We start from the raw sequence: 115343 nt of genomic DNA on the forward strand, positions 1-115343 counted from the left end.
CAGGGCGTTGCTGTCGTCGATGAGCGGACCGCGCAATGCCAGCGACGGCGCCAGGCCCGCCTGCTCGAACCAGCGCTCCCAATCATCACAGCTGTCTTCGTGCAGCAGGGTGTAGTGGGCCAGGTCGGACGGCGCCAGCAAGGGCGGGCCGCCTTTCAACATCGCGGGCGAACACACAGGCAGCAGCTCGGTGCCGAACAGCCGCTCGCATTCCACGCCCGGCCATTTGCCATCGCCCCAGCGGATCGCCAGGTCGATGCTGTCCCGTCCCAGATCGGTATGCATCACCGTGTGCACCAGCCGCACTTCGAGCTGGCTGTGCGCGGCCAGGAAACGGTCCAGCCGCCCGACCAGCCAGCGCGAGCTGAAAGCCGGCGTGACCGCCACGGTCAAGCGCCGGCGCGCGCGGCCTTCGCCCTGGGCCAGCTGTGTCAGCACGCGGTCGATGCGGCCAAAGGCATCGACCAGATTGCGCTGCAAGATCGCTCCTTCCGCAGTCAGCGTGATGGCGCGCGTCATGCGCTTGAACAGTTTGATTTCCAGCGCATCCTCCAGCGTCTTGATCTGGTGGCTGACTGCAGCCTGGGAGATGCATAACTCGTCGGCGGCACGTGTAAAGCTCATGTGCCGTGCGGTGACCTCAAACGTTTTTAACTGCCTCAACAGACTGGAAGAATGGACCACAGCGTACTCCATGCATGAGATTTTCTAATGTATCGCATGCATACTGATCATTTGTCAATGTTATTTCGCTCCTACAAGATTGGGTATCCGAACCCGATCAACAGGAAACGACATGGAATCTGCTAAGCCGTTCATCCACCCCTACATCCCCAACTCAGTGCCCGCCGTCCGTGACGCCATGCTGCACGCCGTGGGCGCCACCAGTACCGAAGAATTCTTTGCCGATATCCCCGCTGCGCTGCGCATGCAGGCGCCATTGGCGATCCCTGCGCCGCTGATGTCGGAAGCGCGCCTCAAGCGCCACGTGGAAGGCCTGCTGCGCAAGAACACCCACTGCGCCGCGCAATTGAGCTTCCTCGGCGGCGGCTGCTACCAGCATCATGTACCGGCGGTGTGCGACGAGATCAATGGCCGCAGCGAGTTCGCCACCGCCTATGCGGGCGAACCGTATGACGACCATGGCCGCTTCCAGGCCCTGTTCGAGTACTGCAGCATGATGGGCGCCTTGCTGGAAATGGATGTCGTCAACGTCCCGGTCTACGACGGCATGCAGGCCGCTGCCACCACGGTACGCATGGCTGGTCGTCATACCGGTCGGCGCCGCGTGGTCGTCGCGGGCCACATCAATCCGGACAAGCTGTCCGTGATGGTCAACTATGGCCGTGCCGATCTGGATTTTGTAACGGTACCGTTCGACGCACAAACCGGTCTGCTGGACCAGGCCACCGTAGCGCGCACGCTGGACCAGCAGACCGCTGCGTTGTACGTCGATATCCCATCCTTCCTCGGCACCATAGACGATGGCGCCGCGCTGGCCGCTGCAGCGCATGCGGTGGGCGCGCTGTTCATCGTTGGCGTTGACCCGACCTCGCTGGGCGTGCTGGCGACACCTGCCAGCTACGGCGCCGACATCGTCTGCGGCGACATTCAGCCGCTGGGCATGCACATGAATTACGGCGGCGGGCAGGGCGGCTTCATCGCCAGTCATGATGATCCGGCCATCGTCATGCAATACCCATCGCGCCTGTTTGGCATCGTGCCGACCAACGTGCCTGGTGAATATGGCTTTGGCGACGTCGCCTACAGCCGCACCTCATTCGACAAGCGCGAGAACGGCAACGAATTCGTCGGCACCGCCGCCGCGCTGTGGGGCATTACCGCTGGCGTGTACCTGGCACTGATGGGGCCTCAAGGCATGACCGAGCTGGCGACCGGCATCGCCCAGCGCACCGCATACGCCAGACAGTGCATGGCGCGGTTGCCAGGTGTACGCGTGACGCATGCCGGCAGCTGCCATTTCCGTGAGTTCGTCGTCAACTTCGATGGCACCGGTCTGCCGGTGGCAGCCATCAACGCCGCCTTGCAGCAGCAGGGCATGTTTGGCGGCCATGACCTGAGCACCGCTTTCCCCGCGCTGGGCCAGTCGGCCTTGTACGCCTTTTCCGAAGTCCACACGCAGGAAGACATCGACCTGCTGTGCGCAACGCTTGAGAAAGTCCTCCAACAATGAACGCCATGGATAACATCGCCACCCACCGCAAACAGCAGATGCGCCGCTACCATCAGGCGCGCTGGGACGAACCGGTTATTTTTGAATTGAGCCAGCCGGGTGAACGCGGCATTCTGGTGCCGGAAGTGGAGCCGGACATCGTGCGGGCTGCTGGCCAGCCGTTGGCGGGCCTGCCTGCGTCCATGCTGCGCCGGCAGGCACCCGCGCTACCGGAGATGTCGCAGAACCGCGTGCTGCGGCATTATCTGCGGCTGTCGCAGGAAAATCTGGGCGCTGACCTTAATGTCGATGTCGGCCAGGGTACCTGCACGATGAAGTACAACCCGAAGATCAACGACCAACTGGCGCGTCAGCCGGGCATGGCGGAACTGCACCCGCGTCAGCCTGACAGCAGCGTGCAGGGCATGCTGGAAGTGATCGACAAGCTGGAAGGCGTGATGTGCGAAGTGTCCGGCATGGATGCGGTGTCGCTGCAGCCGCGCGGCGGATCGCAAGCCATCTTCGCCAATATGTCCATGGTGCGCGCCTGGCATGAGAGCCGTGGCGAAGCAGGGCAGCGCGATGAAGTGATTACCACCATCTTCTCGCATCCATCCGACGCGGCCTGCTCCAAGCTGGTGGGCTACAAGGTGATTACGATTTACCCGGATGCGGACGGCTATCCCGACCTGGCAGCGCTGAAGGCCGCGGTGTCGCCGCGCACGGCGGCACTGGTCATCACCAATCCTGAAGATACCGGCATTTTCAACAGCCGCATACGTGAGTTTGTGGACGCGGTGCACGCGGTGGGTGGCCTGTGCGTGTACGACCAGGCCAATGCCAACGGTCTGCTGGGCATTGCCCGCGCAAGGGAAGCGGGCTTCGACCTGTGCCACTTCAACCTGCACAAGACCTTCGCCACGCCGCATGCGTGTGGTGGTCCCGCTGTCGGCGCGGTATGTTGTACGGCGGCGCTGGCGCCATTCCTGCCTGGTCCTCTGGTGCGTAGCAAGGAGGGCCGCTATCAGCTGGTGAGCGGCGCGCAGCAGTCCATCGGCAAGATCAGCAGCTTTGCCGGGGCTGCGTCCATCATGTTGCGCGCCTATGCCTGGGTTATGAGTCTGGGCGCGGAAGGTCTGAAGACGGTGTCCGAAATTGCGGTCCTCAATAACAACTACATGATGCACGAGCTGTTGAAGATCGACGGCATGGCTGCACCGTACGCACCGGGCAAGCGCCGTATCGAACAAGTACGCTACAGCTGGGCCGCGCTGACCGAAGCGACCGGTGTGACGTCGGAAGAAATCGGCCTGCGCGCGGCCGACTTTGGCGTGCATTACTGGACCAGCCACCACCCCTATCTGGTGCCGGAACCCGCCACCATCGAACCGACCGAGTCGTATTCGCGTGCCGATCTGGATGAATTCATCGGTGTGATGCGCCATATCGCTGGCGAGGCGCGCAGCAATCCGGAGCTGGTGAAGACCGCGCCGCATAACTGCCCCGTACATCGCGTGCAATGCGAGATGCTGGATGATCCAGAGCGCTGGGGAATCACCTGGCGTGCCTATCAACGCAAGCTGGGCGAGCGCGGATTGGCATGAAGATAGGACTGGTGGCCAATCCCTGGGCCGGCATCGGCGGCCCGGCAGGGCTCAAGGGCTCGGACGGCGCCGGCAGTGTGCAGGCGGCGCTGGCCGCGCACAGCCTGCCGCAGGTGCCCGCGCGTCTGGCTGCCATGTTTGCGGCCTGCGGCGAAACGGCAAGCGCTATCGACTGGTACACCGCCGATGGCGCCATGGGGTGGACCGCGTTGCAGGCGGCAGGCTTGCAGGCCAGTGCCGTGGTGCCGGTCAGCGAACCGTCGCAAGCAGCGGACACGCGCCGCGCCAGTGGCATTCTGGCCGGGATGGGCATTGATCTGCTGCTGTTCGCCGGCGGCGACGGCACGGCGCGCGATGTGCTGGATGGCCTGCATGACGCTGGCGCAGTGGGCCGCCTGCCTGTATTGGGGCTGCCGGCTGGCGTCAAGATGCAGTCGGCGGTGTTTGCTAACCACCCGACGGCGGCAGGGCTGCTGCTCCGCCAGTTGCAGCAAAACGGTCTGGCGGTATGCGCCGATGCCGAGGTGATGGACCTGGACGAAGATGCACTGCGCAGCGGAGAGATCTCGCCGCGCTTGTATGGATACCTGCAGATCCCGCTGGCGCCGACGCTGACCCAGGGAGGCAAAGCCCGTCACGTCAGCGGCAGCGGTGCGCAGCGCATGGCCATCGCCCGCAGCTTTGCGGAAAGGATGGAAGCCCGTTCGCTCTACCTGATCGGGCCGGGCACGACCACCCAGGCGTTGCTGGCGCTGCTGGGCGTCGAGGGGACTTTGCTTGGCGTGGATGCGGTGCTGGGAGATGGCACCTTGCTGGCGCGTGACGCCACGCGCCGCGAGTTGGAAGATCTGGCTGGCGACTGGCAGGCATCGCTGCATCTGGTGCTGTCGCCGATAGGAGGGCAGGGAATGGTGCTGGGAAGGGGAAACCAGCAGATTTCACCGCGCCTGTTGCGTGCGGCCGGCCGCCACGGCCTGCATGTGCTGGCGCCACCGGACAAGCTGATGTCGCTGCACGGTGGCGTGCTGCGTATCGATAGCGGCGACGCCGAACTCGATGCGCAATTCAGTGGGTATTTGCCGGTCACCACCGGCTATCGGGAACAGACCATGTGGCCTGTCTCGGTGTAGTGGCAGTAATCATAACGATAAAGATCAGGAGACTCAGATGAGACAAAAAACAGGGCTGACGCTTTCGGTTGCGACGCTGGCGCAACTGGCAGCCATGCATGGCGCGCAGGCGCAAACCGCACCGGAAGCGGCGGCGGTCAACGACAAGGGCGCGGTCGTGCCGGAAGTCGTGGTGACCGGTACCACCGCCAGGAACCGTACCAAGCTGGAATCGTCGGTGGCGATTACCACGGTGGACCAGGCCAAGCTGGAAAAGCTGGCGCCGCACAGTCTTGCCGACTCGCTGCAGCAGGTGCCCGGCTTGTGGGTGGAAGCCTCCGGCGGCGAGGTATCGAATAATGTGTCGCCGCGCGGGCTGAGTGGCGGCGCAGCGTTCCAGTTCATCAGCCTTCAGGAAGACGGCCTGCCGGTGATTTACGACGGCGAACTGGTGGACGTGTTGATGCGCGAGGACGTTACCATCAAACGCTTTGAAGCGATTCGTGGCGGCACCTCGGCTATTCTGTCCACCAACGGCCCGGCCGCCATTGTCAACTTCATCAGCCAGAAAGGCACGCAGAAGCCGCAAGGCGAAGTGAAGGTCACCGTCAGCGATTACGGTATGGTACGCACGGAAGGCGTGTATTCGGGACCGATCAACGATGACTGGACCTACGCTGCGGGCGGTTACTACCGCGAGGGCAAGGGCGTTCGGCCTATCGGCATTACCGCCGACCACGGCGGCCAGTTCCGCTTGAACCTGACGCGCAAGCTGGAAGGCGGCGAGTTGAATCTGTCGGCCAAGTACGTCAATGACCACAACACCTTCTATCTGCCTATTCCGCTGACCAATCCAGGTAATCCCACCGGCGTGCCGGGCGTCGATCCGCATTACGGCTCGCTGGATGGTCCGGATGTCGCGCATATCCGCAACCAGACCACCAACGGCGTGATCGACACCAACCTCAATACCGGCTTCCACGTGCTGGCCAAGGTGTTTGGCGCGGACCTGCAGCATGAGCTGGGTGGCGACTGGTCGTTCCGTAACAATGCGCGCTATACCCGCTATGACGTGGCGCCGCATTCCGTGTTCAATGGACCAAACAGCTATCTGGTCCGCGCCAGTAATCGCCTCGATCCCAAGCAGTCCAGCGATGTGGCGGAATTGCTCAAGCGTTTTGGCGGCACGGCGAAACTGGCGTACGCCGGCACTGGCCAGATCATCAATGATCCATCGACCCTGAATGGCAATGGCTTCACCACGGACGCTGTGGCGGAGACGCGCTTCCGTTCCCTGGGCCACTTCATCGACAAGCTGTCGGTGACCAACGAGAATAGCAAGAACAGCTTCACGGCCGGCGTCCTGTTCGCGTCGCAGAAGCTGTATGACGATTCCGATTACGGCGCCCGCATCATCACCGATGTGCGCGACCAGCCTAGCCGCCTGGATATCGTCGCGGTCGATGCCAGCAACAAGATCCTCGGCTACCTGTCGGACAAGGGCGTGCTGCGCAACGGCTACTTCTACGAGCGCCACAAAGGTGACATGAAGTCGCTGTCCTATTTCGTCAATGACGAGTGGAAGGTGAGCGACAAGCTGCGCCTTGACGCTGGCGTGCGTTACGAAGTCGCACGCTATGACGTGCAGGACGAAGGCGTGCAGGCTGCCGGCGACGATCTGCCGGGCGATAGTCTGACCGGTGGCGCAATCATTCCGGGCGCGCTGAATCCGGATGGCAGCGACAAGGACAACATCATCGCCAACAACTACATGCGCCGTGCAGGTACTGGCGTGTGGACGCGCAAGCAGAAGACCATCAAGGAAGCGTCGTACACGGCCGGCTTCAATTACGCCTTCAACGACCACGTGGCGACCTATGGCCGCTACGCCAGCGGCACCAATATGCCGACCTTGTACAGCACCGACAGTTTCGTCGATGGCGCCAGCCGTCTGAGTTTCACCGAAGCGGGCGTACGCTACATCTCGCCGTTCTGGACCACCTCGGCGACGCTGTTCCACACCAAGTTCGATAACCTGTCGTTCGGTGAAACCGACCAGGCTACCGGTAACTTCCGCCAGGTCTTCGTCAAAACGCTGTCCACCGGTGTGGAGCTGGAAGGTGTCGTCAACCTGCACAAGCGCTTCTCGCTGGAGTATGTGGCGACCCTGCAGAAAGCCACCATCGACGGCATTGATCCAAACGCGGAAGAGGCCAAGCAGAACGGCAACCAGGTAATGCGGACGCCAAATACGCAAGTGCGCCTGATTCCGACCGTGCACTTTGACTTCGGCGATGTGTTCCTGGTCTACAGCCATATCGGCAAGCGCTTTGCCGACTTTGAAAATGCGCTGGCGCTGCCTGCCTACCACGTGATCGACATGGGTGCGGAAATCCACCTCGATAAGAAGTGGAAGCTGAATCTCAAGGTGAACAACCTGACCAACGAGATCGGCCTCACCGAGGGCAACCCACGTAGCGGCTTCAATCAAAGTTCGAACGGCAGCCTGTTCTACGCACGGCCTATCCTGGGGCGCAATGCCACGGCCGCGCTGTCTTACCGCTTCTGATGTATCCGGGGCCGGACGTGTGTAGCGTCCGGCCTTGTCGTGTTACCCTTCCTTCAACTTGTTCTCATTCCCGCTTATGCCTTCATCTGTACGCAACCTGATATTGATTGCGGCGTGTACTGCCGCCTGGAGCGCCCAAGCACAGGCTCCATCCATTAACCGGTATGGCACGCCAAGCGCTGCGCGCGATTTCGATGCCGAACAAAACCAGCGCTTCAATCCCATGTTCGATGCCGGTAGCTGGCATGGCTACCTGCTGCCGGATACGCAGGCGCTGGCCGGTACGTTCAGCGGCCCAATGGTGATCGCCGAGGAATACAGCCTGTACATCGCCTCTGCACTGGAGCGGCTGGCGTTGAGTGATCGCCGCAGCGGTCGCAGTTTTAACCCGGAGCAGGCCCGCTGGAGCAGTGCTTCCCGGCCCGGGGTATTAAGCCAGCGCCTGGTCTGGCCGGAGCTGCAGCTGGACGTGGACCTGCACTTCGTCAGCTCCCGCAGCGCGCTGGTGCGCTACCGCTTGCGCAATACGTCGGGCAAGCCGCTGTCATTGCGTGTGCAATGGCAGGGCGACCTGATGGCGGAATGGGGCAAGGGCAAGGAGGCCGGCGCGATTGCGGTCCAACAGCCGGCGTGGAAACCGACGCTGGTGAAAGATGCCGCCGGCATCAGCATCACCTTCGGCAAAGTGCGCGATGCCAGCAATGTGATGACAAGCGGCCATTCGCGCTATCGCATCGAGCGCAGCGTGCATGCGCAGGATGCTGTGAGCAGCCAGCATTACGACAGCAATGCCGATTTGCCGCTGCTGGCGGCTGGCCGTGAACAGACCATCTACAGCGCTTACAGCTATCAGCTGGACGGCGCCGCCGCAGACGCCAGCGCAGCGTCGCTGCTGGCCAGCCCGACGCGCGCGGAGCAGGCGATCGCTGCAAATCAGCGCCGCTGGGCCGCGTGGCAAGCCAGGCTTCCCGCTGCACCGCTCAGCACCAAAGCGCTGGAGACGCTGATTGGTAACTGGCGTGCGCCGCGCGGCGCCATCCTGCATGACGCCATGGTGCCGTCCACCACCGCACGCTGGTTCAACGGCGCCTGGACCTGGGACACCTGGAAGCAGGCCTATGCCCTTGCCGCCATCGATCCGGCGCTGGCCGCCAACACGGTGCGCGCGCTGTTTGACTATCAGATCAGGGCCGATGACAAAATACGCCCGCAAGACGAGGGTATGTTACCGGACAACGTCTTCTACAACGTCGATGCCGCGCGGGGTGGTGATGGCGATAACTGGAACGAACGCGATACCAAGCCACCACTGGCCGCGTGGGTGGTGTGGGAAATTTACCAGCACTCGCACCAGCGCGCGTGGCTACAGGAGATGCGCCCCAAACTGGAAGCCTATCACCGCTGGTGGTATCGCAACCGCGATCATGACCAGAACGGCCTGGCAGAATATGGCGCCACCGTGCACCCGCTGCACAACAATGACGACGGCAAGCTACGCCTTCATGTTCAGCAGGCAGCCGGCTATGAATCCGGCATGGACAATGCGGCGCGTTTCGGCTTTATCGAGCCGTCCGCATTACAGCGTTATGCGGACAAGGTTCATGGCGGCAACCTGGCGGCCGCGCAGCGTGACTGGCAGGTTGGCGTCGTCGAAAACCGCGACAGCAAAGGCAGTCTGCTGGGTTATTCCATCGATCAGGAGTCGGTCGACCTGAACGCCTTCCTCTACCGCGAAAAGCTCATCCTGGCGGACATCGCGCAGGAACTGGGCGATGCGGCGGCGGCAGGTGTCTGGCGCCAACAGGCCGCACACCTGCGCACCCAGATTAACGACAGCTTCTTCGACACCGCCAGCGGCTTCTATTACGACCGCCAACTGGGCGGCAAGCTGCTGACCATGCGCGGCCGCGGTCCGGAAGGCTGGACTGCGTTGTGGGCCGGCGCAGCGGAAAAACCACAAGCCGATGCGGTCATCGCCAAAATGCTGGATCCCGCCGAATTCGCGACGCCGGTACCGATGCCCACTGCGGCAGTCTCGAATCCATCGTACGATCCAGGGATCTACTGGCGTGGCAGGGTGTGGCTGGACCAGCTGTACTTTGGCGCTGCGGGCTTGCGCAACTACGGCCGTTCTGCTGACGCTGACGCCATGACGACGCGGTTTGTGCAAGGTGCGGAAGGTTTGCTGGGGGATGCGCCGATCCGGGAGAACTACAATCCCGTGACCGGCCATATGCAGGGAGCGACCAACTTCAGCTGGAGTGCCGCGCACCTGCTGATGCTCGCGCGCGAGGCTGCGGCAAAGGCTCGGAAGTAAGCAGGCTGCGTTCATACTGGCGATACTTCCACAAGGCCCATCCCAGGAACAGAACCACGCCGCCCACGTTGTAACCCAGCGTGAGCAGCAGGTTCTGGTCCGCCGGGAAAATCGCAGCAATGAAGGCGACGCCAAATACAGCCAGCAGCACGCTGGTCACCGCCAATCCCACGCGGCGCGATCCCATGCGGAAGTCGCGCGGCAGATGGTCCAGCCGCAGGCGCAGGTGGAAATAGGCAGCCATGATAATCAGCGGCGGCAGCAGCGCCGTGGCAGCTGTCATATTAATGACCACATTCAGCAGCTGATTCACGTTCGACGATCCCACTGCCGGTATCACCAGCAGCGGTACGACCACGCAGAACTGTATCCACGCTGCGCGCTCCGGCATGTCGTGGCGGTTCAACGCGATGGCGCGCTCGCCAAAGATGCCTTTCGGGATCTCGGAGAACAGCGCTTTCACTGGCGCCGCTGTCCACACCATCAGCGTACCAAAGGAGCCGATCAGCATGACGGCGCCCACCAGGCGATTCAGCAGCAGCGGCGATACCTGGTGATGCGCGCCCAGGGCGCCGAACACCTGGAATACGCCCGAGGAGTAGCTCAGCTTCGATGCCGGCACGTACAGGTTCAGCACCAGCGCCGATACCGAATACAGCGCGCCAATCAGCAGGCCGGCAAACACGATGGTGCGGACAAAGGTGCGGGCGCCGCCGCGTACGTCGTTCAGGAACACGCCCACCGATTCGGCGCCGCCGGCCGCAAACAATATCCACGCCATCGCGCCCATGAAGGCCCAGCTGAAGGTCGGTGTCATGGCGCTGACGGTGACAGGCGTTGCAGGCGTGACGCCGCCGATCCAGTCGCCCAGGCTCAATGCCACAAAGGCGAATGCCATCACCAGTACCAGCGAGCTGCCAATCGAGGTCACGCGCGCCACCCACGCCGCGCCCTTGGTTGATACCCAGGTGGCGAAAGCGAACAGCATGATCGATGACAGCACCGTCGCCAGCGGCGAGATCTGCACTTCGCGTCCCAGCCAGGCATAAGACGCATACACCAGTATATTGGGCAGCACGGACGTGAAGTAGAAAAGATTCACAAACCAGTAGCAGTAAGCGCCAACGAAAGCCCATTTGTCGCCCATCGACGAACGTATCCATTGATAGATGCCGGATTTCGCCTCCTTATTCAGGCTGACGAATTCCGCGATGATTAACACGTAGGGAATGAAGAAGGTCACTGTCGCAAACAGGAAGGAGGGCACCGCCACCATGCCGATGGCGATATTGCTGTTGACGACATTACGGATGTTGAAGATGGCCGCCACGGCCATCGATAGCAGCATGAAGCGGCCAATTTGGGTATTGCCGGAAGTCGCCATGGTCAGCTCACTTATTGTGGAATGTCGCACCTTCTATCGTCACCATCAGCACCATCTTGCGCAGATGGTCCGCACCGGACAGCTGGTAGGCATAGCCGTTATCGAAGATCAGCAGCTGGCCGGGGCTGGCGGTGTGCCGTCCGGTAGCCTCGCCGGTGAACGTCTCACGGTCCGTCTCGTCGCTGTAGGGGGCAAGGCAGGCCAGCGAGGACTTGGCCGCATACGCCACGGTTTCGCTGCCGCTCAGGTAGTAGTGAATTTCCACGTAGCGCCGGTTACCGGTGAAGCTGGCCGTGGTAGGCGCTTTGCTGTCAACCAGGCGGTAGACCAGCGAATCGCCGATGGAATGGCATACGCCGGGCATCAGGGCGGAGATGTTGTTGATCGCCTCCACGCAGCGGTTCCATTTTTTCGTGGAGTGATAACGTTGGCGGAATTCGTCCACGCTGTTCAGAATAATCACTGGCCGTTCTCCTTATTCAGCGCTGACAAGGTCAGGCTATAGCTGAACTGCTCCAGATAGACGCGATAGGAGTCCAGCACTTCGGAACCCCAGGAGTTGGAGCCCAGACCGCTGATCTTGTGATCGAGGTTCACAGTCCAGTAATCATCTTCACGCAGCTCGTTGTCGTGTCGTGTCGCTGCGATCTGCTCGGCGCTGTAAGGCCATATGCTGAAGTGGATGCCTTGCGGCGCGTCGATGCGCAGGCCTTTGCCGTGGCTATCGTGCAGCGTGGCCCAGATCACGTCCATGCGGTTGCCGTTGTCTTGCGGCTTGGGGTAATGTTCGAACATATCGGCAGCCGCGCTGCGGTAACGGTCGATGATGTTGCATGCCTTGCTGTCCGGGTAGTTTTCACCGGGGCCACGGCCGAAGTATTCGACTTGCCCGAGCGAGCGGTTGACGCCCAGTGTCATGCCAATCTTGGGAATCATGTCGCGGAAGCCGCCGTACGGCGTGCCGGACAAGGTAAGCTGCAATTGACCTGCACCGTTAACCCGGTAGTGATAGCGGCAACGCATGCCGTAACCGAGGATGGGCGGCGCGATCTGGCAGTCGACAATGATGTCCACCGTGCCGCCATTGCGCACGACCTCCATGCCGCGCAAATGCTCCTGCAGGATGTTCAGGTGCTGCGGCAGCCACAGGGCGTCGTTCTCCTGTTTGTGATTGTCGATGCAGGGTTTGTAGAACGTCAGCTGCGGAGCGCGGGCGAGCAGCGGCATGCCGTCGGCTACCCATTCTTTGAGCTTGCCGGTGAGCTTGCAGAACACCATATGGAAGCGAAGGCCTTCGATGCGGTAGTCGAGGCGATGTTCTGTCAGCACCGGCGCTTCGGCCACCACGCGCGCAGGCAAGGATGACGTCGATGGCAGCGCAAACTGGTACACCGCCAGTTCATGCAAAGCCGCGCTGTAGGCAGTCGCCTGATCGCGGATGACGCGCACGTTCAGATAGCGCTGGCCTGCGCCTGATGGCGGTTCTGCGATGCGGATTTCCTGTCGCTGTCCCGGCGGTAGCGGCGGCAGCGGAACGCGCTGGACGCGCAGGGATTCGCCATCCGCCCTGGTTTCAATCAGCAGTGTGATGCAATCGAGGCTGCTGAACCAGTAGCGGTTTTCCACTTCCAGCCGGCCAGCGGCAGCGTCTATGGCGCGCACTTTTACTGGCGCGATGACTTGCTTGTATTCGCGCAGGCCGGGACCGGGGCGCTGGTCCGGATAGATCAGGCCATCGCAGCAGAAGTTGCCGCTGTTAGGGTAATCGCCGTAGTCGCCGCCGAAGGCATAGAACGGCCGTCCTGGCACATCCGGCTGCAGGATGGCGTGGTCGCACCATTCCCACAGATAGTGGCCTTGCAGATGCGGATGGCGGTCCATCACGGCCTGGTACTCGCTCAGTCCACCCGGCCCGTTGCCCATCGCATGCGCGTACTCGCACAGGATGCGCGGTTTGTGCATCGGGTACTCGCCGAAGGCATTCATCATCTGCACGCGCGAGTACATGGTGCTGACGACATCGCACACTTCAGCGTCGCGGTCTTCCTCGTAATGGATCAGGCGCGTGGGATCGATCTCGCGGCAGCGGGCCGCCATCGCGCGGATGTTGCAGCCGTAGCCGGACTCGTTCCCCAATGACCAGATGATGATGGAGGGATGATTTTTCTGCGCATGCACATGGCGTTCAATGCGGTCAACAAAAGCGGCTTCCCATGCCGGATCATCGGTGATCTGGCTCAGATTGCCGATGTTGACGAAACCGTGGGTCTCGACATCCGTTTCCGCCATCACGAACAGGCCGTATTGGTCGCACAGTTCGTAAAAGCGTGGATCGTTGGGATAGTGCGCCGTGCGGACCGAGTTGATATTGTGCTGCTTCATCAGCACGATGTCCTGTTCGACGCGCGCCATCGTGACGGCGCGGCCGCGCAGCTGGTCGTTGTCGTGACGGTTCACGCCATGCAGCTTGAGATAGCGGCCGTTCACGTACATCAGGCCATCCTGCACGCTAATCTCGCGGAAGCCGACGCGTAGCGGCACCACCTCCAGCAAGGCGCCGGCGTCGTCGTACAGGCTGATTTCGAGGCGATACAGATATGGGTCTTCCGCATTCCACTGGCGTGGCGCCGGTACGCTCGCTTCCCAGGTCAATGTCTTGCCGCCGCCTTGCAGCAGCTGGCGCGCGCCATCGTAGAGCGACCATTCGAGGCGCCAGCCCGTGTTGGCAGAGACGGCGATGGTACAGGCCAGCGTGGCATCGCGGCAGGCGTCGTCAAAGCGGGTTTGCACGCAGACGTCCTGCACGTGGATGGCGCCTTTGCCGATCAGGTAGACATCGCGGAAGATGCCGGCGGTCCACCACATATCCTGGTCTTCGAGGTAGCTGGCATCTGCCCATTGCAGCACGCGGACGCTGAGCAGGTTCTCGCCCTCGTTGAGTAAGTCGGTGATGTCGAACTCGGACGCCAGCCGGCTGCCCTTGCTCATGCCGGCATAGCTGCCGTTGACATAGATTTCGAAGTAGGTTTCAACGCCATCGAAGCGCAGCACCACGCGCTGGCCGCGCCACTCCGGTCCCAGCGTCCAGCGGCACTGATACGCGCCGGTGGGATTGGACGACGGCACGTAAGGCGGATCGACAGGGAAGGGCATGCCATCGTCGGTGTACTGCAAATGGCCGTGGCCCTGCATCTGCCACATGCCGGGCACCTCGATCTCGCCCCAGCGCTCCATGTATTCGCTGTAAAACGATGGCGGCACTTGCAGCGGATGGTCGAAATACGCGAAGCGCCACATGCCGCTCAGTGACAGGAAGCGGCGGCTGCGTTCACGCGCGAAGCTGCGCGCGGTTTCGGCGTCGGCATAGGCAAAGAAATAGGCGTGCGGAGGCAGCCGGTGTTCCTCCAGCAGCTGGGGGTTCTCCCATTTGTTCACGGTTTATGCCGATCCGGCCAGGCCGCCGCCATCCACCACCAGCGCGTCGCCGGTGACGAAGGAGGCACGGTCAGAAGCGAGGAACAGGACTGCTTGTGCGATCTCGGGCGGCTGGCCGACGCGCATCAACGGGCGGCCTGCGCCGGCTGCGACCAGTGCGGTTTCTTCCAGCCCCAGTTGATGCGCTTCGTTGCGCAGCATGGGCGTATCGGTGTCGCCAGGGCAGACGCAGTTGACGCGGATGTTTTGCGGGCCGTGGTCCACCGCCATGGCCTTGGTCATGATGACCACCGCACCTTTCGACGCGCAGTAGGAAACGGCATCCTTGCCGCCCACCAGGCCCCAGCCGGAGGCGGTGTTGATGATGCTACCGCTGCCTTGCTGCTGCATCACCGGCACGGCGTATTTGGACATCAGGAATATCGATTTGACGTTGACGGCCATGACCTGATCCCATTCCTGTTCGGTGGTATCGATCACGTTGGCGCGGCGGGTGATGCCGGCGTTGTTGAACAGGACGTCGAGACGGCCGTAGCGCGACTGCGCGGCAGCCACTGCTGCCGCGCAGTCGGCGGCGACAGCCACATCGGTGCGGATGAAGGAAGCGCGGGCGCCGGTGGCGATGATCGCGGCCACCGCCAGTTCGCCGGCGGCGCTGTCGCGGTCCGCGATCAGCACCGTGGCGCCTTCACGCGCAAACAATTCCGCGGTGGCGCGGCCAATGCCGGAAGCGCCGCCCGTCACCAATGCCACCTTGCCTGCCAGTTCGCCTTGCTGTTGCATAGTGCTGTCTCCATTGTATGAGTTATAGCTGAGTTATAGCTTCATCTTGCCCGTTTTTGAGCCTGACTGACAAATGAATAGTCTGCATGGCATGCATAAGACAGACTAATGCATATTGGGACCGCCGTAGAATGTAAAGCATGCGCGCAGTTGATGGATAGCGACGCCATGCAAGGCAGGCTTGGCGCTATTGACCGGGTGTGCTAAATTTCTATGATTATTTGATAAGCTTGCGCACTTCACTCACGGTCAACTACAACATGAAAATAGACCAGATTCGCTACATCCTGATCGGCGGCCTCGTGGCCGGCGCCCTGGACATTACGTTTGCCATTTCCTTTGCCGCGTTTAACGGCACGCCGCCCTTGCAACTGCTGCGCATCGTGGCCAGTGGCGCTTTCGGCAAGGCAGCGTTGAATGGCGGCCTGCCGATGGCCGCGTTTGGACTGGTGGCGCACTTTGTGTTGTCGCTGGGCTGGGCCGGCGTGTACCTGCTGCTGGTCCAGCTGAAGCCGCCGCTGGTGCGGCATGCGGTCATCTACGGCATTCTGTTCGGCATCGTGGTGTTCTTCGCCATGCGGCTGGTGGTGTTGCCGGCATCGGCATTCCCGTTCCCGGTGCGTTTCAAGCCGCTGGCGACGGCGCTGGATCTGATGTCCCATATGTTCCTGTTTGGCGTGCCGATCGCCCTGGCGACGCGCAAGGCGGTTAAACTACACGCCACTTAGAACGGATAAGGTGCGACCATGGCTTGGCTGATAACGAAGTATTTGCTGACGTCAGCCGTGGTGATCGCGGTCTCCGAATTTGCCAAACGCAGCGACAAGCTGGGCGCGCTGATTGCCGCGCTGCCGCTGGTGACGCTGCTGGCACTGGTCTGGCTGCATGTCGAAAACCAGAGCGAGCAGAAGATTGCGAATCACGCCTGGTACACCTTCTGGTACGTGGTGCCGACCTTGCCGATGTTTCTGGCGTTTCCCGCCTTGCTGCCGCGCCTGGGATTCTGGGGCAGCCTGCTGGCCTGCATTGCGGTAACGATTGTGTCGTTCGGCCTGTTTGCGCTGGTCGTGCGCCGCTTCGGCATCGAGCTGCTCTGACGGCGGATAGAGGGGGAAAAACCGCTGTATTCCCCGCTTTAGTGCAACCGTCCATATTGCATACTATGTAATACCCAAGACGGAATCTCACTATGGCTACCTCCAGCATCGGCTCAACGAGCAATACCAGCAACCAGCAGGTATCGGCGGACGTTTACAACCGCGTCCAGCAAACCATGTCCACGCAAACCGGCGCGGCCAATAAACTCAATGCGTCCATCGCCAAGGATCAGACCAAGCTGTCTGCACTGGGGCAGCTGAAAAGTGCGCTGGCCAGCTTCCAGTCGATTGCGGCCAGCCTCAGTGGCAGCGGCCTCAGCACCAGCGCCGGCAGCTCGGCCAAGGGCGTGCTGACCGCTTCGTCCAGCGGCAATGCCAAGGCGGGCACGTATGCGCTGGACGTGAAACAGCTGGCGCAAGGCCAGTTCCTGACCAGCGACGCGTTTGCGGCTTCCACCGGCAAGATCGGCGCCGGCGGTACGACCACGGTCAAGATCGACTTCGGTACGGCGGGCGGCGAGAAGGGCTTCGTCAATGCCGCCGTCGCCAGCAAGTCCGTCACCATCGATTCCAGCAACAACACGCTGGATGGCATCGCTGCGGCGTTCAAGGCTGCCGGCGTGGATGTCAGCGTCATCAAGGGCGACGATGGCAAGTTCTCGCTGTCGATTGCCGGCGCGAGCGGTGCGGCCAACAGCATGCGTATCAGCGTCAGCGGCGATGCTGCGCTGAAAAACCTGCTGACCTTCGATCCGGATGGCACGCAAAAGCTGAAGCAGAAAAACGCCGCCATGGACGCCATCCTGCTGGTCGATGGCAAGGAGGTCAAGAGCCCGACCAATACCGTCAAGGACACCGCGATTGCGGGCGCCACGCTGAACCTGGTGGCGACGGGCAAGAGCGATGTCAGCATCACCCAGGATGGCAGCCAGGTCAGCACCAACCTGAAATCCTTTGTCGCCGCTTACAACGACCTCAACGCCAAGATGCTGAAGCTGCAAAAAGGCGACCTGAAGTCGGATACGGCCCTGAACCAGGCCATCAGCCAGATGAGCATGCTGCTGAAGACAGGCGGCGGCTCGGTCTCCGTGACCGCGCTGGCCTCGGCCGGCATCAGCCAGGACAAGGACGGCAACCTGGTGCTGGACGACAAAAAGCTGCAGGCCGCAATGACCAGCGATTCCTCGGCTGTTGCGAAATTGTTCACCAACGATGGCCGCGGCATTGCCGATCTGCTATCGTCGAAAGCTTCCTCGCTGACTTCGACCAACAGCGTGCTGGCCAAGGAAACCTCGCTGACCACCAATGAAATCGCCAGCCTGAACAGCAAGAAAACCGCCATGACCAAGGCCTTGACGGCCCAGGCCAATGCGCTGGCGGCGCTGTACACGGCGCAGTCCAAGACCGGCGCGGGCAGCGCCATCAATGGCGCCGGCAGCAGCGGCACCGGGACCTTGTTCGATATTCTGGGCTGATAATTCTACGGAACTCCTTGCATCCGGACGGGCTATGCCCGATCATCACGGCTTATGTGATGAATCCCATTTCGGAGGTGCTATGGCAGGGAAGTTCGTTGGTGCGGTGCTGGTCGCGGCTGGCTTGATGGCTGGTGCAGCGCAGGCGCAAGAGGAAAAAGTTCTCAATATTTATAACTGGTCCGACTACATTGCCGAAGACACGGTTAAGAATTTTGAGAAAGAGACCGGCATCAAGGTCCGCTATGACCTTTTTGATAACAACGAAATCCTGAACTCCAAGCTGGTGGCCGGCAAATCCGGCTACGACATCGTGGTGCCGACCGCGCAATGGGCGCGCCTGCAGATCGATGGCAAGCTGCTGCGCAAGCTGGACAAGTCCAAGCTGCCTAACCTGAAAAACCTCGACCCGGCGATCCAGTCCAAGCTGGCCAATATCGATCCGGGCAATGACTACCTGGTCGACTGGCTGTGGGGTTACACCACCGTCGGCATCAACGTCAACAAGGTGAAAGCGGCGCTGGGCGGCATGCCGATGCCGGACAACGCCTGGGACCTGATCTTCAATCCGAAATACGCTGCCAAGCTGAAGTCCTGCGGCGTGTCCTTCCTGGATTCGCCATCGGAAGTGCTGCCAGCCGCGCTAATGTATGCCGGCAAACCAGCCTACTCGAAAAACGCGGCGGACTATGCGGAAGCCGGCAAGGTGCTGCAGGCGATCCGTCCTTACGTCACCTTGTTCAGCTCGTCGGGCTACATCAATGACATGGCCAACGGCGCAGTCTGCGTGGCGCTGGGCTGGTCGGGCGACATCAACATCGCCCGCCAGCGCGCCATCGATGCCAAGAACGGTAACGTGATTGAAGTGCTGGTGCCGAAGACCTCGGCCGCGCTGGTGTTCGACACCATGGCGATCCCGGCCGACGCGCCGCATCCGAACAATGCCCACCTGTGGATCAACTACATCATGCGCCCGGAAGTGCATGCGAGCCTGACCAACAAGGTGTTCTATGCCAACCCGAACGCGGCCAGCGTGAAGTTTGTGCGCAAGGATATCGCCGGCAACAAGACGGTGTTCCTGTCGGATGAGGACAAGAAGCGCATGGCCGCGCCAGAAGCGGTGCCGGCCGATATCCGCCGCAACATTACCCGCATCTACACCAAGTTCAAGACCGGCGTGTAAGCGGTCGCGTAAACGATGAACGGCGCGAGGGGCGATGTCCTGGTAAGGGCACGCCGCTGGCGCCGTAGGCTTCGATGAAGCTGTTTGCTATTCGTGATAGCGGTCGATGAGTTTGTGTTTACTGCCGCGCATTTCCTGTACCAGTTCGTAGACAACCAGGGCGATCATGCCCCCGAACATCCCCATGGTGAGCAAGGTGAACATCATGATGGCCTCCCTCATAGTTGATACAGTTAAACTTTAGCAGAAGCCGATCGCTTTACAAGCTATTTAACCACCAGATCCGCGGCCATTACCGCTTTTAGATACACACTCATGGCATCGCCGGGATCGCGTTGCGCAAACCACCAGGCGCTGGCTTTGCGGATATCCCATTCCAGGTCATCGCCCGTCATCAGCATGGCGGCCACCTGGCCCAGCGTCGGCTGATGGCCCACTACTAGGACAGAATCCTTGTTGCCCGGCCAGTTGACGGCTTTCAGGATGTCGGCCGGATCGGCGCCCGGCGCCAGGTCGGTATGGATTTTGAACTTGCGGCCCAGCGCTTCCACCGTTTGCAGGGTGCGCACGGCGGGGCTGGACAGGATCTTGCAGCTGTCCGGCAGCTGCGAGTTGAGCCATTGCCCCATGCGGCGTGCCTGCTTCTGACCCTTGCCGGTCAGCGCCCGTTCCAGATCGGTCATGCCGGGCTGCGCCTCCTCTGCCTCCGCATGCCGCCACAAAATGAGATCCATGCTTTTCTCCTGGGTTAGCTCTGAAAACACATTTGAAAACAGATCCCGGCCGCCCACCTCCCGGTGACGCGGCGCCGCTTACTCGCCAAGATGGGCGTTGGGTGTCCCCAGCGTATCCATCAGGTGTTGCTGTGCGCTGAAGTGCACCTGCTTGCCGCGTGGCCGGCGGCGCTGATAATGGCCGTCCGCTTCCAGCTCCCACGCGTTCATATTGTCCTTCAGGTAGGGGTTCAGGCCTTCGGCCAATACCCGGCGTTTCAAGGCCTTGTCCAGAATCGGGAAGGCAACCTCGATGCGGCGGAACAGATTACGGCTCATCCAGTCGGCACTGGCCAGGTAGGTGTCATGCGCTAGATCGTTGCGGAAGTAATAGATGCGGCTGTGTTCCAGGAAGCGGCCGATCACCGAACGCACCTTGATGTTTTCCGACAGGCCCGGCACGCCCGGCTTGAGGGTGCAGGCGCCGCGCACAATGAGGTCGATCTTGACGCCATCCTTGGACGCCGCGTACAGCGCGCGGATCACCGACTCGTCCACCAATGCATTTATTTTAACAATAATACGCCCCGGCCGTCCCGCGCGCGCAATGCGTGCCTCGTTGCGGATCGCCTTGATGATCTCGTTCTGCAGCGCGAACGGCGCCAGCCATAAGTGGTTGAGGCGGTGCGGCTTGGTCAGCGACGTCAGGTGGATGAATACCTCGTTGACTTCCTGGCTCATGCCGGGATGGCAGGTCAGCAGGCCAAAGTCGGTATAGAACTTGGTCGTGGTCGGATGGTAGTTGCCGGTGCCCAGGTGGGCGTAGTAGCGCAGCTTGCCTTCTTCGCGGCGTATCACCAGCGCCACCTTGGCGTGCGTCTTCAGTCCCACCACGCCGTACACCACCTGCGCGCCGGCCTGTTCCAGCTTGTCAGCCCAGTTGATATTGGCTTCCTCGTCGAAGCGCGCTTTCAGTTCCACGATGACGGTGACTTCCTTGCCCGCCTTGGCAGCGGTAATCAGCGATTCCATCAGGTCCGAGTTCATGCCGGTACGGTAAATGGTCTGCTTGATGGCGACCACGGCCGGGTCCAGCGCAGCGCTGCGGATGAAATCGATGACGGTCTGGAAGGACTGGTAAGGGTGGTGCAGCAGGATATCGTTTTCGCGCAGGGCGGCAAAGATGTCCTGGCCGGTGGTCTTGTGCGCCAGGCCCGGGAAGAAGGGCGGGAAGCGCAGCGCCGGATTATGGATATTGTCCATGATCTCGTTCAGGCGCACCAGATTCACCGGGCCGTTGACCGCATACAGCCGACTCTGGTGCAAGCCAAACTGGTCAAGCAGGAATTGCGACAGGTCCGGCGGGCAGTTCTTGGCCACTTCCAGCCGCACCGAGGCGCCGAACTGGCGGCCGACCAGCTCGCCCTTGAGCGCCTGGCGCAGGTTTTTCACCTCGTCCTCGTCGACCCACAGGTCGCTGTCGCGCGTCACGCGGAACTGCGAATAGCCGATCACTTCGCGGCCGGCAAACAGATCGGCGATATGCGCGTGGATCACGGAAGACAGCAGGCAGAACGACACGCCGCCGCTCTTGGACAAATGGTCCGGCAGGCGGATCACGCGCGGCAGCACGCGCGGCGCTTTCACAATCGCAATCGCGGTGCCGCGGCCAAACGCATCCTTGCCGGTCAGCGAAACGATGAAGTTGAGACTTTTATTAACGACTTGCGGGAAGGGGTGGGCCGGGTCCAGGCCGATTGGCGTCAGCAGCGGGCGCACTTCGGTATCGAAATACTCCTTGACCCAGGCGCGCTGCGCTTCGTTGCGCTCATTGTGGCGCACCAGATGGATGCCGTTGGCCGCCATCTCGGGCAGGATTTCGTTGTTCAGGATTTCATATTGGTGCGCGACCAATAAGTGGCACTCATTGCTGATGCGTGACAGCGTGGCGACCAGGGCAGGGTGGGTGGACAGGGAACCGTCCGCTGCGCCAGCCGCCAGCAGGCTGGCCACGCGCACTTCAAAGAACTCATCCAGGTTGCTGCTGGCAATGCACAGATAACGCAGGCGCTCTAATAAGGGAATGCTTTTATCTTCTGCTTGCGCCAGCACCCGGCGGTTAAACATCAGTTGGGAAATTTCCCGGTCGAGGAAGGCCGAGTTCTTGTTTACTTCCGCATGGGAGGCAGGCTTCATGTCTTTTTGTTCACTTTGCTCATAAACCGATTCTATCCTCTTTTAAGGAAGAAGGATTGCTACAGTGTAAAGATTAAATATGACATCTCTGTGACAGAAGCTGTCATAAATGGTCACCAATTATGACAAGCAGGCGTAACATACTGATGCGAAGCGGCTTGTTCTCATAGGAGAAGCCCAGGGAAAGAATAATTTTCAGTTATTTTGTTGATGTCATAAAGCTGTCATAAAACGCCGTTAGACTGCGCAGCATCCTAACCTGTCATAACAAAGGACTTGAAATGCGACTGAAACAATTGATCTCTTCCCTGGTGGTTGGCGCAGCAGCTGTAATGGCTTTCTCGTCGGCTGCCCACGCCGCCGATATGACCGGCGCCGGCGCGACCTTCCCGTACCCAATCTACGCTAAATGGGCCGAGTCGTACAAAGCCGCTACCGGCAACGGTCTGAACTACCAGTCCGTCGGTTCGGGCGCTGGCATCAAGCAGATCAAAGCCAAGACCGTGGATTTCGGCGCATCGGACATGCCGCTGACCGCTGCTGACCTGGACGCAGAAGGCCTGATGCAGTTCCCAGCCATCATGGGTGGCGTTGTGACCGTGGTTAACCTGGACGGCGTAACCCCAGGCCAGCTGAAACTGACCGGCCCAGTGGTGGCCGACATCTACCTGGGCAAAATCACCAAGTGGAATGACCAGGCGATCGCCGCCCTGAACCCAGGCGTGAAACTGCCAGCTGAAGACATCACCGTGGTACACCGCGCTGACGGCTCGGGCACCTCGTTCCTGTTCACCGACTTCCTGTCGAAAACCAGCCCAGAGTTCAAGACCAAGATCGGTGCTTCGACCGCGGTGAAATGGATCGTCGGCGTCGGCGGCAAAGGTAACGAAGGCGTAGCCGCCAACGTTCAGCGTATCAAAGGTTCGATCGGCTACGTCGAGTGGGCCTACGCTAAAAAGAACAAAATGGCGCACACCCAGCTGAAAAACAAGGATGGCAACTTCCTGCAACCTGACGACGACTTCTTCAAAGCCGCCGCTGCCAATGCAGAGTGGACCAAGACCCCAGGTTTCGGCGTGGTGCTGACCGACCAGGCTGGCAAAAACTCGTGGCCTATCACCGGCGTGTCGTTCATTCTGATGCACAAAGCCCAGGCGGATGCCAACAAAGGCAAGGAAGTCGTCAAGTTCTTCGACTGGGCCTTCAAAAACGGCGCCCAGCAAGCTACCGACCTGGACTACGTTCCACTGCCAGCAACCGTTGTCAAGCTGGTACAGGATTCCTGGAAAGCTAACCTGAAAGACGCTTCGGGCAAGGCAATCTACTAATCCGGACTGTCCCTTCGCTGCCGTCAGTCGTGGCGGCGAGGGGGTTAGCCTGCGGTGCCCGACCGGGTACCGCAGGCTAGCTTACATCCACCGAGACAACAATATGAGCGCAGATATCACTTCCACGCCCCTACCAAAGCCAGAGCCGGCCATGCACACCAGCACCGCACAAATGACAGCAGTGGAACAGGCTGCCATGCAGTCCATGCTCCGCACCATGCGCAAGCAGCGCATCCAGGATTTCTTCTTCCACAAAACCACCATGCTGTTTGCACTGTCCGTACTGGCGGTGCTGCTGGGGATTATCTTCTCGCTCATGGTTGGCGCCTGGCCGGCGTTCAAGGAATTCGGCCCGGCCTTCATCACCACGGTGGAGTGGGACCCGGTCAACGACCAGTATGGCGCGATGATCGCGATTGTCGGCACGCTGGCGACCTCGGGCATTGCACTGCTGATCGCCTTCCCGGTGTCGTTTGGTATCGCACTGTTCCTGACCGAAATCTGCCCGGCCGGCCTGCGCCGTCCACTGGGCACGGCGGTGGAGCTGCTGGCCGGTATCCCGTCCATCATCTACGGCATGTGGGGCCTGTTCGTGTTTGCGCCGCTGTTCGGCGACTACGTGCAGCCGTTCCTGAAACAGACCATCGGCCAGCTGCCGCTGATCGGCCAGTTCTTCAGCGGCCCGACCATGGGCATCGGCATCCTGACCGCCGCGCTGATCCTGGCCGTGATGATCATTCCGTTCATCTCCTCGGTGATGCGCGACGTGTTTGAAATCGTCCCGGCCGTGCTGAAAGAATCCGCTTACGGCCTCGGCTGCACCCGCTGGGAAGTGGTGCGCAAGATCGTGCTGCCATACACCAAGACCGGTGTGGTCGGCGGCGTGATGCTGGGCCTGGGCCGCGCACTGGGTGAAACCATGGCGGTGACCTTCGTGATCGGTAACGCCAACAAGCTGTCGTGGTCGCTGTTCGCAGCCGGTAACTCGATCGCCTCGACGCTGGCCAATGAATTTGCCGAATCGGATACCGTGCTGCACACCTCGTCGCTGTTCGCGCTGGCACTGATCCTGTTCGTGATTACCTTTATCGTTCTGTCCGCCGCCAAGCTGATGCTGGCTGGCATGTCTCGCAAGGAAGGCGTCAAATAATGAGCGCAACTCTGGAAAAAGCCGCGATGAATCCGGTGTACCGCAAGCGTCTGCTGATGCATCGCGTCGGCATCGCACTGTCGGTGGCCGCCATGTCGGTTGGCCTGCTGGTGCTGGCCTGGATTCTGATTACCCTGATCATCAAGGGCTTTGGCGCGCTGAGCCTCAATCTGTTCACGCAAACCACGCCGGCGCCAGGCAGCGAGGGTGGTGGCCTGATCAATGCGATCTTCGGCAGCGTGATGATCGTCGGCCTGTCGACGCTGATCTCGACGCCGATCGGCATTCTGGCCGGCATGTACCTGGCCGAATACGGCGAAGAAAACAAGATCGCCGCAATTACCCGTTTCGTCACTGACATCATGCTGTCGGCGCCATCGATCGTGATTGGCATGTTCGTGTGGGCCATGTATGTGGCCACCACCAAGCACTACTCGGGCTACGCCGGTTCGATCGCGCTGGCGCTGATCGCCGTGCCGGTGGTGGTGCGCACCACCGACAATATGCTGCGCCTGGTACCGAACAGCCTGCTGGAAGCCGCGTTTGCACTGGGCGCACCGCGCTGGAAAGTGGCGATGATGGTGCGCCTGCGCGCCGTCAAGGCCGGCGTGATCACCGGTGTGCTGCTGGCCGTGGCCCGTGTCTCCGGCGAGACTGCACCGCTGCTGTTCACCGCGCTGAACAACCAGTTCTTCAGCTCCGACATGAACGCGCCGATGGCCAACCTGCCGGTCGTGATCTACGGCTTTGCCATGAGCCCTTATGACAACTGGCGCGAACTCGCCTGGGGTGGCGCACTGCTGGTGACCTTCAGCGTGCTGGCCCTGAACGTCATCTCGCGCACCGTGTTTGCCCAAAAAGCCCCGAACTAACCAGATAGATAAAGCGAATCCATACAATGAATACGCAACTGAGCCAAGAGAATGTCATCGCCATGAACGGCAAACGTAAAACCATCGAGATTTCGGGCCTGAATTTCTTCTACGGTAAAACCCAGAGCCTGCACAACGTCAGCCTGGATATCCATGAAAAGCAGGTGACTGCCTTCATCGGCCCGTCGGGCTGCGGCAAATCGACCTTGCTGCGCACGCTGAACCGCATGTACGACCTGTACCCGGGCCAGCGCGCCGAAGGCGCCATCATGTACCGCGGCCGTAACATCCTCGAAGGCGGCCAGGACTTGAACATGCTGCGCGCCAAGGTCGGCATGGTGTTCCAGAAGCCGACCCCGTTCCCGATGTCGATCTACGACAACATCGCGTTTGGCGTGCGCCTGTACGAAGACCTGTCGAAAGGTGAAATGGATGAGCGCGTGGAATGGGCGCTGAAAAAAGCCGCACTGTGGACCGAAGTCAAGGACAAGCTGACCAAGAGCGGCCTGTCGCTGTCCGGCGGCCAGCAGCAGCGTCTGTGCATCGCCCGTGGCGTTGCCGTCAAACCGGACGTGCTGCTGCTGGACGAACCAACCTCGGCACTGGACCCGATCTCGACCTCTAAAGTGGAAGAACTGATCAGCGAGCTGAAACAGGACTACACCATCGCCATCGTGACCCACAATATGCAGCAGGCAGCGCGCTGCTCGGACTACACCGCGTATATGTACCTGGGCGAGCTGGTGGAATTTGGCGAAACCGACCAGATCTTCATGAATCCGGCCCGCAAGGAAACCCAGGACTACATCACCGGCCGCTTCGGCTGATCAACCTTATAATACGCATTCGACATTGGAGAGCAGCATGATCGGTGAGCATTCATCCAAACAGTACGACAACGAACTTGAGTCCATCCGCAGCAAAGTGCTGCTGATGGGCGGCATCGTCGAGACCCAGTTCCTCGACGCCATGACCTGCTTCCGCATTGGCAACACCGAGCGCGCCGACCGCGTAATGCGCGAAGACGACGCCGTCAACCAGCTGGAAGTGCAGCTGGACGACGCCTGCAGCCACCTGATTGTGCGCCGCCAGCCGGCCGCCAACGACCTGCGCACCATCATGGCCACCATCAAGGTGATTACCGACCTCGAGCGCATCGGCGACGAAGCCACCAAGATCGCCCGTATCGCCAAGCAGCTGCATGGCCGCGGCGCCGTGACCGTGAACCACTATGAAATGGTGCGCGGCATCGCCAACAACACCAGCGACCTGCTGCACGACGCGCTGGACGCGTTTGCGCGCAACGACGGCAAGCAGGCCCTGCAGCTGATCGCCCAGGACGCCGTGATCGACCACGAATTCCGTTCGATCATGCGCAACCTGATCACCTTCATGATGGAAGATCCGCGTACAATCTCGGCCGCGCTGGACACCCTGTGGGTGGCCAAGGCGATTGAACGCATCGGCGACCACGCCAAGAACATCGCGGAATACGTGATCTACGTGGTGGAAGGCAAGGACATCCGCCACACCAAGATGCACGTTACTGAAAACGAGCCTGAGCAAGCTGAGTAAATAAAAATAAATGGCATCTGATAAAACTACCGTACTGATTGTTGAAGACGAACCAGCCATTGTTGAGCTGGTCACGTTTTCGCTGCGCGAGGCAGGCTGGAACTGCTGCGCGGTGCAAAGCGCCGGGGAAGCCTGGGACTTCATCCAGACCAAGACCCCGCAACTGATCCTGCTGGACTGGATGCTGCCGGATTCTACCGGCCTGCGCCTGCTGGCGCGCATCCGTTCGGACCGCCAGTTCAATGAAATCCCGGTCATCATGCTGACGGCCAAGAGCATGGAAGAAGACAAGCTGGCCGGCCTGAACAGCGGCGCCGATGATTACGTCACCAAGCCGTTCTCGCCGCGCGAGCTGCTGGCCCGCGCCAAGGCGCTGTTGCGCCGCAAGAGCCCGGAACATGCGCAATCGACCATGCGCGCGGCCAACATCATGCTGGACCCTGTCAGCTGCACGGTGTCGATGGATGAGCAGAAAATCGATATCGGCCACGCCGAATACAAGCTGCTGAAATTCCTGCTGGCGCATCCGGAACGCGTGTTCTCGCGCAGCCAGCTGCTGGACAAGGTGTGGGGCGACCATGTGGTCATCGAAGAGCGGACGGTGGACGTGCATGTGCTGCGTCTGCGCAAGGCCTTGAAAGAAGCCGAGCACCTGATCAAAACCGTACGTAGTGTAGGCTACATGCTGTCGGAAAAAAACTGAGTTTTACATGAATCCAAAACTGGTGTTCTGGGTGCCTGCTGCGCTGCGTACGGCCATTATTCTGGCCGGTTGCGCGCTGGGAGGCTGGATCTTCGGCTGGGTCAATGGCCTGATCCTCGCGGTCATCGCCATGATGGCGCTGGTGTTTACCCAGCTGTCCTATCTCTATCAGCTGAGCAACTGGATGGACGACCCGCAAAGCGCCAAGCTGCCGGACGGCTGGGGCGAGTGGACCAATATCTTCTCGCGCCTGTACCGAATGCGCCGCGAGGACGAGAAAAACCAGACCGAGCTGACTGAATGGCTGACGCGCTTCCGCCAGGCCATGCATCTGCTGCCGGACGGCGTCGCCATCATGGATGACGTGCTGTTCCTGGAGTGGTGCAATCCGGCCGCCGAGCAGCATCTGGGCCTCAGCAACGAGCGCGACAAAGGCATGCGCGTGACCAACCTGGTGCGTAATCCGGACTTCATGGATTACATCATCCTGGGCCGCTACGACCAGCCGCTGACGATCAGTTTCCGCGAACGCAAACTGATCGTGCACATCATTCCGTTTGAGAACCGCCGCCAGATCCTGGTAACGCACGATGCGACCGAGACCGAACGCATTGAAGAAATGCGCCGCGACTTTATCGCCAACGCCTCGCACGAACTGCGCACGCCGCTGACCGTGATCGTCGGCTTCCTGGAAATCGCCGCGCAGGAAGGGCTGGACGCCGCCACCCGCGCCGCCCACCTCAAGCTCATGACGGAGCAGGGCCACCGCATGCAGCACCTGATCGAGGACATGCTGACCCTGTCGCGCCTGGAGTCGGTGGATTATCCTATGCGCCCCGATCCGGTGGATGTGGGCAAGCTCATGGACCAGCTGCTGCGCGAAGCGCGGGCACTGTCGGCCGGCAAGCACGAGATCACCATGGAAGTCAGCGGCCCGGACGTGCAGGGCTCGTACGAAGAGCTGCACAGCGCGTTTGGCAACCTGGCCTCCAACGCGGTGCGCTACACGCCAGCAGGCGGCAAAATCCACCTGGTGTGGAAAGAGTTCGACAACGGCGCCAAGTTCCTGGTGGAAGATACCGGCATCGGCATCAGCCCGGAACACATCTCACGCCTGACCGAGCGCTTCTACCGCGTCGACAAGAGCCGTTCGCGCGAGACGCAGGGCACGGGCCTGGGCCTGGCCATCGTCAAGCACGTGCTGCTGCGCCACAACAGCACGCTGCAGATCAAGTCGGAAGCAGGCAAGGGCAGTACCTTCATCGTGTGCATGCCCAAGGCCGCCGTCGTGCAACAACAGCCGGAGCTGCTGGCTAACTGACCCAGCCCAGCGTATGGGATTGAATCTGCTCCACCACGCCGGGATGATGCTGCTCGGCGGTGGCGGCAATTTCCTCGACCTGCGCTGGCGGGATTTGCCCGGCCTGCTCGGGCGTCACGCGTGGCTGGCCCTGGGCATCGGTAAAGTCGCCGATGCTGCCGGCCAGCGATGTCAGCATTTCCGGACTCACATTGACGAGCAACTGATTAATCAGGTCAGCACACTGCTGAGGATCGCTGCGCAGCAGCAGGCTGCTGATGGTTTGCGGGAACGGCACTGCCTGGTGGAGGCTGGCCGCTTCTTTCACGCTGGGAGCGTGCTCGGTATCACTGGCGAAATCGATAGTCATGATGGCTCCTTCTGAGGTTAGGAGCAAGCATACGGGTTATGCCGATAAAGACTGTTCGCGCCCTAACGTATGTCTTGGCAGCAGTCCCGTTAAACCGTCGGCAGCACACTGAAGCCGTTCTCGCTGCAGGCCTGGGCCTCCTTGATGGCAACGCCTGCCACCCGCGCCGCAGGCGGTCCCTGATGCGCCCAGCTGATGAGCGAGTCCAGCGCGAGGGCGTCGCCATCCACCAGGGCCTCTACCGAACCATCGCGCCGATTGCGCACCCAGCCACGCAAACCCAGTCCCGCTGCCTGCCGCTCAAACGAAGCACGATACCCGACGCCTTGTACCACGCCAGTAATGATGAGATGCTTTGCCATCAAGGTTCTCCGTGAAAATTGGTGATTTTTCTGCCGAGCATGATGCTATCCTACGCGAGGCATTCGACATTGAGAAATCCTGCAGTTAAAGGAGTAAGTATATGGCCAAATATCTCATCTCTTTTCCCAGTGCCGCCATGGTGCTGCCGGATGACGAATGGAAAGCGGCGGGCCGTGACGCGCATGCGGTGATTGAGGAAGCCAAGGCCGCCGGTGTCTACGTCTTCGCTGGTGGCATTGCCGAAGACGTGCCCCCTTTGCTGGTCACGGCTGACGGCGCATTCACCGAAGGTGGTTACCCGTGGGCACCTCCACTCAACGGCGGCTTCACCGTGCTAGAACTACCGTCGCGCGACGATGCCATCGCATGGGCAGCCCGCATTGCCAAAGCTTGCCGCTGCGACCAGGAGTTGCGGGTCTTCCAGATTGATCCACAGTCATGAAAGAGTGGATATCAAAAACGGACCACAACGTGGGCGGATAGCGGCGCCAGTGCCTGTGCGGCGGCTGCTGGGCTGAGTGCGGCTGCTTCAAGTGGACGTATCAGCCGCGCGGTGTCTTTCAGCGTCGCCTGATTGTCGGCCATGGCGCGTAGCAGTTGTGTGGTGATGCGGTCCAGTTGCGGACGGATGGTGTTGGCCAGATCGGGCGCATCGTCGAAATGGCCGGCCTGCTGCGCTTTCCATTTGGCGTACAGTTCGCGCTGTACAGTTTTGGAGGCCTCGATCTGGGCTTTGAAGACGGCTGCCACCCAGGCATCCGGCAAGCCTAGCGTGCGGCCTTGTTGCACGGCGGCCGCGATCACTTGCGCTTCGCGCGGCAAGTCTTCTATCGGCGCCTGCACGTTCCATTTGGCGCGTGCGACTGCTTCCGCCAGCAGCAGGCGCTCATCGATGGCTTGCCGTAGCGGCTCCAATGCCCAGGGATAGTCCAGCCAGCGGTCGAAGCTTTTTTGCAGTCCGCCGCTGCTGATGCGCTGTTGCAGCCATGTGTCGACATAGATTTTTAATTCGGCATCGCGTGGCAAAAGGATGGCTTTTTCTGCGGTATCGAACGGCGCGTCGGGATGCACGGCGCACAGTTCCGGATGCAGGCGCTGCTGCAAACGGGTTTCAATCGCATCCGTCATCATGAGGTCGGCTGCGCCGCTGACAATCTGGCCAAAGATCGTCACGTTGTCCGGGTAGACGGTCAGCTGCGCGTGCGGCGCATGGGCGCGGGCGAAGCGTTCGTTGGTGCCGCCCGGATTGACGATCAGGCGCACGGCCGGCTGATTGATCTGCTCCAGCGTCTGAAAGCGCAGCTGGTTTTCGCAACGTGTAATCGGCGTTTTGCCATCGCGCAGGTAGCTGACCGAGAACAGCGCCTGCTGCTGGCGCTCCGCCGTCACCGACACACCGCTCAGTACAATATCGAATTTATCCGCGCCAAAGTCCGTCATCAGCGTTGGCCAGCTGGTCGGAACAATCTCCAGCTTGACGCCCATGGCGCGCGCCAGTTCACCGGCCTGCTCAACATCCAGTCCGATAAAATCGTTCGCCCCTGCGCGATAGCTGAACGGCTTGTAGTCGCCAGTGCTGCCCACACGCAGCACGCCGCGTGCATGGATCTCTTCCAGGCGGCCGGCATGGGCGGAGGCCAGCGCGGTAACCAGCAGCGTGGACAGGAGCAGGCGTTTCATCAGCTTGCGTGCCCCTTCATGGCGGTCTGGCAGTGTTGCAGCACATCGTCATAGGAGCGCGAGACGTGGTCGGCCTCGGAGAAGATGCAGGTTTTGAGGTCGGGATTTTCGAACGGACTTGGCAGCAGCAGCGCGAAGTGCTTGGCGTCCGGCAGACGCACGCGCATTTTGGCCAGCGCATCGCTCATGGCTTCGCAGTCGTTGAGCGGATCGACGCTGATGAGGCAGACAATGGCAACCGCTTCCTTCCTGGCGCCCGGTGGTGGCGGCTGGTCCAGTTCCTCGAAGTTGCGGCTGCGCGCGTCGATCTTTTGTTCTTGCAGAATGCGTACCAGGATCTCGGTCGCCAGCTCGGCATATTGGGAGCCGATTGCAATATTCAGCACCACGCTGCCGGGTGGCACATCGAAGGAACCTTGCCATTCGCCGCCGTCGGAAATGCGCTGCGCGCGCAACTGGCGGCCGATGCCTTCGCCAGTCAGCACCGTGCTGCGCTTGCGTTTGCGCCACCATTTTGGATTGCCGCTCAGCGCTTCAATCACGGCAATGATGGAGGAGGTGACTTTTTCCTCTTCCTCCGGTGTGATGGCGGCGTCCTTCAAATCAAAATGCGCCAGGTGCAGCGCGGGCAGCAGCACGCCGTCGCAGTACTCGGCCAGCGATTTGTGCTGCATGTAGCGCTTGGCGCTGGTGACGATTTCGTGGGCGTCGCCGGACAGCACGCGCTGGTAGAAATTCTGCGGCAGGGTCAGCGCAGGCAGTTCGCCGAACATGATCTCCAGCACCTTGAGCGCGCGGATGTAGCGGCCCGCGACCACCAGGCACAAGGTCAGCGGCGTCGACAGCACCAGGCCGACCGGTCCCCAGATCCAGCTCCAGAAAATCGCCGACACCACCACGGACAGTGGCGACAGGCCGGTCGTGTGGCCATACAGTTTTGGTTCGATGGTCTGGGCGACGATAATTTCCACCGCCAGGAACAGGCCCAGTGTCATGAGCGCCAGTGACCAGCCCGGATCGACGGCGGCCGCCAGCACGGTTGCGCACAGCGCCGCCATCCAGACGCCGACATACGGGATGAAGCGCAGCACGGCGGTCATGGTGCCCCACAGCAGCGCCTGGCCCAGCCCCATCAGGCTCAGGCCCAGCCAGATCGCCAGGCCGGTGGCAAGATTCACGAGGAACTGCGAGATGAAGAAGCGCGACAGGCGTTCGCCCGCGTCATTCACTGCAATCGTGGTGGCGCGCAGGTCGCCGCCGCCCGCCAGGCGGATGAAGCGGTCGCGCAGGGATTCATGTTCGAGCAGCACAAAGATCAGCACCACAAACACAATGCCGGCCGTCTCCAGCGGCGGCCATACGGAGGTGATGACTTTGCCCAGCAGCTGGAATGGTTTGAGCGCAGGCTCATGGATTTCCACCAGCACCGGCGTCTTCACGCTGCCATCGTTTTGCAGCACTGGCTGCGGCCCGCTGGCGCCATCGCTGGTGAAGTGTTCGATCAGGTCGCCGGCCGGGCCGCCCAGGTCGCCGAGTGTGCCGCGCGTCAGCTTGTCCAGCGTTTCAATCTTGCTGGCGATGGTGTCCTGGTACTGCGGCAGGCTGGCGCCCATGGCGCTGACTTGCGACACGATCACGCCGCCGATCGCCAGCAGCGTCACGGTCACCACCAGCACGCCGGTGCATACCGATGTCGCCTGGCCCAGGCCCATGTGCCGCAGCGCGCGTACAAACGGCGCGATCAGGAAGCTGAAGATGAAGGCCAGTGTAATCGGGATCAGCACGTCACGGCCGAAGTAGAGCAGGGCAAGCACCGTGGCGGTGCCAACGAGGCCGGTGACGGCGCTCGGCAAAGTGCGGGAAGCGATGGAGTCAGACACCGTGTAACCTAGCCGGGTAAGTAAAGCAGATGAAGTGGACCACGTTAAGCGTGATGTGTACCAGGATGGCGGCCTCGATGCGTTGCGTGCGCTGGTAAGCGATCGCATAGCCGAGGCCTGCAACGCCAGCGAGTATGCCATAGGTCAGCCTGCCGCCGAGGTGGGCCGCCCCAAACAGCAGCGCCGACACTGCCACCGCCAGCCATGGCCCCCACGCGAAGCGCGCCAGCGCCGATGCCAGCCGTGCCTGCAGCAGGCCGCGGAAGAAGGCCTCTTCCGCCACTACCGTGAACAGCAGGTTCACTAGCACGAACATCAGTGTCTGCTGCGGCAGTTTGATATCGAGGCCGACCACGCCGGCCGCCACGGCAAAGCCCAGTGTAGCAGCGATCGTCAACAGCAGCACCGGCACCGTCTTGCGCAGCACCTCGCCCAGTTCCGGCCACGCATGCACGCGGCGGCACAGCAGGGCCAGCAGCACCAGTCCGACGGCGCCCTTGTCGAAGTTCGCGTATTGCGTGAACGGTGCGGCCCCGGCGGACAGCACGACATGATCGATGAGCAGCGGATTATTAAAGCCGGGCAGCTTGTGCATGGCCAGCGCCAAGGCCAGCGCCGCCGTCAGCGTGCCATAGGCCAGGCGCAGCCAGCTGCGTGGCGCGGCATTGCAGGCGTAGGCGCCGGCGGCCAGCACCACCAGCGCGCTGACCGCCACCGGGTCCAGCACGCCACCCACCAGCCCCCAGGCCATGGCCATGACAAAGAACAGCAGCCACAGCGGAGCCGAGCGCCGCCCCATTGGCAGCGGCCTGGCCCACACGGAACACAGTGCAAAAGCGAGGAAGAGGAAGGCAGGAAATTGGAGTGTCATTGATTCAACGATGAGTTTTCGTCAATGATACTCCAAGGCAGCCTAGAATTTGTAGATCAGGCCCGTCATCAGCATGGGCGTGGTTTTACGTTTGGTCAGCGGGCTGTCGGCGGCATCCGACGTCAGGCGGGTCACGCCTGCGGCGCTGTACACCGACCAACTGCTGTTGATCACGTGGTTCCAGTTGAGGCCGGCTGTGAGGTTGTTGAAGCCGGCTTTTGCCGTGTACGCCCTGTAGCCGGACGCGGCGCTTTGCGTGGTGGTGACGCCGAAGTAGGTCTGGTTGTGCTTTTTGTCGCCGTATTCGGCCGATACCGACAGGCCGATCTGGTCGCTTGCGGTGGTGTAGAGCGCGGTCGATGCGCCAAGCGCGAAGGTGTAGCCATACTCGCGGTGGCTCAGGTTCTGCTTGGTGCTGAGGCTCAGACCGACGGTGCCGATGTTGTAGCCTACGCTCAGTACGGCCTGCGCCGTGCCCTGGATCTTGCCCATGCCTTTCAGTGCATCCGAGCCCGAGAAGTAGTTTTCCTTGTGGTCTTCGCGGCCGCCGTCATAACTCAGGGCGCCGCTGAGGTTGAAGTCCCCCAGCTGGGTCTGGTAGCCGATGCCGCGCATGGTGCTCAGGAATACGCCGTTGGCAAAGGTGCGTTCGATGAAGGGCAGGGGGATGACGCGGCTTTTGTCGGCGCCGGCATATTCCGGTACATAGGCGAGGCCGGCGCCGGCCGAGAAGCTGTCACCGGCGGCGGCTGGCATTGGTCCGGCAGCAAATGCCTTGCCGCCAAAGGCGCACAGGGATAAGAGGGTCAAAGTAATGGCATGGCGCATGATGATATTTTCCCGTTCAGTTATCCGCCGGTGCGTGATTGCCCGGCTCTAGACGGGCGCAAGTGTCCCAGTAATTAGGGTTCGCCGCTATCGGCGAAGCTGAAGTATCATTTGCTGGAATCTTTGGTAGCGCGCCGCGCTGCCACGCCCTGGAGCCCACTATGTCGTTGACTTTGTATTACCACCCGTTAGCCTCGTTCTGCCACAAGGTGTTGATCGCGCTGTACGAAAACGGCACGGATTTCGACCGGCGCATCATCAATCTCGGCGAGGAGGCGGATCGTGCCGAGCTGGAAGCCATCTGGCCGCTGTGCAAGTTCCCCGTGCTGCGCGACCACGAGCGTCACCGTGATGTGCCGGAGACGTCCATCATCATCGAGTATCTGGACCGGCATTACCCCGGCACCCAGCGCATGATTCCCGCGGACTGGGACGATGCGCAGGATGTGCGTCTGTGGGACCGCTTTTTCGACCAGTACGTCCAGGGGCCGATGAACACCATCGTGGTCGCCCATTTGACCGGGCTGAGCTGCGACCAGACCAAGGAGCGCACCAAGCTCAAGACAGCCTACAAGATGATCGAGAAGCGCATGGCCACGCGCAGCTGGATGTGCGGCGAAGCGTTCAGTCTGGCTGATTGCGCGGCGGCGCCGGCCTTGTTTTACGCGGCGACGGTGCTGCCGTTCCCGGAGGAATACCACCACCTGCAAAGCTACTTTGAACGTCTGGTGGCGCGGCCGTCCGTCAAACAGGTGCTGGACGAGAGCAAGCCTTACTTCTCGATGTACCCGTTTGCGGACGATATTCCGGAACGCTTCCTGTAAGCCTCCCGGCCCGGTCATTCCCGCCTGCGCGGGAATGACCGTGGTTAGCCCTGGTTGCCTTCAGGCGCGCTTTGCATCGACGCGGCTTGTGGCATGGCCTTGTTCTGGCTGGCGATGTTGGCGAAACGGCTGGCTTCCTCCGCGATATGCTTGCCGGCCGCCTGGCGGCCGGCATCAGCCAGCTCGGTGGCGGTGCGCGCGGTCTGTGGCACGTGCTGCTGCGCCAGAATATTGATGTCGCTCTGGAAGTCGCCGGCCACCTGCGCCAGCTTCTGATGATAGGTCTGCAGTTTTTGCAGCGTGGCTGAGGCAGCTTGCGGCACGGCATCGGCCTTGCGTTCCTCTGGCGAGGTCAGCAAGTTTTGACGCAGGGCCGCAGTGGAATCGTCCAGCCACTCACGGCTAAACTGTACATTGACCTCGGCCAGCTGGCGCAGTGAGCGCAGTACCGCCTGAGTCAGGTCGGAGTAGTAGTCGATGCGGGCTTCCGCATGATTCCGGGCTGCCGGGGACAGCGTTTCCACGAACGAATTCATAAGTGTGCTCCTGTTGGGATGTGGGCCAAAAGAGGCGTGAGACAAGTGCGGTGGACGTTTTGGCCTGTCGTCCACCACCGCTATCATCTCAAATGTGGCCGCTTGATGGCACTCCCGAGCTTGCTGGAACTATTTGTGTACCCTATTCAACAGATGGCGCGCGCCGTGGCAGGAGAAGCAGCGTTTTCTGCCTGCCGTTGATGTAGCGGACGCCACTTTCATCAAAATAGGCATCCTCCTCCAGCATGATGCGGACCGGCTCCTTCCAGCCCGGAATTGCCGTGGCGGCGTTCAGCTCGATCGAGTAGGCGGTGTGGTAGCGCAGCACATCGTCGCCGCTGCCCGGCACGCCGCCCTGCATGTCCCACATGCCGATGGCGGGGCCGGCGGCATGGCCGTGGTAGCCGATCGGATGGGTGTAAATGGTCGGCTCGATGCCTTCGGCCCTGGCCTGTTTCAGCGATGCCGCCAGCACCTGGTTGCCGCTGCGGCCCTGTTGAAAATTGGCGGTCAGAATGTCCTGCAGGCGGTTGGCGCTGGCAAACGCGTTCACCAGTGCCGCCGGCGCGGTCGTCTCGCCGGGCTTGAGCACGTAGGCGTGCTCCTGGATGTCGGTGTTCAGGCGCAGGTAGGTGATGCCGATATCGACGTGCAGCAGGTCGCCGGGCACGATGATGTCGGCGTTGGCCAGCCCCTTGCCGGCACGCTGGATTTCCACCGAGGGATGGAACCAGGTGTCGTAGCCGAGGTCGCGGATCTTCTGGCGGAACCACCAGACCACATCGTCCGCCGTGGTAATGCCCGGCGTGATGACGCGTTCGGAGAAGCCTTCCTCGATAATCCGGTGCGTGGCGTTGACCAGTTGCGGATAAATCTGCATCTCGCGTTCGGTGCGGGTTTCCAGCCAGCGGATGGCCAGCGGCTCGGCCGACACCACGCGGCGTTTCAGATCGGCCGGCAGCGCGGCGAGCAGCTCGCTGTAGTCGGTGTGGTCGATGCCGTCGGCATGGTTGAAGTGCGTCGAGGTGTTGAGCGCGATCTTGTCGGGATTGCGCTGCTTGATGATGTCCACCAGCGCCTCCCATTGATGCGGAAATTTCTTCATGTCCCAGGCCGCCGTGATGCTCTGGCCGACGTTGTAGCGCGCGACCGCCAGGCGTTCCACCTTGCCGGTCTTGGCGTCGCGGTAGAACACCAGGATGGTGCGGCGGCGCGCGTTGAGCCATTCGGCCGGCAGCATGGTCTTGAGGACCGGATCCTCATTGTATTCGCGCGAGACCACCACCCACATGTCGATGCCGGTTTGCGCCATCATGCCCGGCAGCAGATGGTCAAAGCGGTCGACCAGCAGCTCGTTGACGACGGTCGCCTGGTCGCGTACCGACAGCACCTGGGCCTGGGCGCCTGCCGCCAGCAGCAGGGAGAGAGCAATGAGGAATTTTTTCATCCGCAAATCTTGAGCCTGGTTTTTGGCAATGTCAATCAACAATATTTATAATGTTCTGCTTACGCAAAGGAGAGAACATGGCAGCACCTTCGGTTTTTTATCTGCACGGCGGTCCGGCACTGGCACCGGTGTTTGAGCGCGCCCGCTATCCGGACGCGGACCACGTCCACTGGTGGCACCAGCCGCTGGCCAAGCCGTGTGCGGCGCGTCCGTTCCTGGACTTGCAGGAAGCTACCGTTACCGAATTCCGCCGCGTGGCGGCAGCAGCGGGTCAGCCGCTGACCGTGATGGCCAGTTCCTTCGGCGCCCATCTGGCGGTGCACCTGGCACGCCAGGCGCCGGAACTGGTCAAGGAGATCTTGCTGCTGGCGCCCACCTTCAATCCCGAGCAGGCCGCGCTGCGCCTGGCCCGCCGCGCGTTCCGTGTGCATACCGGCCACGAACATGCGGGCAAGCTGGCCACCGCGCTGGCGATGTATGAAGACGATCCTGGCCGTCCACGCTTTTGGGATGTGTTTGGCGCGCTGTCGCTGCTGCCGGATGTGACGGAGCTGTATTTCGGTCCGGCCGGCGCCGATGCGGCCCGTTCGTTTGCGGAGCTGATCCACCAGCCGGGCGCATTTGACGGCCCGACCTCGGTCGCCACCTCGGACGATTTTTCCGCGCTGGACCATTCGCCGATGCCAAGCCCGTTCGCCGGCCCGGTTTCCGTGCTGTTTGGCGCCTACGACCCGATGATCGACGCCGAGCAGGATCGCAAGGTGTGGGAAGTCATCTTCCCACAGGCCGAGTTCTTCAAAGTAGACACGGGCCATTTCCCGTTGCTGGAATTGACCCTGGAGGCGTGCCTGTCGCCAGCTTAATGCCTGGCGAAGTGCGCTTCGATTTCTTCCAGCGTTTTGCCCTTGGTTTCTGGCAGCAGGAAGGTGGCGGTCAGGAAGTACAGCAGCGTGCAGCCGGCCCAGCCAAAGAACATGGTCGCGTAGCCGTACTGGCCCACGGTGGGCAGGAACACGGCCGCGATCATGGTCGAGACAAACTGGTTGATGAGCAGCGCGATGCTCATGCCGTTGGAGCGGATCCGGGTTGGCATCAGCTCCGACAGCGCCAGCCACACGCACACGCCCGGCCCCACCGCAAAGCTGGCGACGAATAGGCACATGGCCAGCGCCACCCACCAGCCATGCGCGGTGGGCGGCACGGCGGCGATGTCGGCGCGTTCGATGTGCAGCGGCGCGTTCTGGCCTTCGGCCGGATCGGCAAATGGATTCAGATGCAGCTTGCGGAAGAAGGCGCCGATGACGCTGTCCGGCTGCACGGTTTCTTCGCGGCTCATGCGCAGCACCGGCAGGGCGGCGTCGTCGCTGCGGCGCGTCTGCACGTTGGTGAACGGGCCGTAGGAGTAGGCTACGGTCAGCTGCTGCGGCGCTTCCTTGAGGTTGACGCCCAGCGAAGTGACGGTGGCGTCGTCCAGGCGCAGGGCCAGGCTGTCGGCCTGGATATGCGCCTGCAGTTGCGGACGCACGTCGCGCTGGCCGCCCTCCACGCTGCGGAACAGCAGGCCCGCTGCCAGCAGCGCGGTGACGATGCCGCCGGTGCCCAGCATCAGCAGGAACTTGCGGCCTTTGCGGTCCACCAGGACCACGGCGACGATGGTCATGAGCGCGTTCAGCACTTTCAGCACGACGTCGGCGGTGTTGGCAGTCGCGCCGGGCAGGCCGGCCTGGTTCAGGATGTTGACGACGTAGGCCAGCACGGAATTGATGCCGGTGGCCTGGTTCAGCGCCAGCACCAGGCAGGCGATCAGGAAGGGCAGCATGTAGCGGCGGCTCAGCAGCGGATCGCTGGCGGCGGGCGCGCCCGCAGTGGCGGCGGCCGGCGCCAGGGCTTGCTGGATCTCGCGCAGCTCGGCCTCCGCTTCGTCGGCTGGACGGGTGCGCAGCAGGGCGGTGCGGGCTTCTTCAATGCGGCCGCGGCGTGCCAGCCAGCGCGGCGATTCAGCCAGCAGCAGGCTGCCGACCGTGAACACCAGGCCTGGCGTCAGGCACCACCAGAAGATGCTGCGCCAGGCGTTGTCCTTGGCTGCAAACACCGCCGCCACGCGCTCCGTCTCCGACAGCGCCTGGGCGGCGGCGGTGGCGCTTTCCACCGTGTGCGCTTGCAGCAGGCCGACTACCGCAGCGGCCACCAGGCCTATCGTCAGCAGCAGCTGGAACAGCGCGGCGCCACGGCCACGCTGGCGCGCATGCAGGCATTCGGCCAGGTACAGCGGTACAATCACGCCGATCAGGCCACCGCTGATGCCTTGCAGCAGGCGGCCCAGCAGCAGCGGGATGTAGCCATCGGCCAGCGCGATCAGCGGAATGCTGAGCGAGAACAGCACGCCGGACAGCACCATCGCCCAGCGGCGGCCGATCCAGTCAGCCAGCGCACCGGCAAACAGCGACGACAGCACGGAACCCAGCAGCACCGCTGCCACAATAAAACTCAGTTGCTGAGCACTTAAACGCCATGCCACCGAGGCGGTGGATTCCAGATAGGGCAAGGCGCCGGCAATGATGCCAACGTCGATTCCGTAAAGTAGTCCACCCATCCCTGCAATGAACAGTAAAAATCCCATGGCGCGTGCTTGCATCGAGTCTCCGGCTAGTTGGTGGTTAGATCGATGGCTTCACCTTCAACGAAGACGGCCACCGGTTGTAATTCTTTGTTGAGCACCACAATATCGGCCCAGGCGCCTTGCGCCAGACGGCCACGTTCGGTCTCGCCCAGATAGTCCGCCGGGTAGAGCGACAAACGGTTCGACGCATCGGCCAGGTCCAGTCCCAGCCCGATGAAATTGCGCAAAGCCTGGTCCATGGTCAGCACGCTGCCGGCCAGCGATCCCGTGGCCAGCCGCACGCAGCCTGCGCACTTGTAGACGCGCTGGCTGCCCAGGCCATATTCGCCATCCGGCATGCCGGTGGCGGCGGTGGCGTCGGTAATGCCGTACAGGCGCGGAATCGCGCGCAGCGCGGCGCGGATGGCGCCCGGTTCCACGTGCTGGAGGTCGGGGATAATCTCGGCATACTCGGCATGCGCCAGCGCGGCGCCAACGATGCCGGGATTGTAGTGGCTCAGTGCCGTCATGCCGTTGTACAGATGCGTGAAGCCGGCTGCACCGGCCTTCAGTGCAGCCACGCCGTCTTCATAGCTGCCGTTGCTGTGGCCGATCTGCACGCGGATGCCGAGTTGATTCAGCTGCGGGATCAGTTCCAGGTGGCCTTCAACTTCGGTGGCCAGCGTCATGGCGCGGATCGGCGCCAGTTCGTGGTAGCTGCGCACCAGGTCCATGCTGCCAACAGCGATGGCGTCTGCCGGCTGCGCGCCGAGGCGGTGGATGCTCAGGAACGGGCCTTCCAGATGCACGCCCAGCATGCGCGCACCGCCGCTCGGGCGCTGGGCGATGGTCGGCGCCAGTCCGCGCAAGGCGCGGCGGATCGAGTTGTCGGTGGCGGTCATGGTGGTGCCCAGCATGGCGGTGGTGCCATGTTTTGCGTGCGCGCGCGCCACCGTGGCGCCGGAGTCGCCGCCCTGCATGATGTCGACGCCCGCGGCGCCATGCACGTGCAGGTCGATAAAGCCGGGCAGGATGGTCAGTGTGTTGTCCGCGCCGTTGTCTTCGCGGATGTGCTGGATGCGCTGGTCGAAGGCGATGCTGCCGTTGATCCAGCCGTTGGGGGTCAGAATACGTCCACTCAGCACGGCATTACTCCGCAATCAGCAGCTCGATACCTGCTTCGAGCAGGCCGTCGCGGTATTCCGGGCTGATGCCGGCGTCGGTAATCACCGCGTGCACGCGGTCCAGCTGCACGATGCGGTGCAGGCTGACGCGGCCAAACTTGGAGGCGTCGGTCAGCACGATGATCTTCTTGGCCCGCTCCACCATCTTGTGATTCAGGCTGGCTTCCGCCTCGTGGTGGGTGGTGACGCCGAACTGCAAATCGAAACCATCGACGCCGAGGAACAGCTTGTCGAAGCTGTAGGCCTGCAAGCAGGCTTCGGCCTGCGTGCCCTGGATCGACAGCGACTGCTTGCGCAGCAGGCCGCCGGTCAGGATCAGGTCCACGCCCGGCGCATCGGCCAGCTCCCACGCGATATTCAGGCCATTGGTCATGACCGTGATGTTCTGCGCCTCGCGCAAGTGGCGCGCCAGCGAGATGGTGGTGGTGCCGGAGTCGATGATGATGTTATCGCCCGGCTGCACCATGCGCGCCGCGTAGGCGCCAATGCGGGATTTCTGTTCGTGGTTGATGGCGTCCTTCTGCGGCACCGTGTGTTCGGTCGGCGGCGTGCGCGCCAGGGCGGCGCCGCCGTGGCTACGGGTTGCCAGCCCCTGGGATTCCAGTGCACTGAGGTCGCTGCGGATGGTCACCGCGGAGACGCCCATCTGTTCCACCAGTTGGTTGACCTGCACCGATCCGTGCTGTGTGAGCGCCTGCAAAATCGAAGCGCGGCGTTGGCTGGTATGTCGCATGAATTTGCTGTAAATCTGTCAAAACAGGCAGCTTAACAGATCGCAGCTGCGCTGCCAGCAGAAGCGTTATCGGCTGCAGCTGCGTTGCGGTTGCAGGCGCGCGCGTACTGCGCCAGCAGGCGGGCGATTTTATGTTCGAGCAGGGCGTTGGCGCGCGGCGCCAGCTGGCCTTGCAGCACTTCCAGGTATTGTTCCGGCAGGTGCTGGCTGAGCAGCGACAGCGGTATCTCCAGCGCATCCAGGTTGGCGATCAGCTTCTCTACCGCCGCCACCACCGGCGCTTCGCCCCAGTAGTAGCGGCAACGGTCGCTCAGGCCGTAGCGGCGCAGCAGGCGCTGTTCCGCGCTGCTGCCCGGATAGTGCCTGGCCCAGTGTTTGGGGTGCGCCAGCATGGTGTCGTCCAGCACCTGCATCAGGCGCGAGACCTGGCTGGCCGGTACCAGTTCTTGTTCGACCTGGCACAGCGCCATCAGGGCTTCGCGCAGCGCGAAGGTGGCGGCCGGACCGACCTTGAGGATGGCAAAGTGATCGCGCACCATCTCGTGCAGCGCCGTTTCGCGCTGGTAGTCGGTGGAGTGGGCTTCGAACACGATGCCTGGCTGGCCGGCGACAAAGGCCGACAGCTCGGTGGCCTGGGCCGCGTCGTAGTGCTGGATGTGGCTATGGTCGAAATCCACGCCAGGCTGCACCACCATGGCGATCACACGTCGCCAGGCGGCGTGCAGGTTCTGCTCCATGAAGGCTTTGTGGTGCACCTCCAGCGTGCGGCGCGCGGCTTGCGGCGAGGTGACGGCGCCGGCTTGCGCCAGATTGGCTTCGCCGCCCGGAATCGGCACTTCGGTACCGATCACATACACCGGCGGCGGCAGGCCAGCCTGCTCGGCGGCCTGCTCGGCGACGATGCACAGACGGGCGGAGCGCGCGGCAATCACTTCGTCGCTCAGGTATTGCGGATCATCGGCGCAGCGCATGCTGCAATCGAGGTGGATTTTGTGGAAGCCGGCCGCCGCGTAGGCCGCGATCAGGATTTCGGCGTTCTGCATGGCGGTGGCGCTGTCCAGCCCTTGCCACGCGTTGGGGCCGAGGTGATCGCCGCCCAGCACCAGACGCGCAAGCGGGAAGCCTTGCTGACGCGCCAGATCGTGGACGTAGGCGACAAACTGCGGTGGCGTCATGCCGGTGTAGCCGCCGAACTGGTCCACCTGATTCGAGGTCGCCTCCACCAGCAGCACGGTGCCGTAGGTGCCGGCCACTTGCATGGCGGCGCGCAGCACGCTCGGATGGCTGCAGCATACGCTGTACAAACCGGTGGCTTCGCCACGGCGGTGCGCGGCAATGATCTGCTGGACAGGGGAGAGGGAATCGGTCGTGTTCATCATCAGTCGTTCAGTTGTTGTCGGGCGAGGAGGGCGGCGCCGCGTGCACCACCGGCGTCGCCGAAGGCAGGCGGTAATACCGGTGGCGTTCGCACGCCGCAGAACAGGTGCCGGCTCATGGCGGCGGGCAGTTTTTCGTACAGGTGCGCCAGTTGCGACAGGCCGCCGCCGAGCACAATCGCGTGCGGGTCCAGCGTCAGCACCAGCGTGGCCAAGGCGTGGCCCAGCAGGTCCAGGTGGACCTCCAGCGTTTGCAGGGCGATGGCTGAGCCGCTTTGCGCGCGGGCGACGATGGACAGCGGCGTTTCATCGCCGCCGCCGAAGTGGCGGTGCAAATTGCTCATGCCGGGGCCGGAGACATAGCGTTCCAGGCAGCCGCGCCGTCCGCACGGGCAGTCGTACAGCGGCAGGCCGTAGGGCTCCAGCTGTGCGGCGGCCAGCGGCCAGTGGCCCCATTCGCCGGCCACACCGTTCGAGCCGCGCAACAGACGGCCATTGACGCAGTAGCCGCCGCCGGCACCGGTGCCGATGATGGCGCCGAACATGGTGGGCACGCCATCCGCTGCGCCGCCCTGTGCTTCGGACAGCGCAAAACACTGGCAGTCGTTGCCGACGGCGAGTGGGCGCTGCAAGGCGTCCTGCAGCGATTGCACCACCAGGCGGCCGTTCAGCGCCGGTACGTTGGAGCTGAGCTGGCGGCCGGTGACGCTGTCGATCACGCCCGGCAGGCCGATGCCGACCGGTGCGCGCAGTCCCAGCGCTGCGTCGGCGCGTTCGATCAAGCCCTGCATGGCGCCGATGAATTCGGCGAAGTCGGTGCCCGGCGTGGCGATACGCTCGCGGTGCACTTCACGCAGCCTGGCGTTTTCGTCGGCAAAGGCAACCAGTTCTATCTTGGTGCCGCCGATGTCGATGCCGTGGTAGCCGCGCATGTCAGAACTCGTCATGGCGGTAGATGGTGACGCCTTGCACCACGCGGTTCACGATGCCGCCCTTGAATGGATTGTCGGGACGCAGTTGCAGCAGCGCCGACTGGTGCAACGCGTACTGCTGCGCCATCAGCAGCCACAGCGGCGCCAGCCAGGCGTCCGGCCAGGCCGGGGTGTCGATCGAGAAGTCGCCGCCCGCGCCCACGGTCAGCACATCGGCTGCCACCTGGTCGCGGCGCAGTTCTTCCACCAGATCGTGCTCGTAACGGCGCGACAGCGGATCGGCGCTGCGGAACAGCAGCACCAGCGTTTCCGGATTGACGGCGGCCTTGGGGCCATGGCGGAAACCCAGTGCGCTGTTTGCCATGGTCATGACGGAACCGGCGGTCAGCTCCATGATCTTCAGCGCGGCTTCCTTGGCCAGCGCTTCCAGCGGGCCGCTGCCCAGGTAGATCACGCGCGACACGCGCCTGGCGGCCAGCGCGGCGACTGGCGCCGACCACAGGCCCTGCGCCTGCTCGCCCAACTGGGCCAGCTTGTTCAGGCGCTCCGGCTGGAAGTCCGGATCGAGCGCAGACAGCGCCGCCAGCAGCATGCAGGTAAAGCTGCTGGTCATCGCGAAGCCGCGGTCGCAACTGGCGGCCGGCATCATCAGGTTCAAGCTCGCGCTGTCGTTGGCGCCTTGCTGCGCCAGGTCGCCTTCCGCGTTGCAGGTGATATTCAGGAAGCGTGCATTCGGCACCAGGTCGCGCACCAGCTGCACGGCGCCGGTGCTTTCCGGGCTGTTGCCGCTGCGGGCGAAAGAGACCAGCAGCGTGGGCGCGCTGCTGTCCAGGTACAGGGCAGGGTGCGTCAGCAGGCTGGTGGTGGAGATGGCGCGCACCTGGCATGGCCAGGCGGCGTTGATTTCGTCCGCGATGATCTCGCCCACATACGCCGAACTGCCGGCGCCGGTCAGGATCACGCGCTGTTGCGGATTGCGCAGGCTGTCGCCGAGGAAGGCGGCGATGCGGCTTTGCTCGGCGCCCAGATGCGCCGCCAGTTCGCGCCAGAGGGCTGGCTGGTGGGCGATTTCTTCTGCGGTCTCAAGGCCGCCTATGTCGCGCCAGTCGTTGGTCGTACGCTGGAATAAGGTAGTCATCGAAAGATTTATCTGTTGAAGGCAGTCGAAGAGTAAGGTTTAATTTTCGAAATGTCAAATACGAAAGTTAAAAGAAAGTTTTTGAGTCAGCGCAAGGTGTCATCCTGTACCTTTTTTGCTACGAATTCGAAAGTAATTATGATTGTTGCATACTAATACGAAAGATTTTGCTCATTATTTTTCGATTTTTCTTTTCTTTTGGTTGACCGTGTTTGTTTTTATTTCTAGAGTAATTACAACGCAACGCCATAAGTCTTTCGGAAATTAAAACGCACAACAGCAAAAACGAGGGAGAGTTTCGTATGCATCACAGCCGCCATAGCCATTTTCCGCTTCGCCATAGCGCTATTCGTCACGCAACAGCCATTCTGATCGGTTTGAGTATGGCTGCAGCTGGCCAGCATGCGCTGGCGCAGTCCAATGCTACTACCACTATCTATGGTGAGGTAGCGACACCTGCCGGCGCCACGGTGGTACTGCAAAACCTGGACACCGGGACCCAGCGTACCCTGACCCCGGATGCGTCCGGCCGCTACGTCGCCAACTCGATGCCGCCGGGGCGCTATGCACTGCGTGTGCTGCGCAATGGTGTGGTGCAGGAGAGCCGTGAAGTTGAGGCAGTGGTGGGCAGTGGCGCTGAAGTGAACTTTGGTGCTGCGGCTGCACAAGGCCAGACCGTGGTGGTGCGCGCTGCGCGCACGGTGATTGACGTTTCCAGTACAAATAATGGCGTGGTGTTCACCGCCAAAGAACTCAAGGCGCTGCCGGTCGCGAATGATGTGGCGTCGGTGGTGCAACTGACGCCCGGCGTGGCGCGCGGTACCAATAGCCAGTATGGCAATGCGCCTTCCATCGGCGGTTCGGGCCAGTCGGAAAATGCGTTTTACGTCAACGGCTTCCCGGTCACGAACATCCTGACCCAGGTGGGCGCATCGGAATTGCCGTTCGGCGCGATCTCCAATATGCAGGTTTTGTCAGGCGGCTACGGCGCCGAATTCGGCCGCTCCACTGGTGGCGTGGTCAATATCACGACCAAGAGTGGCGGTAACGACTTCCATGCCGGCGGCAAGCTGTCGACTATTCCGGCCAGCTTGCGTGGCGCGCCACAGAACACCTACTATCCCAATACCGGTACCCACGCCGACACCGATGGCAAGCTGCTGTACTGGAACCAGGACAACCGCACCACCAGTAAAGTCGCAGGATTGTATGGCAGCGGCCCGATCATCAAGAACAAGCTGTTTGCCTTCATTGGGCTGGAGCGTACCAAGACCAGCAGCGAATCGATTGCCGCGACAACCGACGCTTCTGCGGTGAGCCTGAAAAGTGGCTGGAGTACCGGCGATACCACCACCGACCGTGGCCTGGTAAAGCTTGACTTTAACCTCACTGAAGATCATCACTTCGAATACACCAAGCTGTATGACCGCACCGAAGTGTTCAGCCGCGCCTATGGTTTTGATTACACCACGCTTGCGCATAACAATGTGCCTGCCACCGCAGGGGAAACCACCGTCAACTGCTGCGGCGCTGCTGCAGCGCCCGGCGCGAATATCGATGTCTTCAAATATACCGGCTACCTGACCGACAATCTGACGGTAACCGCGGTGTATGGCAAGTCGCGCACCCACCATACGCGTACCCCGTCCGGCTACGATCCGGCACTGGCGCAAGTGTCGACCGGCATCACGGTGCAAGTGCCAACGCTGAATTATCCCGTGCCGCAGACGGTGACTGGCAATCTGGTTGATCCATCGTCGCGCGACAGCCAGAAGGGCAAGCGTCTCGACATCGAATACCGTCTGGGTGACCACTCGCTGCGCGGCGGTATTGACCGCATCGACGTGGATTCCAAGGTCGGTTTCATGCTGGCTGGCGGTTATCGCTGGACCTATCGCAAGGCTGCCGATCCTGCGCGTGCCATCAATGGCGCCTTCGAAACCCCGGCGCAGGGTGGTGGTTACGGTACCCAGGGCTACTATGTAAGTCGCGACTACTATTCGAACCTGGCCAATCCGACCAGCGAGCAGTCGGCGCAGTATCTTCAGGATCACTGGCAGATTACGCCGCGCGTGTTGCTGGACCTGGGGCTGCGCCGCGAGCAATTCACCAACTACACCAGCACGGGTGATGCGTTCATTTCACAACGCAATATGATTGCGCCGCGCCTGGGCGTGACGTGGGATTATGCCGGTGATGGTTCGGTCAAGTTGTTCGCCAACGCAGGGCGCTACCATTTGCCGGTGCCATCCAACCTGTCGAGCAATATGGCGGCGCCATTCACCTCGACCAGCGAATACTTTACCTATACCGGTGTGGACCAGGTGACGGGGGCGCCGACTGGCCTGCATGCGATCTCCAAACCGTATTCGGCCAACAATGCGTATGGTCAGAGCCGTGATGCGCGTGAAGTCACCGCGATCGGCCTGAAACCGCTGTCGCAGGATGAAATGTCGCTGGGCTTCGAAAAGGCGTTCAACAAGCAGCTGGTGGTGGGGGCCAGTGTGTTGTATCGCCGGATGAACGACACCAATGACGACACCTGTGATCAGCGTCCTATCGATGCCTGGGCAGCGCGCAACCACGTGGATGCCAGCCACTGGAGCGGTTTCCAGTGCGCCATCATCAATCCTGGCCGTGACAACGCGCTGTGGATCAACTTCAACGATGGCAAGGGCTTGCAACGTGTCGACATCTCGGCGGCGGAGTGGGGCGATCCAAAGCCAGACCGCACCTACAAGGCGCTCAACCTGTTTGCCGAGCATCCGCTGAGCAATGGCTGGTATGGCAAAGTCACCTACACCTTGTCAGCGTTGAAGGGCAATATGGAAGGCCAGACCGATACCATCGGCGGTGGCGACGTTGGCCTGACCGTCAGCGATGACCACAAGGAGCTGATGTACAACGCCTACGGCTATCTGCCAGGCGACCATCGCCATGCGATCAAGGCCTATGGCTTTGTGCAACTGACGCCGGAGTGGAACGTGGGCGCCAATCTGTCGCTGATTTCCGGGGCGCCGCGCAACTGTATCGGCGAGCTGCCAGCGGACCTGAAGTGGTCGGGCGACTACGGCGCTGCTTACTTCTACTGCAATGGCAAGCCGACCCCGCGTGGCAGCCAGGGCCGCCTGCCGTGGCAAGCCACGCTGGACCTGAATGCAGCATATATGCCGCGTTTTGCCAAAGGACTGAGCCTGAAGGTCGACGTATTCAATGTCTTCGATCGCCAGACGGTCCAGCGCTACAACGAAACCCGTGAGGATGGCGGCGGTGCGATCGCCCGCAGCTATCTGCAGGTCACCAGCCGTACCGCGCCGCGCTCCGTGCGCCTGACTGCGGAGTATGAATTCTAAGAGGAGGAGATGACATGAAACAACGACGTATGTTTTTGTATTCAGCAGCACTGTTCCTGAGCGCTTGTGGTGGCAATGGCGCCAGCACCGTCAGCGCGCCTGTCGCCCAGACATTGGGCGCCCGTGTTGAAACCGCCGCTGCCAGCGTGCAGACGGTGGCGCTGGCCGGCAATGCCTTCATCACGTCGGCGCCGGCCGGAGCGGATGAAATCATCAACGATAGCGGCCTGGCCAACTGGACGAATGCCAACACTGTCACCAGCGCCTACTTCCGCATGGCGTCCGCCGGCTCGGTGACGCTGGGACTCGATGCACGTCTGGCGGGCAGTAATAACAGTACCATCAAGGTCACGGTCAACGGCACGCCGTTCACCGTCAAGCTGGCCACTACGGCAAGCAAGACTTATGCGGTAGGTACGGTGAACGTGGCGGCACCGGGTTATGTGAAAGTGGACCTGCAGGGTGTCAGCAAAGACGGCGGCTATTTCGGCGATGTCTCGGCACTGAAGGTCACCACCTCGGCGACCATCAATTACGCCAGCGATGCGGCCAATTATTACTGGTCGCGCCGTGGGCCTTCGGTCCACATGGGTTATACGACACCGGCCAACACCGAATACTTCTACAACGAAGTCACGGTCCCGGCGGCGCAGGATCCAATTGGCTCCTACTTCATGGCCAATGGTTTTGGCCAAGGCTACCTTGGCATCCAGGTCAAATCGCCCACCGAACGCTGGGTACTGTTCTCGGTATGGGATGCCGATAACGGCGCCAAGACGACGCTGGTCAGCAAAGGCGCTGGCGTGGTGGATAACAGTTTTGGCGGCGAAGGCACGGGCGGCCAGGCATATCTGGTCTATCCTTGGGTGGCCGGTAACACCTACCGATTCATCACCCGCGCGCGGCCGGACGGCGCTGGCAGCACGCTGTACTCGGCCTGGTTCTATGCACCTGAAACAGGGGCGTGGCGCTACATGGCGACCTGGAAGCGTCCTTCCACGACGACGTACCTGACCGGCAATCACTCCTTCCTGGAAAACTTCATCGACACCAATGGCTACCACGGACGCCGCGTCCTGTTTGGCAATCAATGGGCGCGTAACGTCTCTGGCGCGTGGTCTGAGGTGACAGCCGCGCGTCTCACGGGCGATGCTACTGTGACCAACGCGCAGCGCATGGATTACGCAGGTGGACTCCAGAATGGCCAGTTCTATTTGCGTAACGGTGGTTTCTTCGCCGACTACGTGCCGGTCAATCAAAACTTTACCCGGCCTGCCACCGGCCAGCAACCAACGGTAGACGTCAACAGCCTGCCGCAGTAATCGTAAGGAAGAACATGAAATTTGTTTCAGCTATTGCCGCCGTGTTGGCCAGCGCTCCGGTGCTGGCCGCACCGATCGGTAATTTACGCACCGTGAACGCCGGCGCCGGCCAGCAGTGGGACCTGGTCACCGACACTGGCGCTCATGTGCAAATCAGCTTGCCGCGTGCGGATGTCTTGCATATCTGGGCCGGCCCCAAGTCCGGCCTGACCGGCGCGGGCGACAAGGCAGCGCCGATTGTGGTGGCCACGCCGGCTGCTTCGGTGGAGCACAGCGTCAGCGAACAGCCTGACCATATTGTGATCAGCACCAAGGCACTGAGCCTGCGCATCGACCGCAAGCCGCTGCGTTTCAGCCTGTTCCGCGCGGGCGATACGCAAGCGCTGTGGCGCGAGGTGCAGCCGCTGGAGCTGGGCGACAAGCAAAGCGTGCAGACGCTGTCGAGCGACAAGGCCGAGCGTTTCTTTGGCGGCGGCCAGCAGAACGGCCGCTATGAATTCAAGGGCAAGCAGCTGCAGGTGTCGTACTCGGGCGGCTGGGAAGAGGGCGACCGTCCTAGCCCGGCGCCATTTCTTATGAGTTCGCGCGGCTGGGGCATGCTGCGTAATACCTGGTCGGACGGCAGCTACGATCTGCGCCAGGGCGACCAGATCTCGCTGGAGCATGACGAAGCGCGCTTCGACGCGTATTACTTTGTCGGCAAGGACGTGCGCGATGTGCTGGCGCGCTACACCGAATGGACCGGCCGCGCGCGCATGCTGCCGCGCTGGGCGCTGGAATACGGCGACGCCGACTGCTATAACGACGGCGACAACGTCAAGAAACCGGGCACGGTGCCGAAAGGCTGGACCGATGGCCCGACCGGCAAGACGCCGGACGTGATTGAAACCGTGGCCCGACAATACCGCGAGCACGATATGCCAGGCGGCTGGATATTGCCGAATGATGGCTATGGTTGCGGCTACTCGGCGCTGCCGGAGACGGTGCAGGGCCTGGCCAAGTACGGATTCCGCACCGGCCTGTGGACCGAAAACGGCGTCGAGAAAATGGCGTGGGAAGTCGGCACCGCCGGCACCCGCGTGCAGAAGCTGGACGTGGCGTGGACCGGCAAGGGCTATCAGTTCTCGCTGGATGCCAACAAGTCGGCCTATGACGGCATTCTGAATAATTCCGATGGGCGGCCGTTCATCTGGACCGTGATGGGCTGGGCCGGCACCCAGCGCTACGCTGTCACCTGGACTGGCGACCAGAGCGCCAGCTGGGACTATATCCGCTGGCATGTGCCGACGCTGATCGGCTCCGGCCTGTCTGGCCAGGCCTATGCCACCGGCGACGTCGATGCGATTTTCGGCGGCAGCCCGGAGACTTATACGCGTGATTTGCAGTGGAAGAGTTTTACCCCGGTGTTGATGGGCATGTCCGGCTGGGCGGCGGCGGAGCGCAAGCACCCGTGGTGGTTTGCCGAGCCGTATGTCAGCATCAATCGCCGCTACCTGAAGCTCAAGATGCGTCTGACGCCATATATGTACACGCTGATGCGTGAAGCGGAGCAGAGCGGGGCGCCGCTGGTGCGCGGCCTGATGTGGGATTACCCGAACGATCCCGCCGCCTACACCGAAGCGTATAAATACCAGTACATGCTGGGCCGCGACCTGCTGGTGGCGCCGGTGTACCGCAGCCAGGCCGTGAGCCAGGGCTGGCGCCGCGGCATCCACCTGCCGGAAGGACAGTGGTTTGAATACTGGGATGGCCGTCAGGCCACGGCCGGCAAGGAAGGCCGCGATATCGACCTGGCTGTCACGCTGGACAAGCTGCCGGTGTTTGTCCGCGCTGGCGCCATCCTGCCGATGTATCCGGAGATGCTGTATGACGGCGAGAAGCCCAAGGATGTGCTGACGCTGGACCTGTATCCGCATGGCGCGTCTGAATATACGCTGTATGAAGACGATGGCAATACCCGCCGCTATCAGGATGGCGCCTTCAGTCAGCAGACCATCCGCATGAATGCCAGCGCTGACGGCGTAACGGTCGATGTGGCGCCGGTGAGCGGCAGCTACGACAAGCAGCTGCCGCGCCGCGCCTATGCGCTGCGCATGCTGGCACGTCAGCGTCCTGCGGCAGTCAGCGTGACCGCTGCGGCAGGCGCCTCGGGTTCTGTGCTGTCGCCACTGGCCGACCGCGCTGCGTTCGACGCCGCTAAAGAAGGCTGGTATTTCGACGCCGCTGAACGTCAGGGCACGTTACACGTGAAGACTGCCAGCCAGGACATCCGCCAGCCGTTGCGCGTCAGCGTGCAGACCGGCGCCGCGCTGGCGGTCGCCGATGACGCTTTCCCTTCTGCGCCGGCATTGGGCCGCGCCATCCCTGCGGACGCGATGATGGTATTGAACCGGCCATCCGAAGAAACCGGCAACCCGCTGGAAAACGCATTCGACAACAACCCGGCCACCTGGTTCCGCACCACGCGCAGCCCGGCGGTGCAGGGCGGGCCGCATGAATGGGTGATCGGCTTCACCGAACGCCGCCTCATCGACGGCATTGAAATCGCACCGCGCAATGACCAGCACTGGAAGCACGGCCAGATCCGCGACTATGAAATCTACATGGGCGACAACAACGGCGACTGGGGCACGCCGGTCAAACGCGGCCAGCTGAAATTGCAGGAAGGTGTGCAGGCGATCAGTTTCGCGCCAACCGCTGGCCGCCTGCTGCGCTTCCGCGTCCTCAGCACGCAGAACCCCGAGGGCGATGGTGCAGCGGGCACAGATCCGATGGTGACTGCGGTCGGCGCATCGGCAGCACGTGTGTTTAACGCTGCCGTCGCCAGCGAAGTGGCGCCGATCACACTGTCCACCTTCCATGTCATGGCTTACCAGCCGAAGGAAGGCCCGGAGCTGCAGCAGTATCTGTCCGACCTGGCCCTGCCCAAGAGCGTCAGCCGCGACAAGCCTGCCAACGGCAAGGAGATGCGGATGAACGGCCTGTGGTTCCGCAAAGGCCTGGGCGTCGGCGCGAACAGCCGCATCGATCTGCAACTGGCCGGCAACTGGAATCTGTTGCGCGCCGACCTGGGCGTGGACGACAGCTGCCGCAACGCGGGCGGCTTGCAGTTCCAGGTCTGGAGCGGCGAGCGTCTGTTGTACGACAGTGGCCTGATTACCGCGCCGGCGGTTGTCAAGCCGGAGATCGACGTACGGGGACTCAGCCAGATCAGCCTGCGCACGCTGGGCGCGCGTGGCAGCAAGCCGGCGCAGGTGTGCGGCAACTGGGCCAACGCGGTCCTCATCGGCACGGAAGGAAGTACCGTCAGCCCACGCTGATCTAAACAAAGTTTTCACTAGAAAGAACCCCTCTTCGGACCGGGGAGGGGCTGTTGCAGCCTGACGATAACAAACAAACCATGTAAATAAACGAGGGAGATAGTCATGCATATGAAAAAACTGGTGGCCGCGATGATGGCGGTAGGTCTGGCTTCACACGCGCTGGCAGCGGAGGACCCGGATGATAAAAAGGACGAGAAGATCACGCGGGTTGAGGTGACCGGCTCCAGCCTGAAACGCATCAACGCGGAAACGGCGTCGCCGGTGCAGGTCATCGACGCCAAACAGATAGAGAACATGGGTGCGCGCACGCTGCTGCAGGTGCTGGACAACCTGCCTGCGGCGCGCCCGGCGCAGCAGGACTTCCGCTCGATGTTCACCGGTTCCGACGGCGCCTCGCAGGCCAACCTGCGCGGCCTGGGCGCGCAGGGCACGCTGGTGCTGCTGAACGGCCGCCGTCTGTCGTTCTATGGCGCACCGTCTGGTTTCCAGACTATGTTTGTCAACATCGACGCGATTCCGGCAGCGGCCATCGAACGTATGGAGATCCTGACCGATGGTGCGTCGGCGGTCTATGGTTCGGATGCGGTGGCGGGCGTCATCAACGTCATCACCAAGAAGGGCTACCAGGGCCTCGAGGCGCGCGGCAATATGGATACCGCGCCTGCAGTCAAATCCTACGGCGAACGTCAGGGCAGCCTGATTTACGGCCATGGCGATCTGGGACAGGACGGCTATAACATCTATGGCTCGGTCAACGTGTATCAACGCGACCGCATCTCCACTGCAGACACTTACCTGAAACGTCCCGCAGGCTTCTACGAAAACAATCCGACCTTCGTTCCAGGCTTCCGTGTAGGCGTGGGCAGCGAGCCTGGCGTGATGAACCCGGGGACCTTCTTCGTGTTCGACAAGGCCAACAACAACGCCCGCACCCAGCGTGCGGTGAACGGTTGCAGCACCTATATCACCGAAGCTTCCGGCACCCGCTGCGTGTGGAACTCGCTGCCGTATGCGCTGGACACCGGCCCAACTTCGGACCGTATCACGGGCTACCTGAGCGGCCGCCTGAAACTGGCCGGCGACATGGAAGCCTTTGCGGAAACGGTGTACACCCATATCAAGCTGCGCGGCGAAAATGGCCCGCGTTCGTTCAACAGCGGCACCAACAACAACTGGTTTGCGCGTAATACCGGCACCACGCTGAACACCTTCACGACGCCTTACCTGGGGCCGAACAACTCCTACCTGAAGGGTAAACTGGATGCCGACATGGTCGCCAAGATGGGAGGTGCGGCGGGCCTGAACTACATTCTGCTGGATGCGCCTGGCCACTTCGGCCAGACCAATATCGATGACAGCTACCGTGCGCTGGCTGGCCTGCGCGGCAGCTTTGGCAATGGCTGGGACTTTGAAACCGCCGTTACCGTGGCCGGCAGCCACTCGACGCTGTACCAGACCATCAACATCAACACTAAGGGCTTCGAGAAGGCGTTTGGTCCGTTCACCACCGATCCGGCAACCGGCCGCACCTACATCTCGGACAATCCGGCTTACAAGTTTGGCGTCATCAGCGACGCCAACGCGGCGCTGCTGCGTGACGCCTATCCAACCTTCGACATCCAGTCGTGGACCAAGCTGATTACCTGGGACGGCAAGGTGGAAGGCACCATCGCCAAGATCGGCGACCGTGAAGTGCGCGCCGCAGTGGGCGCGAGCCTGATGCGCGAGAGCTTCTCCACGCCGGGCAACCAGGACGCGGCGAACGGCCTAATTACACAGCAGGGCGGTTCATGGTTCGATGGTCAGCGCAACATCGCCGCCGTATTTGGCGAGGTGGTGGTGCCGGTGACCGACACGCTGGAGCTGAATGCTGCCGCGCGCCTGGACAAATACCCGAACTTTGCCGCCAACCTGGCGCCCAAGCTGGGCGTGCAATGGCGCGCCCGCCCGGAAGTGCTGGTGCGTGGTACCTACTCGGAAGGCTTCCGTGCACCTAACCTGGCGGAGTCGGGCAGTGGCGGCGTGTTCGCGCAGGTGGGCGGCATCCGCGACACCGTACGCTGCGATGAAACCAATGCGATCGCGCGGGTGCTGATGAAGTCCGTCGCGCCGACCGATGTGGATCTGGGCAAGACGCTGTTGAACTCCAACTGCTCGACCACCGTGGGTGGCCTGACGCCGCCAAATCCGCAATTGCGTCCGGAGAAGGCCAAGATCTCGACGGCAGGCCTGGTACTGCAGCCAGCGAAAGACGTCAGCATTTCGGTGGACTACTGGTTCGTCTACCGCCGCAACGAAATCGTGCGTCAGGACTTCAATGAGCTGTTCAAACAACTGGTCGACAAATACGGCCCGACCCTGGCCGGCAGCGCCGCGGCGACCCGCAACCCGATCAGCGATGCGGACCGCGGCAACATGGCGGCAGTGGCAACCATGTGCCGGAACGCGGCCAATGCGGCTGCTTGCGCAGGTGGCGTGCCAACTTACTCGGTAGGGAATATCGGCGGCCTGATTAACTCCTACTCGAACCGTGGCCGTACGCTGATCGATGGTATCGACGTCGATGCGCGCACCCGTTTCTCGTTTGGCGAAATGGGCAAGCTGAATACCGGTGTATCGGCGACCATCCGCCGCCGCGAAACCTACAACTCGGAAGACGGCACTGGCTTCAGCGGCAACTACGTGGGCTACTACGATTCGCCGCGTATCCGCGCCACCTTCAATGCCGACTGGGCCTACCGCAACTTCGTCACCAGCCTGTTCGTGAACTACACCGGCAAAACCAAATGGGCTGCCGCACCGTGGGATACCGACAACCTGCCAGGCACCTGCATGGCAGCTGGCGTCTCGATGCCGAAAGACTTGTGCGACGGCGCACCTGCTTACTACACGGTCAATCTGGGCCTGAACTGGAAACCGATGAAGAACCTGGAACTGGGCCTGAACGTCAAGAACCTGCTGAACAAACAGCCTACCTACGATCCGAACGGCTGGGAAGGTTATAACCACAGCACCAATCTGTTCGGACGCCAGTACGCTTTCTCGGCCAGCTACAAGTTCTTTTGATCCGCTACAATGAATCACACTCTCAGAGGTTATAACTGATGGACAAGCAATTCAATCGACGCGACTTTCTCACCACCGGCGCGGCGCTGGCGGGCAGCCTGATGCTCCCGAAAGCGTTTGCGGCCACGCGCCAGAAGGTCCGTCTCGGCATGATCGGCACCGGCATGCGCGGCCAGGTGCTGCTGCAGGAGCTGCTGCGCCGCGATGATGTAGAAGTGGCGGCGCTGTGCGATATCGAACCGGTCATGCTGGGCCGCGCGCTCAAGCAGGTGGAAAAGTTCAACAAGCCCAAGCCAAAAACCTATGGCGAGGACCGCGACACCCAGGCCTACAAGCGCATGCTGGATGCGGGCGGCCTGGATGGCGTCATCATCGCCACACCGTGGGAATGGCACGCGCCGATGGCGATTGCCGCAATGCAGGCCAAAATCGCCGTGGGCTGCGAGGTGGTGGCCGGCATCACGCTGCAGGATCACTGGGATGTGCTGAACACCCAGCTGAAAAGCAGAACGCCGTATATGCTGCTGGAGAATGTGTGCTTCCGCCGTGATGTGATGGCGGTGCTGCAAATGGTGCGTGCCGGCGTGTTTGGCGAGCTGGTACACCTGCAGGGCGGCTATCAGCACGACCTGCGCGCAGTGAAGTTCAATAGCGGCGATCCGGCCAAGCCTTACGGCGGTGGCGTGGAATATGGCGCCAAGGGCTGGTCCGAGGCGCATTGGCGCACCGAGCATTCCGTGCAGCGCAATGGCGAGCTGTATCCAAGCCATGGCATTGGCCCGTGCGCGATGTACACCAACATCAACCGCGGCAACCGCTTCACGCGCATTAACGCGTTTGCGACCAAGGCACGTGGCTTGCACGATTACGTCGTCAAGCAGGGCGGTGCGAATCATCCAAGCGCGAAGACCACCTTCAAGCTGGGTGACGTGGTGACCACCACGCTGGCCTGCGAAAACGGCGAGACCATCCTCCTGCAGCACGATACCTCGCTGCCGCGTCCTTACTCGCTGGGCTTCCGCGTGCAAGGCACGGATGGCTTGTGGATGGATGTGAACCATTCGATCCATATCGAAGGCAAGAGCAAGCCGCACCAGTGGGATGACTTCCAGGTCTGGCAGGACAAGTACGAGCATCCGCTGTGGAAGAAGTATGCCAAAACAGCGGAGGGCGCGGGCCATGGCGGCATGGACTTCTTCGTGATCCACGCGTTTGTGGAGGCGCTGAAGGCCGAGGCGCCAATGCCGATCGATATTTACGATGCGGTGACGTGGAGCGCCATCACGCCGCTGTCGGAGCAGTCGATTGCGCAGAATTTCCAGACGCTGGACTTCCCGGACTTTACCGCCGGCCAGTGGAAATCGCGCAAGCCGATCTTCGCTTTCGACGACCGGTATTAATGCAAGAGGGCGGGGCGGTGTACAATCTGGGCGCTTAAATTCGCTTATACACTGCCCATGCTTGCACGCCGTCTTGTCCTTCTGACTCTTGCCGCAGCCGCACTCGCCGGCTGCAAGACCACGCCCGTCGCGGAGACTTCTGTGCTGCAGCCGCAGCCGGTGGCCGAACCGCTGCCGCCGAAGAAAATCAGGATTGGCCTGGCACTGGGCGGCGGCGCGGCGCGCGGCTTTGCCCATATCGGCGTCATCAAGGCGCTGGAGGCGCAGGGTATTTATCCAGACATCGTGGTGGGCACCAGCGCGGGCAGCGTGGTGGGAGCACTGTACGCGGCCGGCAATACCGGCTTCCAGCTGCAAAAGCTGGCGATGGAAATGGACGAAGCCTCGATTTCCGACTGGGCCTTGCCGCTGTTCCGCAAATCCACCGGCGTGCTGAAAGGCGAGGCGCTGCAGGCCTACGTCAACAAGGCGGTCAACAACCAGCCGATGGAAAAACTCAAGATCCCGTTTGGTGCGGTGGCGACCGATCTGAAAGACGGCAAGCCTATCCTGTTCCAGCGCGGGAATACCGGCATGGCGGTGCGCGCGTCGTCGGCCGTGCCAGGCGTGTTCCAGCCGGTGACGATTTCTGGCCGCACCTATGTGGACGGCGGCCTGGTGGCGCCGGTGCCGGTGCGCTTTGCGCGCGACATGGGCGCGGACTTCGTCATCGCCGTCAATATCTCGACGCAGGCCGATGTGCAGGCCACCGTCAGCTCGCTGGACGTCATCATGCAGACCTTCAGCATCATGGGCCAGCGCATCAACGAATATGAACTGAGGGATGCCGACGTCGTGATCCAGCCACCGCTGGGCAAGATGGCCGGCAACGACTTCAATGGCCGCAATCAGGCCGTGCTGGCGGGCGAGCAGGCCGCCGCGCAGGTGATGGCCCAGATCAAACAGAAACTCGAAGCTAAACGCAAACCGTAACCAAGGAAGCTCTATGCAAACCAAACCCTACCTGTCGCTGGACGACGTCAAGAAAATCGCGGCTGCCGCCGAAGCGGAAGCCGTTGCCAATAAATGGGCAGTGGTCATCGCCATCGTCGACGACGGCGGCCACCTGCTGTGGCTGCAACGCCAGGACGGCGCGGCGCCGCTGTCGTCGCATATCGCGCCAGCCAAGGCGCGCGTATCGGCCCTGGGCCGCCGCGAATCGAAGATCTATGAAGACATGATCAACAATGGCCGCGTATCGTTCCTGAGCGCCCCGGCGCCACAGACCGATGGCATGCTGGAAGGCGGCGTACCGATCATCGTTGACGGCCATATCATCGGCGCCGTCGGCGTGTCGGGCGTGAAATCGGCCGAAGATGCACAAATTGCAAAAGCCGGCATCGCCGCGCTGAACTAAGCAACAGACGTAAAAAAACCGCCCGGCGCAACACCGGGCGGCCTTGCCAAGCAGGGCAGTTTTGGTTATAATTCAAAGGTTTAGCCAAATCACATCTCTACCGTAGCGACTACCACTCAATCCATCATCAATCTGACCCTCACCCCCGGCGCAAGCATGGCCTGGGTTGCTTGACGGTCGTCTGACGTGGCGCAGCTACGGTAACTTAACAGGAGTTGCCCTTGCCGCCATTTTTTTCTGGCCCCGCCGTTCCAGCCATACTGGCCCTCGCTGACGGAACCATTTTCAAAGGTTTTTCGATCGGCGCTGCCGGCCATACGACCGGTGAAGTGGTCTTTAACACTTCCATGACCGGCTATCAGGAAATCCTCACCGATCCTTCCTACAGCCGCCAGATCGTCACCCTGACGTATCCCCATATCGGCAACTACGGTATCAATCCCGAAGACGTCGAATCCAGCAAAGTGCATGCAGCTGGTCTAATCATCCGTGACCTGCCGCTGATCGCTTCGAACTTCCGCTCCACCCAATCGCTTGCTGACTACCTGAAGGCCGAGAATATCGTCGCCATCGCCGGTATCGACACGCGCAAGCTGACCCGTATCCTGCGCGAGAAGGGCGCCCAGTCCGGCGCCATCCTGGTCGGTACCCAGGGCAACGAGCCGTCGGCGTCGCAAGCGCTGGACCTGGCCCGTTCCTTCCCCGGCCTGTCCGGCATGGACCTGGCCAAGGTGGTCACGGTCAAGGACAAATACGAATACACCGAAACCGAGTGGACGCTCGGCGAAGGCTACGGCAAGCTGGATAGTGCCTCGCCGGCCGCCCAGTTCCACGTGGTGGCGTACGACTTCGGCGTCAAGCGCAACATCCTGCGCATGCTGACCTCACGCGGCTGCAAAGTCACCGTGGTGCCAGCCCAGACCACCGCAGAAGAAGTGCTGTCGCTGAACCCGGACGGCGTGTTCCTGTCGAACGGCCCTGGCGACCCTGAGCCATGCGATTACGCGATCGCTGCCGCCAAGGTATTCATGGAGAAGAAGATCCCGCTGTTCGGCATCTGCCTCGGCCACCAGATCATGGGCCTGGCGTCCGGCGCCAAGACCCTGAAAATGAAATTCGGCCACCACGGCGCCAACCACCCGGTACAGGACCTGGACAGCAAGCAAGTGCTGATCACCTCGCAGAACCACGGTTTTGCGGTTGATCCGAACACGCTGCCGGCCAACTGCCGCGTGACCCACGTGTCGCTGTTCGATGGTTCGCTGCAGGGCTTCGCCCGCACCGACACGCCGGCGTTCTGCTTCCAGGGCCACCCTGAAGCATCGCCTGGCCCGACTGACGTCGCCTACCTGTTTGACCGCTTCATCGGCCTGATGCAAGCATCTGGAGAAAAAGTAAATGCCTAAGCGTTCTGACATTAAAAGCATTCTGATTATTGGCGCTGGCCCGATCATTATCGGCCAGGCCTGCGAGTTTGACTATTCCGGCGCCCAGGCCTGCAAGGCCCTGCGCGAAGAAGGCTACCGCGTCATCCTGGTTAACAGCAATCCTGCGACCATCATGACCGACCCGGAAATGGCCGATGTCACCTACATCGAGCCGATCACCTGGCAAATCGTCGAGAAGATCATCGCCAAGGAAAAGCCGGACGCGATCCTGCCAACCATGGGCGGCCAGACCGCGCTGAACTGCGCACTGGACCTGCACCGCAACGGCGTGCTGGACAAGTACAAGGTCGAGCTGATCGGCGCGACGCCGGAAGCCATCGACAAGGCCGAAGACCGTTCCAAGTTCAAGGATGCGATGACCAAGATCGGTCTGGGCTCGGCCCGTTCCGGCGTGGCGCATTCGATGGAAGAGTCGTGGGCCGTGCAGAAAGAAGTCGGCTTCCCGACCATCATCCGTCCTTCGTTCACCATGGGCGGCAGCGGCGGCGGCATCGCTTACAACGAAGAAGAATTCGAGGCGATCTGCAAACGCGGCCTGGAAGCTTCGCCGACCCACGAACTGCTGATTGAAGAATCGCTGCTGGGCTGGAAAGAGTACGAGATGGAAGTGGTGCGCGACAAGGCGGACAACTGCATCATCATCTGCTCGATCGAAAACCTGGACCCGATGGGCGTGCACACCGGCGACTCGATCACCGTGGCGCCAGCCCAGACGCTGACCGACAAGGAATACCAGATCATGCGTAACGCCTCGCTGGCGGTGCTGCGTGAAATTGGTGTGGACACGGGCGGTTCCAACGTGCAGTTCTCGATCAACCCGAAAGACGGCCGCATGATCGTCATCGAGATGAACCCGCGCGTTTCGCGTTCGTCGGCACTGGCGTCGAAAGCCACCGGCTTCCCGATCGCCAAGGTGGCGGCCAAGCTGGCGGTGGGCTTTACGCTGGACGAGCTGCGCAACGAGATCACCGGCGGCGCCACCCCGGCGTCGTTCGAGCCGTCGATCGACTACGTGGTCACCAAGATCCCGCGCTTCACGTTCGAGAAATTCCCGACCGCCGACCACCACCTGACCACCCAGATGAAATCGGTCGGTGAAGTGATGGCGATTGGCCGCACCTTCCAGGAATCGTTCCAGAAAGCCCTGCGCGGCCTGGAAGTGGGTGTCGATGGCCTGAACGAGAAAACCAAGGACCGCGAGAAGATCGAAGAGGAACTGGGCGAGCCAGGTCCTGAGCGTATCTGGTACGTGGGCGATGCGTTCGCCCAGGGCTTCACGATGGAAGAAGTGCACCAGCTGACCAAGATCGACCCATGGTTCCTGATCCAGATTAAAGAGATCGTCGACCTGGAACTGTGGATGGACACGCAGAAGCTGGAACAGCTGGACAAGACCGTGCTGTACAAGCTGAAACAGAAGGGCTTCTCGGACCGCCGCCTGGCCTTCCTGCTGCAAACCACGCCTGCCGCCGTGCGCGCCAAGCGCCATGAGCTGAACATCCGTCCGGTGTACAAGCGCGTGGACACCTGCGCCGCGGAATTCGCGACCAATACCGCGTATATGTACTCGACCTACGATGAAGAGTGCGAGTCCAATCCGACCGACAAGAAGAAGATCATGGTGCTGGGCGGTGGCCCTAACCGTATCGGCCAGGGTATCGAATTCGACTACTGCTGCGTACACGCTGCGCTGGCCATGCGCGAAGACGGCTACGAGACCATCATGGTCAACTGCAATCCGGAGACCGTGTCGACCGACTACGATACCTCGGACCGCCTGTACTTCGAATCGCTGACGCTGGAAGACGTGCTGGAAATCGTCGAACTGGAAAAACCAGTGGGCGTGATCGTGCAGTACGGCGGCCAGACTCCGCTGAAACTGGCGCTGGACCTGGAAGCCAATGGCGTGCCGATCGTCGGCACCTCGCCGGACATGATCGATGCCGCGGAAGACCGCGAGCGCTTCCAGAAGCTGCTGCAGGACCTGGGTCTGCGCCAGCCGCCTAACCGCACCGCGCGTACCGAAACCGAAGCGCTGGCGCTGGCGCAGGAAATCGGCTACCCGCTGGTGGTGCGTCCTTCCTACGTGCTGGGTGGCCGCGCAATGGAAATCGTCCACGAGCAGCGTGACCTGGAGCGCTACATGCGCGAAGCGGTCAAGGTGTCGAACGATTCGCCGGTGCTGCTGGACCGCTTCCTGAACGACGCCATCGAGTGCGACGTCGACTGCATCTCCGACGGCGAAACCACCTTCATCGGCGGCGTGATGGAGCACATCGAACAGGCTGGCGTGCACTCGGGCGACTCGGCCTGCTCGCTGCCACCGTACTCGCTGGCGCAGGAGACCATCGATGAACTGAAGCGTCAGACTTCGCTGATGGCCAAGGGCCTCAACGTGGTCGGCCTGATGAACGTGCAGTTCGCGATCCAGAAGCAGGACGGCCAGGATGTGGTCTATGTGCTGGAAGTGAACCCGCGCGCCTCGCGTACCGTGCCTTACGTGTCGAAGGCAACCGGCCTGCAGCTGGCCAAGATCGCCGCGCGCTGCATGGTGGGCCAGAAGCTGGCAGACCAGGGCGTGACCAAAGAAGTAGTGCCGCCGTACTACAGCGTCAAGGAAGCCGTGTTCCCGTTCGTGAAGTTCCCTGGCGTGGACACCATCCTCGGCCCTGAAATGAAATCGACCGGTGAAGTCATGGGCGTCGGCAAGACCTTCGGCGAAGCCTTCGTGAAATCGCAGATGGGTGCTGGCGTCAAGCTGCCGAAATCGGGCAAGGTATTCCTGTCGGTGAAATCGTCGGACAAGCCGCGCGCCGTGAAAGTGGCGCGCGACCTGGTCGACATGGGCTTCACGCTGGCGGCGACCAAAGGCACTGCTGCGGTGATTTCGGCGGCGGGCATTCCCGTCACTGCGGTCAACAAGGTAGTGGAAGGCCGTCCGCACGTGGTCGACATGATCAAGAACCACGAAATCGTCCTGGTGATCAATACTGTGGAAGAAAAACGTAGCGCCATCACCGACTCGCGTGCCATCCGCACCTCGTCGCTGGCGTCGCGCGTGACCACGTACACCACCATCGCCGGCGCCGAAGCGGCGGTCGAGGGCATCCGCCATCTGGACGAATTGCGTGTGTACGATTTACAAGGGCTGCATAAAACCTTACACTAAGCCTTAATAGGTTTAGGTAGTACCCGGACCACAGAGCTCGCGCTGCAGTTTGGCGCGGCCTCTGTGGTTTTCCATTGTAAAAACAGAGTAAATAGACAACATGACTTCAGTTCCACTTACCAAGTTCGGCGCCGAACTCTTGAAAGAAGAGTTGCACCAGTTGAAGACCAAAGAACGCCGTATCGTGATCGACGCGATTGCCGAAGCACGCTCGCATGGCGACCTGTCGGAAAACGCCGAGTACGATGCCGCCAAGGAGCGCCAGGCGTTTGTGGAAGGCCGTATCGCCGAACTGGAAGGCAAACTGAGCGCCGCGCAAATCATCGACCCGACCACGCTGGATGCGGAAGGCCGCGTGGTGTTTGCTGCGACCGTGGACCTGGAAGACCTGGAGTCCGGCGACAAGGTCAGCTACCAGATCGTCGGCACCGATGAAGCCGACCTGAAACTGAGCAAGGTTTCGGTGACGTCGCCGATCGCCCGCGCGCTGATCGGCAAGTCGGCCGGCGACGTGGTGGAAGTGCAGGCCCCTGCGGGTCCGCGCGAGTACGAAATTCTGGAAGTGCGTTACGTCTGATGTTACTCGCCCGCACACGTTTGCTGGTCGCCACCTTGTGGGCCGGCAGTCTTTGGGCGGTGGGCTATCTGGCTGCGCCGACCCTGTTTGCCACCCTGAGTGACCGCGTGCTGGCCGGCAGTATTGCCGCCAGCCTGTTTACCAACCAAGCCTGGCTGTCGATCGCCTGCGCGCTGGTGATGCTGGCGCTGCTGTGGGCGACCCAGACCAGTACGGGCGGCATCTTTGCCGGTCCCGCAGCCAATATGGCCGCCAAGGCGCGCCGTACGCTGTTGATTATTGTGCTGGTGATGCTGGCGTGTACGCTGGTGTCGCACTTCGGCCTGCAGCCGATGATGGCGTCGCTGCGGGCAGCCGCAGGGCCGGGTGGGGTGATGGAAGGTGCTGCGCGTAATGAGTTCGGCATCCTGCACGGTATTTCCAGCACCATTTACCTGGTACAGAGCCTGCTGGCCGCATGGCTGGTGGTGAAGCAGTAAAAAATTCGGGGGCCTGATGGCCCCCGTGACATGATTAGCTCAACACACTCTTCTTGGTCGACTTCTGGCGTGCTTTGGCGCGCTTGATGTTGCCGCCCTGGGTAACGCGTTCATTCCCCTTCAGCAAAACCTTGGTCACCGACGGACGTTTGGTGCCGCTGGCACTGGCTTTGACGATGGTGACTTCACGCATGCCTTTGCCGGCCGAAGCGCGGGTCTTTTCGGTTTCCACTTTCGGGCGGTACAAGACCAGCAGTTTGCCAATGTGCTGTACCGGCGCCGCTTTCAGTTGTTCGCAGATGGTTTCGTACATCGCGATGCGGGCTTCGCGGTCGTCGCCGAACACACGGACTTTAATCAGGCCGTGCGAATCCAGCCCCAGCGAGATTTCTTTGATAACGTTGGCAGTCAGACCATCGGAGCCAATCAGGACGATAGGTTTCAGGCCATGGGCTTCGGCGCGCAGTGCGCTGCGCTCGGCTGGTGTAAGTTTGATCATAAAATTTCTTTTTGTAGGTTCCTTAAAGGCAGTATTCTACGCGAATGGCTAAGAACAAAATAAACAAAAACTGGATTCACGACCATATTAACGATCCTTACGTGAAATTGGCCCAGAAAGAGGGCTATCGCGCCCGTGCGGCTTTCAAGCTGAAAGAGATCGATGAGGACGAGAAGCTGATCAAGCCCGGCCAGGTCATCGTCGACCTTGGCTGTACGCCGGGCAGCTGGGGCCAGTACGCCCGCCGCAAGCTGGCTGGCAAGGAGGGCGGCGGCATCAACGGCACCCTGATCGGACTCGATATGCTGCCGATGGCGCCGATTGCGGACTTCCATTTCATCCAGGGCGATTTCCGCGAAGCGGAGGTACTGCAGCAGCTGGAAGCCGTGGTGCAGGGGCAGAAAGTGGACCTGGTGCTGTCGGACATGGCGCCCAACCTGTCCGGCATTCACGATTCCGATGCCGCACGCATGGAGCATCTGATCGATCTGGCAATCGAATTCTCCCAGGCCCATTTGAAACCGGGCGGCGCCTTGCTGGTCAAATGTTTTAAAGACATGGGCTTCAACGATATCGTGCTTAAATTCCGCGCCGAGTTTAAAACCGTGATCCAGAAGAAACCCAAAGCCAGCCGCGACAAATCGTCCGAGATATTCCTGCTCGGCCGCGGCCTGAAGAACCCGACGGACGGCATGGCCTCGGCGCAACCGTTGGATTCTGATGGCTGGCGCCCTTGATATTTGCTGAAATACCCGCACATCCAACCCGGGAAAAGCATTTTTGCCTTGATTGCATGGTTTTTTGGGGTAAATAATGCGCTTTTCAGCCGGTTTTAAGCTGGCGCACGGCAGGTTTCTGGCAACGCCTGCTTATTGCGAGTAAAATCGAAGTTCGGCCAGATTTATCGATGCGCCTCGCATCCAAGGAGTTTTCGTGAATAACATGTTTTCTAAATCAGCCATCTGGGTAGTCGTGGTGTTGCTGCTGCTTATGCTGTACAAGCAGTTTGACAGCCATGGCGTAAGCGGAGGCGCCAAGTCCATTGCGTATTCCGACCTGCTGGATGACGTGAAAGCCAAGCGCATCAAAGATGTGACGATTGAAGGTGGCAACATTACCGCCACCCGTAGCGATGACACCAAAGTCCGCACCACCGCCACGCTGCTGGACCGGGGCCTGATCGGTGATCTGCGCGACAACGGCATTCACTTCGACGTCAAACCGCCTGAGGAACCATCGTTCCTGTCGCAGGTATTCGTCTCGTGGTTCCCGATGCTGTTGCTGATCGGCGTATGGATCTTCTTCATGCGCCAGATGCAGGGCGGCGGCAAGGGCGGCGCATTCTCCTTCGGCAAGTCGAAGGCGCGCATGATGGACGAGACCAATAACACCGTGACCCTGGCAGATGTCGCCGGTTGCGATGAGGCCAAGGAAGAAGTGGCCGAGATCGTCGACTTCCTGAAAGACCCGAGCAAGTTCCAAAAACTGGGCGGCCGCATTCCGCGCGGCGTGCTGATGGTCGGTCCTCCAGGCACCGGTAAAACCCTGCTGGCGCGCGCCATTGCCGGCGAAGCCAAAGTGCCGTTCTTCTCGATTTCCGGTTCGGACTTCGTTGAAATGTTTGTCGGTGTGGGTGCATCCCGTGTCCGCGACATGTTCGAAAACGCCAAGAAGCATTCGCCGTGCATCATCTTCATCGACGAGATCGACGCGGTCGGCCGTCATCGTGGCGCCGGCATGGGCGGCGGTAACGACGAGCGCGAACAGACGCTGAACCAGCTGCTGGTGGAGATGGACGGCTTTGAAGCCACCTCCGGCGTGATCGTGATTGCCGCTACCAACCGTGCGGACGTGCTGGACAAGGCGCTGCTGCGTCCGGGCCGTTTCGACCGCCAGGTCACCGTTGGCCTGCCGGACATCCGCGGCCGTGAGCAGATCCTGAATGTGCACATGCGCAAAGTGCCGATTGGCACCGACGTCAAGGCTGATATCCTGGCCCGTGGTACGCCAGGCTTCTCCGGCGCCGATCTGGCCAACCTGGTCAATGAAGCCGCGCTGTTTGCTGCGCGCCGTACCAAGCGCCTGGTCGACATGCAGGACTTCGAAGATGCCAAGGACAAGATCTACATGGGGCCTGAGCGTAAATCGATGGTCATCCGTGAAGATGAGCGCCGCAATACCGCCTACCATGAGTCGGGCCACGCGGTGGTTGCCAAGCTGCTGCCGAAGGCTGATCCGGTCCACAAAGTGACCATCATGCCGCGCGGCTGGGCCCTGGGCCTGACCTGGCAACTGCCGGAGCACGACAATATTTCGGGCTACAAGGACAAGATGCTGGAAGAAATTTCCATCCTGTTTGGGGGCCGTATCGCGGAAGAGATTTTCGTGGGTCAGATGTCGACCGGTGCGTCGAACGACTTCTCGCGCGCCACCAAGCTGGCCCGTTCGATGGTCACCAAGTTCGGTATGTCCGATGCACTGGGCGTGATGGTGTATGAAGATACCCAGAACGACGGTTTTATGGGCGGCACCAACAAGACCATCTCGGAAGCCACCCAGCAGAAAGTGGATGCGGAAATCCGCAATATCCTGGACACGCAATATGCGCTGGCCCGCAAGCTGCTGGAAGAGAACCGCGACAAGGTTGAAGTCATGACCAAGGCACTGCTGGAGTGGGAAACCATCGACGCAGACCAGATCAACGACATCATGGCAGGCCTGGAGCCACGTCCGCCGAAAGCTGGCGTGACGATCCGCAAACAGCCTCCTGGCGACGGCGGCAGCGGCGTATCGCCTAGCGTGACGGCGCCGGCTTAAACGCGCGGTCACCGCATTAACATAAAAGGGTGAGGAGCAATCCTCGCCCTTTTTCATTATCGCTACACATGCAATCTACCTTACAGTTTGGCCGTTTCAATTTCCCGTGGCGGGGGCAGGGCGCGCGTGCGCGCGTCATGGGCATCCTGAACGTGACGCCCGATTCGTTTTCCGATGGCGGCAACTATCAGTCGCTGGAGTTTGCGCTGTCGCACGCGGAGCAGATGATACTGGATGGCGTCGACATCATCGATGTGGGCGGTGAATCGACCCGTCCCGGCTCGCCGCCGGTGTCGCTCGAAGACGAGTTGCAGCGCGTGATGCCGGTGCTGTACGCCGTGCGCGACATGGGGCCGGCGATCTCGGTCGATACCTACAAGCCGCAGGTGATGCGCGAAGCCATTATCGCCGGCGTCGATATGATTAACGACATCAACGGCTTCCGCGCGCCCGGCGCCATTGATGCGGTACGTGATAGCGACTGCGCATTATGCATTATGCACATGCAAAGCGATCCACAGCATATGCAGCTGGCGCCAGCCTACGGAGACGTGGTGGCGGAAGTGATCGCGTTTCTGCGTGAGCGCGTTGAAACGATGCTGGCGGCGGGCATTGATCCACGCCGAATCTGCATCGATCCCGGTCTTGGCTTCGGCAAAACGGTAGAGCATAATTACACGTTGCTAAAGTCAACATCCCGGCTGATTGCCGAGCTGAATATGCCGCTGTTGGCAGGGTTGTCGCGCAAATCCATGATCGGTGCAGTGACCGGCAAGCCGCTAGAGCAGCGTATGGCGGGCAGCGTGGGCGGCGCACTGGCAGCAGTAGCGCAGGGCGCAACAATCGTGCGCGTGCACGACGTTGCCGAGACCGTGGATGCGGTCAAGGTTTGGCAAGCCGCGCAATAAAATCTACAACCGCGAAGAGTACACAATGACACGTAAATATTTTGGCACCGATGGTATCCGTGGCCTGGTTGGCGAAGCGCCCATCACTCCCGACTTCGTGATGCGCCTTGGCTATGCAGCTGGTCGGGTTCTGACCAGCAAACGCACCGGCTCTGGCCGGCCCACCGTGTTGATCGGCAAAGATACCCGCATCTCGGGCTATATGCTGGAAGCGGCGCTGGAAGCCGGCTTCTCGGCCGCTGGCGTGGACGTCATGCTGGCCGGCCCCATGCCGACCCCGGCCATCGCTTACCTGACGCGCGCATTGCGTCTGTCCGCTGGCGTGGTGATCTCCGCTTCGCACAATCCATTCCAGGACAATGGCATCAAGTTCTTCTCCGCCCAAGGCACCAAGCTGCCGGACGCCGTGGAACTGGATATCGAGGCCGCACTGGATCATCCGATGAGCTGCGTGCCGTCCGAAAAGCTGGGGCGCGCCAAACGTCTGGACGATGCCCAGGGACGCTACATTGAATTCTGCAAGAGCACCTTCCCGAACGAACTGGACCTGCGTGGCCTGAAAATCGTGGTCGATTGCGCCCACGGCGCCGCGTACAACATCGCACCGCATGTATTCCACGAGCTGGGTGCGGAAGTGATTTCGATTGGCAACAAGCCAGACGGCTTCAACATCAACCTGGAACATGGCGCCACCGCACCCAAGGCCATGGCGGCCGCAGTGCAGGCCCACGGCGCAGACCTGGGTATCGCGCTCGATGGCGATGCCGACCGCCTGATCATGTGTGACCATAACGGCCGGCTGTACAACGGCGACGAGCTGCTGTATCTGATGGTCATGGACCGTCTGGCCACTGGCCCCGTGGCCGGCGCAGTCGGTACCCTGATGACCAATATGGCAGTGGAGGTGGCGCTCAAAGAGAAGGGCGTCGGCTTTGCCCGCGCCAAGGTCGGCGACCGCTACGTGCTGGAAGTGATGCAGGAGAAGGGCTGGCTGCTGGGCGGCGAAGGTTCGGGCCACCTGCTGGCACTCGACAAGCACACTACCGGCGACGGCATCATCTCGGCACTGCAGGTACTGTCCGCGCTCAAACGCGCCGGGAAATCGCTGGAACAGTGCTGTGGCGATCTGACCATCTTCCCGCAAACCCTGATCAACGTGCGCGTGGCGCCAGGTTTCGACTGGACCAAGAACGTCGCCATGGTCGCAGAAAAGGAAAAGGTTGAAAGCGAGCTGGGCGATAGTGGCCGCGTGCTGATCCGCGCTTCTGGCACCGAACCGCTGATCCGTGTGATGGTCGAGGCGCGTGACCCCGAGGCGGCCCAGTCGATGGCGCGCCGCATTGCCGAAAAGGTAGAGAGCAAGTTGGCGGCGTAAAATTGCGGTCTACAATTAAATCACGTGCTTTGATTGACGTATTTGGCGAGAGCGACTAGAATACTGGTCTTCGGAGTGTAGCGCAGCCCGGTAGCGCACCTGGTTTGGGACCAGGGGGTCCAAGGTTCGAATCCTTGTACTCCGACCAAGAACTTCTAAACGGGTTGTCGAAAGACAGCCCGTTTTTCATTTCCACCGCAGATTCCTGTGGTTTCCTCTCTGCCCATAGCTCAGTTGGATAGAGCATCAGCCTTCTAAGCTGAGGGTCGCTGGTTCGAACCCAGCTGGGCAGGCCAAAATCATCAATTCCTTAAACTACGGTTTTCTTTAAAGCGCTATTGTTTTTGCATTTTTATAATTGCAAAATTTACAATTTCCCCAGCTCAAAGAAAATTGTATGAAATTGAAGAGGGGGACTGCATTGGTTTTGTTGGCGGCTGATCGTCCATAGAAGGCGTACATGGATGTCGCCAAGGCACGGTCTGCGTTTCCAGATCTAAAAGGTGAACATTTACCGGCAACCGGTGACAGCTTCTACTCAGACACGTGCTTTCAAGCGGACGGCTTTAACAAAATTAGCGACTAAATTTAAAGAGCACGAAGCCTTATTGGCATGAGAATTTTCCAATGAGGCGACAACGCTGATAGACATCCCACCATCCGTTAGCAATTATAAATGTCGACTGTCGGCGCCAGCCGATGGTGCGCCGGAATGCACTATGGAGGATAACATTAGGCCGTCGACTATTATCTCCGCATTAAGGACTTTGCGACCATGATTCGCTCAGGTAGCCGGATCCTTGTTCGTGATAATCCTGCACCGATCGATGCGTTGTCGATACACTTTTTCCCAAAAATGGAGCGGCCGCAGTGTAAATATTTTGCAGTTGATGGAGAAGTAAATACCACAACCTAATCAGATATTCTTGCAGCGGCAGTAGCGCAATCGGTTATTTCTCAACAGTCATTCTACCTGGGAGAGTTCGGTGTTGACGAAAAGCTGTATCCAACGGATGTAGCGCAACGCTTTGATGGCATCACCCACGCCATTATTATCAATAAAGTTCAGATGTCAGCATTGTGGGTGTATGACTATGGCAGTCAGGACACGATCCAGCTTGAAAAAGTACGGACATAAATACTGAGATGCCTGCCTGGTAAGCCGCTAATCCGCCAGGCCCATGCCAGAAATTGGCGCGATGGCGCCGACTTCTGGCATACTCCGCTAGCCCGGTGTGATGGGATACCTCTTCACTGGCCTCAGGAGATCAGAATGTCCATAGACTGGAATGCATTTACACCTCTCGCAGCTTTGACCGGCGGCTTGCTCATCGGGCTCGCTGCTGCCCTTCTTATCATTTTTAATGGCCGTATTGCTGGTATTAGCGGTATTCTCGGCGGCGTTTTAAAACCGCATACAGGTGATATCGCCTGGCGTTTTGCATTTATCGCGGGCCTGATCGTAGCACCTGTTATTTATGCCATGGTTTTTACGCTTCCTGCTGTAAGTATTGAGGCGGATACGCCTACTTTAATTATTGCCGGATTGCTGGTCGGATTAGGAACGCGATACGGCTCCGGTTGTACCAGTGGGCATGGCGTTTGTGGCATATCCCGTCTTTCTCCCCGTTCGATGATTGCCACGCTGATTTTTATGGTGGCGGGTTTTATGACGGTTTATCTGGTACGCCACTTATGATATTCATTTCTTTTCTCGTCGGCCTGATTTGTGGCATCGGCCTGATTGTTTCAGGTATGGCGAATCCAGCCAAAGTCCTGGGCTTTCTTGATTTGGCCGGAAAATGGGACCCTTCGCTGATATTGGTCATGGGCGGCGCGATTGGCATTGGTTTCTTTGCTTTTCGCTGGGCCAAATCGCGTAATACGCCATTGCCGGCAGCGACCAAAATAGACCGCCGCCTGATATTCGGTTCCATGGCATTTGGCATCGGCTGGGGCATTGCGGGTTTTTGCCCGGGACCTGCTTTGGTCGGCTTGGGCATGGGCTTGCCAAAGGCCTTGATCTTCGTTATTGCCATGCTGGCCGGTATGGGTATTTATGAGTTGATTGAACGCCGTCGCGGTGGATAAGTCCTGCTGCATAGAAATGATGTAGCAGGATTTTATTGAAGCTAAACAAATAGTTAGGATTATGTCTTGCCGCTTGTTAACAAGCTTATCCACAGAATTTGTTAACAACCGCCATTAGAAGCGATAACGGGCCGTTAGCTGCACTGAGCGTGGAGCGCCCGGCAGGTTGAGGTTCTTGCTGCTGCCATGACCGGAAACGGTATAGGCTTTGTCAGCCAGATTTTGCACGTTGAGCGTCAGGTCCACGCCACGATCGCGGTAATAAGCCATGGCGTCCGCTGTAATGTAGCTCGGCAGCACCACGGTGTTGCCCGGATTGGCAAAGCGGTCACCCACATAGTTCATACCCGCACCCACGCCAAAATGGCCGGCCAGCGCTTTGGTGAGCCACAGATTGGCGCTGTGCTCAGGCGTCAGCGTCGGGCGCTTGCCTTGTACCAGCTGGCCGTCATCCTTGGCGATGGATGAGATCATTTTTCCATCCAGGTAGGCGTAACCGGCCCAGGCCTGCCAGCCATCCCCCAGATTGCCACTGAACGTCAGTTCCACGCCGTTGGTGCGCTGGGTGCCCACCGGCAGCAGTTTGTTGCTGATGGGATCGGTGACTTTCATATTGTCGCGGGTCAGCTGGAAGACCGAAACGCCGGCCGAGGCACGGCCGCCAAACAGATCGTATTTGGCGCCAATCTCGTTGTTCTTGGTGGTTTCCGGTGCGATATCGACGTTATTTGCCGCGAGGGAGAAGCCTTCGCCCGACGGCTGGAAGGAGCGGCTGAACGACGCGTAGTAGGACTGCGTGGCGCTTGGCTGGTACACCAGGCCGGCGCGCGGGCTCCAGTTGCGGTCGGTGCGCTCGAGGTTGGTCTGGCCGGCGATGCGCTGCTGGGTTTGCTGCTGGAACCGGTCGTAGCGGATACCCGCCAGGGCCTTCCATTCGGGCGTTAGCGCCATCTGGTCCTGCACATAGGCACTGCTAACCTTGAAAATGCCCAGATTATTGGTCGACGGCGCACCCGCTGCGGCGAACGGCACCACGGGCGCCACTGGATTGAACAGGGACACGGTGGCTACATTGGCTTGCGAACGCACCAGCTGATACTTGTTCTGGGTGCCGAATTCCACGCCGTACAGCACCGTATGCTGCATGCCGCCCAGTTCGGCGTGCTGGGTCAGTTCGGTCTGGTTGCTATAGCCATCTTCCTCGCGGCTGACATTGCCGCGGGTCAGCGACACCGTTTTCGCCACTTCATTGACCGAACCGACCAGCGTGTTGTTACGGTTCAGCGAGTAATCGTAGTGGCGGAACGCGTTACGCAGCGAGAGTTGCGCATCGAAGCGGTGATCCAGCGTGAAACCGTAAGTGTAGACGCGTGATTCGCTGAAGTCGAAGTCGCGCGCGTTGGCCGCGCCATAGTAAGTGCTGGCCGGCACGTTGACGGGGCGACCCTGGTAGGACGGATTGCCGAAATCGGTCAGACGCTTGTCGTGCAGATATTCGGTTTGCAGCAGCAGCTGCGTATCCGGGCTGATCTTGAACAGCATGGACGGCGCCAGGGCCTGGCGTTTCAGGAATTGCTGGTCGCGATAGCTGTCCGCGTCCTCCACCGCACCGGTGACGCGCACCGCCACGCCTTGCGCGGACAGGTTACGTGCCAGGTCGAACTCGCCACGCTTCTGGCCCCAGCTGCCGGCCTGCACGCTGACTTCGCTACGGTCTATGCCAGGTTTTTTGGTGATGCGGTTGATCATGCCGCCGGAAGAGCCACGGCCATACAGCACCGACGCCGGGCCTTTTACCACCTCCACCTGGTCGATATTCGACAGGTCACGGAAGTACAGCGCATCGTCGCGCATGCCATCGACGAACTGGTCGCTGATGGCGCTGAAGCCGCGGATCGTCACCTGGTCGCGCTGGCCGTCGCCCGTGGACAGGCCGACGCCGGGCACGTTTTTCATCACATCCTGCAGCGAACGTGCGCCCTGGTCATGCAGCAACTGGGCTGGCACCACGTTGACGGTCTGCGGAATGTCGCGCAGCGGCGCATCGATTTTAGACGCGCTGTTGGACGAGGAAATGCGGTAGCCGGCGTCGCTTTCGCCAGTAACCGTCACCGTTTGCATGGTTTGCTCGGTTTGCGCGGCAACGTAAGGCGAGATGGTGAGGCTGGCCAGTATCAGCGCCAGCGGAGTTTTTTGAATAGCCATGGAGGAGGTCCTTGAAGTGAGTACATGGCTGGCTTCTGGCTGGCTAAATGAGAATTGTTATCAGTTAAATTATGCTCCTAAGTTGATACCCACGCAAGTATCAAACGCGCCGTGCGGTGGATAACTCAACTGAGTAAAAAATATGCAGTAAAAAATTATCTCTTTAAAACAAAGGGTTGCGATGACGGTTTAGCCCTTTTTAACAGCCTTATCCACAGAATTTGTTAACAACCGTCGTGTTTTGGGAAATCTTGTCACTTTGGTTAGGTAGCTCACATTTAATTGAATAGCATCAATTTATGCTTCGAGTCACCGGATAAGGATGTCCGGGAACTCAACTTATTAAACTGCTACGGAACCTAAAAAATGAAAATCAAAAATGTACTGCTTGCAACGATGATCTGCGGCGCTACCCTGTTCGGCGCATCGGCCTATGCGGCAACCGTGGGGAAAACGGTGACGTTGAACTTGGCCAGCGACGATGAAGGCGGCTTCAATGCCCATTTCGGCAATAACTTCAGCAGCCTGTACACCAACGATACCTTTGTCGACAAATACAAATTTGTCTTGGCCGGCAATTACGATTCGGCGGCGTCGCTGACTTCCAGCTTCCTGAAATCGGGCACCATCAAGGACCTGCTGATTACCGACTTTAGCGTGGTCCAGTACGACCCGATGACCAATGCCGTGCTGCATACCTATACCGGCATTAACACCACCGCCAACACCGTCAATCCGACCGACAGCTGGGAGCTGTCCGCACAAGGCCTGTCGACTGGCAGCTACTACGTGCAGGTTGGCGGCAAAATTATCGGCAACGGCGGCGGTTCTTATGGTTCCGACCTGACGGTATCGATCGCTGCAGTACCTGAGCCAGAAACCTATGCCATGATGGGCCTGGGTCTGGGCCTGCTGGGTGTGGTCGCACGCCGCAAGAAGGCGGCAAACGCCTAAGTCGCAGCAGTACGAAAAAAACGCGCCCGGTTCTACGCCCGGGCGCGTTTTTTTATTGGGACGGAAGACTGTCGATGAGTGCGCGGCTGGCGGCGGACATGCGCCGATGTGGCGGGTAAATCAGCGTAAAAGGCCGGCTGCGCCCGCGCAGGCCGGGCAGCACTTCCAGCAGTTAGCCGCTGTTCAGGCGCTCTTGCGCGACGAAATGGTAAGTCTGGCAGATGCCCAGTCCTTGCTGCGCCAGTGAAACTACGCCCAGCACGTCATCGCTCACCAGCATGCGTGCCGGCGCCAGCCAGTCAATGTCCTGACCATCCACGTGCAGCAGCCATGGCGCCTGACGGCCGCTGCTGGGCATGATGAAGGGCAGGCAGGCATGACGCCCCAGTTGCTCCAGATTTTGCGGTGTGCCGGCACGCTTCAGGTAGTCAGGGGAGGCGACCAGGCACACCGCCTCATCGCCCAGGCGTTTTGCGGCAAGGCCACTATCGGCCAGTTCGCCAAGGCGGATCGCCATGTCGTAGCCTTCAGCGACCAGATCCACATTACGGTTGCTGATACTGAGTTCGATGCTGACTTGCGGATGCCGCGCCATGAATGGCTGCAGCAGCGCCGGCAGGCGATAGTGGCCGTAGGTGGTGGGGACGCTGAGGCGCACCTTGCCTCTCAGTTCGCCATCCTGACCCTGGATCGCCCGTTCGGCGTCAGCGATAAGGCCGAACGCGTGGCGCATTTGCTCCAGATACAGATTGCCAACCCACAGGAGCAAACGCATGAAGAACACCATCCGTAACACCACCGCCGGCGTGGTACCGGGCCTGGCGGCGCTGACAGCCCATGCCGCCAACGTGCTGGTTGTGCTGTCGGACGAAGCCCAGTTGCAGCTGCGCGAACAGCGCCGTTTTGACACGGGCTTCTACGCGAATGAACTGATGCAGCCGGTCAAGAGGATGCTGGATGCCGGCCATACTGTCACCTTCGCCACGCCGCTGGGCAAAGCGCCCACGGTGGACCGTCATTCCGTTGACAAGATGTATTTCGGTAACGATGAAGCCAGTTTGCAGCAGCATCTGGCGTTGCTCGACAAATTGCAGCTGACCTCGGTGGCCAATTCGCCCGTCATCAGCCTGGCCCGCGTGGAGCAGGGCGGTTATGACCGTTACGATGCGGTCTACATCCCTGGCGGTCATGCGCCGATGCAGGATTTGCTGTACAGCGCGCCGCTTGGCCGCCTGCTGAAAGCCTTCCATCAACAGGGCAAGACTACCGCGCTGGTGTGCCACGGGCCGATTGCCTTGCTGTCGGCACTGGACCAGCCGCAGCAGTTCACCAGGCCGCTGGAGGCTGGCGCCAAACCGGGCAAGACGCCCAGCTGGATTTACGCCGGCTACGACATGACGGTCATCAGCAATGACGAGGAAGAGGCGGCCAAACGGATGCTCAATGGCGGCGTCATGAAATTCACGCCGCAGACGGCGCTGCAAGCTGTGGGCGGGCGCTACAGCAGCGGCGCCAACTGGCAACCCAAGGTGGTGGTGGACCGCGAACTGATCACCGGCCAGAATCCGGCCTCCGCCAACGCGGTGGCGGACGCACTGCTGGTGCGTCTGAAACGTTAAGGCTTAGCTTACTGGAACAGCGGCGAGAACATCTTCCGCTGGAAGGGATTGATCTCTTTGCGCAGCAAGCGCGGGATCAGGGGATCGGCGACGAAGGCCTGCGACTTGTAGAAGTTGTCGGTACCGTGGCCGGCCTCCAGCAGCAGGCGTTTGATGCCCAGCTCAAGACAATATTGTTCGACGCGCTTCATGACCCAATGGCCGATCCCCTGGCCACGGTAAGCGCTCAAAATCATCAATTCCGAGACAAAGCAGAATTCCGGCGCCGCCAGCTCCAGGCGGGCGATGCCGATTTGCCGGTTCTTCAGTTCCACGGAAATCCACTGAATTCTGCCGCGCGCATCTGCTGCGTTGGCCGGAGGCGCGATGCCGGCCATGTTGGCATCCTGGCGAAATGCCTGCAACACCTTGGCTGTCGGTGCCGCTTTCATCAGCCGGAATTGCAGGTCGAGATCCATATTTACGTGTTTTGTGTAAGTGATACACGTAGCTTAAGCGCCACACTCTTGGGTTTCAAGACCGCGTTTGTATAAATTGTTTCCATTTGCTTGTATGCGACAATGCGCCATGGACAAGCAATACTTCTACGAACCCTCGCGAGGCCACGGCCTGCCGCACGATCCGTTCAACGCCATCGTCGGGCCACGGCCGATCGGCTGGATTTCCACCCATTCTGCCAGCGGTATCCTGAACCTGGCGCCCTATAGCTTTTTTAACGCGTTCAACTACACGCCGCCGCTGATAGGCTTTGCCAGCCTGGGCCGCAAGGACACGCTGGTCAATATCGAGCAAACCGGGGAATTTGTGTGGAATCTGGCCACCCGCCCGCTGGCGGAGGCGATGAACGCCAGCTGTGCGGCCGCGCCGCCGGAGGTCGATGAGTTCCAGCTGGCCGGCTTGACGCCCGCGCCGTCGCGAGTGGTCGGCGTGCCGCGCGTGGCGCAAAGTCCGGTGTCGTTTGAATGCAAGTGCAGCCAGATCATCCGGCTGCGAGGCGCCAGCGGTGCCGAAACCAATAGCTGGCTGATCCTGGGAGAAGTGGTGGGGGTGCACATCGCGCAGGCATTGCTGCGCGATGGCATTTACGATACGGCCGGATCGCAGACCATTCTGCGTGGCGGCGGCCCGGCCGATTATTTTGAAATCACACCGGATAATCTGTTCCGCATGACGCGGCCCAGTTATCCCTGAACGCGATCAATAGGTGTAGAACATGCGCTGAATCTGCTTGCTGTCGCTGCTCTTGGTCAGGGCCAGCATCAGCAGGATGCGCGCTTTCTGCGGGTTGAGCGTATCCGACGCAACGAAGTCCAGCTCGTCGTCATTGGCTTCGCCATTGCGCGCCACGATACCCTGGCCGACGCGGCTGGAGCGCACGATAAGCACGCCTTGCTTGCGTGCGGCGACCAGGCCGGTCTTGACCGAATTGGCCAGGCTGCCATCACCGACGCCCGCGTGGATAATCCCCTTGGCGCCGGACGCGACCAGCGCGTTTAATGCAACTGGGTTAACATTGGCGTAGCCGTAGACGATGTCAACTTGCGGCAGGGTGTCGAGCTGGCTGATATCGAACTCGGTATCGGCGGTATTTTTACGCGACGACACGTGGTAGAAGTAAGGCTTGTTGCCCTGGATGTAGCCCAGCATGCCCAGTTCCGGCGTCTTGAAGCTGTCCGGCGTTGAAGTGTTGGTCTTGGTGACATCGCGCGCAGCGTGGATCTGGTCGTTCATGGCCACCAGCACGCCTTTGCCGATGGCTTCCTGGCTGGCGGCCAGCAGCACGGCGTTGTACAGGTTGATCGGGCCGTCAGCCGACAGCGCGGTGCCCGGACGCATGGCGCCTACCAGCACCACCGGCTTTTTGCTCTTGACGGTGAGGTCCAGGAAGTAGGCAGTTTCTTCCAGCGTGTCGGTGCCGTGGGTGATGACGATGCCGTCCACGTCCGGTTGCGCCAGCAGGGCATTGACGCGCTTGGCCAGTTTGAGCCAATGCTCATTGCTCATGTTTTCGCTGGCGATCTGGAACACTTGCTCGCCTTTGACATCGGCGACCTTGGCCAGCTCCGGCACGGCGGCGATCAGGCGCTCCACGCCAACGGTGGCGGCGGTGTAGCCAACCGTCGTGGTGCTGGTGGCGCCGCTGCCGGCGATGGTACCGCCCGTGGCCAGGATGGTGACGTGGGCCAGTTTGTCGGCTGCCCCGGCATAGGAACTGAGCAACATTGCACAGGCCAGCAGGGTTTTGCAGTAGCGGGCGGAAATAAAGTTGGACATGAAGTCTCCTGATCAGGCAGTAAAGCTTGGGATATTAACAAATCACCTGCTTGTCAACAATGCAGGGTGTTGCCGCGTTAAGTCAGGATGGCTGGAACATAAGAAGAGAGAACTATGAGATTGGCAACCACGATAGCGGCACTGGCAGGTTTGACAGCCTTGGCTGCGCTTGGCGCCTGCGGCAAGACCGCGGAGCAGAAGCAGCAGGAAGAAATGGCGACGCTGACCAGCCTGGGTGAAAAATATGTGAGAGAAAAAGTCCTCGAACCCAATCAGGCCCGGTTCCGCAACCAGTTCATCGGCAAAGGCGGTGCGCCTTGCGGCGAGGTGAATGCCAAGGACGCGTTTGGCGGCTACATCGGCTTCCAGCGCTATATTTCGGTCGCGCGCGACCTGACCTTGCTGGCGCAGGATGTCTCGCCGGCGGAATTTGAGGCGCAGTGGCAGCAACTGTGCCGCTGATAAAAAAACGGAGCCCGCAGGCTCCGCTTTTGTTTGAAGGACTGAATTAGCGGCCGGACTGGCGACGGCGCGCCAGCGCCAGGCCCGCCAGACCCACTGCCATCATGGCCCAGGTGGTCGGCTCCGGTACCGGTGCGGCTGGCAGGGTGCCGGCGAACACGCGGTCATGCAGTTCGCCATCGCCCACAAAGTTGGCGGCGTACAGGAAACCATTCATGGCCGAGGTGTTGGTGACCGTCGAGGTGCCAGCCAGCACGGTGCCATACCAGCCACGGAAGTTCACTTGGGTGGTATCGACAAAGTTCCAGATGATATGGGTCCCCAGATGGGAATTGTCGTTGAAGTTGCCGTTGATGCTGAATTCCTTCTGGCCTTGCGCGCCCACCGTGCCGCTGTAGCGCACGTTGATGACGACGGTGCTGGCGGTGCCGCTGAAATTGATGTTGGCGGCCGAGCCCAGCTGGCTGGTGGTCAGGTTGAACACCGAGGTGCTGCTGGCGTTGCCCGTCAGGTTGAAGGTGAAGTTGTTGGGATCCGCCGCGTTCAGCGTGCCATTGGTATTGGACAGACCGGCCAGTTGCGACTCCAGCGCATTCAGCGGCGTGGTGAAGTCGGCCATGCTGAAGGTCGGCACGCCATGCTTGATGCTGCCGCCGCTGCCGTTCAGATTGAACGAACCGGCATTGCTGGTGACATAGTTGACGCTGCCGCCATTGTTGATGTTGCCGCCGCCATTGGCGCCAATGTTAATCGCGTTCACTGCCGAAAAGGCCGATGGCGTGTTGCTTGGGTTGTTGTAGAACGTCGCACCCTTCACCAGATTATTGGCGACCAGGCGGCCTTCCACGTCGTGGGCGGTGGAGAAGTCGCCCGACACTACGCTATTGAACTGCGTCAGGATCTGGCTGGCCATCAGCGTGGCGGCAGGGGCGGAGGCGGCGGCAAACGTTGCCACGGCGCCCACAGCAAAGGTTTTCAGTATACGCATGGTTTGAAAGTGTCTGTGAGTAAGAAAGGTGACCGGAAGTCATTCTAACCCAAAAAGAAACGAAAATTGTCACTTTGAAATGTAAAGTGTGTTTATTGCATCACTTTATTGCTGCGATGCAACGATCACGCAGGCGCATAAACCGCGCTATGATGGATCCGATAACCACGAGGACATGGCATGGAACAGAAAACCGGGGCAGGGCATATCACGTCCCCTCATTTGGCATCATCGGACATTGGCAACCGCCGCCACCAGATTTTTCCCACGCTCAATGAAGACCAGTTCGATATCCTGATGCGCTACGGCGAGCGCCAGCGTTTTGCTGCCGGCCAGGTGCTGTTCCGCCAGGGCGACCGCCATATCGCGATGTATGTGATTATTTCCGGTTCCATCGAGGTTGAACGCGGTTCGGCGCTGGGCTCGACCATACTTGGCACCCACGGTCCCGGCATGTTCACGGGCGAGATGGGATCGCTGGCCGGCCGCGCGGCCGTCGCCACCGCACGCGTGGTGGCCGACAGTGAGCTCATCGTGATCAGCGAAGAATCGCTGCGCACGCTGGTGATTTCGGAAGCGGCGATCAGCGAAACCATCATGCGCGCCTACATCCTGCGCCGCGTGGCCTATATGTCCGACCAGACCGGCGGCGTGGTGGTGTTTGGCGCGCGCGATTCGCAACAGACGCTGATCCTGCGCCATTTCCTCAACCGCAACGGCCAGCCCGCCGCCTACTTCGACACCGATACCGGCGACGCCGAAGCGCACGCGCTGATGGCGCGCTTCGGCGTCACGCCGGACGATGTGCCGGCCGTGGTGACCTTGAGCGGCGCGGTGCTGCGCCAGCCAACGCTGCGTGAACTGGCGGACGGCATCGGCATCAGCCCGGACGGCATCGATGGCCGCCTGTTTGATGTGGTGGTAGTGGGCGCCGGACCCGCCGGGCTGGCGGCCGCCGTGTATGCGGCCTCGGAAGGCTTGACCGTGGCCGTGCTGGATGCGAAAGCGCCCGGCGGCCAGGCCGGCGCCAGCTCCAAGATCGAAAACTATTTCGGTTTCCCGACTGGCGTATCAGGCCAGGCGCTGGCTGGCCGCGGCCTGTCGCAGGCGCGCAAGTTTGGCGCCGAGGTGGCGGTACCGGTCAAGGTCAGCGCCGTCAATTGCGACAGCCCCGAGTACGATATCCAGATCGATAGCGGCGAAAAGCTGCGCGCGCGTTCGATTGTGATTGCCAGCGGCGCGCGCTACCGCAAGCCGAATATCCCGGGACTGGAGCGCTTTGAAGGGCGCGGCGTGTACTACAGCGCCTCGTTCATGGAAGCGAACTTCTGCGCGAATGAAGAGGTGGTGGTGGTCGGCGGCGGCAATTCGGCCGGACAGGCGGCGGTGTTCCTGTCCGCGCACGCCAAACATGTGCACATTGTGGTGCGCTCGGGCGGCCTGGCGGCCAGCATGTCGCGCTATCTGATCCAGCGCATCGAGGCTTCGACCAGGATCACGCTGCATACGCACAAGCAGATCGTTGAACTGCGCGGCAACGACCGGCTGGAAAGCATCTGCTGGCAAAGCCAGGGAGGCGAACCGCGCGAGGCGCCGGCACGCCATTTGTTCCTGTTCCTTGGCGCTGAACCCAGCACCGCCTGGCTAGGCGACTGCGTGACGCTGGACGACAAAAACTTCGTGCTGACCGGGCCTGATGTGCCGGAAGGACGCTGGCCACTGGAACGGCCGCGCCACTTCCTCGAAACCAGCCGCCCGCGCATCTTCGCCGTCGGCGATGTGCGTAGCGGCTCGGTGAAGCGCGTCGCTGCGGCGGTGGGCGAGGGCTCGGCCGCAGTCGCCTCGCTGCATCAGGCGCTGGCGTCGGATTTCAGCTGATCGCCACTCAAGGCTCGATGCTGCGCAGCGGCTTGCTGTGACGGTTGGCGCGGCGGATCGGCGGCTGCTGGCGCGGCGGCCGGCCCAGCGCCTCCTGCGCGCGCGCGTAGCCGTACTGCCACTGGTCCGTCATGTGCTGGACGAAGATCTCGTAGCTGGGCGGCATGCGCAGCTCGATGCGGTTGCGCAGCCATTCCAGCTTCTGCTGCAGCTGCTGCTTCTCCAGCACCACCGAGACGTCGGAAGAATCGATACGCATGTCGGCCAGGTGCGTGTTGGCGTAGCGCAGGCGCGCGTTGCCATCCACCCCCAGCACCGCGCGCCAGGCGGGAATCGCAAACACCTGGTCGAAGGCTTCCTTGAATTCCATCACCACTTCGCTCCCGAGCTGGCGGGCGATTTCGACCGGGAACAGATCCAGCACGCCGCCGATGTATTCCTGCCCGCGATAATTCGCGCAGCGGAAGTAGATCATATCGGCGATGGAGATGCGCGCCGCATCCGTGACCGGCACGCTGGTATCGAGCAGCAGCTCGCGGGCGACGGCATGGTCCCCCCAGCGCGACGCATGCAGCGGCGAATCCATGTCCTTGAGTGCGGCGGCCGCGCGCCCGTTGCAGAACACCGTCTCCGCATACAGCTTGCGCTGGCCGCGCGGCTTGCCGACATCCTGCTCATCGAACAGCAGCTTGCCGCCGATGATGGCGACATCCACTGCCGGTGCGCCGCTGGCAGCCGGAAACGGCAGCTGCGGCGGAATGTCGAACAGATAATCGCTGAACAGGTCGGGAATCACCGGCGCGCTGGCGCTGGAGAACTTGCGCTTTGCCGCGCGCAGCAGGCTGCCCAGCAGCACGGCGTTCTCGGTGGAGCGCAGGCTGCACCAGAATGTGTACATCGCCTGGGACGATAGCCAGGCGCGCTGTTCATCGGGATCGGGCAGATTGTGGATGATGGCTGCGGCAATGGCGCCGCCGCAGCTGGCCAGCAGCACGTCCGGCGCCTTGCCGGCCTGGCGCAGCGCGGCATACATGCCGATGTAGATGCCGAAGCGGAATCCGCCACCACCCATTACCATGCAACGTTTATACGGTTTATACGATTCTTGCGTCATAGGACGCAACCATATCACAGCTGCCGTTCAAGCATGATGCGCAAGGTGGTCTGGGTTGGCGTGATGGTGGTACGGTAGGTGGCGCCGGTGAGGCCTGTCACGTCGGTATAGCTGTGCGGCTCCACGGTGGGCTGGTGCAGCAGATTGTTGGCCGAGAAGCGCAGCTGCGTCCTGTTGTCGACCTTCCACAGCGCGTACACATCCAGCGCCCGCACGAACGGTGTGCTGCTCAGCACTTCACGCGATTGCCGTGCAGGCCCGCCAGCCTGGTAGTTCAGATTGCCGCCGGCAATCCATTGCGGCCAGCGATAGTCGATGCCGAGGTTGGCGGTGCCTGGCGTTTGCGATTCCAGCCGGTTGTCGGGGCCGGGCACATGCCCGACCCGAGACCAATTGCGCGCCAGGTTGGCGCGCAGGTCCAGCGCGGATGTGAGGCGCAGTTTGGCCTCCAGTTCGATGCCATGCGCGCTGGCGTTGCCATCGTTGAACGGTTCTTCGACCCAGATGCCATCCTGCTTGAACAGGCGGGTCTGCGTGACGTCGCGGATGCGGCGCAGATAGGTGCTGACGCTGAGCAGTGCGCCTTCGCCGAGGTAATGTTCGTAGGCCGCATCCAGACCCCAGGCCAGTTCCGGGCGCAGGTAGGGATTGCCTTGTTCGTCCGGGTTGGTCTGGTTGTTGTTATTGTCGTTGGTGTAGCGGCGCGGCACTAGCTTGACCAGCGGCTGCGCCTTGTAGGTGCGGCTGAGGGCCAGCCGCAGCACGTCCTTGTTTGGCAGCTCGTAGCGCGATTGCAGCGAAGGGCTCCAGACGGCGGAGGTGCTGTGCAGCGCATCCGGCGCGTTGCTGGCGATGGCGCGGCTGGTGGTATCCAGCCGTTCATGGCGCAGGCCGAGGTAAAGCGAATAGCGCTTGGTGATCTGCCACTCGTCCTGTGCAAACAGGGCCAGGCGCTTGACGGTTGCGCTGTAGTCGGCGTTGTTGGCGCCCATCGTTTGATCGTCCGCCGCGAACAGCGTTTCGTTGCGGTCTTCCTTGCGCACACCGTAGCTGGCGTCCCAGCCCAGCGCAATCGCGTGCTGTTCGCCGACGGGATGACGGTAGGCGCCGGTGCTCGTGACGGTGTTTTCGGTCGGCCCGGAATCGACGTGATGGCGGCCCAGTGGCTTGCCGTCACTGTCCATGCCGTGAAAATCAAAGATGCCGCTGCGGCGATTGGTGGCGGCGCCCAGCTTCATTTCCAGCCTGGCGCCGTTGTCCAGTTGGTGCGTCCAATTGACGTCGCTACGCAGCATGACGAAGTTGGCGATGAAGTTGGAGACGTTGCGCGGATACTCGCTATGTTCACCCAGCAGCGCCGTTTCGTCGGCGCTGTTGACGTTATCGACGCGGCGCACATAGACGAAGCTTTGCCAGCTGAGCGAGTCGCCATCGGCCAGCTTCCAGTTCAGCTGCGGCGTCAGGGTGAGGGCATCGGTGCGGCCGGATTCGACCTGCTCCGTGCGCCGCCGCAGGGTGAGGTTGCCGTTAATGTCGCGCTGCTCCTGCCAGTCGGTGAACGGCTTCTCGCTGCGCTTGCGTGTCAGGGTCGCGGCCAGGCTGTAAGAGAAGTTGTCGTCCTGGTCGGATAGCTGGGTACTCAGCGACGGCGTGTTGACGCCATGCTGGCGTGCGACGCTGGCGGTGACGGAGCGCTGGCCAGCTTTGGCCGTCTTCTTCAGGATGATATTGATGGCGCCAGCGACAGCCTGGTTGCTTGATTCCGCCGTGGCGCCGCGCAGGATTTCAATGCGCTCGATGGTTTCGGGGGCAATGGCATCCAGCGAGAAGCCCGCCGCGACAGGCTCGCCGTTGAGCAGTATCTGCGTATAGCCGTTGCCCAGGCCGCGCATCTGAATGGCGTTGCCGACCACACTGACACCCGGCAGGCGCTTGAGCACATCGGCCAGCGCCTGGTCGCCCTGGCGCACGATGTCCGCATGGTTGATGACGATGCTGGTGGTGGTCTCACGCTGGCGCTGGTCATCGCGTTTTGCGGTGATCTGAACCTCCTGTGGCGCTGGCGTTTCCGAAGCGTAGGCGCAAGCGGAGACCGCCAGCAGCAAGCTGCTGGTGATGCGGTGGTGCGGCATAGGGTTATTCCTTCAGTTGCTGACGGCGGATATTGAGAGCGCGCGGCGTGGCGTAGGCATCCAGGTTGGCGAGTCTGGATGCGGGATCGACGAGGTGGCCGTTGGCGCGCACTTCCAGGTGCAGGTGCGGGCCGGTGGCGAACCCGCTGGCGCCGGATTTGCCAATGAGTTGTCCCGCCGTGACGTGCTGGCCGGGACGGACTGACACGCTGTCCAGGTGCGCGTACAGCGACTGCTGGCCGCCGTGATCGATGATGACGCCGGTGCCGTAGCGGCCTTCATTCTCTCTGATGGCGCCAGCTTCAATGACTGTGCCGCTGGCGGTGGCGTGCACCGGCGTGCCTTTGGCGGCGGCGAAATCGATGCCCTTGTGCGGAGTGGGCAGGACGCTGCGCATCACGCCAAAGAAGCTGGTGACGCGGACTTTATCTACCGGTGCGCGCCATGGTTCGTCGGCGGGCCTGGTGGTCGCTGCGGGGATCGGGGCGACGGCCGTTGGCACGGTGTAGGCCAGTGCGGGTTGCAGCCATGCGCCGGCCACCAGCATCGCCATGAAGGTGGCGGCGATCAGCCAGGTGGCCGCGCTGCTCAGCGCTGGCAGCCCGTCTTTTTGCATATGGCGGATACGCGCCGTGATGGTGGCGCCGTTGAACGCGGCCACGCCCAGCGGCGCCATGGCGCTCCATAGCTGGAGCAGGGCCTGGGCGTACTGCTTGCGCTGGTGTTGCGGGCGGCCGTTGAGCACTTGCTGGTCGCAGTTCAGCTCCAGCGCCCATTCCATCTGTCTGGCCATCCAGCGCAGCATGGGATTGAACCAGCAAATTGTCTGCAGCGCGGAGGCGATGGCCAGGCAGAAGGGATCGTGCGCGCGCCAGTGCTGGAGTTCGTGGGCGACGATCATTTGCTGCTGCTCGAGCGTGAGGGTGTTCATGTGTGCGGGCAGCAGCAGGCGTGGTGTGCGCACGCCGATCAGCATGGGCGAGACTGCGGCTTCGGTGTACATCACCGTCAGGCCGCCGGCCGCGATGTCGCGCCGTTGTGTGGCCGTGAAGGCGGCGTGCGTTTGCAGTTGGCCTGGCGAGAGTGGCCGGGCAGCGGCCAGCAATCGGCGCCACACCCGGCGGCCGCGCAGCCGCTTGGCGAGGGACCACAGCAGGCCAACGGCGTAAAGCAGCAGCCACAGTGTGGCCATGTGCGGCAGCGCGCGAACAGCGAGTGAAGATGTGGCGGCGCCAAGCGCCTGCGTCTGTGCCTGCGCCAAGGACGCCGGCGCGTCATGTGGCGCGGCGCTGGAGGCAGCGGCCATGTCAGCCGCCTGCGCTGCGGCGGGCGCGTCAGGCGCCGGTGCGTCGAGGATGATGGGCGGCGCCATGCTGAACGGCGCGCTGCGCGGCAGGAAGGGCAACAGGGCGGCGATGGCGACCACGCCTTGCGCGGCAAGCCAGACCGCGCGCCGCGTGTGCAATGCAGGCCAGCGGCGTGCGGCGCCGCTCAGGATCAGCCGCACCAGCAGGCCGGCGGCCAGTGAACCGGCGCAGGCAAACAGCCACTTGATGGACAGCAGCGTCATCATGCTTCGTCGTCAGGCCAGTCTTGCAGTATTTGTTCCAGCTGGACCAGCTCCTGCTGGTCGACCAGCTTGCTGCCGGTGAACATGGTGACGGGCAGCGGCGCCTCCATCTCCATCACGCGGCGTCCGAAATCATGGGCGAAGGCAGCCAGCGTGCCGACTTTTTCCAGCTGCGCGCTGTACACGTTAATGCCGTGTACCACTTGCAGGCTGACCATCTGCTTGTCCAGCATGCGGTCCAGCGTCTTGCGCGTGGATGAAAACGACCAGTCCAGCTCCCCGGCGGCCGCATCGTGAATTTCGCGCGCGCTCAACGGTTGCTGCTTCCACAGCACTTTCAACAAGGTCAGCTCACTGACCGACGGAATCGGGTTCGACATATTCATACCTTTTTGCGACTAACAGGATCATTTTGCGACAACAGTCGCATGCCAGTCAAGCAAGATATCTCTATTTGTAACATTGCTTTGCATTAATTCTAAATATGTTATGATGAATTTTTTGCTAATTAGCAATAAAGCACGGTCGTGCGTAGCAGGACCACAGGTATTACGGCGCACGTATCGGGATGAAACCGGCGGCGAGAACAGGCAAGGCACTATACAATGCCAGAGGCCGCAGCTATCCCAGCCGCAGCCACACTGCATTGAAAGTCGAATATGTATTACGGAGAGCGCTTTAACAGCATCACGCATACCGTAGGCGCGGCTTTGGCCGCCATCGGTGGCACGCTGTTGATCGTCCTGGCGGCCCGCAGCGGCGATGCCTGGAAGGTTGTCAGCTTCAGTATCTACGCCGCGACGCTGCTTGCCCTGTACCTGACGTCCACGCTGTATCACAGCTTGCGTGGACGTGCCAAAGATGTGCTGCGGCAGATGGACTATTGCGCCATCTACCTGCTTATCGCCGGCAGCTACACCCCGTTCACGCTGGTCAGCCTGCGTGGCCCCTGGGGCTGGACGCTGTTTGGGGTGGTGTGGGGCCTGGCGATCATCGGCATCCTGCAAGAGCTGCTGTTCGCCAAGGGCGCACGTGTGCTGTCGCTGCTGATTTACGTGGCGATGGGCTGGGTCGGCGTGATCGGCGCCAGCCCGCTGATCGACGCGCTGGGCTGGAATGGCTTTATGTGGCTGGCAGTTGGCGGATTGGTTTATACCCTCGGCATAGCCTTCTTTGTCACCGACCACAAATGGCGTTACGGCCACGGCGTGTGGCATTTGTTTGTACTGGGCGGCAGCGCATGCCATTTCGGCGCGGTGCTGCTGTACGTGGCGTAAGGATGGAACACCCGTGGATATCAATTCCGACGATTTAAAGACCTTCATCACTGTCATCGATAGCGGCACGCTGAGCGCTGCTTCGGTGCACCTGGGGCAGACCACGTCCGGCGTCAGCCGCGCGCTGTCCCGGCTGGAGGATAAGCTGGCCACCTCGCTGCTGACGCGTACCACGCGCCGCATGGAGCTGACCGAAGAAGGCCATCTGTTCCTGGAGCGCGCACGCGCGATTCTGGGGGCGATGGAGGAAGCCGAAGAGACGATCCGCATTCGCCGCCAGAAGCCGGCCGGCCGCCTGTGCGTGGACGCCGCGTCGCCGTTCATGCTGCATTGCGTGGTACCGCACGTGGCCGAATTCCGCGCCATGTACCCGGAAATCCGTCTGGAGTTAAGCAGCAACGACCAGATCGCCGACCTGATCGAACACCGTACCGACATCGCCATCCGCATCGGCGCGCTGACCGACTCTACGCTGCATGCGCGGGCGTTGAGTTCCAGCCCGCTGTACGTGCTGGCCAGCCCGGCCTACCTGGCGCAGCACGGTACGCCGCAGACGCCGGAAGAACTGTCCCGGCACGCGTTGCTGGGCTTTGTCCAGTACGAGCTGGGCAACCAGTGGCCGCTGCGCCATGCCGCCGGCAATAGCCTGACCGTGACGCCGACTGTTTCCGCCTCCAGCGGCGAAACGCTGCGCCAGCTGGCACTGGCCGGACAGGGCATCGTTTGCCTGGCCGACTTCATGACGCGCGACGATATCGAAACAGGCCGCCTGGTCAAGGTGCTGGAAGCGGACTACACCGGCTATCGCCAGCAGATCCATGCGGTCTACTACCGCAATACCCAGCTGGCCCAGCGGATCAGCTGCTTCCTCGATTTTTTACAGCAAAAACTCTGAGCGGCGTAGTGTGCGGACCCGTACAGAGTAGTCGGCTGTACGGCGTTACACTGGCCTTGCGTACCTGGAGCAGATTCGCAGATTCGCCCGGTAGCAGGTCAGCCGATAGCCTCAAGTATCGGCACCAGAACAACGATGTTGCCGCCACATGGAGGTCATCATGACGCAGACTACGCATCCTTCCAAGCACCTGGTACGGGCTTATCTCGAACGCCGTGCGCAGGAGATCAAGCCGCCGCCAACCCCGGAAGAAATCCGCCGCCAGCTTGGCTGGGGCCTGATGGCCTTCGAGCAGAAAGTCGGCAACGGCCGCAACTGACCGCCCCCAAAAACTCACCTGGCCGACAGCGTGAGTTTTTTTTCGCCGTTCACCGAGCCTTTTCCGCCGTTCGCCGAATAGCGGTTTCGCCTTCCAGCATTCCCCGGTATTGTTATATTCATACAAACACGGGGGATAAATAACATGGATGTCGAAACCGCATACCGCTGGCGCAAGCAGTTAGTCTGGGGCCTGGCAATGATCGCCGTTGGCAGCATCATCCTGCTGGTGCAGACCGACATGCTGAACCTGGACCTGAATCCGGCACACTTCTGGCGCTACTGGCCGTGGCTGGTCGTCATCAGCGGCCTCACCAAAATCATTCCACCCACCACCCCGCGCCATTTCACCAATGGCCTGTGGGAGATCTTCTTCGCCGGCTGGTGGTACGTATCCTTTAACCATATCTGGGGCCTGGGCTTCGGCCAGACCTGGCCGGCGCTGCTGGTCGCCTGGGGCATCGGCATGCTGTTGCGGCCTTTGCTGGACAATATCTTCGCATCGATCAAGGAGCAAGCATGAAACCGCGCGACCGTACTCCCGCCACGCAAATGGCCATCGGCCTGTTCGTCATCGGCATCGGCTTGCTGTTCTTACTGGATAACCTGGGCTGGGTGGACCTGAACTTCCGCATGCACCTGGTACCGATGGTGCTGATCGGCGCCGGTATCCTGAAAGTGATGCAGACCCGTACCCAGTCCGGCATGGTGATTGGCGGCGTGCTGATCGCCGCTGGCTGTGTGGTGCTGCTCAAGCAGACGGGCATTCTGGACGTCGACTGGCGCACACTGTGGCCGGTATTGATGATTGCCGCCGGTGTGGCCGTGGTCTACAAGTCCAGCATCAACCGCAGCGCGATGGAAAAGGATGGCATGTCGCTGGAGAAGGCCGGGGGCGACTCCGTCGTCAACGTCACGGCCATCATGGGCGGCTACAAGCGCCGGGTAACGACGCCGGATTTCCGTGGCGGTGAAATCACCACCATCATGGGCGGCTGCGACCTGGACCTGCGCCAGTCCTCGATCAACGGCGACGCGGTGCTGACCGTGTTTGCCATGTTTGGCGGCATTACCATCAAGGTGCCGGTGGACTGGAACGTGGTGATCGACGGTACGCCCATCATGGGCGGCTTTGAAGAAAAGACCGTACCACCCAGCGCGTCCGGCAAGCGTCTGATCCTGCGCGGCTACGTCATCATGGGCGGCCTGGAAGTGCGTAACTGATGCAGGAGATTTCCTCCACGCGGCAGGGACTGATTACCTACCTGCTGGTGTGGCTGTTTCTGGGCTGTGCGTTGGGCGGGGTGATCTCGGTAGCCAGCGGCACGCCGCTGGTCAATGCCTTGCTGTTTGCGATTCCCATGAACCTTGTGTATGCGTTCGAGTCGGGCTACTCGGCCTATTATCTGTGCCGGGCCTACCCGCTGGGCAGCCGGCGCGCGGCATCGATTACGCTGGTGCTGACCGTGGCGGCGCTGGTGTCCGGGTTCCTGTGGCTGCTGATCGGCAGCTTGTGGAACAGCCTGTGCCTGCTGCCGGGCGTAAGCTGGGCCGGGATCGCGTTCACCTCGCAGCTGTCCCTGCTGCTCGTCGGTCTGGGGACTTTGCTGTATGGCTTTGCGGCGGCGCTGCATTATCTGGTGATCGAATTTGTGCGGGCCAAGGGCGCGGAGCAACGCGAGCTGGAGTCGCTGCTGATGGCGCAGGAAGCCGAGTTGCGCATGCTGCGCACCCAGATCGATCCGCACTTCCTGTTCAACAGCCTGAACTCGATCAGCGCGCTGACGTCGCAGGACCCCAAGGCAGCGCGGCGCATGACGCTGGAACTGGCCAGCTTCTTCCGCCAGAGCCTGGGGATGGAAGCGCACAAGAAAGTCACGCTGGGTGAAGAGATGGTTCTGATACGGCACTTCCTGGCGATCGAGCAGGTGCGCTTTGGCGAGCGGCTGCAGGTGGTGGAGCTGATGGGCGAGGGGGCTGCGGAATGCCTGGTGCCGCCGATGATTATCCAGCCACTGGTGGAGAACGCGGTCAAGCATGGCATCTGCAATATGCCGGAGGGCGGCACCATCACGATCAGCGCACACCGTGCGGGATCGATACTCAACATCCGCGTGGCCAATCCGGTGGATGAGGACATGTCGTCGCTGCGCAGCGAAGGTCATGGCATCGGACTGACCAACGTGCGCCAGCGTTTATCTGGCGCATATAAACACGAAGCCGGGATCCAGTGGGGCCGGCATGAGAACAGCTTTGGCGTGGACATCACAATGCCCGCGCAAACGAGCGAACAGGGGGAGTAGGGTATGCGTATCATCATTGTGGACGATGAAATGCTGGCGCGCGGCGTGGTGCGCGAATATCTGTCCGAGCATGCAGATGTGGAGGTGGTGGCCGAATGCGCCAACGGCTTCGAGGCGGTGAAGGCGATTACCGAGCTGTCGCCGGATCTGGTGTTCCTGGACATACAGATGCCCAAACTGGACGGCTTTGAGGTGGCCGAGCTGGCGGGCAGCAAAACACGCTACATCTTTGCGACGGCGTTTGACCAGTACGCGATCAAGGCCTTTGAATTTCATGCGCTGGATTACCTGCTCAAGCCTTTCAGCCAGCAGCGCTTCGACCAGGCGCTGGCGCATGCGCGCGCCAACATGGGCAAGAAAGATGGCGCCATCGAGCAGATGGTGCGCGAGGCCACCGGCCGCAACAAGCCGCTGGGCCGGGTGCTGATACGCGACGGCGCCAAAGTCCACGTCATCAATGCCGACAAGATCGAGCATGTGGAAGCGCAGGACGACTATGTGCAGATCCGTTCCGAAGGCAAGTCCTACCTCAAGAACCAGCGCATGACGGAGCTGGAAGAGCAGCTGGACCCGGAGCAGTTCCTGCGCATTCACCGCTCATGGATCGTCAACATCGCCTTTGTTGACCGCATCGAACAGGCAACCAAGGACAGCTATGTCGCCATCCTGAAGGACGCCAGCCGTGTGCCGATCAGCCGCAGCGGCTACCAGAAAATCCGCGCGGTGATCCAGTAGTGACTTGAGTTACTTGAGTTACTTGAGGATGGCTGCGGCATCCACCATGTCCACACCCTGCAGCTGCCCCAGCAGGCTGTCGAACCATGGCTTGTGCGACAGACCGACGATCGACAGCACGCGGGCGCCAGGCTTTTCACGGAAGGTTTCGCGGATGTTGGCCACCATGCGCAGATTGCGCACCTCCCAGCCCGCGACCCAGATCTGCGGATAACCCTCGGCCGATTTGGCGCGCAGCGCGGGGACGATGTTGGCCTCGGCGTAAATGCGCAGGCTTTCAGGCTCGTTGAGATAGCGGTAGAGCGGCAGATAGTCTGTCGACTGGCGCAAGACGGCTTCCTGTTTCTCGCGCTGGTTCAGCGCTGCGCGGTCAGATGCCCATGCGGCTTCAATGGATTTGCCAAAGGCCTTTTCGTCAGGCAGGCTGATATTGTCTCCGGTGTGATTGTCTACCGGGTGGACGCGCTGCAGACCAAGGCGCGCGGCCAGGCGGGCGGCGATCTGGTAGTCCTCGTTATTGCGCACGCTGATTTCTTTCAGCTTGTCGATCAGTGCTGGCGTCAGACCGTCGCCGGTCTTGCGTTCGGCTTCCGGCAGTTGCAGCCATTGCACATACGCCGATGCAGGTTCGTTCGCTGCCAACATCACCGCTGCCAGATGTCGCCGCTGGTCCGGCGACGGCTGCGACGGCCAGGTCTTGAACATCCTGTTCATCTCCGCGATGGCGGCAGTGTCAGTTGGCGGGCAATAGTCAGCGCCATATTTTGCCGGCTGGCGCGCGGCGAGATCGCACTCTTCGCCGGGCAGCGCCTCAATGGTGATGATGTCGGGTTGATAGGCGGCCAGCCGGTCCAGTACACGATCAAGGACGGCGGGATTAAAGCCGGCCGGCATGGAATTCAAGTGCATGGTGCCCAGCACCAGAACCTTGGAACGGGGACCGGCCATGTTTTTGTCCAGCGTCGTCAAATCAAGCCGCGCCTGTGCTGCAAATGGAACGGCCAACAACATCCATACTGCCCATTTCTTCATGCCGACTGCCCTCCTTGATGATGAGATTGACAGTGTACGAAAACATCGGAGACCTCTCAATCGTTTCGTTCATGTTGTCTGCGATCGCATGGACGATGGTACAATCCGCGAGTTTTCAATTTAGGAGTTCTTCCTGTGGACAGTTCCAGTAGTCGATCTTTCATCGACCAACCACAGGCAAGGTAACCGCGTCTCTCATTGCGCCGCTACCTCGCCTGTCCGGCGGGTAGTGGTATCTGCGGCCTGATGCTGGCCGTTGTAGCTGCTTCCCATGTAATTCGTTTGCCACGGCCTTCGGTGGCGGCCTCCGTGCGCGGATGGCTTGAGGAGAAAAATATGGCAGTACTGCAAAACATCAACCTGGATTCCTTTCTCGATACGCTGATCAGCCTGACCGCCGCCTTTATTCTGGGTGGTATGATCGGCTTTGAGCGCCAGTACCGGCAGCGTACCGCCGGCCTGCGCACCAACGTGCTGGTGGCCGTCGGCGCGGCGGTGTTTGTCGACATGGCGAATCGTCTCAATGGCCGCGAGGCGGCCGTGCATGTCGTGGCTTACGTGGTGTCAGGGATCGGCTTCCTGGGCGCTGGCGCCATCATGCGCGAAGAAGGCAATGTGCGTGGCCTGAATACGGCTGCCACTTTGTGGGGCTCTGCGGCCGTCGGCGCGGCGGCAGGCGCAGACCTGATACTGGAAGCGATGCTGGCCACCGTGTTTGTGCTGGCGGCGAATACGCTGCTGCGTCCCATCGTCAACACCATCAACCGCAAGCCGCTGGATGTGGAATCGGCCGAGGTCACCAACACCGTGTATGTCATCGCCGAACGCGCGCAGCAGAAGCAGGTGCTGGCGCTGCTTGAAGCGGAACTGGAGCGCGCCAACTATCCGGCGCGCGATCTCGAAATCCACGCGTTCGGGCAGGAGGACGTGGAGATTGAAGCGACACTTGCCGCGACTTCCGTGGATGGCGATGAACTCGATGCCCTGATACGCAACCTGGCCGTCAAGCCGGCGGTGAAGCAGGTATTCTGGAGTCCGAGCACCAGCGAGTAGCGTGACAATGCGCGGATTTTTCCAGACGCTCAGGATGATATGCTTGGGTGATTACCAAGGAGATCATTGTCATGCAAAAGTGCATCGCATCTGCTGTTCTGGCTTTATCCGCGACCACCGCCTTTGCCGCGCCGGCCGATGCCGACGCGGTTGAAAAGGCAAAGCAGGCAGCACAGAGCTGGCTGACGTTAGTCGATTCAAGCCAGTATGCGGCGACGTGGGAACAGGCGGCGCAGCCGTTCAAGTCCGCAGTGACCAAGTCGGACTGGGAAAAGGCAGCAGGGGCGGTTCGCACGCCGGTCGGGAAAATGGAACAGCGGGTCCTGGCTTCCGCAGCGTACACAGAGAATTTGCCCGGCGCGCCGGCCGGCCAATACGTCGTGATCCAATATAAAACGCAGTTTTCAAAGAAGCCCGCCGCCGTCGAGACGGTGACGCCGATGAAAGGCGCGGATGGCGTCTGGCGCGTGACGGGCTACTTCCTCAACTAGGACTAGGTGCGGTTGATCGACACGCCGCCGTCCACCAGCAGCGCGGTGCCAGTCACAAAGCTGGAGGCGTCGGATGCCAGGTACAGCGCGGACTGCGCAATCTCCTGCGGTTCCGCCATGCGCTTGAGTGCGTGCAGATTCTCGACGAACTGGCGCGCTTCCGGCGCTGCGGTGGCGGCGCGGCCCATCGGCGTATCGGTGCCGCCCGGGAGCAGGGCATTGACGCGTATGCCCTGGCGGCCGCATTCCGCCGCAATCACCTGCGTCAGGCCGATCATGCCTGCCTTGCTGGCCGCGTAAGCCCCCATGCCCGGCATGCCCACCGTGTAGCCGACAAACGTGGACGTGAAGATGATGGAGCCACCGCCACGCGCGGCCATGGCCGGTATCTGGTATTTCACACCGAGGAAGGCACTGGTCAGGTTGATGGCCAGGGTATCGTTCCAGTCGCGCAGGTCCGTGTCCTGAATTGGACCCGATGGCCCCATCGTGCCGGCGTTGTTGAAGGCGATATCCAGACCGCCAAAGCGCTCCTCGGCCGTTTGCACCAGCCTTTGGGCCAACTGCTCGTTGCGGATGTCACCGGCTACCGCGATGGCCACGCCGTCTTCCTGCCGGATCTGCTCCACCAGGACGTTGAGTTCTTCGATACGCCGGGCCGTGACCACCAGCTTGGCGCCATGTTGCGCAAACAGGCGCGCGGTGTGATAGCCGATGCCGGAACTGGCGCCAGTGATGATGGCGACTTTGCCCGCTAACTGTTTCATGTCTGATCTCCTTATCGTGTTGGGTCAGGCGCCACGATAAGGTCCGGCACTAAACGGGGATATCTGTATCTTGCGCCTGAATCCCGATGCGCCACCAGCGCGGCATCAGCTGCTGGATTTCCGGACGGCCGAAGCGGTCGTCGATGAGATAGACGGTGCCGCGATCGGTTTGCGTGCGGATCACGCGGCCCGCCGCCTGCACCACCTTCTGCATGCCCGGATAAGTGTAGGTGTAGTCATAGCCCGCGCCGAAAGTCGTCTCCATGCGCTGGCGTATCTGCTCGTTGACGGGATTGATTTGCGGTAGGCCCAATGTCGCCACAAACGCGCCGATCAGGCGAGCGCCCGGCAGGTCCACGCCTTCGCCGAACGAGCCACCCAGCACGGCAAAGCCGATACCTTCGCTGTCCAGCGTAAAGCGATCGAGGAACTGGGCGCGCTCCGCCTCCTCCATGCGGCGCGACTGGCGCCATACCGGCACCTCGGGATACAGTTCGGCGAACTGGTTGGCGGCTTTCTCCATGTAGTCAAAGCTGCTGAAGAAAGCCAGGTAGTTGCCGCGCTGGCTGCGATACTGCTTGCCCATCAGCTCCGCGATCGGGCGCAGCGACTGTTGCCGGTGCTGATAGCGCGTGGAGATGTGCGACGCCACCTGCACCGACAGCTGCTCCGCCACAAATGGCGACTCCACATCCACCCAGGCCGTGGTTTCCGGCATGCCGAGCATGTCGCCGAAGTAGTTCCATGGGCTGAGCGTGGCCGAGAACAGCGCCGTGGTGCGCGTGCTTTCAAAGCGCGGCTTCAGGTACGGCGCCGGCACGATATTGCGGATGCACAGGGTGGAGTTGCTATTGCTGGCGCGCGCACCTTGCAGCTTCTCGATGTCGAACAGCGCATGGTCGCCAAAACTCTCCGCCAGGCGCCCGAACATCAGCGCGTTGAAGTAGAAGCTTTGCAGGTCCGGTTCGACGTAGCCTGGATGATCGACCATGTAGTCGGAAATCGCCGTCGCCGCCGTTTGCAGCGCGCCCATGAATTTTTCCGGCAGCGCCGTGTAGGACTGGTATTCGGCGGTCTGGTCTTTCTCCAGCTGGTTCCACTGCTTGTGCACGCGGTCCAGCGGTTTTTTCAGTTCGTCCGGCACGACCTTGCGCAGCAGGCGCAGGCTGTCGTGCTCCATGTCGGCGGAGTACATCTTGCGCGCGCGGGACACCATGTTGTGCGCCTCATCCACCAGCACGTTGACCTTCCAGTCGTTGAGCTGCGTCAGGCTATGCAGCATGGCGCTGATGTCGAAGTAGTAGTTGTAATCGCCAATCACGATGTCGCACCAGCGCGCCATCTCGCTGCTCAGATAATACGGACAGACGTTGTGGGCGAGGGCGATGGCTTTCAGCGTCTCGCGGTCCAGCGACGGCGGTGCGCCGCCGCTTTCTGATGGCGCCATGATGTCCAGCGCAGACTGGCGCGCAGCCGGCAGGCGGTCGTAGAAACCTTGTGCCAGCGGACAGGATTCGCCATGGCAGGCCCTGTCCGGATTGACGCAGGCGGTGCTTTTGGCCGCCAGTTCCAGCGTACGCAAAGGCAGCAGCGGCGCGCCTTCGCGGATGATGTCCACCGCATCCAGCGCCATCTGCCGGCCCGAGGTCTTCGCCGCCAGGAAGAAGATCTTGTCGATGTCATGCTCGGCGCTGGCTTTCAGCATCGGGAACAGGCTGCCGACGGATTTGCCGATGCCGGTCGGCGCTTGCGCCAGCAGGCACACGCCGCGATTGCTGGCGCGGTACATGGCTTCCGCAAGCTGGCGCTGGCCCGGGCGGAAATCGCCGTAGGGGAAGCGCATGGCTTTCAGCTGCAGGTCGCGTTCCGCGCGGTGCGCCATTTCCTGTCCGGCCCATTGCAGGAACAGGCCGCATTGCTGTTCGAAGTAGTTTTGCAGGCCGGCCGCCGTATGGTCTTCATGCAGCACGGTTTCCTTCTGGCTGCCGACGTCGAAGTAGACCAGTGCGAGGCGGATCTTCGACAGGCCCTGATCCTGGCACAGCAGGTGTCCGTAGATCTTGACCTGCGCCCAGTGCAGCGCGCGCTGGTTGTCCGGCATCTTCTTCAAATCGCCGCGATAGGTTTTGACTTCTTCCAGACGATTGCTACGGACGTCGTAACCGTCGGCGCGGCCGCGCACATGCAGCGGGCCGCAGTCGCCGGACAGCGGGATTTCGGTCTGGTAGTCGTCATCGCGGCGCGAGGCGACGACGGCATGGCCGGCGATGCCTTCCTGCGCGGTGGGCGAGGGCGTGAAGCGCAGATCGAGGTCGCCGGTCTTGGCGGTGAACTCGCACAGCGCGCGCACGGCGATGGTATAGCGGGCCGGCTGCGTCATGCCGCCCACTGCAGATAGCAGACCGAAATCGGCATCTGGTGCGCGGCGCAGTATTCGATCCAGCGCAGCTGGTTGTCCTGCAGACGGTCGCCCGGGCCTTTTACTTCGATCATGTTGTAACGGTGTTCGGCCGGCCAAAACTGAATCAGGTCGGGGAAGCCGCTGCGATTGGATTTGATGTCCAGCAGGATGCGCTCGAAGGCGCGCTTCAGGTGGACGGCGGGGATGCAGTCCAGCGCCAGATCCAGCAACGCTTCATCGATCGCCTCCCAGTACAGGAACGGCGACTGGATGCCGCACTTGGCGGCGTAATTGGCGCGGATGGTGGCGCGGTATTGTTCGCCATCGAGCTGCGACAGCGCCTCGGCAAACTGCTGCGCGCGGCGGCGCTGGAAATCCGCGCTGTGCAAATCGGCCGGGCCGCGATGGTAGGGGTGGAAGAACGCGCCCGGTATCGGCGAGAACACGGCGTCCCAGCACAGCAGGCCAAACAGCGAATTAATCAGCGCGTTTTCGACATAGTAGACCGGCGCGTCTTCGCGCGTCAGGTGGTCGCGCACGACGAATTCGACGTAGTTGGCTTCTTCCGGCGGCGGCAGGCTCAGATCGATGCGCTCGGCCTGCGCCAGGGCCACTGCGGGCGGCTTGGCATGACCCAGCTTGCGGGCGAGGCGCGGCGCCATGCGCAGCAGCTGTTGGCGTTCGGCCGCGCTTTCCGGCGCCTGCATGGCGGTTTGCAGCAGGTCGAACGCCGCGCGCGGCTGCGCGTCTTTTTCCAGCACGCGGATGGCACGGGCGCGGGCGCCGGGATAGTCGCAATCGGCGTAGAGCGCGTAGGCGGCCGGCCAGTCGGCCAGCTTCTCGACATGCTGGGCGATGGTGAACAGCAGCTTGTTGCGGCGGCTGCGCAGCCATTCATTGTCGTCCGCGCAGGGCGGCAGGTCACGGATCACGGCAGCTGGTTCCTCGCCGTCGGCAAAGCGCTCGTGGCAGTGATGGATGGCGAGAAAGTCATCGATATCGCGGCGGCTGCGGAAGCCGCGCGCGGCGGCCGAGAACGCCACTTTTTCGTACTGATAGATGCCGAGGTCGGACAGCACGAACTCGGTCCAGTCCTGATGGTAATTGCCGAAGAAGACCAGGCGCAGGCGGTCGCACAGTTCCTGTGTACGGTTGCGGTAAGCGTGATCGCCGGAATTGGCGTACCAGCCGGAGAAGCGGTGCTCGCCGTCATACTGCCCGCGCAGCGCCTCCAGCTGGTCGGCCTTGCGCAGATGCCGGACATGCGGCGCGAGCTGGAAGATCTTCACGATCTCGGGCTTTTGCAGCAGTTCGAACAGCTCATCCAGCGCGAGTGCGGGATCTTCCTCGATCAAGCCCAGCTTGGCCAGCGGACGGGCCGCCTCGTGGGTGCTGCCGATTTCCGCGTACACCAGTTTGCTGGCGCGGAACAGCGTTCCCTTGCGCATCACCATGCGGACGAACAGGGCGCGCGAAGCCTGCGGCAGGGACGGGAACACTGAAAGAAAGTGACGTTCTTCAGCGTTGAGCAGATCGTCGTAGCGTTCCGCTATCCATGCCAATACCTGGTGAAAATTCTCCAGATAATAGAATGGATTTTCAAGCACCTTGATCATTGTAGCGGGGGCGAACGAGCGATTAACTGTATTTATGTACAGTGTACCGCATTCGGCCCCGGTAGCCCAGCAAAAAATCCGGGGTCAGTTCTTGCAATCCAACACGGGCTCTGCCGTAATAACTTCTACGGCAGAGCCCGTGTTGGATTGCAAGAACTGACCCCGGATTTAGGGGTTATTTTTTCGCCGGAGGGGCTGGGGTGACGATGGCGTTGGCTTTGGCGATTTCGCTTTCTACGGCCTGTACCGCTTGCTTGGTGGCTTTGGTGACCTGTTCGTAGCCCGTGAAGGCGTTGTCGATCGCGGTTTTGACGATCTGGACGGCGTTTTCCGAGCCGGGACGGACGTTTTTGGTGACGTCGTGGATCAGCGCGCTCAGGTTGTTCTTGGCTTCGGTCATATGGGCGTCGGCCGCGCGGGTGAATTCTTCGCGGATCTCGGCAATGATGTCGCCCAGTTGCTGCTGGTAGGCCGCAGCGCCTGCGACGCCGGGCTGGATCTTGTCGGCGGCGGCCTGGAGGGCGGCTTTGGGATCGCTGGCCTGGCTGATTTCCTTGCCGGCCGCGAGGCTGTCTTCCAGATGCGATTTGGCCGTCGCCAAGTTGAGCGCAATCACTTGTTCCACGCCTTGCACGGTTTTACTGGTCAGGGTGTTGAACGTTTCCAGCTGAAATTCAAACAGCGCTTTGGTGACGTTGGCAAATTGCTCGGGATTCGTAAACATACAGTCTCCTCATAGTGATGTGGGATGCAGCGCGCAGCGATTCCGGTTCAACCGTGTTCTTGTGAGTTTATTATCTAGTAACAAGTAATTTCTCGCAACGGGCATCTTGATACGGCCCGTAGCCACGCTCCCAGCCTTCTCCTGGCGAGGTTTGCGCGCAGGCGGTGGATGCCGGGTCGATCTTGCTGTTCCAGCGCCACCACGGCGCCGGTTTGGCGGACAGTGCGCCGCAGCAGATGGCCAGTGCCAGTAACGCGGCGAGCTTGCGTGTAAGTGTGTTCATGCCTTAAACCAGTTGTTTGGCGCAGACGCGATTGCGGCCGCTGTTTTTCGCAGCGTACAACAAATCGTCGGCCGCTGCGATCATATTGACGTGCGCCGCATGGGTGGAGGTCGCAAAGTCGACGCTGGCGACGCCAAAACTGGCGGTGACGGCGATGCGCTGGCCTTGGTGTTCGACCGGGTGGGCGGCAAAGCCCTGGCGCAGGCGTTCGGCCAGCAGTTCGCCGCCGGCCAGGTCGGTTTCCGGCAGGATCAGCAGGAATTCCTCGCCACCGTAGCGCACCACGCTGTCGATGCTGTCGCGCGTCATCGATTGCAGCAGGCCGGCAAAGTGCTGCAGCACGGCGTCGCCGCCGTAGTGGCCATAGGTGTCGTTGACGGCCTTGAAGTGGTCGAGGTCGCACATGATGACGGTCAGGCTGAGCCGGTAGCGCTGGGCCCGCGAAATCTCTGTTTCCAGCAGCCGGTCGTGCAGGTGGCGACGGTTGTAGCAGCCGGTCAGCGGGTCGCGCACCGACAGGTTTTTCAGCACCATCTGGGCGCTGTATTCTTCGCGCCACAGCAGCTGGTAGCGGCGCGCGGCGACGTAGCCAAACAGGTTGCACAGCACCAGCAGGGCCGCCACGGTGGACAGTTCTACCGTGGGCATATTGCCCAACCAGCGTGCCAGCAGGATGAATAGCGCGGTGGCGGCGGCGGAAATCGCTGCCGCGTACAGCAGCCGGTTGGGGATGTAGATGTAGAGCACGATGACGACAATCGACATCGAGATCGCATGCAGCGAGAATTCGCTGGGCCGCAGTGCGGCGATCAGCAGGAAACCGCCTGCGCCAGCCACTTCCACGATGCTGGCGGCGGTGCGCGTGAACGGGATGGAGTCAGGCCGCCGTTTCAGCATGGCCAGGCAGGCCAGCACCACGGCCGCCACGGCCAGCCGCGCGCCGACCAGCAGGCAGGTCTTGAATTCGTAGCCGACCCAGATCAGGTCGGTCAGCGCAAAACACAGGTAGAACAGCGAGCAGAACAGGAAGGTCACGCGCTGCTGCGCCTGCGTCATGGCCAGGTGGTGGCGCAGGAACTCGGTTTCCGTGGCGGCGTCACAGAACTCGCAGCGTAGTGGCGCCACTTCATTTGTCCTGGACGGAATGGGGGTAGGGGGCATGCCGCGTGTCTCCGCTATTGGCCGGCTGCTTGCCGGTCTGATACGGTCAATTATACGACTGCAACAATTGCGGAGCGGGAAAAAGTTTCAGGCCGGTTTATAGCGGGGCGACCTTGGGCAGGCGCAACATGAAGCTGCTGCCTTGGCCCGGCGTGCTGGCCGCCTCGATGCGCCCGCCCAGCATGCCGGTGACAATGTTGTGTGTAATATACAAACCAAGGCCGGAACCGCCCGAGCCTAGCCGGGTGGTGAAGAAGGGATCGTAAATCCTGGGCAGATTGTCGGCCGGGATGCCGACGCCCGTGTCGCTCAGCGTGATGGCGATTTCGCCGTTGCCGCTGTCATGCGCGGACAGGGTGATGCTGCCGCTGCGTCTGCCGTCAAAACCATGCACCAGGCTGTTTTCGATGAGGTGTTGCAGCGCCTGCGTCAGCGGGCCGGGGTAGCTGTCCATTTCCAGCCAGTGATCGACGTCTTCGATGAGGTCCAGGCCGCGCTGGCGTACCTGGCCCTGCATCGATTGCAGCAGTTCGGCCACCACGTCGCCGAGTTTGAAATGGTCGCGCTGGGTGTTGCCGCCGTCCACGGCGATGCGCTTGAAGCTGGCCACCAGCGCGGCGGCGCGGTTCAGATTGCGCAGCACGACGTCGTCGGCGCTGGCGGCCTGCTCCAGATAGGCTTCCAGCACCGAGCGGCGCAGGCCGCTTTCCATATCGCGCCGCAGCCCGGCTGTGCGTTCGCTCATGCTGCTGGCCATGGTCAGGCTGTTGCCGATCGGGGTGTTGAGCTCGTGGGCGACACCGGCCACGAGCGAACCCAGCGCGGCCAGCTTGTCGCGCCGCACCAGTTCCTCTTGCGTCATGCTCAGGTTGTCGAGCGCGGTGGTGAGTTCTTCATTGATGTGTTCAGCGTCTTCCTTGGCCTGCTGCAGCTCCGCCGTGCGGGCGGAGACCAGCTCTTCCAGATGTTCGCGGTGGCGCTGCAATTCTTCTTCGCGCCGCGTGCGGGCGATGGCGATACCGGCCAGGTGGCTGGCGGTGTGGATCAGGCGGCGGTCTTCCTCATTCGGCGAACGGATGTCTTGGTAGTACATCGCGAACGAGCCCAGCACGGTGTCCTTGTCGAGCAGGATGGGCATCGACCAGCAGGCGCGCAAGCCGTAGTGGGCGGCGGCGTTGCGGTAGGGCGCCCACAGCGGATTGTTGAGGATGTCGCTGACGATCACGGTCTCCTTGCGGAACATGGCCGTGCCGCAGGAGCCGGCGGCGGGGCCGATTGGCAGGCCGTTGAGCGCGTTCATGTAGTCCGCCGGCATGGTGGGGCCGGCCGCGCTCTGTACCGTCACGCCATCCGGATTGAGCAGCATGACGGTGCAATGGCCGCCCTCGAGCTGGGCTTCGATGAGGCGCACCAGGCGGTCCAGCGTTTCGGGCAGCGGCGCGCCGCGGGCGATCATTTCCAGCAGCGCGTTCTTGCCGTCGCGTAGTTCGGCCGCGAGCTTGCGCGGTGTGACGTCGACGATGCGGACATGCATCAGCCGGTGTTCCTGCGTGGTCAGCGGCACCATGCGCAGCTCGCATGCGAGCGGGCGGCCGGAGCTGTGCAGCATTTCCAGCTCGAACACCCGCACTTCGCCCGCCATCACCTGTTCCAGAGCGACCAGCAGCACGTGCTCGGACAGTTGGCCGTCCGGCTGCATGGGTGGGCACAGGGATTGCAAATCGGTCTGGATCAGTTCGGTTTCGGTCATGCCGAACAGCTGGCGCGTGCGGCGGTTGACGTCGAGGATGCGGTTGGTGCCGCGCTGCATGAGCACGATGGCGTCCGGCGAACCGGCCAGCATGGTGTGGTAATTGACTTCCAGCGTGGCCATGGTGGGCATGCCGGCCTGCACCGGCGCCGGCGAAATCGCGTGCAGGTGCAGCAGGATTTTTTCCGCCATGTCGTCGACGTTAAAGCTCATCGGCAGGTAGGCGGCGGCGCCGGCTTCGTAGGCGCGGCTGCGTTCTTCGTCGCCAGGGTGGGCGGACAGCAGGAACACGGGCAGCGGCCGCTGGCTAGCTTGCTGCAAGCGTGAGCACAGTTCCAGGCTGGCGCTGCCGGCCAGCGCCACGTCCAGCAGTGCCAGCGCGACGTTGCCGCCGCGCGCGATGGCCAGCGCCTCGTCGCCGCGGCTGACGGCCTGCACCTCGAAATTGTGCCGCACCAGCATGCGTTGCAGTGCGCCAGCGTCATATGCCGCAATGGCGGCAATCAGGATGGTTTGCGGCTGATCGGATGAGAACGGCGGCATCATGTCTGGCTGGTGCGGCTCCGCAAGGCGGCGTGAACCCAGTGTATTACAAGTTCGCCATCAACTGCCAGTGTCATGCTGCCTTTAGTGTGACCGCTTGCTGGGCTTGCTGGATCTGCGGGAAGTTGTCCTCGATCCAGTCGACCAGCACTTCCAGCCGTTCCGCCGCTGCGCGGCCCAGTGGCGTGAGGCTGTATTCCACGTGAGGCGGCACAACCTGATGGGCGACACGCAGCACCATGCCGTCGTAGGCCAGGGCGTCTAGCGTCTGCGCCAGCATTTTTTCGCTGACGCCGCCGACGGCGCGGCGCAGTTCGCTGAAACGGTGGGTGCGTTCGAGCAACATCACCAGCACCAGCACGCCCCAGCGGCTGGTGATATGGCCCAGCACCGCGCGCGACGGGCAATCGGCGGCCATCACCTGGGCGCGCTGTGGGTCCTGATTGGCTTCCTGGATGGCTTTGCGCAGGGATTTGCTGGTCTTGGGCTGGTTCATGGTCGCTCCTGGGGTACTTACCAAAATGTACGTACTTACATTTCGTAAGTATAGCCTATATGATGGGCTCATCCATCTTTTTAAGGAGAACCACATGATCGTCGTTACCGCAGCAACCGGCCAACTGGGCCGTCTCGTGATTGCCAACCTGCTCAAAACCACGCCGGCCGCGCAGATCGTCGCCGCTGTGCGCGACCGCGCCAAGGCGGCTGACCTGGCCGCGCAGGGCGTGCAGGTGCGCCGCGCCGACTATACCGATCCGGCCTCGCTGGATGCCGCCTTCCAGGGCGCCACCAAGGTGCTGCTGATTTCGTCGAATGACCTGGGCAACCGCGTGGCCCAGCACCGCAACGCCATCGATGCCGCCGCCCGCGCCAAGGTCGGCCTGCTGGCCTACACCAGCGTGCTGCATGCGGACCGTTCGACGCTGGACCTGGCGGCGGAACACCGCGCAACCGAAGACGCAGTGCGCGCCTCGGGTCTGCCTTACACCTTGCTGCGCAACGGCTGGTATGTGGAAAACTACACCGGCAGCCTGGGCGCGGCGTTGGCGCACAATGCGCTGGCGGGCGGCGCGGGCGAAGGCCGCATCTCGGCGGCGGCGCGTTCCGACTATGCGGAAGCGGCGGCCGTGGTGCTGACCCAGTCTGGCGCGGTAGAGCAGGTGTATGAACTGGCGGGCGATAGCGCGTTCACGCTGGCGGACCTGGCGGCTGAGGTGTCGCGCCAGAGCGGCAAGGACATCCCGTTCCACAACCTGCCGCAAGCGGAGTACCGTGATCTGCTGGTGAATGTGGGATTGCCAGTGCCGCTGGCCGAGTTGATCGCCGATTCCGACGCCCAGGCCGCCAAGGGCGTGCTGTTTGATGACAGCGGCGTGCTGGGCAAGCTGATCGGTCATCCGACCGTGTCGCTGAGCGCGGCTGTCAAAGCGGCGCTGTAATGAAAAAAGCCGTCTGACTTGAATGCGATCCTGAATGCATTCAGCCAGACGGCTTTTCTACGGAATTTTTGGTGCCCACGGAGGGACTCGAACCCCCACACCTTGCGGCACATGGACCTGAACCATGCGCGTCTACCAATTCCGCCACGTGGGCATTTGTAACATCAACAGAAATCAGCGCTTGGTGCCCACGGAGGGACTCGAACCCCCACACCTTGCGGCACATGGACCTGAACCATGCGCGTCTACCAATTCCGCCACGTGGGCGCTGATACTGTCTTGCTGCTACTTCCTGCTGCTTGTTCTGCAACAGAAGGCACGCATCTTAAAGGCCGTACGGGTGCTCGTCAATAGCAAACTGCTGCTTTTGTGAAATTATTTCGCTTTTTACTTGTGTGCCGAGTTCCCGCATAATCAAGTTTCTTTCGATACCGTACCTGCCTGCGCAATGTTCGCGTCCCTGAGCCCATTGGCTGTGGCCGGTTTGCTGGTGCTGTCGGCCAGTGTCCGCGCCACTGAAGTCGTCACGCTGACGAGCGGCGAGTGGCTGCCCTATATTTCCCCCAGCTTGCCGCATTACGGACCGCTGTCGCGCATCGTCAGCGAGGCGTTTGCGCTGGAAGGCGTGGAGGTGCGCTACCTGTTCCGGCCCTGGAGCCGCGCCTACGTTGAAGGCGCAGGCGAGGGCGTCAACGGCACCATGGTGTGGAGCACGCTGGGGCGCGACACGGAGCGCGAACGCCGCTTCCATATCAGCGACGCCGTGTTTGATGGTCAGTCGGTATTTTTCCATCTGAAGACGTTTCCGTTCCGCTGGCAGGGTTATGCGGCGCTGGCCAAGGTGCGCGTGGGCGGCACGGCGGGTTATGAGTATGCGTTTGATAAATACCCGTTCATCCAGGTCGATCGCACGGCGGCCAGCGACGAGCAAAATTTCCGCAAGCTGCTGGCGCGGCGATTTGATGTGTTTCCGTCGAATCTCGATGTGGGGCGCCAGATCATGCGCAGTACGCTGACGCCGGCCGAGGCGGAGCAGATCACCTGGGATGTGCACCCGTATAACATCACCCACTACCATCTGCTGCTGAACAAGGAGCATGCGGATAACGTGCGCTATCTGGCCTTGTTCAACAAGGGGCTGAGGCGGCTGAAGGAGAGCGGCAGGTATGCCGAGTATTTGCGGGTGCTGAAATGAAAAAAGCCGCAAACTCCTGAGGGATGTTTGCGGCTTTTTTGCGGAATTTTTGGTGCCCACGGAGGGACTCGAACCCCCACACCTTGCGGCACATGGACCTGAACCATGCGCGTCTACCAATTCCGCCACGTGGGCATTTTGCTGCTTTGCTCTGCTGCGTTGTCTGCATCAGAGGCCAGTATCTTACGGGAGGGGAGGGGTATCGTCAAGGGCGCGCAACTTGTTTTTCGAAAGTTTTTAATCCTGTCGTGTCGCGGCGTGCTGGCCGCCAAGGATGGCCGGAAATGAAAAAAGCCGCCTGGCTTGAATGCGATCCTGAATGCACTCAGCCAGACGGCTTTTTACGGAATTTTTGGTGCCCACGGAGGGACTCGAACCCCCACACCTTGCGGCACATGGACCTGAACCATGCGCGTCTACCAATTCCGCCACGTGGGCAATGATACTTCTGAACAACTCTGTTATTATATCGACCGGGAGAGTTTCGCGCCAGATGAACTTTTTAGATTCCTTACTGCACATCAACCCTGTCTAACAGTTCCCGCTGCTTTCGCTGCGAGAGACCAGGATTATAGAGGAATTCATGGCGATGTCAAATGCCTCCCATTAATTTTTTTCAAAAATCCGCTACGCGGCGTGCATTAGTCAATCAAGGCGTTTCCAAGTACACTACGCCTGTCGCGATGCCATATATATGCTAACTGTAAAAACAAGAAAAAACTTTTGAACCAATCTACACATACCATTCCTAGCCGGGAGGAAATTCTCGGCATCTTCCGCAGTGCCAAAGGTCCGTTGGACCTGCGCGCGCTGTCGAAATCGCTGAAAGTCGCCACCGACGCCCAGGCAGTCCTGTCGCGCCGTCTGAACGCCATGCAGCGTGACGGCCAGATCATGGTCGACGACACTGGCCATTACACGCTGGCCACGCAGACCGGCTTTATTGCGGGCCGCGTCAGCAGCCACCGTGATGGCTTCGGCTTTGTGATCCCGGATGAGCCGGGCGAAGACCTGTTCCTGCCTGAAAAGGAAATGCAGAAAGTGCTGCACGGCGACCGTGTGCTGGCCAAGATTGTCGGCGTGGATCGCCGCGGCCGCCCGGAAGGCACGATTGTTGAAGTGACGCAGCGTGCCAATACCCATATCATCGGCCGCCTGCTCAACGAAAACGGCGCCTGGATCGTGTCGCCGGAAGACCAGCGCATCGCGCAGGATATTCTGGTTGAAGGTGCGATTGGCAAGGCCAAGACCGGCCAGATCGTCAGCGTTGAACTGACCGAGCAACCGATGCGCTTCAAGCAGCCGGTCGGCAAGATCGTCGAAGTACTCGGTTCGCTGGACGACCCTGGCATGGAAATCGAAATTGCCGTGCGCAAGTTCGGCGTGCCGCATATCTTCTCGGATGGCGCACTGCGCCAAGCCAACAAGCTGCCGGACCATGTGCGCGAAAGCGACTGGGGCGAGCGTGTCGACCTGCGCGACGTACCGCTGGTAACCATCGACGGCGAAGACGCGCGCGACTTTGACGATGCGGTCTACTGCGAACCGATCAAGATCGGCCGTGCCAACGGCTACCGCCTGATCGTCGCGATTGCCGACGTCAGCCACTACGTCAAGCCGAACGACGCACTGGATGGCGATGCGCTGGAGCGCAGCACCTCGGTCTACTTCCCGCGCCGCGTGATTCCCATGCTGCCGGAGAAACTGTCCAACGGCCTGTGCTCGCTGAACCCGGCGGTGGACCGTCTGACGCTGGTGTGCGATGCCGTGGTCACGGCCAAAGGCGAGATCAAGGCTTACCAGTTCTACCCGGCCGTGATTCACTCGGCCGCGCGGTTGACCTACACCGAAGTGGCGGACATCCTCGGCAACACCAAGGGTCCGGAGGCTGCGCGCCGTCCAGGCCTGGTGCCGCATCTGACCAATCTGTACGACGTGTTCCAGGCGCTGCTCAAAGCGCGTGCTGAACGCGGCGCGATCGATTTCGAAACCACCGAAACCTATATCGTCTGCAACCCGAGCGGCAAGATCGAGAAGATCATTCCGCGCACCCGCAACGATGCGCACCGCCTCATCGAAGAGTGCATGCTGACTGCCAACGTGTGCGCAGCGGATCTGCTGATCCGCCACAAGCATCCTGGCACCTACCGCATTCACGCTACGCCGACGGCTGAAAAGCTCAAGCAGGTACGCACCTTCCTCAAGCAGGTCGGCCTGTCTCTGAATGGCGGCGACAAGCCAGCTGCAGCGGACTATGCTGCGCTGATGCGCGAGATCAAGGAACGTCCGGATGCATCGCTGCTGCAGACCATGCTGCTGCGCTCGATGCAGCAGGCGGTCTACTCGCCCGATAACATCGGTCACTTCGGCCTGGCGTATGAGGCGTATGCCCACTTCACCAGCCCGATCCGCCGCTATCCGGACTTGCTCACGCACCGCGCCATCAAGGCTATCCTGCTGGGTAAAAAGTACGAGCCGAAGATTGCCAGCACCAGTGTGCTGAACACCAACGTCTCGAACGCGACCCGCAAGCAGCAAGCCAAGGACAAGGCCGAGGGCAAAGAGAAAAAAGCCGCAGACCTGACCGTGTGGGATGCGCTGGGCGTGCACTGCTCGGCCAACGAGCGTCGCGCCGACGAAGCCTCGCGCGACGTCGAGAACTGGCTCAAGTGCTACTTCATGCAGGACAAGCTGGGCGAGGAATACACCGGCATCATCACCGGCGTGACCACGTTTGGCATCTTCGTGCAGCTCGACCAGCTGTTCGTTGAAGGCCTGGTGCACGTGACCGATCTAGGCCAGGATTACTTCCAGTATGACGACGCCCGCCACGAACTCAGGGGCGAGCGCACCGGCAAGAAGTTCCAGCTGACCGACCGCGTTGCCGTGCAAGTGGTGCGCGTGGATCTGGAGTCACGCAAGATCGACCTGCGTCTGGCCGGCGCCGATGCGGTCGAGGCGCCAGCCGGTGGGGCCGCCCGCAAGCCCGCACGTGACAGCAAGACCAACATCAAGCCTGGCCCGGCCATTCCGGCCGCCAAGCCAGGCAAACCAGCCCGCAAGCCGGCTGCTGCCCCAGCGGCCGCAGCCCAGCCGAAGGCAGCATCCCGCAAGCCCAAGGCTGCCCCCGCAGCCAAACCCAGAGCAGCCAAAGCTGCCACTAAAAGTAAGAAGAAGCGATAAATGAGCAAGAATAAAATGATTTTCGGTTTCCACGCGGTGACCTCGCGTCTGCGTCACGAGGCGTCGTCGGTGGAAGAAATTTTCGTCGACGCCACGCGCGATGACCGCCGCATGAAGGACCTGGTTGCCAACGCCAAGGCCGCTGGTGTGCGCGTGATGCCGGTGGATTCGGCGCGCCTGGACAAGATCGTCGGCACCCGCCGCCACCAGGGCGTGATCGCGTTTGCCTCGCAGCTGGCGCTGGCGCGCAATCTGGACGAGCTGCTGGATGCGATCGATGGCCCGCCGCTGCTGCTGGTCCTCGACGGCATCACCGATCCGCACAATCTGGGCGCCTGCCTGCGTGTGGCCGACGGCGTTGGCGCGCACGCAGTGATCGTGCCGAAGGACCGCGCGGTTGGCCTGAACGCCACGGCCGCCAAGGTGGCGTCCGGTGCCGCCGAGACCGTGCCCTACATCACCGTGACCAATCTGGCGCGCACCCTGCGCGAGCTGAAAGAGCGTGACATCTGGCTGATCGGTACTTCGGACGACGGCGAAAAAGGCCTGTACGAAGCCGACTTCACCGGCCCGACCGCGCTGGTCATGGGTTCGGAAGGCGAGGGCATGCGCCGCCTGACCCGCGAGACCTGCGATATGCTGGTCAGCATTCCGATGTTCGGCTCGGTCGAGAGTCTGAACGTCTCCGTCGCCTCGGGCGTCTGTCTGTACGAAGCCCGCCGCCAGCGTATCGCGCGAGAAGGTTAAGCAGTCCTCCAGCGATAACGATACGCACTACCCGGCGGCCGACTTCGAGGGCCGCCGGTTCTCCCTCCCTCCGAAGTCAGCCGCTGTTCAGCAACTCCCAACCGGATACGCTAACATGAAGCACCGGTTGTCATTCTGGATACGCCATGTTCCATCGCCTGCGCCAAGACATCAACAGCATCATTGAACGCGACCCTGCCGCCCGCAATGCCTGGGAAGTATTGACCTGCTATCCGGGACTGCAAGCCATTGTCATGCACCGCTGGGCGCACTGGTGCTGGACGCACAGGATGAAATGGCTGGGGCGCTTTATTTCCTACCTGGCCCGCATCATCACCGGCATCGAGATCCACCCCGGCGCCACCATTGGCCGCCGTGTATTCATCGACCACGGCTTTGGCGTGGTGATCGGCGAGACGGCTGAAGTGGGTGACGATTGCACCATCTACCAGGGCGTGACGCTGGGCGGCACCTCGCTGCACACGGGCGCCAAGCGTCATCCGACGCTGGCGCGTGGCGTGATTGTCGGCGCTGGCGCCAAGGTGCTGGGCGGCTTTACGGTGGGCGAGTATGCCAAGGTGGGCTCGAATGCAGTGCTGCTCAAGCCGGTGCCGCCCGGCGCGACGGCGGTCGGCAATCCCGCGCACATCGTGCAGAAGGAAGCCAGCGCGGCGCCCAATCCGTTTGCGGCATATGGCGTGACGCCGAATGGCGACGATCCGCTGTCCAAGGCGCTGCGTGGCCTGATCGAAAACGCGGCCAAGCAGGAAGAACGCATCGAACGGCTGGTAGCAACCATGAAGGCGGCGGGGTTGGAGTGTCAGAGCGTAGCTGAGTGTGATAAATTCAATTCTGTCCAATTGAACAAGCTCGTCGAATAAGGAAGCAGGCTATGGAAGTGACGCCCGAAGGCGCAGAAGTACTGGACCCGTTTGAAATCCGCGTCCTGGCCGTCCTGGCCGAAAAAGAAGCGCTGACACCGGATAACTACCCGCTGTCGCTCAACGCGCTGGTGAATGGCTGCAATCAGCTGTCCAGCCGCGACCCGGTGATGTCGCTGTCTGAAGACACGGTAGCGGAGGTGCTGCAGCGTCTCATGCAGCACAAGTACGTGAACGGCATCACGCAGGCCGGCGCGCGCGTGACCAAGTACGAACACCGCATGCGTATCAAATGGTCGCTGGAGCAGGACAAGCTGGCCGTGCTGTCTGTGCTGATGCTGCGCGGCTTGCAGACTGCCGGCGAAATCCGCACGCGCACGGGCCGTCTGCATGAATTCAAATCGGTGGGGGATGTGGAGCTGGCGCTGCAGTTCCTGATCGATAAGTATCCGCCGCTGGTGTCGCGCCTGCCGCTGGCGCCCGGCACCAAGGAGCCGCGCTACGGCCAGCTGCTGGGCGGTGAGGAAGCGCTGGCGCGCGAAGAAACGGCGGCCAGCCTTGGTGGTTCAGTGAGTGGCGGGCAGGGCACGCGCATTGGTGCGCTGGAGCAGGAAGTCCAGCAATTGCGTAGCCAAGTCGAAGAGCTCACGGCCCAATTCGCCGAATTCCGCAAGCAATTCGAGTAACCGTCGCTCCCGCTTGGGCGGGAACGACGTGGCAGGTTTATGCTTCTTCGCGGCGACGGCGCATCCACACGGCGACGGCAATCATTGCCACACCCGCAGCTGCACCGATCCATACCGTGGCGGTACCCAGCGTGGCCCACGATGCGTTAAAGATGGCGTCTGGCAGTGGCATCTTGTTGACCTCGTGGTCGATCGCCACCACGTCTTTGCTGAACGCCAGCCAGGAACCTGGCACTACACCGAGCAGGATGCGGGTGGTGATGTGGCTGGTGATCCAGACCGCATCGATGCCGAAGCTGAGCGCCTTTTCTGCCCAGACCAGCAGCAGCGAACCGATCACCGGCGTGCCGACGGCCCACAGGAAGACCTTGGAGCGCGCCATGCTCGACACCATGAGCAGCCAGCCGACCGTTGGCAATGCCCACAGGATGTACACCGGCAGCAGGCCAAGCAAGCGCAGTGGCGTCAGATACAGGTCAGGCGTCGACAGGATGGCGCCGAACAGATTGGTACCGTGCGCCAGCAGCACGAAGCAGGCCGCCAGCAGTGTCACCAGGCCCAGTGCGACCGCAACGCCCATGGTGATGAGCGGCGCCACCACCACCGCCAGCAGCAGCTTGGACAGCACGGTACTCAGGTCCGACACCGGCAGCGACTTCCAGAACAGCATGCTGCGATCGCGGCGCTCGTCATGCAGCGCGCCCAGGCAGTAGAAGAACACCAGCAGGCCCAGTATCATCAGCACCGGCATGCCCGCACCGATATAGGCCTGCGCCATGGTTTCCGCAATCCTGGCGCGCATCGCGCCTTCGATGGTGACGCTGGCCACGTTGTGGCCGTCAAACTGGAAACCGCTCATTTTGCCGAAGAACAGGGAAATGAACACCAGCGTGGCGATAATGCAGGCGATCACCACCGGGGTCCACAGCAGCATGCCCTTGTTTTCCCACATCTCGCGCTTGATCAGCCATTTCATGGTTTTCATGCGTAGCTTCCTTTCATGGTCGCGACAAACAGGTCCGCCACACTGGGCGTGCGCAGTTCGCCAAAATTCGACAGCTGCTGACGGGCCACGCCGTCAAACAGCATGACCGCCTTGCCAAACACGGTGCGTTGGCTCATCGGCTGCAGCGCGTTGGCGGCGGCCAGGAACTCCGGCTCCACCATCACTTCGGTAAAGCGTTCGCCCACTTCGTCCATCGACGCGGCCAGCGAGATCTTGCCGTTCTCAATGAACATCAGGTCGGTGAGGATGTGCTCGACCTCTTCGATCTGGTGGGTGGTGATGAGGATGGTCTTGTTCTCGTCGAAGTAGTCTTCCAGCAGGTTCTGGTAGAACTGCTTGCGGTACAGAATGTCCAGACCCAGCGTCGGTTCGTCCAGCACCAGCAGCTTGGCGTCAATCGCCATCACCAGCGCCAGATGCAGCTGCACCACCATGCCCTTGGACATGGCTTTGACTTTCATGTCCGGCTTGAGCTTGGTATTGGCAATGTACTTTTCCGCCTTGCTGCGATCGAAGCGCGGATGCACGCCCTCCACGAAATCGATGGCGTCCCTGACCTTGAGCCACTTGGGCAGGATGGCGACGTCGGCGATGAAGCAGACCTCGTTCATGAGGGCTTCGCGCTGGGTGCGCGGGTCCATGCCCAGCACCGACAGCTGGCCCTCGAACGGCGTCAGGCCGAGGATGGCCTTGAGCGTGGTGGTCTTGCCG

At 61.5% G+C, this 115343-nt stretch carries 98 protein-coding genes, 6 tRNA genes and 1 pseudogene (2 of these 105 only partly in view); 58 read left to right on the top strand and 47 right to left on the bottom strand.

Translation table 11 applies throughout. The features are described 5' to 3' along the window. Positions 1-696, bottom strand: partial view of a transcriptional regulator GcvA gene (gene gcvA / locus BUA36_RS17875; protein ID WP_072786660.1) — the 5' portion only. It extends 228 nt beyond the left edge of the window; the window shows 696 of its 924 coding nt (coding positions 1-696); the start codon lies at positions 694-696; its stop codon lies beyond the left edge, outside the window. 100 nt (positions 697-796) lie between these two features. On the opposite strand from gcvA, the gene gcvPA reads away from it, so the two are divergent. From gcvPA to BUA36_RS17900, 5 genes are all read left to right on the top strand, one after another. Next, positions 797-2194, top strand: coding sequence for an aminomethyl-transferring glycine dehydrogenase subunit GcvPA (gene gcvPA / locus BUA36_RS17880; protein ID WP_072786661.1), 1398 nt, complete (start codon positions 797-799; stop codon positions 2192-2194). Between the two features lie 5 nt (positions 2195-2199). Next, positions 2200-3777 carry an aminomethyl-transferring glycine dehydrogenase subunit GcvPB gene (gene gcvPB / locus BUA36_RS17885; RefSeq protein ID WP_072786799.1) on the top strand — a complete coding sequence of 526 codons (1578 nt, stop codon included), beginning with the start codon at positions 2200-2202 and terminating at the stop codon, positions 3775-3777. Beyond that, positions 3774-4907 carry an ATP-NAD kinase family protein gene (locus BUA36_RS17890; protein ID WP_072786662.1) on the top strand — a complete coding sequence of 378 codons (1134 nt, stop codon included), beginning with the start codon at positions 3774-3776 and terminating at the stop codon, positions 4905-4907. Before gcvPB ends, BUA36_RS17890 begins: the two co-directional genes overlap by 4 nt. 37 nt (positions 4908-4944) lie before the next feature. Further along, positions 4945-7455 carry a TonB-dependent receptor gene (locus tag BUA36_RS17895; RefSeq protein ID WP_072786663.1) on the top strand — a complete coding sequence of 837 codons (2511 nt, stop codon included), beginning with the start codon at positions 4945-4947 and terminating at the stop codon, positions 7453-7455. Positions 7456-7531: 76 nt separating this feature from the next. Further along, on the top strand, positions 7532-9772 hold the full coding sequence (locus BUA36_RS17900) for an MGH1-like glycoside hydrolase domain-containing protein (RefSeq protein ID WP_072786664.1): 2241 nt from the start codon (positions 7532-7534) through the stop codon (positions 9770-9772). On the opposite strand, the gene BUA36_RS17905 is transcribed toward BUA36_RS17900, so the two are convergent. From BUA36_RS17905 to BUA36_RS17920, 4 genes are read right to left on the bottom strand one after another with little or no spacing between them, the layout of a single operon-like run. Continuing rightward, entirely contained in the window at positions 9708-11156 is a 1449-nt protein-coding gene (locus BUA36_RS17905; RefSeq protein ID WP_072786665.1) for an amino acid permease, read from the bottom strand. The genes BUA36_RS17900 and BUA36_RS17905 overlap by 65 nt on opposite strands. A gap of 7 nt (positions 11157-11163) precedes the next feature. Then, positions 11164-11619 (bottom strand): beta-galactosidase subunit beta, encoded by a 456-nt coding sequence (locus tag BUA36_RS17910; protein WP_072786666.1) that lies wholly within the window; start codon positions 11617-11619, stop codon positions 11164-11166. Next, on the bottom strand, positions 11616-14591 hold the full coding sequence (gene ebgA, locus BUA36_RS17915; protein WP_072786667.1) for a beta-galactosidase subunit alpha: 2976 nt from the start codon (positions 14589-14591) through the stop codon (positions 11616-11618). The genes BUA36_RS17910 and ebgA overlap by 4 nt, the downstream gene beginning before the upstream one ends. A 3-nt stretch (positions 14592-14594) precedes the next feature. After that, positions 14595-15374 carry an SDR family NAD(P)-dependent oxidoreductase gene (locus BUA36_RS17920; RefSeq protein WP_072786668.1) on the bottom strand — a complete coding sequence of 260 codons (780 nt, stop codon included), beginning with the start codon at positions 15372-15374 and terminating at the stop codon, positions 14595-14597. Between the two features lie 230 nt (positions 15375-15604). On the opposite strand from BUA36_RS17920, the gene BUA36_RS17925 reads away from it, so the two are divergent. The 4 genes from BUA36_RS17925 (at position 15605) to BUA36_RS17940 (ending at position 19129) form a co-directional block, all read left to right on the top strand. Beyond that, positions 15605-16102, top strand: a complete 498-nt coding sequence (locus BUA36_RS17925; RefSeq protein ID WP_139260629.1) for a DUF1440 domain-containing protein — start codon at positions 15605-15607, stop codon at positions 16100-16102. Between the two features lie 18 nt (positions 16103-16120). Continuing rightward, the gene (locus BUA36_RS17930; RefSeq protein ID WP_072786670.1) at positions 16121-16471 is read left to right on the top strand and encodes a DUF3147 family protein; all 351 of its coding nucleotides are present in this window, start codon (positions 16121-16123) and stop codon (positions 16469-16471) included. Positions 16472-16563: 92 nt separating this feature from the next. Beyond that, positions 16564-17946 (top strand): flagellar filament capping protein FliD, encoded by a 1383-nt coding sequence (gene fliD / locus BUA36_RS17935; protein ID WP_072786671.1) that lies wholly within the window; start codon positions 16564-16566, stop codon positions 17944-17946. An 82-nt stretch (positions 17947-18028) separates the two neighbouring features. Continuing rightward, complete coding sequence (locus BUA36_RS17940) at positions 18029-19129, top strand: polyamine ABC transporter substrate-binding protein (protein ID WP_072786672.1); 1101 nt, start codon at positions 18029-18031, stop codon at positions 19127-19129. Positions 19130-19395: 266 nt separating this feature from the next. Here BUA36_RS17940 and sixA read toward each other — a convergent pair whose 3' ends face one another. Together sixA and ppk1 are read right to left on the bottom strand one after the other, a co-directional pair. Further along, positions 19396-19863, bottom strand: a complete 468-nt coding sequence (gene sixA / locus BUA36_RS17945) for a phosphohistidine phosphatase SixA (RefSeq protein ID WP_072786673.1) — start codon at positions 19861-19863, stop codon at positions 19396-19398. 78 nt (positions 19864-19941) lie between these two features. Then, positions 19942-22038, bottom strand: coding sequence for a polyphosphate kinase 1 (gene ppk1 / locus BUA36_RS17950; RefSeq protein ID WP_072786674.1), 2097 nt, complete (start codon positions 22036-22038; stop codon positions 19942-19944). Between the two features lie 281 nt (positions 22039-22319). On the opposite strand from ppk1, the gene pstS reads away from it, so the two are divergent. From pstS to phoR, 7 genes are all read left to right on the top strand, one after another. Beyond that, complete coding sequence (pstS, locus tag BUA36_RS17955) at positions 22320-23366, top strand: phosphate ABC transporter substrate-binding protein PstS (RefSeq protein WP_072786675.1); 1047 nt, start codon at positions 22320-22322, stop codon at positions 23364-23366. A 151-nt stretch (positions 23367-23517) separates the two neighbouring features. Beyond that, positions 23518-24516, top strand: a complete 999-nt coding sequence (pstC, locus tag BUA36_RS17960) for a phosphate ABC transporter permease subunit PstC (protein ID WP_072786676.1) — start codon at positions 23518-23520, stop codon at positions 24514-24516. After that, positions 24516-25388 (top strand): phosphate ABC transporter permease PstA, encoded by an 873-nt coding sequence (gene pstA, locus BUA36_RS17965; RefSeq protein WP_072786677.1) that lies wholly within the window; start codon positions 24516-24518, stop codon positions 25386-25388. Before pstC ends, pstA begins: the two co-directional genes overlap by 1 nt. A 26-nt stretch (positions 25389-25414) precedes the next feature. Further along, on the top strand, positions 25415-26215 hold the full coding sequence (gene pstB, locus BUA36_RS17970) for a phosphate ABC transporter ATP-binding protein PstB (RefSeq protein ID WP_072786678.1): 801 nt from the start codon (positions 25415-25417) through the stop codon (positions 26213-26215). A 37-nt stretch (positions 26216-26252) separates the two neighbouring features. Next, positions 26253-26963 carry a phosphate signaling complex protein PhoU gene (gene phoU / locus BUA36_RS17975; RefSeq protein ID WP_072786679.1) on the top strand — a complete coding sequence of 237 codons (711 nt, stop codon included), beginning with the start codon at positions 26253-26255 and terminating at the stop codon, positions 26961-26963. A gap of 10 nt (positions 26964-26973) precedes the next feature. Next, positions 26974-27666, top strand: a complete 693-nt coding sequence (locus BUA36_RS17980; protein ID WP_072786680.1) for a response regulator — start codon at positions 26974-26976, stop codon at positions 27664-27666. 7 nt (positions 27667-27673) lie between these two features. Continuing rightward, positions 27674-28987, top strand: a complete 1314-nt coding sequence (phoR, locus tag BUA36_RS17985) for a phosphate regulon sensor histidine kinase PhoR (protein WP_072786681.1) — start codon at positions 27674-27676, stop codon at positions 28985-28987. Here the strand turns inward: phoR and BUA36_RS17990 are convergent. After that, positions 28980-29336 carry a hypothetical protein gene (locus tag BUA36_RS17990; protein ID WP_072786682.1) on the bottom strand — a complete coding sequence of 119 codons (357 nt, stop codon included), beginning with the start codon at positions 29334-29336 and terminating at the stop codon, positions 28980-28982. The genes phoR and BUA36_RS17990 overlap by 8 nt on opposite strands. 89 nt (positions 29337-29425) lie before the next feature. Then, positions 29426-29698 (bottom strand): acylphosphatase, encoded by a 273-nt coding sequence (locus BUA36_RS17995; RefSeq protein WP_072786683.1) that lies wholly within the window; start codon positions 29696-29698, stop codon positions 29426-29428. 101 nt (positions 29699-29799) lie between these two features. Here BUA36_RS17995 and BUA36_RS18000 point away from each other — a divergent pair, with 101 nt between their 5' ends. After that, a complete protein-coding gene (locus tag BUA36_RS18000; protein WP_072786684.1) occupies positions 29800-30141 on the top strand; it encodes a YciI family protein in 342 nt (113 codons plus the stop codon). An 11-nt stretch (positions 30142-30152) separates the two neighbouring features. On the opposite strand, the gene aroQ is transcribed toward BUA36_RS18000, so the two are convergent. From aroQ to BUA36_RS18020, 5 genes and pseudogenes are all read right to left on the bottom strand, one after another. Beyond that, entirely contained in the window at positions 30153-30614 is a 462-nt protein-coding gene (gene aroQ, locus BUA36_RS31635; RefSeq protein WP_229255750.1) for a gamma subclass chorismate mutase AroQ, read from the bottom strand. Between the two features lie 3 nt (positions 30615-30617). Beyond that, positions 30618-31379, bottom strand: a pseudogene (locus BUA36_RS31640) (transporter substrate-binding domain-containing protein); the annotation flags it as partial. Next, complete coding sequence (locus tag BUA36_RS18010; protein ID WP_229255743.1) at positions 31379-33259, bottom strand: AI-2E family transporter; 1881 nt, start codon at positions 33257-33259, stop codon at positions 31379-31381. The gene BUA36_RS18010 and the pseudogene BUA36_RS31640, both read right to left, overlap by 1 nt. Further along, positions 33252-34130 (bottom strand): CPBP family intramembrane glutamic endopeptidase, encoded by an 879-nt coding sequence (locus BUA36_RS18015; protein WP_072786687.1) that lies wholly within the window; start codon positions 34128-34130, stop codon positions 33252-33254. Before BUA36_RS18015 ends, BUA36_RS18010 begins: the two co-directional genes overlap by 8 nt. A 42-nt stretch (positions 34131-34172) precedes the next feature. Continuing rightward, positions 34173-34940 (bottom strand): MipA/OmpV family protein, encoded by a 768-nt coding sequence (locus tag BUA36_RS18020; RefSeq protein WP_229255744.1) that lies wholly within the window; start codon positions 34938-34940, stop codon positions 34173-34175. Between the two features lie 179 nt (positions 34941-35119). On the opposite strand from BUA36_RS18020, the gene BUA36_RS18025 reads away from it, so the two are divergent. Beyond that, positions 35120-35782 carry a glutathione S-transferase family protein gene (locus BUA36_RS18025; protein ID WP_072786689.1) on the top strand — a complete coding sequence of 221 codons (663 nt, stop codon included), beginning with the start codon at positions 35120-35122 and terminating at the stop codon, positions 35780-35782. Between the two features lie 44 nt (positions 35783-35826). Here BUA36_RS18025 and BUA36_RS18030 read toward each other — a convergent pair whose 3' ends face one another. Continuing rightward, on the bottom strand, positions 35827-36318 hold the full coding sequence (locus tag BUA36_RS18030; protein ID WP_072786690.1) for a phasin family protein: 492 nt from the start codon (positions 36316-36318) through the stop codon (positions 35827-35829). Positions 36319-36460: 142 nt separating this feature from the next. Continuing rightward, complete coding sequence (locus BUA36_RS18035; protein ID WP_072786800.1) at positions 36461-37765, bottom strand: M24 family metallopeptidase; 1305 nt, start codon at positions 37763-37765, stop codon at positions 36461-36463. A 77-nt stretch (positions 37766-37842) separates the two neighbouring features. On the opposite strand from BUA36_RS18035, the gene BUA36_RS18040 reads away from it, so the two are divergent. Beyond that, positions 37843-38628: an alpha/beta fold hydrolase gene (locus BUA36_RS18040; RefSeq protein WP_229255745.1), complete on the top strand. Its 786-nt coding sequence runs from the start codon at positions 37843-37845 to the stop codon at positions 38626-38628. Here BUA36_RS18040 and BUA36_RS18045 read toward each other — a convergent pair. Genes BUA36_RS18045 through BUA36_RS18070 form a run of 6 tightly spaced genes read right to left on the bottom strand, consistent with a single transcriptional unit; the run spans position 38625 to position 45727 of the window. After that, positions 38625-40400 carry an MFS transporter gene (locus tag BUA36_RS18045; protein ID WP_072786691.1) on the bottom strand — a complete coding sequence of 592 codons (1776 nt, stop codon included), beginning with the start codon at positions 40398-40400 and terminating at the stop codon, positions 38625-38627. The two genes, BUA36_RS18040 and BUA36_RS18045, sit on opposite strands and share 4 nt — an antisense overlap. Before the next feature lie 11 nt (positions 40401-40411). Beyond that, positions 40412-41509, bottom strand: coding sequence for an N-acetylglucosamine-6-phosphate deacetylase (gene nagA / locus BUA36_RS18050; protein WP_072786692.1), 1098 nt, complete (start codon positions 41507-41509; stop codon positions 40412-40414). Positions 41510-41513: 4 nt separating this feature from the next. After that, on the bottom strand, positions 41514-42281 hold the full coding sequence (locus BUA36_RS18055; RefSeq protein WP_072786693.1) for a DeoR family transcriptional regulator: 768 nt from the start codon (positions 42279-42281) through the stop codon (positions 41514-41516). Between the two features lie 32 nt (positions 42282-42313). Beyond that, positions 42314-43657 (bottom strand): D-tagatose-bisphosphate aldolase, class II, non-catalytic subunit, encoded by a 1344-nt coding sequence (locus tag BUA36_RS18060; protein WP_072786802.1) that lies wholly within the window; start codon positions 43655-43657, stop codon positions 42314-42316. Positions 43658-43659: 2 nt separating this feature from the next. Next, on the bottom strand, positions 43660-44604 hold the full coding sequence (locus BUA36_RS18065; RefSeq protein ID WP_072786694.1) for an ROK family protein: 945 nt from the start codon (positions 44602-44604) through the stop codon (positions 43660-43662). After that, positions 44591-45727, bottom strand: a complete 1137-nt coding sequence (locus BUA36_RS18070) for an SIS domain-containing protein (RefSeq protein WP_072786695.1) — start codon at positions 45725-45727, stop codon at positions 44591-44593. The genes BUA36_RS18065 and BUA36_RS18070 overlap by 14 nt, the downstream gene beginning before the upstream one ends. 383 nt (positions 45728-46110) lie before the next feature. Here BUA36_RS18070 and BUA36_RS18075 point away from each other — a divergent pair, with 383 nt between their 5' ends. From BUA36_RS18075 to BUA36_RS18125, 11 genes are all read left to right on the top strand, one after another. Continuing rightward, on the top strand, positions 46111-49080 hold the full coding sequence (locus BUA36_RS18075) for a TonB-dependent receptor (protein WP_229255746.1): 2970 nt from the start codon (positions 46111-46113) through the stop codon (positions 49078-49080). Between the two features lie 14 nt (positions 49081-49094). Continuing rightward, on the top strand, positions 49095-50402 hold the full coding sequence (locus BUA36_RS18080) for a DUF3472 domain-containing protein (RefSeq protein ID WP_072786697.1): 1308 nt from the start codon (positions 49095-49097) through the stop codon (positions 50400-50402). A gap of 14 nt (positions 50403-50416) precedes the next feature. Beyond that, a complete protein-coding gene (locus BUA36_RS18085) occupies positions 50417-53722 on the top strand; it encodes a TIM-barrel domain-containing protein (RefSeq protein ID WP_072786698.1) in 3306 nt (1101 codons plus the stop codon). A gap of 105 nt (positions 53723-53827) precedes the next feature. Then, positions 53828-56791, top strand: coding sequence for a TonB-dependent receptor plug domain-containing protein (locus BUA36_RS18090; protein ID WP_072786699.1), 2964 nt, complete (start codon positions 53828-53830; stop codon positions 56789-56791). Between the two features lie 38 nt (positions 56792-56829). After that, a complete protein-coding gene (locus BUA36_RS18095) occupies positions 56830-58191 on the top strand; it encodes a Gfo/Idh/MocA family protein (protein ID WP_072786700.1) in 1362 nt (453 codons plus the stop codon). Between the two features lie 57 nt (positions 58192-58248). Then, positions 58249-59163, top strand: a complete 915-nt coding sequence (locus BUA36_RS18100) for a patatin-like phospholipase family protein (protein ID WP_072786701.1) — start codon at positions 58249-58251, stop codon at positions 59161-59163. A 13-nt stretch (positions 59164-59176) separates the two neighbouring features. Continuing rightward, entirely contained in the window at positions 59177-59587 is a 411-nt protein-coding gene (locus BUA36_RS18105) for a GlcG/HbpS family heme-binding protein (protein WP_072786702.1), read from the top strand. Between the two features lie 221 nt (positions 59588-59808). After that, on the top strand, positions 59809-60993 hold the full coding sequence (carA, locus tag BUA36_RS18110; protein ID WP_072786703.1) for a glutamine-hydrolyzing carbamoyl-phosphate synthase small subunit: 1185 nt from the start codon (positions 59809-59811) through the stop codon (positions 60991-60993). Further along, positions 60986-64204 carry a carbamoyl-phosphate synthase large subunit gene (gene carB, locus BUA36_RS18115; RefSeq protein WP_072786704.1) on the top strand — a complete coding sequence of 1073 codons (3219 nt, stop codon included), beginning with the start codon at positions 60986-60988 and terminating at the stop codon, positions 64202-64204. The genes carA and carB overlap by 8 nt, the downstream gene beginning before the upstream one ends. Positions 64205-64304: 100 nt before the next feature. Next, the gene (gene greA, locus BUA36_RS18120; RefSeq protein ID WP_072786705.1) at positions 64305-64781 is read left to right on the top strand and encodes a transcription elongation factor GreA; all 477 of its coding nucleotides are present in this window, start codon (positions 64305-64307) and stop codon (positions 64779-64781) included. After that, positions 64781-65260 (top strand): DUF4149 domain-containing protein, encoded by a 480-nt coding sequence (locus BUA36_RS18125; RefSeq protein WP_072786706.1) that lies wholly within the window; start codon positions 64781-64783, stop codon positions 65258-65260. Before greA ends, BUA36_RS18125 begins: the two co-directional genes overlap by 1 nt. 34 nt (positions 65261-65294) lie before the next feature. Here BUA36_RS18125 and yhbY read toward each other — a convergent pair whose 3' ends face one another. Continuing rightward, positions 65295-65759, bottom strand: coding sequence for a ribosome assembly RNA-binding protein YhbY (gene yhbY, locus BUA36_RS18130; RefSeq protein WP_072786707.1), 465 nt, complete (start codon positions 65757-65759; stop codon positions 65295-65297). Between the two features lie 44 nt (positions 65760-65803). Between yhbY and BUA36_RS18135 the strand changes: the two genes are divergently transcribed. The 8 genes from BUA36_RS18135 (at position 65804) to BUA36_RS18170 (ending at position 72950) form a co-directional block, all read left to right on the top strand. After that, positions 65804-66496, top strand: coding sequence for an RlmE family RNA methyltransferase (locus tag BUA36_RS18135; RefSeq protein ID WP_072786708.1), 693 nt, complete (start codon positions 65804-65806; stop codon positions 66494-66496). 196 nt (positions 66497-66692) lie between these two features. After that, on the top strand, positions 66693-68576 hold the full coding sequence (gene ftsH / locus BUA36_RS18140; RefSeq protein WP_072786709.1) for an ATP-dependent zinc metalloprotease FtsH: 1884 nt from the start codon (positions 66693-66695) through the stop codon (positions 68574-68576). 68 nt (positions 68577-68644) lie between these two features. Further along, the gene (gene folP, locus BUA36_RS18145; protein ID WP_072786710.1) at positions 68645-69484 is read left to right on the top strand and encodes a dihydropteroate synthase; all 840 of its coding nucleotides are present in this window, start codon (positions 68645-68647) and stop codon (positions 69482-69484) included. Positions 69485-69509: 25 nt separating this feature from the next. Continuing rightward, positions 69510-70859, top strand: coding sequence for a phosphoglucosamine mutase (gene glmM, locus BUA36_RS18150; protein WP_072786711.1), 1350 nt, complete (start codon positions 69510-69512; stop codon positions 70857-70859). A 71-nt stretch (positions 70860-70930) separates the two neighbouring features. Next, positions 70931-71007, top strand: a tRNA-Pro gene (locus BUA36_RS18155). Between the two features lie 71 nt (positions 71008-71078). After that, positions 71079-71155: transfer RNA gene (locus BUA36_RS18160), tRNA-Arg, on the top strand. 977 nt (positions 71156-72132) lie between these two features. Further along, positions 72133-72558: a YeeE/YedE family protein gene (locus BUA36_RS18165; RefSeq protein ID WP_072786712.1), complete on the top strand. Its 426-nt coding sequence runs from the start codon at positions 72133-72135 to the stop codon at positions 72556-72558. After that, complete coding sequence (locus BUA36_RS18170; RefSeq protein WP_072786713.1) at positions 72555-72950, top strand: DUF6691 family protein; 396 nt, start codon at positions 72555-72557, stop codon at positions 72948-72950. Before BUA36_RS18165 ends, BUA36_RS18170 begins: the two co-directional genes overlap by 4 nt. Before the next feature lie 114 nt (positions 72951-73064). Here the strand turns inward: BUA36_RS18170 and BUA36_RS18175 are convergent, their stop codons facing one another. After that, positions 73065-75155, bottom strand: coding sequence for a TonB-dependent receptor (locus BUA36_RS18175; RefSeq protein WP_084560226.1), 2091 nt, complete (start codon positions 75153-75155; stop codon positions 73065-73067). 366 nt (positions 75156-75521) lie between these two features. On the opposite strand from BUA36_RS18175, the gene BUA36_RS18180 reads away from it, so the two are divergent. After that, on the top strand, positions 75522-76109 hold the full coding sequence (locus tag BUA36_RS18180) for an FxDxF family PEP-CTERM protein (protein WP_072786714.1): 588 nt from the start codon (positions 75522-75524) through the stop codon (positions 76107-76109). A gap of 172 nt (positions 76110-76281) precedes the next feature. Here BUA36_RS18180 and BUA36_RS18185 read toward each other — a convergent pair whose 3' ends face one another. Continuing rightward, on the bottom strand, positions 76282-76884 hold the full coding sequence (locus BUA36_RS18185) for a substrate binding domain-containing protein (protein WP_072786715.1): 603 nt from the start codon (positions 76882-76884) through the stop codon (positions 76282-76284). On the opposite strand from BUA36_RS18185, the gene BUA36_RS18190 reads away from it, so the two are divergent. Further along, positions 76883-77728, top strand: a complete 846-nt coding sequence (locus tag BUA36_RS18190) for a type 1 glutamine amidotransferase domain-containing protein (protein WP_072786716.1) — start codon at positions 76883-76885, stop codon at positions 77726-77728. The genes BUA36_RS18185 and BUA36_RS18190 overlap by 2 nt on opposite strands. 8 nt (positions 77729-77736) lie before the next feature. Here BUA36_RS18190 and BUA36_RS18195 read toward each other — a convergent pair whose 3' ends face one another. After that, positions 77737-78186 (bottom strand): GNAT family N-acetyltransferase, encoded by a 450-nt coding sequence (locus tag BUA36_RS18195; RefSeq protein WP_072786717.1) that lies wholly within the window; start codon positions 78184-78186, stop codon positions 77737-77739. Positions 78187-78295: 109 nt separating this feature from the next. On the opposite strand from BUA36_RS18195, the gene BUA36_RS18200 reads away from it, so the two are divergent. Then, positions 78296-78919 (top strand): flavin reductase family protein, encoded by a 624-nt coding sequence (locus BUA36_RS18200; RefSeq protein WP_072786718.1) that lies wholly within the window; start codon positions 78296-78298, stop codon positions 78917-78919. A gap of 6 nt (positions 78920-78925) precedes the next feature. Here BUA36_RS18200 and BUA36_RS18205 read toward each other — a convergent pair whose 3' ends face one another. After that, positions 78926-79951 carry a type II asparaginase gene (locus BUA36_RS18205; protein ID WP_139260634.1) on the bottom strand — a complete coding sequence of 342 codons (1026 nt, stop codon included), beginning with the start codon at positions 79949-79951 and terminating at the stop codon, positions 78926-78928. 165 nt (positions 79952-80116) lie between these two features. Between BUA36_RS18205 and BUA36_RS18210 the strand changes: the two genes are divergently transcribed. Continuing rightward, positions 80117-80464, top strand: a complete 348-nt coding sequence (locus tag BUA36_RS18210; protein ID WP_072786720.1) for a hypothetical protein — start codon at positions 80117-80119, stop codon at positions 80462-80464. 46 nt (positions 80465-80510) lie between these two features. Here BUA36_RS18210 and BUA36_RS18215 read toward each other — a convergent pair whose 3' ends face one another. Beyond that, positions 80511-81452, bottom strand: coding sequence for a collagen-binding domain-containing protein (locus BUA36_RS18215; protein WP_072786721.1), 942 nt, complete (start codon positions 81450-81452; stop codon positions 80511-80513). 180 nt (positions 81453-81632) lie between these two features. Between BUA36_RS18215 and BUA36_RS31460 the strand changes: the two genes are divergently transcribed. Continuing rightward, entirely contained in the window at positions 81633-83330 is a 1698-nt protein-coding gene (locus tag BUA36_RS31460) for an FAD-dependent oxidoreductase (RefSeq protein ID WP_072786722.1), read from the top strand. A gap of 7 nt (positions 83331-83337) precedes the next feature. Here the strand turns inward: BUA36_RS31460 and BUA36_RS18225 are convergent, their stop codons facing one another. The 4 genes from BUA36_RS18225 to BUA36_RS18240 are packed head-to-tail and all read right to left on the bottom strand — an operon-like array spanning position 83338 to position 88532. Further along, positions 83338-84402 (bottom strand): patatin-like phospholipase family protein, encoded by a 1065-nt coding sequence (locus tag BUA36_RS18225; protein WP_229255747.1) that lies wholly within the window; start codon positions 84400-84402, stop codon positions 83338-83340. 56 nt (positions 84403-84458) lie between these two features. Continuing rightward, entirely contained in the window at positions 84459-86576 is a 2118-nt protein-coding gene (locus tag BUA36_RS18230) for a TonB-dependent receptor plug domain-containing protein (RefSeq protein ID WP_072786723.1), read from the bottom strand. 4 nt (positions 86577-86580) lie between these two features. Then, positions 86581-88149 (bottom strand): M56 family metallopeptidase, encoded by a 1569-nt coding sequence (locus tag BUA36_RS18235; protein WP_072786724.1) that lies wholly within the window; start codon positions 88147-88149, stop codon positions 86581-86583. Then, on the bottom strand, positions 88146-88532 hold the full coding sequence (locus BUA36_RS18240; protein ID WP_072786725.1) for a BlaI/MecI/CopY family transcriptional regulator: 387 nt from the start codon (positions 88530-88532) through the stop codon (positions 88146-88148). The genes BUA36_RS18235 and BUA36_RS18240 overlap by 4 nt, the downstream gene beginning before the upstream one ends. 273 nt (positions 88533-88805) lie before the next feature. Here BUA36_RS18240 and trhA point away from each other — a divergent pair, with 273 nt between their 5' ends. The 7 genes from trhA to BUA36_RS18270 all read left to right on the top strand — a co-directional run bounded on the left by trhA (position 88806) and on the right by BUA36_RS18270 (position 93674). Beyond that, positions 88806-89423 carry a PAQR family membrane homeostasis protein TrhA gene (gene trhA, locus BUA36_RS18245; RefSeq protein WP_072786726.1) on the top strand — a complete coding sequence of 206 codons (618 nt, stop codon included), beginning with the start codon at positions 88806-88808 and terminating at the stop codon, positions 89421-89423. 13 nt (positions 89424-89436) lie between these two features. Then, on the top strand, positions 89437-90318 hold the full coding sequence (locus BUA36_RS18250; protein WP_072786727.1) for a LysR family transcriptional regulator: 882 nt from the start codon (positions 89437-89439) through the stop codon (positions 90316-90318). 160 nt (positions 90319-90478) lie between these two features. Continuing rightward, positions 90479-90637: a hypothetical protein gene (locus BUA36_RS30780; RefSeq protein ID WP_167544314.1), complete on the top strand. Its 159-nt coding sequence runs from the start codon at positions 90479-90481 to the stop codon at positions 90635-90637. Positions 90638-90781: 144 nt separating this feature from the next. Then, a complete protein-coding gene (locus BUA36_RS18255; RefSeq protein ID WP_072786728.1) occupies positions 90782-91159 on the top strand; it encodes a LiaF transmembrane domain-containing protein in 378 nt (125 codons plus the stop codon). Then, positions 91156-91860, top strand: coding sequence for a LiaI-LiaF-like domain-containing protein (locus tag BUA36_RS18260; protein ID WP_072786729.1), 705 nt, complete (start codon positions 91156-91158; stop codon positions 91858-91860). Before BUA36_RS18255 ends, BUA36_RS18260 begins: the two co-directional genes overlap by 4 nt. Continuing rightward, positions 91860-92939: a sensor histidine kinase gene (locus BUA36_RS18265; protein WP_072786730.1), complete on the top strand. Its 1080-nt coding sequence runs from the start codon at positions 91860-91862 to the stop codon at positions 92937-92939. Before BUA36_RS18260 ends, BUA36_RS18265 begins: the two co-directional genes overlap by 1 nt. A gap of 3 nt (positions 92940-92942) precedes the next feature. Further along, the gene (locus BUA36_RS18270) at positions 92943-93674 is read left to right on the top strand and encodes a LytR/AlgR family response regulator transcription factor (protein ID WP_072786731.1); all 732 of its coding nucleotides are present in this window, start codon (positions 92943-92945) and stop codon (positions 93672-93674) included. Between the two features lie 18 nt (positions 93675-93692). Here BUA36_RS18270 and BUA36_RS18275 read toward each other — a convergent pair whose 3' ends face one another. Next, a complete protein-coding gene (locus BUA36_RS18275; protein WP_072786732.1) occupies positions 93693-94706 on the bottom strand; it encodes a DUF5694 domain-containing protein in 1014 nt (337 codons plus the stop codon). Between the two features lie 336 nt (positions 94707-95042). Here BUA36_RS18275 and BUA36_RS18280 point away from each other — a divergent pair, with 336 nt between their 5' ends. After that, positions 95043-95759: an MgtC/SapB family protein gene (locus BUA36_RS18280; protein ID WP_072786733.1), complete on the top strand. Its 717-nt coding sequence runs from the start codon at positions 95043-95045 to the stop codon at positions 95757-95759. A 71-nt stretch (positions 95760-95830) separates the two neighbouring features. After that, the gene (locus BUA36_RS18285; RefSeq protein WP_072786734.1) at positions 95831-96250 is read left to right on the top strand and encodes a DUF4019 domain-containing protein; all 420 of its coding nucleotides are present in this window, start codon (positions 95831-95833) and stop codon (positions 96248-96250) included. A gap of 2 nt (positions 96251-96252) precedes the next feature. Here BUA36_RS18285 and BUA36_RS18290 read toward each other — a convergent pair whose 3' ends face one another. The 8 genes from BUA36_RS18290 to BUA36_RS18325 form a co-directional block, all read right to left on the bottom strand. Further along, complete coding sequence (locus tag BUA36_RS18290) at positions 96253-97017, bottom strand: SDR family oxidoreductase (RefSeq protein WP_072786735.1); 765 nt, start codon at positions 97015-97017, stop codon at positions 96253-96255. A gap of 49 nt (positions 97018-97066) precedes the next feature. After that, a complete protein-coding gene (locus tag BUA36_RS18295) occupies positions 97067-99397 on the bottom strand; it encodes an ATP-dependent DNA helicase (RefSeq protein ID WP_072786736.1) in 2331 nt (776 codons plus the stop codon). After that, positions 99394-101034 (bottom strand): VRR-NUC domain-containing protein, encoded by a 1641-nt coding sequence (locus BUA36_RS18300; protein WP_072786737.1) that lies wholly within the window; start codon positions 101032-101034, stop codon positions 99394-99396. The genes BUA36_RS18295 and BUA36_RS18300 overlap by 4 nt, the downstream gene beginning before the upstream one ends. A 175-nt stretch (positions 101035-101209) precedes the next feature. Further along, positions 101210-101758 (bottom strand): phasin family protein, encoded by a 549-nt coding sequence (locus BUA36_RS18305; RefSeq protein WP_072786738.1) that lies wholly within the window; start codon positions 101756-101758, stop codon positions 101210-101212. Between the two features lie 70 nt (positions 101759-101828). Further along, positions 101829-102041: a hypothetical protein gene (locus BUA36_RS18310; protein ID WP_072786739.1), complete on the bottom strand. Its 213-nt coding sequence runs from the start codon at positions 102039-102041 to the stop codon at positions 101829-101831. Between the two features lie 3 nt (positions 102042-102044). Beyond that, positions 102045-103202 (bottom strand): GGDEF domain-containing protein, encoded by a 1158-nt coding sequence (locus BUA36_RS18315; protein WP_072786740.1) that lies wholly within the window; start codon positions 103200-103202, stop codon positions 102045-102047. A 97-nt stretch (positions 103203-103299) separates the two neighbouring features. After that, complete coding sequence (locus tag BUA36_RS18320; protein WP_072786741.1) at positions 103300-105498, bottom strand: ATP-binding protein; 2199 nt, start codon at positions 105496-105498, stop codon at positions 103300-103302. A gap of 70 nt (positions 105499-105568) precedes the next feature. Beyond that, positions 105569-105991, bottom strand: coding sequence for a winged helix-turn-helix transcriptional regulator (locus tag BUA36_RS18325; RefSeq protein WP_072786742.1), 423 nt, complete (start codon positions 105989-105991; stop codon positions 105569-105571). 94 nt (positions 105992-106085) lie between these two features. Here BUA36_RS18325 and BUA36_RS18330 point away from each other — a divergent pair, with 94 nt between their 5' ends. Further along, positions 106086-106934: an SDR family oxidoreductase gene (locus BUA36_RS18330; protein WP_072786743.1), complete on the top strand. Its 849-nt coding sequence runs from the start codon at positions 106086-106088 to the stop codon at positions 106932-106934. A 69-nt stretch (positions 106935-107003) separates the two neighbouring features. Here the strand turns inward: BUA36_RS18330 and BUA36_RS18335 are convergent. Further along, positions 107004-107088, bottom strand: a tRNA-Leu gene (locus BUA36_RS18335). Between the two features lie 28 nt (positions 107089-107116). Beyond that, positions 107117-107201, bottom strand: a tRNA-Leu gene (locus tag BUA36_RS18340). 181 nt (positions 107202-107382) lie between these two features. Between BUA36_RS18340 and BUA36_RS18345 the strand changes: the two genes are divergently transcribed. Further along, positions 107383-108129, top strand: coding sequence for a substrate-binding periplasmic protein (locus tag BUA36_RS18345; RefSeq protein WP_072786744.1), 747 nt, complete (start codon positions 107383-107385; stop codon positions 108127-108129). 50 nt (positions 108130-108179) lie between these two features. Here the strand turns inward: BUA36_RS18345 and BUA36_RS18350 are convergent. After that, positions 108180-108264, bottom strand: a tRNA-Leu gene (locus BUA36_RS18350). Positions 108265-108482: 218 nt separating this feature from the next. Continuing rightward, a tRNA-Leu gene (locus tag BUA36_RS18360) sits at positions 108483-108567 on the bottom strand. A 285-nt stretch (positions 108568-108852) separates the two neighbouring features. Between BUA36_RS18360 and rnr the strand changes: the two genes are divergently transcribed. The 4 genes from rnr (at position 108853) to BUA36_RS18380 (ending at position 113626) form a co-directional block, all read left to right on the top strand. Then, positions 108853-111312 (top strand): ribonuclease R, encoded by a 2460-nt coding sequence (gene rnr / locus BUA36_RS18365; protein WP_072786746.1) that lies wholly within the window; start codon positions 108853-108855, stop codon positions 111310-111312. Then, entirely contained in the window at positions 111313-112059 is a 747-nt protein-coding gene (rlmB, locus tag BUA36_RS18370; protein WP_072786747.1) for a 23S rRNA (guanosine(2251)-2'-O)-methyltransferase RlmB, read from the top strand. It begins immediately after the preceding gene. 146 nt (positions 112060-112205) lie between these two features. After that, on the top strand, positions 112206-112940 hold the full coding sequence (gene cysE / locus BUA36_RS18375) for a serine O-acetyltransferase (protein ID WP_072786748.1): 735 nt from the start codon (positions 112206-112208) through the stop codon (positions 112938-112940). 11 nt (positions 112941-112951) lie between these two features. Then, on the top strand, positions 112952-113626 hold the full coding sequence (locus BUA36_RS18380) for a YceH family protein (protein ID WP_072786749.1): 675 nt from the start codon (positions 112952-112954) through the stop codon (positions 113624-113626). Positions 113627-113663: 37 nt separating this feature from the next. Here BUA36_RS18380 and BUA36_RS18385 read toward each other — a convergent pair whose 3' ends face one another. Then, complete coding sequence (locus tag BUA36_RS18385; protein WP_072786750.1) at positions 113664-114611, bottom strand: hypothetical protein; 948 nt, start codon at positions 114609-114611, stop codon at positions 113664-113666. Next, a protein-coding gene (locus tag BUA36_RS18390; RefSeq protein ID WP_072786751.1) for an ABC transporter ATP-binding protein crosses the window boundary here: on the bottom strand, positions 114608-115343 show its 3' portion. Its footprint extends 122 nt past the window's final position; 736 of the gene's 858 nt are visible here — the last part of the coding sequence; its start codon lies beyond the right edge, outside the window — the gene reads right to left on this strand; its stop codon occupies positions 114608-114610. The genes BUA36_RS18385 and BUA36_RS18390 overlap by 4 nt, the downstream gene beginning before the upstream one ends.

This window comes from Duganella sacchari (assembly GCF_900143065.1).
In the GTDB taxonomy this organism is placed as follows: domain Bacteria; phylum Pseudomonadota; class Gammaproteobacteria; order Burkholderiales; family Burkholderiaceae_D; genus Rugamonas; species Rugamonas sacchari.

Coding starts and splice junctions, on each gene's coding strand:
- BUA36_RS18060 (WP_072786802.1), bottom strand. CDS start 43,657: ATGAACACGACCGATTCCCTCTCCCCTGTCCAGCAGATCATTGCCGCG.
- folP (WP_072786710.1), top strand. CDS start 68,645: ATGCAATCTACCTTACAGTTTGGCCGTTTCAATTTCCCGTGGCGGGGG.
- BUA36_RS18275 (WP_072786732.1), bottom strand. CDS start 94,706: ATGAAGAAATGGGCAGTATGGATGTTGTTGGCCGTTCCATTTGCAGCA.
- BUA36_RS18040 (WP_229255745.1), top strand. CDS start 37,843: ATGGCAGCACCTTCGGTTTTTTATCTGCACGGCGGTCCGGCACTGGCA.
- BUA36_RS18055 (WP_072786693.1), bottom strand. CDS start 42,281: ATGCGACATACCAGCCAACGCCGCGCTTCGATTTTGCAGGCGCTCACA.
- BUA36_RS17940 (WP_072786672.1), top strand. CDS start 18,029: ATGGCAGGGAAGTTCGTTGGTGCGGTGCTGGTCGCGGCTGGCTTGATG.
- BUA36_RS18205 (WP_139260634.1), bottom strand. CDS start 79,951: ATGTTGCTCAGTTCCTATGCCGGGGCAGCCGACAAACTGGCCCACGTC.
- greA (WP_072786705.1), top strand. CDS start 64,305: ATGACTTCAGTTCCACTTACCAAGTTCGGCGCCGAACTCTTGAAAGAA.
- BUA36_RS18315 (WP_072786740.1), bottom strand. CDS start 103,202: ATGCCCCCTACCCCCATTCCGTCCAGGACAAATGAAGTGGCGCCACTA.
- BUA36_RS18100 (WP_072786701.1), top strand. CDS start 58,249: ATGCTTGCACGCCGTCTTGTCCTTCTGACTCTTGCCGCAGCCGCACTC.
- BUA36_RS18125 (WP_072786706.1), top strand. CDS start 64,781: ATGTTACTCGCCCGCACACGTTTGCTGGTCGCCACCTTGTGGGCCGGC.
- BUA36_RS18190 (WP_072786716.1), top strand. CDS start 76,883: ATGAAGAACACCATCCGTAACACCACCGCCGGCGTGGTACCGGGCCTG.
- BUA36_RS18300 (WP_072786737.1), bottom strand. CDS start 101,034: ATGATCAAGGTGCTTGAAAATCCATTCTATTATCTGGAGAATTTTCAC.
- BUA36_RS17890 (WP_072786662.1), top strand. CDS start 3,774: ATGAAGATAGGACTGGTGGCCAATCCCTGGGCCGGCATCGGCGGCCCG.
- BUA36_RS18320 (WP_072786741.1), bottom strand. CDS start 105,498: ATGATGCCGCCGTTCTCATCCGATCAGCCGCAAACCATCCTGATTGCC.
- BUA36_RS18345 (WP_072786744.1), top strand. CDS start 107,383: ATGTTCGCGTCCCTGAGCCCATTGGCTGTGGCCGGTTTGCTGGTGCTG.
- BUA36_RS18230 (WP_072786723.1), bottom strand. CDS start 86,576: ATGCCGCACCACCGCATCACCAGCAGCTTGCTGCTGGCGGTCTCCGCT.
- BUA36_RS18280 (WP_072786733.1), top strand. CDS start 95,043: ATGGCAGTACTGCAAAACATCAACCTGGATTCCTTTCTCGATACGCTG.
- BUA36_RS18255 (WP_072786728.1), top strand. CDS start 90,782: ATGGATGTCGAAACCGCATACCGCTGGCGCAAGCAGTTAGTCTGGGGC.
- pstA (WP_072786677.1), top strand. CDS start 24,516: ATGAGCGCAACTCTGGAAAAAGCCGCGATGAATCCGGTGTACCGCAAG.
- BUA36_RS18170 (WP_072786713.1), top strand. CDS start 72,555: ATGATATTCATTTCTTTTCTCGTCGGCCTGATTTGTGGCATCGGCCTG.
- BUA36_RS18305 (WP_072786738.1), bottom strand. CDS start 101,758: ATGTTTACGAATCCCGAGCAATTTGCCAACGTCACCAAAGCGCTGTTT.
- BUA36_RS31460 (WP_072786722.1), top strand. CDS start 81,633: ATGGAACAGAAAACCGGGGCAGGGCATATCACGTCCCCTCATTTGGCA.
- BUA36_RS17980 (WP_072786680.1), top strand. CDS start 26,974: ATGGCATCTGATAAAACTACCGTACTGATTGTTGAAGACGAACCAGCC.
- glmM (WP_072786711.1), top strand. CDS start 69,510: ATGACACGTAAATATTTTGGCACCGATGGTATCCGTGGCCTGGTTGGC.
- BUA36_RS18225 (WP_229255747.1), bottom strand. CDS start 84,402: ATGGGTGGTGGCGGATTCCGCTTCGGCATCTACATCGGCATGTATGCC.
- BUA36_RS18185 (WP_072786715.1), bottom strand. CDS start 76,884: ATGCGTTTGCTCCTGTGGGTTGGCAATCTGTATCTGGAGCAAATGCGC.
- BUA36_RS18195 (WP_072786717.1), bottom strand. CDS start 78,186: ATGGATCTCGACCTGCAATTCCGGCTGATGAAAGCGGCACCGACAGCC.
- BUA36_RS18165 (WP_072786712.1), top strand. CDS start 72,133: ATGTCCATAGACTGGAATGCATTTACACCTCTCGCAGCTTTGACCGGC.
- BUA36_RS18285 (WP_072786734.1), top strand. CDS start 95,831: ATGCAAAAGTGCATCGCATCTGCTGTTCTGGCTTTATCCGCGACCACC.
- BUA36_RS18065 (WP_072786694.1), bottom strand. CDS start 44,604: ATGACGAGTTCTGACATGCGCGGCTACCACGGCATCGACATCGGCGGC.
- pstB (WP_072786678.1), top strand. CDS start 25,415: ATGAATACGCAACTGAGCCAAGAGAATGTCATCGCCATGAACGGCAAA.
- BUA36_RS18260 (WP_072786729.1), top strand. CDS start 91,156: ATGAAACCGCGCGACCGTACTCCCGCCACGCAAATGGCCATCGGCCTG.
- cysE (WP_072786748.1), top strand. CDS start 112,206: ATGTTCCATCGCCTGCGCCAAGACATCAACAGCATCATTGAACGCGAC.
- BUA36_RS18025 (WP_072786689.1), top strand. CDS start 35,120: ATGTCGTTGACTTTGTATTACCACCCGTTAGCCTCGTTCTGCCACAAG.
- pstC (WP_072786676.1), top strand. CDS start 23,518: ATGCACACCAGCACCGCACAAATGACAGCAGTGGAACAGGCTGCCATG.
- BUA36_RS18265 (WP_072786730.1), top strand. CDS start 91,860: ATGCAGGAGATTTCCTCCACGCGGCAGGGACTGATTACCTACCTGCTG.
- rlmB (WP_072786747.1), top strand. CDS start 111,313: ATGAGCAAGAATAAAATGATTTTCGGTTTCCACGCGGTGACCTCGCGT.
- BUA36_RS18095 (WP_072786700.1), top strand. CDS start 56,830: ATGGACAAGCAATTCAATCGACGCGACTTTCTCACCACCGGCGCGGCG.
- BUA36_RS18135 (WP_072786708.1), top strand. CDS start 65,804: ATGGCTAAGAACAAAATAAACAAAAACTGGATTCACGACCATATTAAC.
- BUA36_RS18000 (WP_072786684.1), top strand. CDS start 29,800: ATGGCCAAATATCTCATCTCTTTTCCCAGTGCCGCCATGGTGCTGCCG.
- phoR (WP_072786681.1), top strand. CDS start 27,674: ATGAATCCAAAACTGGTGTTCTGGGTGCCTGCTGCGCTGCGTACGGCC.
- gcvPA (WP_072786661.1), top strand. CDS start 797: ATGGAATCTGCTAAGCCGTTCATCCACCCCTACATCCCCAACTCAGTG.
- BUA36_RS18325 (WP_072786742.1), bottom strand. CDS start 105,991: ATGAACCAGCCCAAGACCAGCAAATCCCTGCGCAAAGCCATCCAGGAA.
- BUA36_RS18180 (WP_072786714.1), top strand. CDS start 75,522: ATGAAAATCAAAAATGTACTGCTTGCAACGATGATCTGCGGCGCTACC.
- BUA36_RS18380 (WP_072786749.1), top strand. CDS start 112,952: ATGGAAGTGACGCCCGAAGGCGCAGAAGTACTGGACCCGTTTGAAATC.
- BUA36_RS18080 (WP_072786697.1), top strand. CDS start 49,095: ATGAAACAACGACGTATGTTTTTGTATTCAGCAGCACTGTTCCTGAGC.
- BUA36_RS18215 (WP_072786721.1), bottom strand. CDS start 81,452: ATGCGTATACTGAAAACCTTTGCTGTGGGCGCCGTGGCAACGTTTGCC.
- BUA36_RS17920 (WP_072786668.1), bottom strand. CDS start 15,374: ATGCAACAGCAAGGCGAACTGGCAGGCAAGGTGGCATTGGTGACGGGC.
- BUA36_RS18070 (WP_072786695.1), bottom strand. CDS start 45,727: ATGACTACCTTATTCCAGCGTACGACCAACGACTGGCGCGACATAGGC.
- BUA36_RS18270 (WP_072786731.1), top strand. CDS start 92,943: ATGCGTATCATCATTGTGGACGATGAAATGCTGGCGCGCGGCGTGGTG.
- BUA36_RS17905 (WP_072786665.1), bottom strand. CDS start 11,156: ATGGCGACTTCCGGCAATACCCAAATTGGCCGCTTCATGCTGCTATCG.
- BUA36_RS18240 (WP_072786725.1), bottom strand. CDS start 88,532: ATGAATATGTCGAACCCGATTCCGTCGGTCAGTGAGCTGACCTTGTTG.
- BUA36_RS18235 (WP_072786724.1), bottom strand. CDS start 88,149: ATGATGACGCTGCTGTCCATCAAGTGGCTGTTTGCCTGCGCCGGTTCA.
- BUA36_RS18200 (WP_072786718.1), top strand. CDS start 78,296: ATGGACAAGCAATACTTCTACGAACCCTCGCGAGGCCACGGCCTGCCG.
- trhA (WP_072786726.1), top strand. CDS start 88,806: ATGTATTACGGAGAGCGCTTTAACAGCATCACGCATACCGTAGGCGCG.
- BUA36_RS18295 (WP_072786736.1), bottom strand. CDS start 99,397: ATGACGCAGCCGGCCCGCTATACCATCGCCGTGCGCGCGCTGTGCGAG.
- ppk1 (WP_072786674.1), bottom strand. CDS start 22,038: ATGAAGCCTGCCTCCCATGCGGAAGTAAACAAGAACTCGGCCTTCCTC.
- BUA36_RS18175 (WP_084560226.1), bottom strand. CDS start 75,155: ATGGCTATTCAAAAAACTCCGCTGGCGCTGATACTGGCCAGCCTCACC.
- BUA36_RS18090 (WP_072786699.1), top strand. CDS start 53,828: ATGCATATGAAAAAACTGGTGGCCGCGATGATGGCGGTAGGTCTGGCT.
- pstS (WP_072786675.1), top strand. CDS start 22,320: ATGCGACTGAAACAATTGATCTCTTCCCTGGTGGTTGGCGCAGCAGCT.
- BUA36_RS17930 (WP_072786670.1), top strand. CDS start 16,121: ATGGCTTGGCTGATAACGAAGTATTTGCTGACGTCAGCCGTGGTGATC.
- sixA (WP_072786673.1), bottom strand. CDS start 19,863: ATGGATCTCATTTTGTGGCGGCATGCGGAGGCAGAGGAGGCGCAGCCC.
- fliD (WP_072786671.1), top strand. CDS start 16,564: ATGGCTACCTCCAGCATCGGCTCAACGAGCAATACCAGCAACCAGCAG.
- BUA36_RS18035 (WP_072786800.1), bottom strand. CDS start 37,765: ATGAAAAAATTCCTCATTGCTCTCTCCCTGCTGCTGGCGGCAGGCGCC.
- BUA36_RS18330 (WP_072786743.1), top strand. CDS start 106,086: ATGATCGTCGTTACCGCAGCAACCGGCCAACTGGGCCGTCTCGTGATT.
- BUA36_RS17895 (WP_072786663.1), top strand. CDS start 4,945: ATGAGACAAAAAACAGGGCTGACGCTTTCGGTTGCGACGCTGGCGCAA.
- BUA36_RS18210 (WP_072786720.1), top strand. CDS start 80,117: ATGAGATTGGCAACCACGATAGCGGCACTGGCAGGTTTGACAGCCTTG.
- gcvPB (WP_072786799.1), top strand. CDS start 2,200: ATGGATAACATCGCCACCCACCGCAAACAGCAGATGCGCCGCTACCAT.
- BUA36_RS30780 (WP_167544314.1), top strand. CDS start 90,479: ATGACGCAGACTACGCATCCTTCCAAGCACCTGGTACGGGCTTATCTC.
- BUA36_RS18075 (WP_229255746.1), top strand. CDS start 46,111: ATGGCTGCAGCTGGCCAGCATGCGCTGGCGCAGTCCAATGCTACTACC.
- carB (WP_072786704.1), top strand. CDS start 60,986: ATGCCTAAGCGTTCTGACATTAAAAGCATTCTGATTATTGGCGCTGGC.
- BUA36_RS18015 (WP_072786687.1), bottom strand. CDS start 34,130: ATGACACTCCAATTTCCTGCCTTCCTCTTCCTCGCTTTTGCACTGTGT.
- BUA36_RS18030 (WP_072786690.1), bottom strand. CDS start 36,318: ATGAATTCGTTCGTGGAAACGCTGTCCCCGGCAGCCCGGAATCATGCG.
- BUA36_RS18045 (WP_072786691.1), bottom strand. CDS start 40,400: ATGCAAGCACGCGCCATGGGATTTTTACTGTTCATTGCAGGGATGGGT.
- BUA36_RS17900 (WP_072786664.1), top strand. CDS start 7,532: ATGCCTTCATCTGTACGCAACCTGATATTGATTGCGGCGTGTACTGCC.
- BUA36_RS18310 (WP_072786739.1), bottom strand. CDS start 102,041: ATGAACACACTTACACGCAAGCTCGCCGCGTTACTGGCACTGGCCATC.
- BUA36_RS17990 (WP_072786682.1), bottom strand. CDS start 29,336: ATGACTATCGATTTCGCCAGTGATACCGAGCACGCTCCCAGCGTGAAA.
- BUA36_RS17995 (WP_072786683.1), bottom strand. CDS start 29,698: ATGGCAAAGCATCTCATCATTACTGGCGTGGTACAAGGCGTCGGGTAT.
- BUA36_RS18385 (WP_072786750.1), bottom strand. CDS start 114,611: ATGAAAACCATGAAATGGCTGATCAAGCGCGAGATGTGGGAAAACAAG.
- BUA36_RS18290 (WP_072786735.1), bottom strand. CDS start 97,017: ATGAAACAGTTAGCGGGCAAAGTCGCCATCATCACTGGCGCCAGTTCC.
- BUA36_RS18105 (WP_072786702.1), top strand. CDS start 59,177: ATGCAAACCAAACCCTACCTGTCGCTGGACGACGTCAAGAAAATCGCG.
- BUA36_RS18085 (WP_072786698.1), top strand. CDS start 50,417: ATGAAATTTGTTTCAGCTATTGCCGCCGTGTTGGCCAGCGCTCCGGTG.
- yhbY (WP_072786707.1), bottom strand. CDS start 65,759: ATGATCAAACTTACACCAGCCGAGCGCAGCGCACTGCGCGCCGAAGCC.
- phoU (WP_072786679.1), top strand. CDS start 26,253: ATGATCGGTGAGCATTCATCCAAACAGTACGACAACGAACTTGAGTCC.